General features: G+C 62.2%; 107 protein-coding genes and 1 pseudogene (2 of these 108 only partly in view). 64 read left to right on the forward strand and 44 right to left on the reverse strand.

Features of this window, described 5'->3' with window-relative positions; all coding sequences use genetic code 11:
* Together TM49_RS03545 and TM49_RS03550 are read left to right on the forward strand one after the other, a co-directional pair.
* Positions 1–557, forward strand: partial view of an NADPH-dependent F420 reductase gene (locus TM49_RS03545; RefSeq protein ID WP_045679562.1) — the 3' portion only. The gene continues 103 nt to the left of window position 1, outside the view; only the last 557 of its 660 coding nucleotides appear in the window; its start codon lies beyond the left edge, outside the window; it ends in the stop codon at positions 555–557.
* Positions 558–559: 2 nt separating this feature from the next.
* Positions 560–955 carry a (R)-mandelonitrile lyase gene (locus tag TM49_RS03550; RefSeq protein ID WP_045684705.1) on the forward strand — a complete coding sequence of 132 codons (396 nt, stop codon included), beginning with the start codon at positions 560–562 and terminating at the stop codon, positions 953–955.
* Between the two features lie 63 nt (positions 956–1018).
* Here TM49_RS03550 and TM49_RS03555 read toward each other — a convergent pair whose 3' ends face one another.
* The 8 genes from TM49_RS03555 to TM49_RS03590 form a co-directional block, all read right to left on the reverse strand.
* Positions 1019–2125 (reverse strand): calcium:cation antiporter, encoded by a 1107-nt coding sequence (locus TM49_RS03555; protein ID WP_045679563.1) that lies wholly within the window; start codon positions 2123–2125, stop codon positions 1019–1021.
* A gap of 51 nt (positions 2126–2176) precedes the next feature.
* Positions 2177–3610 (reverse strand): TolC family protein, encoded by a 1434-nt coding sequence (locus TM49_RS03560; RefSeq protein ID WP_144409464.1) that lies wholly within the window; start codon positions 3608–3610, stop codon positions 2177–2179.
* Between the two features lie 44 nt (positions 3611–3654).
* Complete coding sequence (locus TM49_RS03565) at positions 3655–5511, reverse strand: FUSC family protein (RefSeq protein ID WP_052699700.1); 1857 nt, start codon at positions 5509–5511, stop codon at positions 3655–3657.
* Positions 5486–6529 (reverse strand): multidrug transporter subunit MdtN, encoded by a 1044-nt coding sequence (gene mdtN / locus TM49_RS03570; protein ID WP_045679564.1) that lies wholly within the window; start codon positions 6527–6529, stop codon positions 5486–5488. The genes TM49_RS03565 and mdtN overlap by 26 nt, the downstream gene beginning before the upstream one ends.
* Before the next feature lie 6 nt (positions 6530–6535).
* On the reverse strand, positions 6536–6808 hold the full coding sequence (locus TM49_RS03575; protein ID WP_045679565.1) for a YtcA family lipoprotein: 273 nt from the start codon (positions 6806–6808) through the stop codon (positions 6536–6538).
* Positions 6809–6942: 134 nt separating this feature from the next.
* Positions 6943–7767, reverse strand: a complete 825-nt coding sequence (locus tag TM49_RS03580; protein WP_045679566.1) for a porin family protein — start codon at positions 7765–7767, stop codon at positions 6943–6945.
* Between the two features lie 27 nt (positions 7768–7794).
* The gene (locus TM49_RS03585; protein ID WP_045679567.1) at positions 7795–9237 is read right to left on the reverse strand and encodes a metal-dependent hydrolase family protein; all 1443 of its coding nucleotides are present in this window, start codon (positions 9235–9237) and stop codon (positions 7795–7797) included.
* Between the two features lie 158 nt (positions 9238–9395).
* Entirely contained in the window at positions 9396–10535 is a 1140-nt protein-coding gene (locus tag TM49_RS03590) for an alpha/beta hydrolase (RefSeq protein WP_045684710.1), read from the reverse strand.
* A 209-nt stretch (positions 10536–10744) separates the two neighbouring features.
* On the opposite strand from TM49_RS03590, the gene gad reads away from it, so the two are divergent.
* Entirely contained in the window at positions 10745–12139 is a 1395-nt protein-coding gene (gad, locus tag TM49_RS03595; protein WP_045679568.1) for a glutamate decarboxylase, read from the forward strand.
* Positions 12140–12210: 71 nt separating this feature from the next.
* On the opposite strand, the gene TM49_RS03600 is transcribed toward gad, so the two are convergent.
* From TM49_RS03600 to aspT, 3 genes are all read right to left on the reverse strand, one after another.
* Positions 12211–13305, reverse strand: coding sequence for a linear amide C-N hydrolase (locus tag TM49_RS03600; protein ID WP_045679569.1), 1095 nt, complete (start codon positions 13303–13305; stop codon positions 12211–12213).
* Between the two features lie 68 nt (positions 13306–13373).
* Positions 13374–14213, reverse strand: coding sequence for a hypothetical protein (locus TM49_RS03605; protein ID WP_045679570.1), 840 nt, complete (start codon positions 14211–14213; stop codon positions 13374–13376).
* A gap of 136 nt (positions 14214–14349) precedes the next feature.
* Positions 14350–16038, reverse strand: a complete 1689-nt coding sequence (gene aspT, locus TM49_RS03610; protein WP_045684712.1) for an aspartate-alanine antiporter — start codon at positions 16036–16038, stop codon at positions 14350–14352.
* Positions 16039–16469: 431 nt separating this feature from the next.
* On the opposite strand from aspT, the gene TM49_RS03615 reads away from it, so the two are divergent.
* From TM49_RS03615 to TM49_RS03680, 14 genes are all read left to right on the forward strand, one after another.
* A complete protein-coding gene (locus TM49_RS03615) occupies positions 16470–17723 on the forward strand; it encodes a flavin-containing monooxygenase (RefSeq protein ID WP_045684713.1) in 1254 nt (417 codons plus the stop codon).
* A 104-nt stretch (positions 17724–17827) separates the two neighbouring features.
* The gene (locus TM49_RS03620) at positions 17828–18274 is read left to right on the forward strand and encodes a type II 3-dehydroquinate dehydratase (protein WP_244464787.1); all 447 of its coding nucleotides are present in this window, start codon (positions 17828–17830) and stop codon (positions 18272–18274) included.
* A complete protein-coding gene (locus TM49_RS03625; protein WP_045679572.1) occupies positions 18271–19206 on the forward strand; it encodes a 2-hydroxyacid dehydrogenase in 936 nt (311 codons plus the stop codon). Before TM49_RS03620 ends, TM49_RS03625 begins: the two co-directional genes overlap by 4 nt.
* Before the next feature lie 278 nt (positions 19207–19484).
* Positions 19485–20510 carry an ABC transporter substrate-binding protein gene (locus TM49_RS03630; RefSeq protein WP_045679573.1) on the forward strand — a complete coding sequence of 342 codons (1026 nt, stop codon included), beginning with the start codon at positions 19485–19487 and terminating at the stop codon, positions 20508–20510.
* Positions 20511–20590: 80 nt separating this feature from the next.
* Positions 20591–21442 (forward strand): ABC transporter permease, encoded by an 852-nt coding sequence (locus TM49_RS03635; protein WP_045679574.1) that lies wholly within the window; start codon positions 20591–20593, stop codon positions 21440–21442.
* Between the two features lies 1 nt (position 21443).
* Complete coding sequence (locus TM49_RS03640) at positions 21444–22253, forward strand: ABC transporter permease (RefSeq protein WP_045679575.1); 810 nt, start codon at positions 21444–21446, stop codon at positions 22251–22253.
* Positions 22243–23358, forward strand: coding sequence for an ABC transporter ATP-binding protein (locus tag TM49_RS03645; RefSeq protein ID WP_045679576.1), 1116 nt, complete (start codon positions 22243–22245; stop codon positions 23356–23358). The genes TM49_RS03640 and TM49_RS03645 overlap by 11 nt, the downstream gene beginning before the upstream one ends.
* Positions 23355–24356: an NAD(P)H-quinone oxidoreductase gene (locus TM49_RS03650; RefSeq protein ID WP_045679577.1), complete on the forward strand. Its 1002-nt coding sequence runs from the start codon at positions 23355–23357 to the stop codon at positions 24354–24356. Before TM49_RS03645 ends, TM49_RS03650 begins: the two co-directional genes overlap by 4 nt.
* 5 nt (positions 24357–24361) lie before the next feature.
* Complete coding sequence (locus tag TM49_RS03655; RefSeq protein ID WP_425283283.1) at positions 24362–24967, forward strand: glutathione S-transferase; 606 nt, start codon at positions 24362–24364, stop codon at positions 24965–24967.
* Between the two features lie 26 nt (positions 24968–24993).
* On the forward strand, positions 24994–25410 hold the full coding sequence (locus TM49_RS03660) for a RidA family protein (protein ID WP_045679578.1): 417 nt from the start codon (positions 24994–24996) through the stop codon (positions 25408–25410).
* A 50-nt stretch (positions 25411–25460) separates the two neighbouring features.
* A complete protein-coding gene (locus TM49_RS03665; RefSeq protein ID WP_045679579.1) occupies positions 25461–26138 on the forward strand; it encodes a DUF1028 domain-containing protein in 678 nt (225 codons plus the stop codon).
* A 73-nt stretch (positions 26139–26211) separates the two neighbouring features.
* On the forward strand, positions 26212–27156 hold the full coding sequence (locus TM49_RS03670) for a LysR family transcriptional regulator (protein WP_045679580.1): 945 nt from the start codon (positions 26212–26214) through the stop codon (positions 27154–27156).
* Complete coding sequence (argE, locus tag TM49_RS03675; RefSeq protein ID WP_045679581.1) at positions 27153–28340, forward strand: acetylornithine deacetylase; 1188 nt, start codon at positions 27153–27155, stop codon at positions 28338–28340. The genes TM49_RS03670 and argE overlap by 4 nt, the downstream gene beginning before the upstream one ends.
* A 65-nt stretch (positions 28341–28405) precedes the next feature.
* Positions 28406–29533: an alpha-hydroxy acid oxidase gene (locus TM49_RS03680; protein ID WP_045679582.1), complete on the forward strand. Its 1128-nt coding sequence runs from the start codon at positions 28406–28408 to the stop codon at positions 29531–29533.
* Between the two features lie 154 nt (positions 29534–29687).
* Here the strand turns inward: TM49_RS03680 and pldH are convergent, their stop codons facing one another.
* The 7 genes from pldH to TM49_RS03715 all read right to left on the reverse strand — a co-directional run bounded on the left by pldH (position 29688) and on the right by TM49_RS03715 (position 37197).
* Positions 29688–30431: a pyridoxal 4-dehydrogenase, SDR-type gene (pldH, locus tag TM49_RS03685; RefSeq protein WP_045679583.1), complete on the reverse strand. Its 744-nt coding sequence runs from the start codon at positions 30429–30431 to the stop codon at positions 29688–29690.
* A gap of 33 nt (positions 30432–30464) precedes the next feature.
* A complete protein-coding gene (gene ppaT, locus TM49_RS03690; protein WP_045679584.1) occupies positions 30465–31649 on the reverse strand; it encodes a pyridoxamine--pyruvate transaminase in 1185 nt (394 codons plus the stop codon).
* A gap of 10 nt (positions 31650–31659) precedes the next feature.
* The gene (gene pldA / locus TM49_RS03695; RefSeq protein ID WP_045679585.1) at positions 31660–32466 is read right to left on the reverse strand and encodes a 4-pyridoxolactonase; all 807 of its coding nucleotides are present in this window, start codon (positions 32464–32466) and stop codon (positions 31660–31662) included.
* Between the two features lie 61 nt (positions 32467–32527).
* On the reverse strand, positions 32528–33463 hold the full coding sequence (locus TM49_RS03700; RefSeq protein WP_045679586.1) for a putative B6 ABC transporter permease subunit 1: 936 nt from the start codon (positions 33461–33463) through the stop codon (positions 32528–32530).
* Position 33464: 1 nt separating this feature from the next.
* The gene (locus TM49_RS03705) at positions 33465–34574 is read right to left on the reverse strand and encodes a putative B6 ABC transporter permease subunit 2 (RefSeq protein WP_244464788.1); all 1110 of its coding nucleotides are present in this window, start codon (positions 34572–34574) and stop codon (positions 33465–33467) included.
* Positions 34571–36160 (reverse strand): putative B6 ABC transporter ATP-binding protein, encoded by a 1590-nt coding sequence (locus TM49_RS03710; protein WP_244464789.1) that lies wholly within the window; start codon positions 36158–36160, stop codon positions 34571–34573. The genes TM49_RS03705 and TM49_RS03710 overlap by 4 nt, the downstream gene beginning before the upstream one ends.
* A gap of 20 nt (positions 36161–36180) precedes the next feature.
* The gene (locus tag TM49_RS03715; protein ID WP_244464790.1) at positions 36181–37197 is read right to left on the reverse strand and encodes a putative B6 ABC transporter substrate-binding protein; all 1017 of its coding nucleotides are present in this window, start codon (positions 37195–37197) and stop codon (positions 36181–36183) included.
* 1 nt (position 37198) lies between these two features.
* On the opposite strand from TM49_RS03715, the gene TM49_RS03720 reads away from it, so the two are divergent.
* The 4 genes from TM49_RS03720 (at position 37199) to TM49_RS03735 (ending at position 41005) form a co-directional block, all read left to right on the forward strand.
* A complete protein-coding gene (locus TM49_RS03720; RefSeq protein WP_045679589.1) occupies positions 37199–37693 on the forward strand; it encodes a hypothetical protein in 495 nt (164 codons plus the stop codon).
* 487 nt (positions 37694–38180) lie between these two features.
* Positions 38181–38852, forward strand: a complete 672-nt coding sequence (locus tag TM49_RS03725) for a GntR family transcriptional regulator (RefSeq protein WP_045679590.1) — start codon at positions 38181–38183, stop codon at positions 38850–38852.
* 212 nt (positions 38853–39064) lie between these two features.
* Positions 39065–40606, forward strand: a complete 1542-nt coding sequence (locus TM49_RS03730) for a GMC family oxidoreductase (RefSeq protein WP_045684719.1) — start codon at positions 39065–39067, stop codon at positions 40604–40606.
* Between the two features lie 18 nt (positions 40607–40624).
* On the forward strand, positions 40625–41005 hold the full coding sequence (locus tag TM49_RS03735; protein ID WP_045679591.1) for a carboxymuconolactone decarboxylase family protein: 381 nt from the start codon (positions 40625–40627) through the stop codon (positions 41003–41005).
* A gap of 106 nt (positions 41006–41111) precedes the next feature.
* On the opposite strand, the gene TM49_RS03740 is transcribed toward TM49_RS03735, so the two are convergent.
* The gene (locus tag TM49_RS03740) at positions 41112–41783 is read right to left on the reverse strand and encodes a GntR family transcriptional regulator (RefSeq protein WP_045679592.1); all 672 of its coding nucleotides are present in this window, start codon (positions 41781–41783) and stop codon (positions 41112–41114) included.
* 192 nt (positions 41784–41975) lie between these two features.
* Here TM49_RS03740 and TM49_RS03745 point away from each other — a divergent pair, with 192 nt between their 5' ends.
* From TM49_RS03745 to TM49_RS03800, 12 genes are all read left to right on the forward strand, one after another.
* Positions 41976–42806, forward strand: a complete 831-nt coding sequence (locus tag TM49_RS03745; protein ID WP_045679593.1) for an alpha/beta fold hydrolase — start codon at positions 41976–41978, stop codon at positions 42804–42806.
* Between the two features lie 41 nt (positions 42807–42847).
* Positions 42848–43987, forward strand: coding sequence for an FAD-dependent oxidoreductase (locus TM49_RS03750; RefSeq protein ID WP_045679594.1), 1140 nt, complete (start codon positions 42848–42850; stop codon positions 43985–43987).
* A gap of 34 nt (positions 43988–44021) precedes the next feature.
* A complete protein-coding gene (locus TM49_RS03755) occupies positions 44022–44612 on the forward strand; it encodes an amino acid synthesis family protein (protein WP_045679595.1) in 591 nt (196 codons plus the stop codon).
* 27 nt (positions 44613–44639) lie between these two features.
* On the forward strand, positions 44640–45095 hold the full coding sequence (locus TM49_RS03760) for a YbhB/YbcL family Raf kinase inhibitor-like protein (RefSeq protein ID WP_045679596.1): 456 nt from the start codon (positions 44640–44642) through the stop codon (positions 45093–45095).
* Positions 45096–45164: 69 nt separating this feature from the next.
* Positions 45165–45899 (forward strand): class II aldolase/adducin family protein, encoded by a 735-nt coding sequence (locus TM49_RS03765; protein ID WP_045679597.1) that lies wholly within the window; start codon positions 45165–45167, stop codon positions 45897–45899.
* A gap of 103 nt (positions 45900–46002) precedes the next feature.
* Complete coding sequence (locus TM49_RS03770) at positions 46003–47616, forward strand: GMC family oxidoreductase (RefSeq protein WP_045679598.1); 1614 nt, start codon at positions 46003–46005, stop codon at positions 47614–47616.
* A 74-nt stretch (positions 47617–47690) separates the two neighbouring features.
* Positions 47691–48635, forward strand: coding sequence for a TAXI family TRAP transporter solute-binding subunit (locus TM49_RS03775; protein WP_045679599.1), 945 nt, complete (start codon positions 47691–47693; stop codon positions 48633–48635).
* 27 nt (positions 48636–48662) lie between these two features.
* Positions 48663–50600, forward strand: a complete 1938-nt coding sequence (locus TM49_RS03780) for a TRAP transporter permease (protein ID WP_045679600.1) — start codon at positions 48663–48665, stop codon at positions 50598–50600.
* Positions 50601–50625: 25 nt separating this feature from the next.
* A complete protein-coding gene (gene fhmpcd1, locus TM49_RS03785; protein ID WP_045679601.1) occupies positions 50626–51546 on the forward strand; it encodes a 5-formyl-3-hydroxy-2-methylpyridine 4-carboxylate 5-dehydrogenase in 921 nt (306 codons plus the stop codon).
* Positions 51543–52067 (forward strand): TRAP transporter small permease, encoded by a 525-nt coding sequence (locus tag TM49_RS03790; protein ID WP_045679602.1) that lies wholly within the window; start codon positions 51543–51545, stop codon positions 52065–52067. Before fhmpcd1 ends, TM49_RS03790 begins: the two co-directional genes overlap by 4 nt.
* On the forward strand, positions 52064–53335 hold the full coding sequence (locus TM49_RS03795) for a TRAP transporter large permease (RefSeq protein ID WP_045679603.1): 1272 nt from the start codon (positions 52064–52066) through the stop codon (positions 53333–53335). The genes TM49_RS03790 and TM49_RS03795 overlap by 4 nt, the downstream gene beginning before the upstream one ends.
* A 14-nt stretch (positions 53336–53349) precedes the next feature.
* The gene (locus TM49_RS03800; protein WP_045679604.1) at positions 53350–54357 is read left to right on the forward strand and encodes a TRAP transporter substrate-binding protein; all 1008 of its coding nucleotides are present in this window, start codon (positions 53350–53352) and stop codon (positions 54355–54357) included.
* Positions 54358–54477: 120 nt separating this feature from the next.
* Here the strand turns inward: TM49_RS03800 and TM49_RS03805 are convergent, their stop codons facing one another.
* Positions 54478–55395 carry a MurR/RpiR family transcriptional regulator gene (locus TM49_RS03805; protein WP_052699701.1) on the reverse strand — a complete coding sequence of 306 codons (918 nt, stop codon included), beginning with the start codon at positions 55393–55395 and terminating at the stop codon, positions 54478–54480.
* Between the two features lie 114 nt (positions 55396–55509).
* Here TM49_RS03805 and TM49_RS03810 point away from each other — a divergent pair, with 114 nt between their 5' ends.
* The 6 genes from TM49_RS03810 (at position 55510) to TM49_RS03835 (ending at position 60079) form a co-directional block, all read left to right on the forward strand.
* On the forward strand, positions 55510–56535 hold the full coding sequence (locus TM49_RS03810; RefSeq protein WP_045679605.1) for an ABC transporter substrate-binding protein: 1026 nt from the start codon (positions 55510–55512) through the stop codon (positions 56533–56535).
* Positions 56536–56597: 62 nt separating this feature from the next.
* Complete coding sequence (locus tag TM49_RS03815; protein ID WP_179945021.1) at positions 56598–57389, forward strand: ABC transporter ATP-binding protein; 792 nt, start codon at positions 56598–56600, stop codon at positions 57387–57389.
* Positions 57386–58144 carry an ABC transporter permease gene (locus TM49_RS03820; protein ID WP_045679606.1) on the forward strand — a complete coding sequence of 253 codons (759 nt, stop codon included), beginning with the start codon at positions 57386–57388 and terminating at the stop codon, positions 58142–58144. The genes TM49_RS03815 and TM49_RS03820 overlap by 4 nt, the downstream gene beginning before the upstream one ends.
* Complete coding sequence (locus TM49_RS03825; protein ID WP_045679607.1) at positions 58141–58887, forward strand: ABC transporter permease; 747 nt, start codon at positions 58141–58143, stop codon at positions 58885–58887. Before TM49_RS03820 ends, TM49_RS03825 begins: the two co-directional genes overlap by 4 nt.
* A gap of 26 nt (positions 58888–58913) precedes the next feature.
* The gene (locus TM49_RS03830; RefSeq protein ID WP_045679608.1) at positions 58914–59495 is read left to right on the forward strand and encodes an AAA family ATPase; all 582 of its coding nucleotides are present in this window, start codon (positions 58914–58916) and stop codon (positions 59493–59495) included.
* The gene (locus TM49_RS03835) at positions 59492–60079 is read left to right on the forward strand and encodes a nucleoside 2-deoxyribosyltransferase (protein ID WP_045679609.1); all 588 of its coding nucleotides are present in this window, start codon (positions 59492–59494) and stop codon (positions 60077–60079) included. The genes TM49_RS03830 and TM49_RS03835 overlap by 4 nt, the downstream gene beginning before the upstream one ends.
* Before the next feature lie 208 nt (positions 60080–60287).
* Here TM49_RS03835 and TM49_RS23300 read toward each other — a convergent pair whose 3' ends face one another.
* The gene (locus TM49_RS23300) at positions 60288–61295 is read right to left on the reverse strand and encodes a nitroreductase family protein (protein WP_144409466.1); all 1008 of its coding nucleotides are present in this window, start codon (positions 61293–61295) and stop codon (positions 60288–60290) included.
* Positions 61296–61601: 306 nt separating this feature from the next.
* Here TM49_RS23300 and TM49_RS03845 point away from each other — a divergent pair, with 306 nt between their 5' ends.
* The 8 genes from TM49_RS03845 (at position 61602) to TM49_RS03880 (ending at position 70201) form a co-directional block, all read left to right on the forward strand.
* Positions 61602–62366: an aspartate/glutamate racemase family protein gene (locus tag TM49_RS03845; RefSeq protein WP_045679611.1), complete on the forward strand. Its 765-nt coding sequence runs from the start codon at positions 61602–61604 to the stop codon at positions 62364–62366.
* Positions 62367–62370: 4 nt separating this feature from the next.
* Complete coding sequence (locus TM49_RS03850) at positions 62371–63270, forward strand: ABC transporter permease (RefSeq protein WP_045679612.1); 900 nt, start codon at positions 62371–62373, stop codon at positions 63268–63270.
* Complete coding sequence (locus TM49_RS03855) at positions 63270–64076, forward strand: ABC transporter permease (protein WP_045679613.1); 807 nt, start codon at positions 63270–63272, stop codon at positions 64074–64076. Before TM49_RS03850 ends, TM49_RS03855 begins: the two co-directional genes overlap by 1 nt.
* A gap of 27 nt (positions 64077–64103) precedes the next feature.
* Positions 64104–65204 (forward strand): type 2 periplasmic-binding domain-containing protein, encoded by a 1101-nt coding sequence (locus TM49_RS03860; protein WP_045679614.1) that lies wholly within the window; start codon positions 64104–64106, stop codon positions 65202–65204.
* Positions 65205–65276: 72 nt separating this feature from the next.
* A complete protein-coding gene (locus TM49_RS03865; RefSeq protein ID WP_045684725.1) occupies positions 65277–66371 on the forward strand; it encodes an ABC transporter ATP-binding protein in 1095 nt (364 codons plus the stop codon).
* Between the two features lie 106 nt (positions 66372–66477).
* Positions 66478–68031, forward strand: a complete 1554-nt coding sequence (locus TM49_RS03870) for a hydantoinase/oxoprolinase family protein (RefSeq protein WP_045679615.1) — start codon at positions 66478–66480, stop codon at positions 68029–68031.
* Positions 68028–69119 carry a DUF917 domain-containing protein gene (locus TM49_RS03875; protein ID WP_045679616.1) on the forward strand — a complete coding sequence of 364 codons (1092 nt, stop codon included), beginning with the start codon at positions 68028–68030 and terminating at the stop codon, positions 69117–69119. The genes TM49_RS03870 and TM49_RS03875 overlap by 4 nt, the downstream gene beginning before the upstream one ends.
* Positions 69116–70201: a DUF917 domain-containing protein gene (locus TM49_RS03880; RefSeq protein ID WP_045679617.1), complete on the forward strand. Its 1086-nt coding sequence runs from the start codon at positions 69116–69118 to the stop codon at positions 70199–70201. The genes TM49_RS03875 and TM49_RS03880 overlap by 4 nt, the downstream gene beginning before the upstream one ends.
* Here the strand turns inward: TM49_RS03880 and TM49_RS03885 are convergent.
* From TM49_RS03885 to dctP, 4 genes are all read right to left on the reverse strand, one after another.
* Positions 70162–72792: a LuxR C-terminal-related transcriptional regulator gene (locus TM49_RS03885; protein ID WP_158498600.1), complete on the reverse strand. Its 2631-nt coding sequence runs from the start codon at positions 72790–72792 to the stop codon at positions 70162–70164. The two genes, TM49_RS03880 and TM49_RS03885, sit on opposite strands and share 40 nt — an antisense overlap.
* A gap of 767 nt (positions 72793–73559) precedes the next feature.
* Entirely contained in the window at positions 73560–75299 is a 1740-nt protein-coding gene (locus TM49_RS03890) for a DUF2264 domain-containing protein (RefSeq protein ID WP_045679619.1), read from the reverse strand.
* Positions 75300–75363: 64 nt separating this feature from the next.
* Complete coding sequence (locus TM49_RS03895; RefSeq protein ID WP_201777025.1) at positions 75364–77292, reverse strand: TRAP transporter large permease; 1929 nt, start codon at positions 77290–77292, stop codon at positions 75364–75366.
* Positions 77293–77388: 96 nt separating this feature from the next.
* Complete coding sequence (gene dctP, locus TM49_RS03900; RefSeq protein WP_045679620.1) at positions 77389–78378, reverse strand: TRAP transporter substrate-binding protein DctP; 990 nt, start codon at positions 78376–78378, stop codon at positions 77389–77391.
* Between the two features lie 291 nt (positions 78379–78669).
* Between dctP and TM49_RS03910 the strand changes: the two genes are divergently transcribed.
* The gene (locus tag TM49_RS03910; RefSeq protein ID WP_045679622.1) at positions 78670–79854 is read left to right on the forward strand and encodes a glycoside hydrolase family 88 protein; all 1185 of its coding nucleotides are present in this window, start codon (positions 78670–78672) and stop codon (positions 79852–79854) included.
* Positions 79855–79940: 86 nt separating this feature from the next.
* Positions 79941–80993, forward strand: a complete 1053-nt coding sequence (locus TM49_RS03915; RefSeq protein WP_045679623.1) for a LacI family DNA-binding transcriptional regulator — start codon at positions 79941–79943, stop codon at positions 80991–80993.
* A 41-nt stretch (positions 80994–81034) separates the two neighbouring features.
* Here TM49_RS03915 and TM49_RS03920 read toward each other — a convergent pair whose 3' ends face one another.
* The 7 genes from TM49_RS03920 to TM49_RS03950 all read right to left on the reverse strand — a co-directional run bounded on the left by TM49_RS03920 (position 81035) and on the right by TM49_RS03950 (position 87786).
* A complete protein-coding gene (locus tag TM49_RS03920) occupies positions 81035–82180 on the reverse strand; it encodes a Gfo/Idh/MocA family protein (protein WP_045684729.1) in 1146 nt (381 codons plus the stop codon).
* An 87-nt stretch (positions 82181–82267) separates the two neighbouring features.
* A complete protein-coding gene (locus TM49_RS03925; RefSeq protein ID WP_045679624.1) occupies positions 82268–83074 on the reverse strand; it encodes an aldo/keto reductase in 807 nt (268 codons plus the stop codon).
* A 10-nt stretch (positions 83075–83084) separates the two neighbouring features.
* Positions 83085–83915 carry a carbohydrate ABC transporter permease gene (locus tag TM49_RS03930; protein WP_045679625.1) on the reverse strand — a complete coding sequence of 277 codons (831 nt, stop codon included), beginning with the start codon at positions 83913–83915 and terminating at the stop codon, positions 83085–83087.
* Positions 83916–83919: 4 nt separating this feature from the next.
* Positions 83920–84774, reverse strand: a complete 855-nt coding sequence (locus tag TM49_RS03935; RefSeq protein WP_045679626.1) for a carbohydrate ABC transporter permease — start codon at positions 84772–84774, stop codon at positions 83920–83922.
* A gap of 66 nt (positions 84775–84840) precedes the next feature.
* Positions 84841–86067 carry an ABC transporter substrate-binding protein gene (locus TM49_RS03940; RefSeq protein WP_045679627.1) on the reverse strand — a complete coding sequence of 409 codons (1227 nt, stop codon included), beginning with the start codon at positions 86065–86067 and terminating at the stop codon, positions 84841–84843.
* 34 nt (positions 86068–86101) lie between these two features.
* Positions 86102–87184: a mannonate dehydratase gene (locus tag TM49_RS03945; RefSeq protein ID WP_045679628.1), complete on the reverse strand. Its 1083-nt coding sequence runs from the start codon at positions 87182–87184 to the stop codon at positions 86102–86104.
* A gap of 173 nt (positions 87185–87357) precedes the next feature.
* Complete coding sequence (locus TM49_RS03950) at positions 87358–87786, reverse strand: VOC family protein (RefSeq protein ID WP_045679629.1); 429 nt, start codon at positions 87784–87786, stop codon at positions 87358–87360.
* A gap of 112 nt (positions 87787–87898) precedes the next feature.
* Between TM49_RS03950 and TM49_RS03955 the strand changes: the two genes are divergently transcribed.
* Positions 87899–88741 carry an IclR family transcriptional regulator gene (locus TM49_RS03955; RefSeq protein ID WP_244464791.1) on the forward strand — a complete coding sequence of 281 codons (843 nt, stop codon included), beginning with the start codon at positions 87899–87901 and terminating at the stop codon, positions 88739–88741.
* Between the two features lie 2 nt (positions 88742–88743).
* On the opposite strand, the gene TM49_RS03960 is transcribed toward TM49_RS03955, so the two are convergent.
* A complete protein-coding gene (locus TM49_RS03960; protein ID WP_045679630.1) occupies positions 88744–89940 on the reverse strand; it encodes a mandelate racemase/muconate lactonizing enzyme family protein in 1197 nt (398 codons plus the stop codon).
* Between the two features lie 133 nt (positions 89941–90073).
* Here TM49_RS03960 and TM49_RS03965 point away from each other — a divergent pair, with 133 nt between their 5' ends.
* The 5 genes and pseudogenes from TM49_RS03965 to TM49_RS22910 all read left to right on the forward strand — a co-directional run.
* Positions 90074–91090, forward strand: coding sequence for a Gfo/Idh/MocA family protein (locus TM49_RS03965; RefSeq protein WP_045679631.1), 1017 nt, complete (start codon positions 90074–90076; stop codon positions 91088–91090).
* Positions 91087–91842, forward strand: coding sequence for a ribonuclease activity regulator RraA (locus TM49_RS03970; protein ID WP_045679632.1), 756 nt, complete (start codon positions 91087–91089; stop codon positions 91840–91842). The genes TM49_RS03965 and TM49_RS03970 overlap by 4 nt, the downstream gene beginning before the upstream one ends.
* Positions 91843–91866: 24 nt before the next feature.
* Positions 91867–92937 carry an ABC transporter ATP-binding protein gene (locus TM49_RS03975; RefSeq protein WP_045679633.1) on the forward strand — a complete coding sequence of 357 codons (1071 nt, stop codon included), beginning with the start codon at positions 91867–91869 and terminating at the stop codon, positions 92935–92937.
* Positions 92934–93410, forward strand: a complete 477-nt coding sequence (locus tag TM49_RS03980) for a heme-degrading domain-containing protein (protein ID WP_045679634.1) — start codon at positions 92934–92936, stop codon at positions 93408–93410. Before TM49_RS03975 ends, TM49_RS03980 begins: the two co-directional genes overlap by 4 nt.
* Positions 93411–93578: 168 nt before the next feature.
* Positions 93579–93779 (forward strand): annotated as a pseudogene (locus tag TM49_RS22910) (AbrB family transcriptional regulator); the annotation flags it as partial.
* A 515-nt stretch (positions 93780–94294) separates the two neighbouring features.
* Here TM49_RS22910 and TM49_RS03985 read toward each other — a convergent pair.
* Positions 94295–95038 carry a GntR family transcriptional regulator gene (locus TM49_RS03985; RefSeq protein WP_045679635.1) on the reverse strand — a complete coding sequence of 248 codons (744 nt, stop codon included), beginning with the start codon at positions 95036–95038 and terminating at the stop codon, positions 94295–94297.
* Between the two features lie 180 nt (positions 95039–95218).
* Here TM49_RS03985 and TM49_RS03990 point away from each other — a divergent pair, with 180 nt between their 5' ends.
* The 7 genes from TM49_RS03990 (at position 95219) to TM49_RS04020 (ending at position 103324) form a co-directional block, all read left to right on the forward strand.
* Positions 95219–96163 (forward strand): ABC transporter permease, encoded by a 945-nt coding sequence (locus TM49_RS03990; protein WP_045679636.1) that lies wholly within the window; start codon positions 95219–95221, stop codon positions 96161–96163.
* Positions 96164–96166: 3 nt separating this feature from the next.
* Positions 96167–97051, forward strand: a complete 885-nt coding sequence (locus tag TM49_RS03995; RefSeq protein WP_082074609.1) for an ABC transporter permease — start codon at positions 96167–96169, stop codon at positions 97049–97051.
* Positions 97051–98022 (forward strand): ABC transporter ATP-binding protein, encoded by a 972-nt coding sequence (locus tag TM49_RS04000; RefSeq protein WP_201777027.1) that lies wholly within the window; start codon positions 97051–97053, stop codon positions 98020–98022. Before TM49_RS03995 ends, TM49_RS04000 begins: the two co-directional genes overlap by 1 nt.
* The gene (locus TM49_RS04005; protein ID WP_082074610.1) at positions 98019–99020 is read left to right on the forward strand and encodes an ABC transporter ATP-binding protein; all 1002 of its coding nucleotides are present in this window, start codon (positions 98019–98021) and stop codon (positions 99018–99020) included. Before TM49_RS04000 ends, TM49_RS04005 begins: the two co-directional genes overlap by 4 nt.
* 33 nt (positions 99021–99053) lie before the next feature.
* Positions 99054–100616, forward strand: a complete 1563-nt coding sequence (locus TM49_RS04010) for an ABC transporter substrate-binding protein (RefSeq protein WP_052699703.1) — start codon at positions 99054–99056, stop codon at positions 100614–100616.
* Positions 100617–100694: 78 nt separating this feature from the next.
* Positions 100695–102689, forward strand: a complete 1995-nt coding sequence (locus tag TM49_RS04015; RefSeq protein WP_045679638.1) for a CocE/NonD family hydrolase — start codon at positions 100695–100697, stop codon at positions 102687–102689.
* An 8-nt stretch (positions 102690–102697) separates the two neighbouring features.
* Positions 102698–103324 (forward strand): DUF1989 domain-containing protein, encoded by a 627-nt coding sequence (locus TM49_RS04020; RefSeq protein ID WP_045679639.1) that lies wholly within the window; start codon positions 102698–102700, stop codon positions 103322–103324.
* Positions 103325–103470: 146 nt separating this feature from the next.
* Here TM49_RS04020 and TM49_RS04025 read toward each other — a convergent pair whose 3' ends face one another.
* The 7 genes from TM49_RS04025 to TM49_RS04055 form a co-directional block, all read right to left on the reverse strand.
* Complete coding sequence (locus TM49_RS04025; RefSeq protein WP_244464792.1) at positions 103471–104415, reverse strand: ABC transporter ATP-binding protein; 945 nt, start codon at positions 104413–104415, stop codon at positions 103471–103473.
* Positions 104416–104434: 19 nt separating this feature from the next.
* On the reverse strand, positions 104435–105415 hold the full coding sequence (locus TM49_RS04030) for an ABC transporter ATP-binding protein (protein ID WP_045679641.1): 981 nt from the start codon (positions 105413–105415) through the stop codon (positions 104435–104437).
* The gene (locus tag TM49_RS04035) at positions 105408–106244 is read right to left on the reverse strand and encodes an ABC transporter permease (protein ID WP_052699705.1); all 837 of its coding nucleotides are present in this window, start codon (positions 106242–106244) and stop codon (positions 105408–105410) included. The genes TM49_RS04030 and TM49_RS04035 overlap by 8 nt, the downstream gene beginning before the upstream one ends.
* A 4-nt stretch (positions 106245–106248) precedes the next feature.
* A complete protein-coding gene (locus TM49_RS04040; protein ID WP_045679643.1) occupies positions 106249–107166 on the reverse strand; it encodes an ABC transporter permease in 918 nt (305 codons plus the stop codon).
* A 45-nt stretch (positions 107167–107211) separates the two neighbouring features.
* The gene (locus TM49_RS04045; RefSeq protein ID WP_082074611.1) at positions 107212–108342 is read right to left on the reverse strand and encodes a M24 family metallopeptidase; all 1131 of its coding nucleotides are present in this window, start codon (positions 108340–108342) and stop codon (positions 107212–107214) included.
* 68 nt (positions 108343–108410) lie between these two features.
* Positions 108411–109934, reverse strand: a complete 1524-nt coding sequence (locus tag TM49_RS04050; RefSeq protein ID WP_045679645.1) for an ABC transporter substrate-binding protein — start codon at positions 109932–109934, stop codon at positions 108411–108413.
* 75 nt (positions 109935–110009) lie between these two features.
* The gene (locus TM49_RS04055; RefSeq protein ID WP_052699706.1) at positions 110010–110723 is read right to left on the reverse strand and encodes a GntR family transcriptional regulator; all 714 of its coding nucleotides are present in this window, start codon (positions 110721–110723) and stop codon (positions 110010–110012) included.
* Positions 110724–110844: 121 nt separating this feature from the next.
* On the opposite strand from TM49_RS04055, the gene TM49_RS04060 reads away from it, so the two are divergent.
* Both TM49_RS04060 and TM49_RS04065 read left to right on the forward strand, forming a co-directional pair.
* Positions 110845–111633: an aspartate dehydrogenase gene (locus TM49_RS04060; protein WP_045679646.1), complete on the forward strand. Its 789-nt coding sequence runs from the start codon at positions 110845–110847 to the stop codon at positions 111631–111633.
* A gap of 24 nt (positions 111634–111657) precedes the next feature.
* Positions 111658–112353 carry a DUF1028 domain-containing protein gene (locus TM49_RS04065; protein ID WP_045679647.1) on the forward strand — a complete coding sequence of 232 codons (696 nt, stop codon included), beginning with the start codon at positions 111658–111660 and terminating at the stop codon, positions 112351–112353.
* 155 nt (positions 112354–112508) lie between these two features.
* Here TM49_RS04065 and TM49_RS04070 read toward each other — a convergent pair whose 3' ends face one another.
* The 3 genes in view from TM49_RS04070 to TM49_RS04080 are tightly spaced (at most 50 nt apart) and all read right to left on the reverse strand, a layout consistent with a single transcriptional unit that may run on beyond the window.
* Positions 112509–113609 (reverse strand): NADH:flavin oxidoreductase/NADH oxidase, encoded by a 1101-nt coding sequence (locus TM49_RS04070; RefSeq protein WP_045684739.1) that lies wholly within the window; start codon positions 113607–113609, stop codon positions 112509–112511.
* A 50-nt stretch (positions 113610–113659) separates the two neighbouring features.
* The gene (locus tag TM49_RS04075) at positions 113660–114658 is read right to left on the reverse strand and encodes an Ldh family oxidoreductase (RefSeq protein ID WP_244464793.1); all 999 of its coding nucleotides are present in this window, start codon (positions 114656–114658) and stop codon (positions 113660–113662) included.
* A 38-nt stretch (positions 114659–114696) separates the two neighbouring features.
* Positions 114697–115343 carry the 3' portion of a M20 family metallopeptidase gene (locus tag TM49_RS04080; protein ID WP_045679649.1) on the reverse strand. The gene runs 502 nt beyond the window's last position, so only the last 647 of its 1149 coding nucleotides appear in the window; the start codon falls outside the window, past its right edge; its stop codon occupies positions 114697–114699.

Below are 115343 nucleotides of genomic sequence, written 5' to 3' on the forward strand. Positions count from 1 at the left end.
GCAAGCTTGCCCGCCTTGCCGATGCATCCGGCGCCGATTGGGCTTCCGTCGGTGACGCGGTCCGCGGAGCGGACGCCATTCTGCTCGCTGTCCACTGGAGCCGCGTCGACGACGTGCTGGATCAGGCCGGCGATCTTTCCGGCATCGTTGCGCTCAACTGTTGTGTGCCGCTCGACGCATCCGACAGCGAACTTGTCGTCGGGATGAACACCTCGGGCGCGGAGGCGCTCGCAAGACGCCGCCCTGATGCACGCTGGATCGGCTGCTTCAATACCTCGCCCTCCGAAGCGATCCCGGCCGTCTTCGAACGACGCGGCAAAGCGGAGCGTCCGCACATGATGTTCTACGGCGATGATCGCTCTGCCAAGGCCCTCGCCGCCGGACTTATCGGCGATATCGGCTTCGAGGCGCTCGACACCGGCGGGCTTAGGAACGCTCGCTTTATCGAACCCTTCGCGATGGCGACCGTCGAACTTGCCTATGTGCAGCCCGGCGGGCCGGAGCTCACTTACAGATTTCAAAAGATGCGCTCGACAGCGCACAACCAAGGAGAATGACCATGAAAATCATCCGTTCAGGCAGTAATCCCTCCAACAAGGGCCCTGAAGACTGGTTTACCGGCACGGTCCGCGTCGACCCGATGTTTGCCGCCGAAGAACCCGGCCGGGTCAGCGGCGCGCATGTGACCTTCGAGCCGGGCGCCCGCACCGCCTGGCACACCCACCCCGCCGGCCAGACGCTGATCGTCACCTTCGGCAAGGGCCGGGTGCAGCGCGAAGGCGGCCCGATCGAGGAAATCTCGCAGGGCGACGTCGTCTGGTTCCCTGCCGACGAGAAGCACTGGCACGGCGCTTCCCCGGAAACGGCCATGAGCCACATCGCCGTCCAGGAAAGCATCAACGGCAGCCCCGTCACCTGGATGGAGAAGGTCTCCGACGAAGACTACAAGGGCTGATCCGACGTGCGGAGCGGGCGGAAACGCCCGCCCGGCGCGCGCCGCGTGCTCCCACATGTCATATCAGGGCACCAGCGTCAGAAGCACGAAGACGACGAAAATCACCAGATGCACGGTGCCCTGCAGCACCGTCGTGCGGCCCGTGCCGAGCGTGATCGTGCTGACGAACAGCGTCAGAAGCAGCATCACCAGCTGCTCGGGCTCCAGGCCCAGCGTCAGCGGATGCCCGGAGATGATGGTGAACAGCGATACGATCGGGATCGACATGCCGATGCTGGCAAGCGCCGAGCCGAGCACCAGGTTGATGCTCTGCTGGATTTTGTTCTGCAGCGCCGCCTGGATCGACGAAATGCCCTCCGGCAGCAGCACCAGCGTTGCGATGACGACACCGACGAGCGCCGACGGCAGGCCGGCTGCCGCGATCGCATGGTCGAGCGGATGCGAAAGCGCTTCGGCGAGCAGGATGACGGTGGCAAGCGCAAGCGGCAGCAGCAGCGACGAATGGAGCGTCACCCGTCCGCTCGGGGTCTCGTTGTGCTTCTGGAAGAAGTGCTCGCGCTCGGACCCGGCATCATCAACGAAATAGTTCCGGTGGCGCACGGTCTGGATGAACAGGAAGACGCCATAGAGCACCAGGCAGCAGAGGCTGATGACCAGAAGCTGCGCCCAGGAATACTGACGGTGATCCCCCGAAATGGCAAAGTCCGGCAGCACGAAGGCGAGCGTCGAGAGCGTGCCGAGCACGGCAAGCGCGGCCGATGCGGCATCGAGCTTGAAGCTCTGTTCGTGATAGATGCGTGCCCCGAGGATGAGGCAGATGCCGATGATGCCGTTGAGCACGATCATGACCGCGGAAAACACGGTATCGCGGGCGACCTCGTCGGTGCCTTCCATGCCCGACATCATGATCGAGATGATGAGCGCGACCTCGATGAGCGTCACGCAGCCTGCGAGCACGAGCGAGCCATGAGGCTCACCGATCTTCGCGCCGATCACGCCGGCATGCATGACAGAGGCGAAGATGGCGCCGCCAAGCAGCAGCACGGCGGGAATGATGAATACGAGCGAGGTCTCATGCAGAACCCCGGTCACCTCGAGACCGCTCAGGCCCGCCGCGAGGACAGGCAGGACCCAACTCCAGGTCGGAGTGGAACGGGGGTTTATGTGCATGCATTTCTCCTTGTGGCCGCCCGCGAAAGATGGCGGAGACTAGCGAGGCGTTTACGGAACCCGGCCCGGCGAGGCCATGGAGTTGCCGAGAACAAAGGCGAGGTTGGCGGCGGCGGCGAACGAAGCCTCCCGTGCATCACCCTCCGCCATGCGGGCATTGGCAAGGTCCGCCTCGGCGGCGGCGGCGGCCGTGACCGTGCCGACGCCGTTCTTGTAGGCTTCGAGCGCGGCGTCATAGGTGCGGTCGGCGGCGTTCACCATCTTGACGGCGGCGTTGTGAGAGGCGATCGCGCTGGTCAGTCCGTTGGAAGCGACGACGATCTCGCGCGCGGCCGCGTCCTTCAGCCGCTCGAAATCGCTTGAGGCAGTGGCGGCGCGGCTTTCCGCCTCCTTCATCGCCGCCTCGCGCATTCCGCCATCGTAAAGCGGGAATGTCAGGCCGACGAAGACATTGCCATTGACGCCGCTGGCATTGGCGGTGGGCAGTCCCCTGACGGTGGCATTCGCGCTGTAGGTCGAAAGCGTACCGTAGACGCCGATCTTCGGCATGAAGGTCGCCCGGGTTACGTCGACGCCCGATTGCGAGGCTTTCACTGCGGCATATCCGGCGAGAATGTCCGGGCGGCGGGCCAGCGCGAGGTCGATCATCGTCGCAATCGGCGTCTGGACCGAGCTTGGCAGCCGCCGATTGTCGTTGCTCCTGACCTTGAGATTGACCATCGGCGAGATACCGACCGCGGCGAGCAGCGCCTGATAGGCATCGTCCTCGTCGCCTTTCGACTGCACCACGCGGAACTCGCCCTGCGCAACGAGCTGCTCGGCCTGTGCAACCTCCACGGACGTGGCAAGCCCGGCCTTTCGCTTGGCATTGACGGCATCGGCGAGCGTGCGCGCATTGCCGAGCGACTGCACCGCCACGCGCTGATGCATGCGCGCGGCGTTATACTGATGGTAGGCGGCCGTGACCTGGAAGATCAGCTGCTGATGGGCGGCGTTGAACTTGTAGTTGGCGGCGAGCGACAGCTCTTCGGCGGCGGAAACGGCCGCGCTGCGTCCGCCGAAATCGAAGGCCAGCCACTGCAGGGCGATGAACGGCGCCACGCCGTCGATATTGGTGTCGAAATAGGAGCTGCCGCCAACCGGGATCGGCAGGGGCGAGGTGTTGGTTCCCGTGCCCGCCAGAACATTGGCGGTGATGAAGGGAAGGTAGGTCGCTTCCGCCATGCCGACAGCGACGGCGGCCCGGCGCGCATCCTCCCAGGCGGCGCGTGTGGTCGGATTGCTGCGCTGGGCAAGATCGATCAGTTCCGGCAGGCCATAGTTGCGGCTCTCGTCGACCTCGGGTCGGGAGATCGCAAGCGCACCTTCAGCCTCCGCACTGGCTCTGAGGGATGTCGCGCCATCCATCCACGGCTGGTCGGGCGAAGCGGGTGCGAGCTTGAGGGCATCCGCCGAACAGGAGGCGAGCAGCACCGCGGCAGCCATTGCTGCTGCCGATTGCCATCCCACTGTCCTGCGGTTCGCGAAATTCACCCCGTCACCCCCGGTTCCTGCGTTCCGGTCAAATCAGTTTCCGTGTCTTCCGACAAGTCTTGTCGCGAAATTCGGCTCTCCAGTGTGGCAATGTCGGCCTCGGCGCGCGCGTCGACTTCGGGCCGGAACATCAGGTCCAGCGCCCTTTCGTTGAGCTGGTCGGCCAGCACCAGCGCCCGGCTGCGTTCCTCGCGTGGCCAGCGCATCGAATGCGGCTCATAGCTCGCCATGTCGATGGCTTCGCGGACGGATCCGAGGTTCTGTTCGATCAGCGCGACATAACCGAGCGAGGCGCGCCGTTCGGCAAAGGGCGTGGCGGCGAGTTTGCGCACCCGCGCCACTGCCTCGCCAAGCCCATCGCGCACCGCCTGAGAAACGCTGACCGGCCAGATCAGCGTGAAGACGAGATAGACCACGGTGTTGCCGAGCAGGATGCCAATGATGCGATCGCTGGCAGACGACAGGTCGGTGCCCGGGCTGAAGCCCTGGATGACGGTCAGGAGGAAGGCGAGCGCGATCTGCACCCCGCCATAGGAAATCCGCTCGCTGCCGGTCGAGACCCAGGCAGAAAGCGCAACGACGACGAAGATCAGCGCCGCAAGGGCACCAACCGATTCCATCTGCGGAATGAGGTAGAGGATCGTCACAAGCCCGATGAAGGCGCCGATGAGACAGCCGGTGATGCGCAGCACCAGCTTGTGCACCGTCTCGCCCGTCGTGCCGAGTGCGGCGACATAACAGGTGATCATCGCTGTATGGATGCCGGACCAGTCGGCGGCGGTGTAGATGAAGTAGCAGGTGACGGCGGCAAGCGTGGTCTTCAGCGCGAACTGCAGATGAACGGGATTGGTGAAGGCATCCGGCGCGACGAAGGCATCGTCAAGCGGAAGGCCCTTTTCCAGCGGCGCTTCGCCGACGAGATCTTGAAGCGTGTCCGCGACATGCGAAAGCCGCTTGTCCTCGATGTCGGGCAGTGTGGGCCTTTCGTCCTCGAATATCTTGCGCGTAAAAACGATATCCGCGGCCCGGCGGCAGGCGGCGGCAAGCGCTCCGCGTTCGGCTTCGTCGGTATCAGCACCGACACCGGAAGCGGCAAGCAGCAGCCGGTAGCTTTGGGCCTGGGACTTCGAAAGAAAGGCGTTGGTGCGGCCGTTGACCAAGTGGAACATGCCGGTCGTCTTCAAGAGGTTGTCCGCGTTCGCGGTGCCTTCGCCGATGGTCTCGGTCAGCTTCTCGCGCAGGCCTTCGCCCGGCTTTTCCAGCCAGTCGGCGGCAAGGTTCAGCCGGTCGGCGATCTCCTGGCGCAGCAGCTTCTGCGGGGGAATACCGAACAACAGGTTATAGACCGCCATCACCGCCATCGGCACGAACACCATCGCCCAGGCATAGAGCACGGCGCGCGTTGCGATCTCGCCGATCGGGATGGAGCCGAGCAGCGTCATCACGAAGGAAATCACCAGCGCGACGATGCCGGCCTGCTCGCCGAGCTTGGTGGCCGAATCGACATAGAGGAAGATGAAGGAGGTGATGACGATCGCCGCGATCTGGGCTGCCGGATAGTCGATCGTCAGGTTGATGAGGCCGATCAGCAGGAAGACGACGAAGGTGACGGCAAGGATCAGGCCGACGCCGGTCAGCACATTGTCGGCCGCGCTCGGCTTGGCCATGAAGATCACCAGATAGCAGCCGATCGCCGCTTCCGGGAAATGGTACATCATCGAGATGACGCAGGAGATGGCGCAGATGATGCCGATCGAGACCGACTGCGTGAACCGTCCCGGAAACGGCTTCAGGTCGTCGATCAGGCGCAGCGACCTGCGCCCGAGATCACTCGTCTGTGCAGGATTGGCCATGCTCTACCACGCTGGAGGCGGAGGCGCCGACGCGCATCAGATCCGGCGGCGGATCATCGAGTGCTATGCGGACCGGGAACCGCTGGGCGATACGCACCCAGTCGAGTTCCTTCGGAACATAGGGAAGGCTGCGGGGTATATTGATCGCGCCTTCGGTCGTGACACCCCAGCCGATACCCTGGACGTGGCCCCTGATCGGCACGGACCTGTCCGACATCACATAGACGGTGGCACAGGTGCCGACCTTGATGTCGCCGATTTCACCCTCGCGATAAAGTGCGGTGGCAAACCAGTGTTCGGTGTTGACCAGCGTGAAGACACTTTCGCCCGTCACGATGAACTGTCCGCTTGATGTGCCAAGGCCGACGACCCGGCCGTCATGCGGCGCGAAGACCTTGGTATTGGCAAGGTTTCGCTCGGCGATGGCGAGCGCGGCGCGCCGGCTTTCGATCAGCGCCAGCGAGGCATCCGGCGAGGAGACGAGCGATCTGGCCGCCGTGCTCTGCTGCTCGGCCTGCTGCAACGAGACTTCGGCGTCACGCTTGGCGGTGCGGGCGTCCTGGACCTGCTGGTCGGTAACATAGCCCTTCGGCTGCAGGGGCAGCAGTCTTTCAAGCGTTTCGGTGGCAAGCTCGAGGTTGACCTTGGCCCGGTCGATCTGCTGGTCGGCGATGACGGCATTCGCCTCTTCGGCGGCGATGCTGCGCTTCTGGGCCTCATAGGCCGCTTCCGCCGCCTTCAGATCGCCCTCGGCCATCTGCACCTGAAGCCGGTAGGTCTCGTCTTCAAGCGTGAACAGAAGCTCGCCTTTCGACACCTTGTCGTTCTCGGCGACGAATATCTCGGAAACCCTGCCCGGCACGGTGGCGGAGATATTGGTGATGGGTGCCGTCAGCGTCGCGTCCTGCGACAGGATGTTTCTGTGAGACCGGGTCATGTGCTCGTAGCCGAGCCAGGCCGTCGCCGCGATCAGCACGACGGGCACGAGGATGAGAAGCTTGGCCTTGTTGGAAAGCATCGCCTGCTACCTCCCGAACACGAAAAGAGAGGTGGCGAGGCCGATGCAGATGGCGAGAAGCAGGTACACCAGCACCCTCAGCGGCATGACATCATCGAGCCCGGTCCGGATCAGCACCAGCCGGATGATGACGGTGGAGATGATACCGATCAGCGTCGATGCGATCCAGGACGGGAAGTAGGCGCCGTAAAGTGCAAATTCCGGGCCCTTGCTCGCAGAAGCGCAGCCATTCAGCGCAAGTGCCGCTGCAAGGAAACTGATGACACGGAATTGAGCCACGCCTGAATACTCTTCATTTCACTACCTGGTCCTGCCGCCTGCAAAAGCGGTTCAGAACATTTCCGTTACCGGAGAGCGACATGTCAACACGGGTGGCACGATAATACCACCCTTTCGTCCACAATCAGCCGCCTTCAGAACCGGAACATCACGCCGGCGACGGGACCTTGCAGGACGGTGTCGAAGACATTGCCGTCATGATCATAGTCGATCGACTGGTATTTATAGCCGACGGAGAGCGAGGTGCGCGGGGTGAAGTCATAGCGGAAGGCCGCAAGCGCCATCCACGAAATATCCGATCCCGCGGAAAAGCCGCCAACATCCGCCTGCCCGATAATGCCCATCTTCTCGTTGAACTTGTACTGGGCGAGGAAGCCGAATGCGGGGTCGACCCAGCCGAAATCCGTCTTGGCGCCATAGTTCGCACCATAGGTCGGTGCGCTCACATGGATATCGGTCCAGACATGATAGATGCGCACGCCGCCCAGGAAATCCATCTTGAACCGGTCCGTATCGGCAAGGCGAACCGAACCGAAAAGCGCGGTGTTGAAGAGCTTGCTGCCGACATCGACATCGATGTTGTCGACGACCCCGAAACCCGGAATGTTGACCGGACCCGTCGCTTCCTGATCGCTCAGATCGACATACATGATATCGGCATAGGCGCCGAAGCTGCCATTGGTTGCCCAGAGGTTGATGAAGCCAGCGAAATTGAGCTGCTCCAGAACGTCCGAGAAGCTCTGATGCAGTTCGACGGTCGACGCGCCGGTATAGGGCGTGACATGCCCGGTCATGCCGGTCGCCCAGAGATAGGGCGTGACGACGAAGGTCCAGTCCGAGGTCGGCGCGGCCACCGGCGTGACGACGGGTGCTGCGGACAGATCGGCCGCCGAAGCTGTGCCGGAGAGAAGGCTGACGGCGAAAGAGACGCCGAGAATGCTGCGAAAGGCGATATTCATTGCTTGTTGCCCTTGTCCGGTTCGATGCTAAAGCGTGTTCTTGAAGAAACGGCCATCCTTCATGATGATGGCCATGTTTTCGGGGTTTGCAACCAGAGAAATATCCTCGAGCGGATTGCCATCAATCAGAAGCAGGTCGGCGAGCGCATCGGGCTCGATGACACCGATCTTGCCGGGATAGGGATTGCGCTCGCCGGAAAGCGCCATCAGTTCGCCGCTGCGGCCCGTTGCCATGCGCAGGACGTCGACATTGGAGAACCAGTCGGAAAGCAGCGCCAGCTGCCGGCCCTGCGTCTCTGTGCCCGGCGGGTTGAACAGCACATCCGTGCCCCAGACGAACTTTTCCAGGCCGAATTTCTGCGCCCATTCGAAGCAGCGCACCGTGCCCCTGGCAATTTCCTGCTGTTCGCGCCGCTGCTGCTCTGTCCCCTTGGGATTGGCATATTCACCGCCGAGGAAGGGCTGGATACTCCACCAGATCCCCTGGTCGGCCATCATCCGCACCGTTTCCTCATCGGCAAGCTGGCCATGTTCGATGCAGTGGACACCGTTGTCGATCGAGCGCCTGATGCCCTTGGCGGTATAGACGTGGGTGCAGACATAGGTGCCCCAGTCTTCCGCCGCCTGCACCGCGGCACGGATTTCTTCCGGCAGGAATTGCAGGCTCGGCACCGGATCGTAGCTTGAGGAAACGCCGCCGCCGGTCATGATCTTGATCTGGCTGGCGCCGAGTAGAAGCTGCTCGCGCACCCGGTTCAGAACCTGCGGCACGCCGTTGGCGATGGAGGAGATGCCGGCCTGCTCGGCATGGCTGAGGTTGGACTGATCGGAGGCCGGGATCTCGTAGACCATGCGGAAATCGCCGTGGCCGGAGGTTTGCGAGATCATCGCGCCGGAGGGGTAGATGCGCGGGCCGACGGCCTTGCCTTCATCGATCGCGCGCTTCAGCGGAAAGGATGGCCCGCCAACGTCGCGAATGGTGGTAAAGCCGCGCATCAGCGTCTTCTGCGCTTCATTGGCGGCGACCAGATGGACATAGGGCACGGCCGCGGTCATCGCCACCTGCATCGGGATCGCGCAAAGCAGCGCATGCCAGTGGCTGTCGATCAGGCCCGGCATCAGCACCCTTCCGCCGCAGTCGACCGTCGTCACATCGTCGACCGTTTCGGACGTCGGGACCAGCGCCGCGATCCGGTTGTCGCGGATGAGGACGTTGCGGCCTTCGATCAGATCGGCCGAATGACCGTCGAAGACGCGGACATTGGTGAAGAGCGTCGCTTCGGGGACTGTCTGGGCAAGGGCGGGAAAGGCCGAAACCGCATTGGCGGCGATGCCTGCCGCCACGCCCTTGAGGATCGACCGGCGGCTGAAGCCATCGGCAAGGCGCGCATTCAGCCGCGCGAAATCGGGTGTGTGGCAGAGGCATCCCGCCCCGTGAACAAGATGCTGGTATTTCGTGCCCGCGCGCATGCTTCCCCCATGGTATGCCATCCCTCGCCCGATGATGACCCGGCGCCGCTGGCAAATCTCCGCCCGCCGCGCCGCGAAGGCTCATCGTTCAGGGAAACCCTACGAAGCTTCGCCCCTTGAATGCAAGTAAAGCCTTGATGAAAAAGCAATGTGCCTTGCTAATCGCCGGCCAGCGCATCGCCCGCCAGATCAAACGGCGCCGAAAGCGTGTTGCCGACGGCATCGAAGATCAGTGCGCCCGCCTGTCGCAGCGGGCTGGACATGTCGTTGGTATCCTCGAGCTCGGGATAGATCGCGGCGAGATCGGCATAGCGGCTGTGGTTCAGCGGATCGCTTGAGGAGACGGAGGAGATGTCGAGCAGCAGTACGTGCTCCTCGCGCGCCTTGGCAACCACATCCGGATCGGTGATATCGAGCTGACCCGCACGCTGATGGTTGCCCTGGAGCAGCCGGGAAGCGGCAAGCGCGCGGTCGTCGGCCGAGACCATCACCAGCAGGGGCGGGTCGAGCGGGCCGATGACGTCAAGCTGGGCGTTGAAGACATCCTCGTCGATGTCGGGCGCCGCAAGAATGACATTGAGTTTCCTGAGCGCTGGCCGATCGCCTTCCAGCGCGAGCTGGCGCAGCGCCTCCATCGAAAGCCATCCGCCCATGGAATGGCCGAAGAGCATCACCGAGCGAACCTTTGAAAGGCTGGTCAATTGCTCGAGCACATCTGTCAGGCCGTCGCGCGAGAAGGTCGCCGATTCCCGGTCGGTGGCGTAATCCAGAAGCCGCGCCTGCGAAGGCCAGGAGAAGAACACCGGCACGCCGGTAATTTCGGAATCGGCCGAAAGCTGAGCGAGCCTGAAAAGCCCCTCCTGAAAGCTGACATTGAAACCATGCACGAACAGCGCAATCCGGCCGCTGTCGCTGGCGTCCGCATTCACCGCCTTGTCGAAGGCCTGCTTCGACAGGACCACATGCCGGACGACGGTAAACTTCGTGTCGGGGTGGGGCCTGGCGGAATAGGGCCACTCGATCTCGCCGGACACATGGTTTGGCGGAATGGAGATGGTGAAAGCTGCGTAGCTCAGGTTTTCGGCCCGATCATTGGTGAAGCCCTCATGCGCCACCTCGGCGGCCTCGCGCGATGTCGCGACATAGATGGTGACGGTGCGACGCCCTTCGGACCCATCCGGATAGGAGCGCAGCACCTCCGGACCCGGCCTCGTCCCGCAACCGGCCAGCGTTATCAGCATCACAAGCAGAAAAGACAGCTGACATAGTGCTGCGATGACGCGGCCGCTTGCTGTCATGACGGTGATTTCGAAAGGGGGCTCGCGCAACATACCTTGGGACACAAACTGTTATGAACTGATGAGGCCGACCGACCTTACTGTCTTGCCATCAAATTCTTAGGGGTGGGCAAGGCGGAAAGCAAGCCGCCAGCCAGCACTGTCTTGACCGTGTTATGAGGCCCCGATAACTGTTGGGTATCGGGAACATCTGCCAGGGGAGACGAAAATTGGACAGGAAAACCGCAGCCGAAGCCTTGTTCGATCCGAACGACGAGACTTACGGGACAGCCGATCTTTCAGCAATCCTGCCGAAATCGAAGTTCCCGGATGCCGAGCGGGCACCGCGACTTGCCTATGCCGCCATTCACGATGAGCTTCTGCTCGACGGCAATGCCCGCCAGAATCTCGCGACCTTCTGCCAGACCTGGGAAGAGCCGGAAGTCCATCAACTGATGGACGACTGCATCGACAAGAACATGATCGACAAGGATGAATATCCGCAGACCGCCGAGATCGAGGCGCGCTGCATTCGAATGCTTGCCGATCTATGGAATGCGCCGCAAGGCCCAGCCACTGGAACCTCGACCACCGGCTCGTCTGAGGCGGCCATGCTCGGTGGCCTGGCCATGAAGCGTCGCTGGGAGACCAAGCGCAAGGCCGAGGGCAAGCCGATCGACAAGCCCAACCTGATCACCGGTCCGGTACAGGTCTGCTGGCACAAGTTCACCCGCTACTGGGATATCGAGCATCGCGAAATCCCGATGGAGGACGGCCGGCTGCTGATGACGCCGGAAGAGGTGCTGAAGCTTTGCGATGAGAACACGATCGGCGTCGTGCCGACGCTTGGCGTGACCTTCACCGGCGAATACGAGCCGGTCAGGGCGGTCTCCGATGCGCTCGACGACCTTCAGGCTCGTACCGGCCTCGATATCCCGATCCATGTCGATGGCGCCAGCGGCGGCTTTCTGGCGCCCTTCTGCGCACCGGACCTCGAATGGGACTTCCGCCTGCCGCGGGTGAAGTCGATCAATGCGTCCGGCCACAAGTTCGGCCTGTCGCCGCTCGGTGTCGGCTGGGTGCTGTGGCGTGAGGAGCAGGACCTGCCGGAACAGATGATCTTCTGGGTCAATTATCTCGGCGGCAACATGCGCGATATCGCGCTCAACTTCTCCCGTCCCGGCGGGCAGGTTGTCTGCCAGTACTACAACTTCCTGCGCCTCGGCCGCGATGGCTATCGCAAGGTGCACGAGGCCTGCTATCGCAGCGCCGCCTATCTGGCAGAGGCCCTGGAAAAAACCGGCCTCGTCGATATCGTCTTCGACGGCGATCCCGCACGCGGCATCCCGGCCGTCTCGTGGAAGCTGAAAGAAGGCCTTGCGACCAACTACACGCTGTTCGACCTCGCCGATCGCCTGCGGGCCCGCGGCTGGCAGGTGCCGGCCTATACGCTGCCGGCCAATTGCGAAAACCAGGCAATTCAGCGCATTCTGGTGCGCAATGGTGTGTCGATCGATCTCTGCTCGCTGTTGATCGACGACATGATGACCGCCGTCGAATATTTCCGCGCCCATCCGGTCAGCAAGCCCCTGACCGAAGACGAGGCTTCCGGCTTCCACCACTGAGCCTTTCACGCGACGACGAATAAAGGGGAGCCGTTTTGGCCCCCCTTTTGCATTTGTTCCGGTGCGCCGCGTCAGTGCGCCAGCATGATCGCCGTCGCGTTGCCTTCCGCCTGATCGAAGGCGGAAAGCGGGACGACGTGGATGCCGCCGGCTGCGGCAAGCTTGCCGAGATCCATGCTGACATAGCCGAGGCTGTCATAGGGCTTCAGGAACATCAGGCCGCGATCGAGGTCGGTGAGCGATGTCCATGAGGTGTATTCGGTGATGTAGTCCGGCTTCTTGACCTCGCCCTGGCCCGACAGCGCGGCGGCAGAGCTCGTCAGAGCGCTCGCCTTGGCGCTGGCGTAGCGCGAGGCGCCGCGCGGGCGATCAAACTTGTTCATCAGGTGCGACAACGCCAGGATCGCCTTGTCCGGCCCGTCGGCCTTTTCGGTGAAGTTGGCATAGTAGGCGGCGCGGACGAAGCGGCCGACGGCCGTATCGGAGGCTGGCAGCCCGGCCGTGGCGATGCCCGAATCCGGCTGAACGAATTCCTGCCCGAGAATGGTCGCCGCCGTTTGGTCGGTGTTGTCGAAGAAGGTGTAGTTGTTGAGATTGGTCAGATGCCAGTCGAAGCGCGGGCTGTTGGTCATCACCCCGATCGGATTGTCGAAGATGTGGCGCTCGCCATCGAAGAACTCGATCACGATCGAGGCGCCGCTGCGGTCATGCACGGTGTAGTGGAACGGCGGGATCGTGCCGCCAAGCGCTTCGAGCGGATCGACGATGACCGGCTGGTTCTCGAGCGCGGCCTTGACCTCGGCCACGGTTGAAAACTGGCCGAGGATCCAGGCGCCGAGGTCGATGGCGGAGAGAAGCGGCGCGTCTGCGGCAAACGTATCGTCAGGCCCGTGGGTATCGGCAAAGGCGAGCAGGCTGAAATCGAGACCGGCCTCGTTCATCCCTTCGCAGACCTTCAGATCCTTGATGCTGCCATTGGGCACCGCAACGCCGAGAATGTCGTATTTGCTCTGATATTCGAGCGCCGGATGTGCACCGACCTTGGACGCAAGCGGCGTGCCCTTGGGAATGAAGGCGGCGAGATAGGGAAGCTCCACGGGCAGCTCCATGGTTCGCCCGGCATAGACGGAGCCCTGAAGATCACGGTAGAGAAGGGATGTGCACATGTTCGACCTCAATTGACGGTTTTCGTTACCCCTTTGAAGGGTAGTTCAGACGGCGCATCTGATCTCGATCACGACGCGGCATGACGCGCCTCTCGCATGCTCAGCGCTGCGCCGATGAAGAAGCAGAGCGCGCCGAACCAGAGATTGGCGTTTGAAACGGTCATGATCCACGCGGCCTCCTTCCCTTCCGGCGTATAGGCTATTGTTGAAGCGATCATGAAGGCAATGCAACCGAGAAGGTTGATGGCGCCGATCCACCAGGAAACATCGCGGCGCGGCAGCGACAGATGCGCGTGCCCCACCTCGATATAAGCGAGATAGCCGGAGACCAGGAAGAGCACGGATCCCGCCATGCCCGGCCCCCAGATGACGATATCCTGCATGACCCAATCTGAAGGCGTGTGGATCGCATCGAAGGTGTTGAAGTTGAAGAAGATCGTGCCGATGAACTGGGTCGCGGCGCTGAGCCAGCCGGCATTCATCGGTTCCCAGCCGAAAAGGGCCGGACTGTCCCTGCCCTCGGCGCGCGCCGCCTCGGCATTGGCGGCCTGGAACAGTTGCATGTAGGCGGCGGTGGTGAAGGGAATGGAACCGGCAAAGAAGGTCACGTTGGTCGCCCAGGACGGCAGATGCGCCACCATCGCCGGATAGAGCGCCATGGCGCTGCCCGCCATGAACAGCGCCGAGCCCAACACGAAGATCAGCCCGGTCAGCCAGTTGTAGAGCGCCGTCTGCCAGAATGGGGCCGGAACATTCTCCAGGGCCCGGCGGTGTCGGAAAAGGCCCTTGCGGTGATCGCGCGAACGCCAGACCAGCGCCCGGCCGTCGCGGTGGAAGTAGCGGATGGTAACAAAGGGCCAGGGACCGGCATGCCTGGTTTCGGCACTGTCGTCGGTGGTGGGTTCCATCACGTCAATTCACTATCCAGCTGAAACCTGCGGGTGCAGTAAGTCCAAACGAGCAATTGAGCTGTAGAGGATCGCAGCCATCGCGTCCACCATTGTCCTTGGGGTAGATGCAACTGTAAAATCCTCCGGATTAGCTCTATCCGAGCAGCACGATCACGATACCGAACAGCGTCAGAACGGTGCTCGACGTGGCATATCCGACCGAATAGCCGATAGCTGGCACCTGGCTTTCTGCGCGATCGGTAATCATGCTGAGTGCGGCAGGCGCGGTGCGGGCGCCGGCGCAGCAACCGAGCACGATCGCATCATCGAAGCGGAACAGGTACTTGCCGATGTAGAGCGCCAGCACCATCGGCACGGCGGCGGCAACGACGCTCCATGCCAGAAACACCACGCCCAGCTCCTTCAGCGCTGCGATCAGCCCCGGCCCGGCGGTCAGGCCGACGACGGCGATGAACATGTTGAGGCCGATCGAACTCATGAACCATGTTGTCGCGCGCGGCACGCGACCGAAGGCCGGGCGTATCGATCTCAGCCATCCAAGCAGGAGGCCGACCAGCAATACGCCGCCGGCGGTCGAAAGCGTCAGCGGCACGTCGCCGACCTTCAGGGTCAGCGAGCCGATCAGCGCGCCGATCACGATGGCAGCGCCGATGAAGGCGATATCGGCGCGTTCTGTCTCGCGGTCGAGATAGCCGAACTTGCGGGCCACGGCATTGATATCGGCGATGCGGCCGACGACATGAACCACGTCCCCGCGATAAAGTCGCGTGTCGGAGAGGATCGGGATGGAAACCGACATCGCGCCGCGATGGATGGCGGTGACGAAAATTCCGCGTGTTTCGGGCAGGTCGGCGAGTTCGCCGAGCGTCTTCTTGTGAACGTGGGAAGCTGTGATCAGGACGTCGACACCTTCCACGGGCACCGTCAGAAGGTCCGCATCATCGACCTCGTGCAAGGTAGCGCCGACGATGTCGAGCAGCACGCCGCGCGCGCCGCCGATGGCCACCACGTCCCCGGGTTCCAGCACCATGTCCGCCGTGGCCTCGACAATCGTGCCGCCGCGACGAAACCGACCGATAAAGAGCCGGTGACCTTCGAAGACATGCTCGGCCTGAACCACGGTCAGCCCGGCGAGCGCCGAACTCTCGTCAACGCGGTAAGCCCTTGCCACATAATGGTGCCAGGCCGTAGCGGACCCGCCTTGCCCGTCACCGCCGCCGACCCGTTTGACATAGGCCCGGCAGGCAGCGGGCAGGTCGATTTTCAGCAGTTTCGGGCCTAAGATGCCGAGAAACACCACCGAGCCGAACGTGCCGATCACGTAGGATATCGAAAAGGCCGCCGGCATGATGTTGAGGCTTGTCGCCTTTTCCGCCGCGCTCATGGCGGTCTGGCCGATTGCGGTTTGCGAGAGCCCGAGCGCCGACGAAGTTGTCGTCGAGCCAGCATAAAGTCCGGCGGCGATGCCGATATCGTATCCGGCAAGCTTTGCTGCCGCATAGACGGAGCCCAGACCGAGGCCACAGACCAGCAGGGCAAACGATGCCTGCTGCAGGCCGCCGGAAAACAGCCCGCGCACGAATTGCGGACCGGCGCTGTAACCGACGGCGAAAAGATAGAACATGAAGAAGATGGCTTTGACATCCGGCGAAACGGTGATGCCGATCTGGCCGATCACGAGGGCAGCGAGCAGCGTCGCGGTGACCTCCCCCAGCGAAATACCCGCAATCGCGACCTTGCCCACCGTGTAACCGAACAGCAGGGCCAGAAACAGCGGGATTTCGATATTGTCGCGCAGAACACTCACAAACCAGTCAAGCATGTCGAACTGCAAACCTTCATTCCCCAAGTGACAGTGTCCCCAGTTCTGCCCTGTTTCGCGCGCGCAATAAAGGGTCGCGCCCACTTTTGCTGCTTGAGCGGGAAAATACCCGCCCACCAGGATCGCGACCTCTAGTCGGGGTGCCAGTGCGCTGCGACGTCGCCGCTCCAAGAGGAATTCGCGCGAGGCGATCAGGAAACCAGCGTGCCTTTTTGGACCGCGAAACCGTCTCAAACTTAGCATTCGTCACGATAGGAGGCTTTTCCTGTGCCTTGACTTGATAAATTCTACTTTCGCCTTCCGCTCCGCAGGCGCACTTTCCGGCGGTGAAATTCAACATTTGCTGCATCGCGGCTCCTACCCATATCTGCTCAGCCATTCATGTGTAGGTCCCGTCCGTTGCAGCCAGAAACCTCCAGGACAAGATGACGATGGCGATCGAACAAACCGATACTCTTATAGTTGGCGGAGGACAGTCGGGTATCGCCATGAGCGAACATCTGACGGCGGCGGGCGTCGATCATATCGTGGTCGAGCGCAGCCGTATTGCCGAGCGCTGGCGTTCCGAGCGGTGGGATTCGCTGGTGGCCAATGGTCCGGCCTGGCATGACCGCTTTCCCGGCCTTAAATTCGAGGACGTCTCGCCCGAGACCTTTCCGCCGAAAGAGCGCATGGCGCGCTATTTCGAGGACTACGCCAGGATGATCAAGGCGCCTATCCGCTGCGGCGTCGAGGTGAAGAGCGTTCGCCGGCTGGAGGGTCGCCCCGGCTTTCGCGTCGAAACCTCCGAAGGCGTGATCGAGGCGCAGCGGGTCGTTGCCGCCACCGGCCCGTTCCAGAAGCCTTCCTTCCCCGCCATCGTGCCTGAAGAGGCCGGCATCACCCAGATCCATTCCAGCACCTACCGCAACCCCGATCAGCTCCCCGAAGGGGCCGTGCTTGTGGTTGGCGGCGGCGCCTCCGGCTCGCAGATTGCGGAGGAACTGAACCGTGCAGGACGCAAGGTCTTCCTGTGTGTGGGCGAGCACTACCGTCCGCCGCGTTCCTATCGCGACCGCGACTATGTCTGGTGGCTGGGCGTTCTCGGCAAATGGGACGAGATCAAGATCGACTCCAGGAAGAAGCACGTGGCTTTCGCGGTCAGCGGCTACGATGGCGGCAAGACCATCGACTTCCGCCGTCTCGGCAATGCGGGCGTCACCATTCTCGGCAAGGCTGAACGCTACACCGACGGCGTCATGACCTTCAGCGATGATCTCGCCGCCAATATCGCCGAGGGCGACCGCGCCTATCTGGAAGTGCTGCAGGAGGCTGACGACTACGTCGCGGCCAATGGCATCGATCTCCCCGAAGAACCCGAAGCCTGGAAGATCGAACAGGATCCGGAATGCATCGCGAAACCGATCGAAAGCCTCGACCTTGCCAGGGAAGGAATCACGTCGATCGTCTGGGCAACGGGTTTCCGCTTCGATTTCAGCTGGCTGCAGGTTCCCGGCGCCTTCACGCCCGAGGGCATGCCGTTCCACAAACGCGGCATCTCGGCCCAGCCGGGGATCTACTTCCTCGGCCTGCCGGAACTGACCAACCGCGCATCTTCCTTTATCTATGGCTGCTGGTACGATGCCAAATATCTCGCCACCCATATCGGCGTGCAGCAGGCCTATGTGGCCTATGAAAAGGCCTGACATCCAACGTAACTGACACGCCCGCTGCCGGTCATTCGCGATGTCTATCGCAGATGACCCGTGGCGGGTTTCCCGTTTTCCGGACAGACAGAAGGACCGCTCCCTTGAAATCAGTGATGTTTCTCAACGGCCCGAATGCCAATCTCTACGGGCTGGACCCTTCGGGGACCTATGGCACGGACAGTTTCCCGCAGATCGAAGCGGCCTGCCTCGCGCGTGCGACCGAGCTCGGGATGGCCCTCGATTTCCGCCAGTCGAACCATGAAGGCGTGCTGGTCGACTGGATCCAGGAGGCAAGGCAGTCCTGCAGCGGGTTGCTGATTAACGCAGCCGGTCTCACCTATACCTCGGTGTCGATCCTCGATGCGCTTCTGGCGTTTCCGGGACCGATCATCGAATGCCATATGAGCAATATCTGGAAGCGCGAACCCTTCCGCCATCACTCCTATGTTTCGCGTGCGGCAACCGGCGTTGTTGCAGGACTTGGCCTCAGCGGTTATCTGCTTGGCCTTTCGGCGATGGCCGAGCTGATCGGGGACACTGAGGCATGACCGATACGCTGGTCTTTTACAGCAAGCCGGATCCATTCGAGCTCTGGCGCGACGCGCTTTCGCCGCTTCTCGGCGACAGCGTGCGGATCGAACGTGCGGATGAGGTGACAGATCCGGACACGGTGCGTTATGCGCTGGTCTGGATGCCGCCCGAGGGCTTCTTCGCACGCTTCCCCAATCTTGAACTCGTCATCAATCTCGGCGCGGGCGTCGACCGGCTGGTGGCGCGAAACGATCTGCCGGATGTGCCGGTCACCCGCCTTTCCGATCCTGAAATGGCGCGGATGATGGCTGGTTTCGTGCTTTTCTCGGTGCTGCGCCATAGCCGCGACATCCCGCATTTCGAGGCGGCACAGGTCAGGCGCGAATGGGCCTACCGCCATCCGCGGGCCGCCACCGAAATCTCGGTGGCCGTGCTTGGTCTCGGTGAACTCGGCGCGCTCGCTGCCACCGAAATCGCACGTCAGGGCTACCAGACCCATGGCTGGGCAACCGGGCCGAAGGATCTGCCCGGCGTGACGGTGCATCACGGTGACGAGGCGCTGGCGCCACTGCTTTCCATGGCCGATATTGTGGTCTGCATGCTGCCGCTGACGCCCGGCACGCGTGGCCGGCTCGATGCCGCTACCTTTGCGGCGATGAAGCCGGGGGCCGCCTTCGTCAACGTCTCTCGTGGCGAGGTTGTCGATGAAGCGGCGATGATTGCGGCGCTCGGTTCGGGCCATCTTTCCGGTGCGACGCTGGACGTCTTTGCCTCCGAGCCGCTTTCGCCCGAAAGCCCGCTCTGGACGCTGCCTGGCGTGCTGATCACGCCGCACCTTGCCTCTGTTGCGCTGCCGGCAAGTGCCGCACCGCAGATCGCGGCCAACATATTGGCAATCCGCAAGGGCCTGCCGCTTGCCAACAGCGTCTCGCGCGTGCGCGGATACTAGGCATTCGTCATTTTTATTTCGGCACTGCGAGACAGAGATTTTATAAAAAGATCAATCAATCCAATTCCTTGATTGACTGAATTGGTAAAATCTTCGCAGCGCGTCGAGAAATGCGATTTCTGTTTCCTGCGCAAGGTCGGCAAATTGAGAATTGCTAATTGCCAAGCGGATTTCATAGCGGATCACTCCCGTCCCTATGATGCAAAACAGCCGCATTAACGACAGGCCGCGCTGCGAAAAAATGCACGGCTCTTCTCAGACCAACAGGATATTCAGACATGAAACGACTGCTTCTTACCGCTACCGCCCTCACCCTGATGGCCCAGGTAGCCTCCGCCGAAACGCTGGTTGTATCCAGCTGGGGCGGCAGCTTTCGCGACCTGATCCAGGACACGATCGCCAAGAAATTCACCGAGGAAACCGGCGTTGACGTCGAGTTCATCACCGGCGGCACGATCGACCGCCTGAACCAGGCCAAGCTCAACAAGGACACGCCGGAAAGCGACGTCACCTTCACCACCTCGCATATCGGCTGGCTCTATCGCAATGACGGGCTGTTCGAGGACCTCGACATGTCGAAGATCCCGAATGCCGAGCACCTCGTCGAGCAGGCCAAGATCAGCCCTTCGCATATCGGCGCCTGGGCCTATGTCTACACCATCGGCTACCTGCCGGACATGGTCCCCGACGACATCGACTTCGACAGCTGGGAAGACCTGTGGTCGCCCGAGCTGAATGACATGATCGCCGCACCGGATTTCGATCCGTCCCATATCATTGCCGTTGCTTCCAAGCTGGAAGGCGTGGACATCGAGCACTGGGAAGAAGCCCAGCCCAAGCTCCTGGAGCTGAAGCCCAACTTCAAGGCCTTCTACACCAATGACGCCAACTCCCAGCAGCTGCTTTCGACCGGCGAGACCCCGGTTCAGATCCTGCTGTCGATGAACGCCTATCACATGATGGACCAGGGTCTGGACGTAAAGCTGGCGATCCCGAAGGAAGGCGCCGTTCTCGGTGTCGATACGATGGGCATCACCACCGGCACCGACAAGGAGGACCTCGCCTACAAGTTCATCAATGCGGCGCTCGACCCTGACGTTCAGGCCGAGATTGCGCGCATCAAGAAGGGCAGCCCGGTCGTGGACAATGCCAATCTCGACGAAGATCTGATCGGCCTTCCCGGCATCTTCACCACGCCCGAGGAATGGGCTACCCAGACCTTGGTCATCCCCAATGAACTGCGTGCCGAAAAGACCGCTGAATGGCGCCAGTGGTTTTCGGAAAACATGATCGCCGGTCAGTAATCGACCTTGCTTTCAAGGCCCCGGCGATCGTTGTCGCCGGGGCGCCCATCTTTCCAGTCGCCCAGAACTGACGCTGAAAAATGTCGAAACGCCCCTTTCTCGGCTGGTTTGCCACGCCTTCCTTCCTGATCGCTTTCGCGATCGTGGCGTCGTTCCTTGCCATCGTGCAATACAGCCTGCGCGCCTATATCCCCGGATCGCTCGATCCGGGCGGCTTCACGCTGGAGAACTTCACCACGCTGTGGAAGGCCGCCTATGGCCAGGCCTTCGTGACGACCGTGACGCTCTGCATCTGGACCGCGATCTTCACGCTTCTGGTCGGCTACCCGCTGGCCTATGCCATCGTGCGGGTCCGCTCCGCCGCACTGCGCAGCGCGATCCTGCTGATTTCGCTGACGCCGCTTTTCCTCGGCGAGATCGTGCGCACCTATTCCTGGATGATCGTGCTCGGCAATCGCGGCTTCCTGAATGTCGTGCTGATGCGGCTCGGGATCATCGACAGGCCGATCAGCTTCATGTTCACGGAACTTGGCGTGGTGATCGCGCTCGTCCATTTCACCCTGCCCATCGTGGTGGTGATGCTGGCCGCAGCCCTTTCGCATATCGACCGCAACTACGAACGCGCCGCCACCTCGCTCGGCGCCGGCCGCGTCCGCGTCTTCCTGACGGTGACCCTTCCGCTGTCCATCCCCGGCATCGTCGCGGCGACATCCACCGCTTTTGCCTGGACGTTTTCGGCGTTCGCCACCCCGCAGATGATTGGCGGCGGCAAGGTGCAGACGATCTCGACGCTGGTCTATCAGGTCGGCTTCGCCTCGTTCAATTTCCCGCTCGCCGCTTCGCTTTCGCTGGTCGGGCTGCTGTTTACCATCGCCGTTCTTTCCCTCTTCAACGCCGGCATGCGCCGGGTCGAAAAACTGGGAGCCCACTGACATGCGCAAGACCTTGATGGACCATGTCCTGGACTGGAGCGGCCGGCTTGTGCTGACGCTGATCCTTATTTTCGTGATGCTGCCCTTCATCGTCGTGGCCATCGCCTCGTTCAATGACAGTGCCATCCTGACGTTCCCGCCCAAATCCTGGTCGCTGCACTGGTATGCCAATGCGCTGAGCTATCGCGATTTCGGCGAAGGCCTCGTGAACTCGCTGAAGATCGCCGGCCTTGCCGCCGTGATCGCCATTTTTGCCGGATCGGGCTTTGCCTATGTGATCGACCGCTATGAATTCTCCCTGAAGAGCTTTCTCAACGGCGTGCTGATGTCGCCGCTGATCATTCCGAACTTCACCATCGGTCTCGGCCTGCTGATCCTGTCGGCGGCCGCCTCCCTGCCGCGCTCGCTCTGGCTGGTGGTGACGGTCCATGTCATCATCGTCATGCCCTTCGTCGTGCGCTCGGTTTACGTTTCCCTGCGCAACTTCGAGCGACGCTATGAGCAGGCCGCCGAAAGCCTTGGCGCGACGCCGGTGCATGTCCTCCTGACGATCACGCTACCGCTTCTGGTGCCGGGCCTCATCTCGGGCGCGCTGTTTGCGGCGATCCTGTCATTCAACGAATTCACCGCCTCGCTGTTCGTGGTCAACCAGTCGACCCAGACCCTGCCGGTGGCCATGTACAACTATGTCCGTGAATATGCAGATCCGACGCTGGCCGCGATCTCCGTCATCTATGTGGCGGTGGTGGCCGTGACGCTCATGGTCGTGCACAAGATCTTCCGCCTCGAAAAGGTGCTCAATGTCGAATGATAAAACCCCCGTGCTGCAAGGCGATCATCCTGCCGTGCAGATTGACGGCGTATCGAAGTCCTTCTCCGGAACCACTGCGCTCGAGCCCGTCTGGCTGAAGATCCGGCGCGGCGAATTCCTGACCCTGCTCGGCCCTTCGGGCTGCGGAAAGACGACGCTGCTCAACCTGATTGCAGGCTTCCTGGAATCCGACAATGGCGAGCTTTTCATCGATCGCGAACTGGTGACACAGGTGCCGCCGCACCAGCGCGAAATCGGCATCGTTTTCCAGAATTACGCGCTCTTCCCGCATATGAGCGTGGCGCAGAATGTGGCCTACGGCCTGCGCACCCGCCGGGTTTCCAAGGCCGAGATAGAGACACGCGTGCGCGAAGCCCTGGCGCTGGTCAAGCTCGAGGACTTTGCCGATCGCCGCCCGCGCCAGCTTTCCGGCGGCCAGCAGCAGCGGGTGGCCCTTGCCCGCGCACTGGTGATCCGTCCGCGCGTGCTGTTGCTCGATGAGCCCTTTTCGGCGCTGGACCGGAACCTGCGTACCGCCATGCAGGTGGAACTGCGCGAGATCCAGACACGGCTTGGCCTGACGACGGTGTTCGTCACCCATGATCAGGGCGAGGCGCTCAGCATGTCGGACAGGATCGCGGTGATGTCGCGCGGGCGAATCCGCCAGATCGGCAGCCCGTCGGAGATCTACGACACGCCCGACAATCACTTCGCTTCCACCTTTGTGGGCGATGCCAACCTGTTCCATGCCACCTTGCGTGAGGTGTCGGGCCAGGAACTCAGCCTCGAGGTGGACGGCACCGCACTGCCGCTGACCGCCTATCAGGAGAGCCTGCCTGCCCCAGGCCCGGTCACGCTCTTTACCCGCCCCGAGCATTGCAGCCTGACGGAAACCGGAACCCCCGGCAGTATCCACGCGACCGTGGCGCTCTCCGTCTATCAAGGGAGCTACGCCGAGCTGCATCTCGATTGCCCCGTCGCCGTTGGCGGCCGGATCATGCTGCGCGTTCCCTCCGCAGAAGCCCTGCCTGCCGGCACCGCAGTCGGGATCACGCTGCCAGATCGCGGCCCCGCCATTTTCGCACCCGAGGAAGCCGCAGCATGAGTGACACGATGAAAGCCGTCATTGCCACCGCCACCGGCGGCCCGGACGTTCTGACGCTGGTGGATCGACCCGTTCCAGCCCCGGCGGCGGGAGACGTGCTGATCCGCGTTGGCGCCGCCGGTGTGAACCGCCCCGATGTCATGCAGCGCAGCGGCGCCCTGCCCGCACCCGCCGGTGTCTCCGACATTTTCGGGTTGGAGATTTGCGGCGTGGTCGAGGCGCTGGGCGATGGCGTTGATCCCGCCTTGCGCGGCACGACGGTCATGGCGCTCACCAAGGCCGGCGGCTATGCGGGAGCCGTCACCGCCCGCGCCGACCATTGCCTGCCCTTGCCCGAAGGGCTTGATATTGCCGAGGGCGCCGTTCTGCCCGAAGGGCTGTTCACCATCTGGCATAACCTCTTCGAACGCGGCGCGCTGAAGCCTGGCGAACGCCTGCTGATCGAAGGCGGCGCAAGCGGCATCGGCACGCTGGCGCTGCAACTGGCCCAGGCCTGGGGCGCGAGCGTGATCGTCACGGCCGGTGGCCCCGAAAAATGCGCACGTCTGGAAAAGATGGGCGTTGCCGCCATCGACTACCGCAGCGCGGATGTGACCGCGGAAGTCCTGCGGTTGACCGATGGCGCCGGCGTCGATGTCGTGCTTGATATTCTCGGCGGCGACGCGATCAACCGCCACCTTGCCTGCATGGCCTATGGCGGCCGTCATGTCGGCCTTTCCTTCATGTCCGGCATGATGGCCCCGGTCGATCTCGGCCTCCTGATGCGCAAGGGTCTGTGGCTGACCTCATCGACCCTGCGTCCGCGCTCCGACGCCGAAAAGACCGCCATGGCCGAAGGCGTTCGTCGCGATCTTCTGCCGCTGATCGGCCCGGAAAAAGTGCGGCCCGTCCTGTCGCGCCGCTTCCCGCTGGCCAAGGCGAGTGAGGCACATGCGCTGATGGAGAGCGGTGAGAATTTCGGCAAGATCGTTCTCGAACTGGACGGAAAGGTCGCCTGATGATCCTGACACTTTACTGGGGCTCTGCCTCACCCTTCGTCCGCAAGGTCATGGTCACGGCCCATGAACTGGGCCTTGCCGACAGGATCGAAATCCTCGACAGCGCCGCCCATCCCGTCGAGCGCGATGCGCGGATCCAGGCCTTCAACCCGCTGGCCAAGGTTCCCGCAGCCCGCACCGCAGACGGCATGGATCTCTATGACAGCCGGGTGATCTGCGAATATCTCGATGACCTGGCATCCGGCGGGCTTTTCCCCGCTCCCGGCCCTGCCCGCTGGACGGCGCTGCGCCGCCAGGCGCTGGCCGACGGTCTTCTCGATGCCGCACTTCTGGTGCGTTACGAACGCCTTGCCCGCCCCGAGCCGCAGCGCTGGCCGCTCTGGATCGACAAGCAGCTTGAAAAAGTATCAGATGCGCTTGATGCGATGGCCGCCGATCTGCCCGCTGCGGACTGCCACGACATCGGCGCGATTTCGATTGCCTGCGCGCTCGGCTGGCTCAGCTTCCGCTTCCCCGAAATCGACTGGCGAGAGGGCCGCGCGGAACTTGCGCAATGGCATGCCGGTTTTGAAACCCGTCCCGCCATGCAGGCCACGCGCCCTGCCGCCTGACACCATCCTTCAGAAAGACCCCGAACATGGCTCATTACCGTCACCGCCCTTTCAACACCAAGGAAACCTATCCCGAGCAGAACCTCGACAACGACCTCGCCCAGGCCGTCGTTGCCGAAGGTGGCAAGACGATCTTTCTGCGTGGCCAGTGCCCGCAGGATCTCGACACCGCGATCAACATCACCTCCAGCGATCCGGTCGAGCAGACCCACAAGGTGATGAGCAATATCCGCCAGCTCGTCGAGGAATGTGGCGGCGACATGGGTCATGTGACCAAGCTGGTCGTCTACCTCACCGATGTGCGCCATCGCGAGGCCGTCTATCGCACCATGGGTGAATATATCCGCGGCGTGCACCCCGTCTGCACCGGCCTTGTCGTCGTGGCGCTGGCCCGTCCCGAATGGCTGGTGGAAATCGACGCCACGGCCGTGATCCCCGAATAGACGGGGCAAAACGAGCATCCAGAAGCAGGGCCAGGCCCGCAGGAGACAGCATGACCTTTTCGATTATCGGCCACTGCCCGGAAACCGGCATGTTCGGCATGGCGATCTCTTCCTCCTCGCCGGCCGTCGCCGCCCGTTGCGCCTTTGCCCGCGCGGGCGTCGGCGTCGTCTCGACGCAGAATGTCACCGACCCCCGGCTCGGGCCCCATGCGCTTGACCTGATGGCGCGCGGCGCAAGTGCCGCCGAGGCGGTGGCGATCCTCGCCCGCAGCGGCGGCAAGCATATGGCCTGGCGGCAGGTTCTCGCGCTTGGCCGCTCCGGCGAAAGCTCGATCCATTCGGGAACCAATGTTCTCGGCATGTGGTCCGAGGCGCAAGGGCGCGACACGGCGGCCGCGGGCAATCTTCTCGCCGATGCCGGCGTTCCCGAGGTGATGGTGCAGCATTTCCAGTCGAGCACGGGTCATCTCGGCGCGCGTCTTGTCGGCGCGCTCCGCGCCGGACTTGATGCCGGCGGCGAGGCCGGTCCGGTCCATTCCGCGGGCCTGCTTGTCGTCGACAAGGAAAGCTGGCCGCTGGCCGAACTGCGCATCGACTGGACGGAAGACTGCCCGATCGCAGCCCTTGAGGCCGCATGGGAGGTCTATGCGCCGCAGATGCAGGATTATGTGACCCGTGCCCTCAACCCCGAGGCCGCGCCCTCATACGGCGTCCCCGGCGACGAGTGACTGGCTTTTTCCGGGACGAGTGGCTAGCGTTTCCTGTGGTTTCCCGCAGCGATCATGAAAGGCCAGAAAGACCATGCCCCTCAGGTTCACGCTTCGTCAGCTGGAATATTTCATCGCCGTGGGCGAGGCCGGCAGCATCGCGCTGGCCTCGGAAAAGGTGAATGTGACCGCGCCCTCCATGTCCTCTGCCATCGCGCAGCTGGAAGCGGGCTTCGGCGTGCAGCTCTTCACCCGACGTCATGCGCAGGGCTCGGTGCTGACACCGACCGGCGAGCGCTTTATCGAACAGGCCCGCGCCATCCTTGCCGAGGCGGAAAAGCTCAACGATATGGCCAATGTCTATACCGACAGTGTTCGCGGCTCGCTGAGGGTCGGCTGCATGCGAACCTTCGTGCAGCTCCTCGTGCCGCAGCTGCGGCGCAGTTTCGAGGACAAGTACAAGACCGTGGATTTCACGCAGGTTGAGCTCGATCAGGCGCAGATCTTCGACGCGCTGGGTGCTGCCCGCATCGACGTGGCGCTGACCTATGATCTCTCGCTGCCAAGCGACATCGAGTTCCAGCCGCTGGTCGCGCTTCCCCCTTACGTGATGGTCGATCCGGATCATCCGCTTGCCGGCCGGGACCGGGTCTCCCCCGCCGATCTGGTGGACCACGATATGGTCCTGCTCGATCTGCCGCATAGTTCGAGCTATTTCCTGTCGCTTTTCCGGGCGCTGGGACGGCGGCCCCACATTGCCGAACGCACCGCTGAAGTGACGGTGCAACGCGGTCTCGTCGCCAATGGTTTCGGCTTTGCCATTTCCAATATGCGCACGGTCAGCCAGTTCTCGATGGACGGCAAACCGCTGAAATTCATCCCGCTCGAGAGCGATTTGCCGCCTCTGCAGCTTGGCATCGCCATGTCGCGCGCTGCCCATGTTTCCCGCACGATCCAGGCCTTCATCGACCATTGCCATGAAATGGTGGATGCCGGCGGCCTGCCTGGACTTGTCACCGACCGGATACCCCCCGCATGACGTCTGATCTTCCGTCCGTCCCCGAAATCCTTGCCCGCCTGGTCTCGTTTCCGACCGTTTCGCGGCAGTCAAATCTTGCACTGCTGGACTATGTCGAAGGGCTTCTGGCGCCGGCCGGCGTGCGGCTGGAGCGTTTTGTCAGCGAGGATGGCACCCGCGCCAATCTGCTCGCCCGGCTCGGGCCCGAGGGGCCCGGCGGCATCATGCTTTCGGGGCATTGCGATGTGGTTCCGACCGAAGGCCAGGCCTGGCAGAGCGATCCTTTCATGCTCCGCCAGGATGACGGGTGCTATTACGGGCGCGGCACTGCCGATATGAAAGGCTTTCTGGCTGTCGCGATCCGGGCGATGCTGAAGGCTGCCGGTGCGCCGCTGTCCCTGCCGCTGCAGCTCGCGATCTCCTATGACGAGGAAATCGGCTGCATGGGCGTGCGCGGCATGCTCGATGCGCTGGGAACGCGCGAGGACCGGCCGGCGCTGTGCCTGATCGGCGAACCGACGGGCATGCGCATCGCCACCGGCCACAAGGGCAAACGCGCGCTCAGGGCCTGTTGCCACGGTCAGGAGGGCCATTCGGCGCTCGCCCCGGAAGCGCTGAACGCGCTCCATCTCGGCGCCGACTTCCTGATCCGGCTGCAGGCGCGTCAGGAGGAGTTGCGGCTGCGGGGCGCTCAGGACCCGGATTACGACATCCCCTATTCGACGATCCATGTCGGCGTCATGCAGGGCGGCACCGCGCTCAATATCGTGCCGAACCATTGCGAACTCGATTTCGAGATCCGCAATGTCGCCGGCGACGATCCGGATGAAATCCTTGCCGGTATTCGCACCGATGCTGAGGCCACCGCGGCCCCGCATCGCAACCGCTTCCCGCATGCCCGCGTCGAGGTGGAGGAAATCTCCGGCTATCCGGGGCTCGATACATCGGCAGGCGCGGCCGTGGCGCTTCTCAAGGAGATCCTCGGGCGGGCTGACCCCACGATCAAGGTCGCCTTCGGCACTGAGGCCGGGCTCTTCTCCGACACGCTGGGCGTCACCAGCCTCGTCTGTGGCCCCGGCCACATGGCCCAGGGCCACAAGCCGGATGAATATGTCAGCGAAGAACAGCTTTTAGAATGTGCCGCCTTTCTTGATGCCCTGACCGCGCTTCTGGTGAAGGGCGACGCGCCCGCGCTTTGCGCCTGAGGCGCAGTTAAAACTCCAACGCCTTGGCTCCCTGAAAATGCCGCACCGAGACTGAAAGGAACCTCATGTCCCGTCCCCTGATCTCGGTTGAGGATCTGCGCCGTCGCGCCAAAGCCCGCATGCCGCGTTTTGCCTTCGACTACATCGATGGCGGCGCGGGCCGGGAGATGGCCCTGCAGCGCAGCGAGGCGGCTTTCCGGGAAACCTGCCTGACCCCGCGTGTGCTGGTTAATTCCGTCACGCCCGCCGATCTTGGCACGCGGTTTCTCGGGCGCGACTGGGCGCTGCCGTTCGGGATTGCGCCGATGGGGCTGCCGGGTCTCGCCTGGCCCGGCGCCGACCTGATGATGGCCCGTGCGGCCGAAGCGGCGGGCGCGCCGATGGTGGCGGCAACGCCGGGCACCGCGCGGCTGGAGGCGGTGCGCCACGCCGCGCCGACCGTCTCGATGTTTCAGCTCTATGTCGGCGCCTCTCCCGAGATCACCGAGGACCTGATCGCCCGTGCCGAGCGCGCGGGTTACGACACGTTGATCGTCACGGCCGACGTCCCGCGCCCCGGCAAGCGCCTCAGGGATCTTCGCAACGGCTTTTCGCTGCCGCTCAGGCCCGGCCCGCGCATGCTCGCCGAACTCGCGCGCTGCCCGGCCTGGAGCCTGGCCACCGCACGACATGGCTCTCCTTCACTGATCAATCTCGCCGACTACGCAGAACCGGGCGCAAGTGCCAGCGGTCTTGCGGCGCTGATGGCGCGCCAGAGTTCCGGGCGGCTGGACTGGCAGGTCTTTGCTGAAATCCGCAAGCGCTGGTCCGGCAAACTGGTGCTGAAGGGCGTGATGGCGGCCGAAGATGCATTGAGAGCGCACGAGGCCGGCGCCGATGCGGTCTGGATTTCCAGCCATGGCGGGCGCCAGCTCGACGCAGCGCCGGCGACGCTGACGGCATTGCGGCAGATCCGTGCAGCCCTCCCGTCCGATATTCCGCTCGCCATGGATGGCGGTGTGCGCAACGGCGAGGATATTCTGAAAGCGCTGGAAGCCGGCGCCGATTTCGTCTTCATCGGCCGCCCTTTCCTCTATGCTATCGGCGCCATGCGCGCTGCAGGGCCCGCCGCGCTTTTCGAGATGTTTGCAGCCGAACTCGAAGCTGCCATGGCCTTGACCGGTCGCCGTTCCCTCGCCCTCACCGGCGCGTAGCGGCAGCCGCCGGCAAGCGGCTTGTAAAGGTTCCGGCGAAGACCGGACTGCCGGCAGATTGCCGCAGCACCGGCACCGGTCTTCGCCCCGATTGGCCCTAGCGCATCCAATAAGTTCGAGCGTCCTTTGTGCATCCGAATGGATGTACGACGTCCTAGAGACGTATCATGCCGGCGTCGACGTTGACGCACTGGCCGGTCATCCAGCCTGCGTCGTCGGAGACGAGGAAGGCCACGACCTTGGCGATATCGGTGGGCTGGCCCTTGCCGGGCATGGCCTGCAGCATTTCCACGAAACCGAAGCTCTCGGCATGCGGGCTCGCCTTGACGCCGTCGGATTCGATCAGGCCCGGCGTGACCGCGTTGACGCGGATGCCGTATTTGCCGACTTCGGTTGCGAGCGCGCGGGTGAAACCGATCACGCCGCCCTTGGCCGCCACATAGGCCGACATGTTTGGCGTACCGGCGTAAAAGGAGTTCGATGCCATGTTGAGCACCGTGCCCTTGCGGCCGGCGGCGCGCATCATGTCGGTCGCCTTGCGGCTGGCGATGAAGACGCTTGTCAGATTGGTGTCGATGATCTTCTGCCAGTGGGCCATGTCCACATCGTCCCATGCGATATAGGGAACGATGGAGGCGTTGTTGACGAGGATGTCGATCGCGCCGTTTTCAGCGGCGTCTTCCAGCATCGTCTCGACCTCATCCACCTTGGTGGAATCGCAGGTGACGCCGACTGCGCCGTGGCCGATTTCGGCGGCGGCGGCCTTTGCGCCTTCGCCGTTGATATCGGAGATCACGACCTTTGCGCCGGCTTCGGCCAGCGCCCTGGCGATGGCCTTGCCAATGCCCTGCGCTGCGCCGGTGACAACGGCCTTGCGGCCTTCAAGACTGGTACTCATTCCCTCTTCCTTTCTTTTCTCGCCGTTCCCGGCCTATTCGTCGATTGCTGCGTCCCAGGCGGCCTGTGCCGCGGCAAGTCCCGCAGCCACATCCACGCTCGCGCCCGCTGCCTTCAGCGCACCGCCCAGGGCGGCGACGGCCAGCAGCGCGTAGGCCGGTTGAGCGGTCGGACCCATATGGCCGATGCGGATCAGCTTGCCGAGCGTTTCCGCCCGGCCGGCGGACATGGAGACGCCGTAACGCGCGCGGGCTTCCGCCAGCACCCGACCGGCATCAATGCCGTCGGGCATCTTCACCGCGGTCGCCGTCGGCGACGCGATGTCTTCCGATGCCGGCCAGAGCTCGATCCCCATAGCCTTGATGCCTTCGCGGCAGACTTTCGCGGTCACCGCATGGCGCTGCCAGACGGCTTCAGGGCCTTCCTCCAGATAGCGGTCAAGCGCGGCGCTCAGGCCGTTGAGTTCGGCCACCGACGGGGTGAAGGGGAAGGGCTCGGTCTTCTTCCAGGCGTTCTTCCAGTCGGTGAAGCTCAGCATGGAGGCAAAGGGAGCGTCCGGATTGGCCTCGATCTTGGCCCATGCCGCTTCGGATACGGTAACCAGCGACAGCGCCGGCGGGCAGCCGAGGCACTTGTTCGGGCCGGTGACGTAGATTGCCGCCTGGCTGGAGGTCGGGCTCGTGGGCATGCCGCCCCAGGAGGAAACCGCATCGACAAGCAGCAGCCCGCCGGCCTCGGCGACAACGGCGCCAATCGCGTCGATATCGTTCAGCGTGCCCGACGGCGTGTCGTGGTGGCAGACGCAGACGATCTTGATTTCCGGATGTTTCTGGAGGAAGGCGCGGACCTCTTCAGGATCGATCGCGGTGTTGTAGGGCACCTCGATTTCCTCGACCTTTTTGGCATAGCGCGCGGCCCAATAGCCAAAACCCTTGCCATAGACGCCGGAGGCGAGGTTCAGGACCACGTCGTCCTTGGCGATCAGCGAGGCGGCGGCCCCTTCCAGCGCCAGTACCGGCTCGCCCTGCAGGATCAGCGGCGGTAAGTCGCAGCCGAGCGCTTCCTGCGCCTTCAGGGTCAGATCCTCGAAGAAGGCCTGGAAGGCCGGGTCGTAGTCATAGAGCACCGTGGTGCCGAGCGCGCGCAGCACTTCCGGATAGGCATCCACGGGGCCGGCCGTCAGCGTGAAGACCGGGGGTTTGGTTTCAGGATATTTCATCTGCCCCTCCTCAGCCGTAGAAATTGACGCCGGTCTTGTAGTCCTTGAAGCTCTCCGGATCGTGGCTGAACAGGACCTCGGCGTCCTTCGCCTTCTCGATCTCCTTCAGGCGGCGCATCGAGTTCACGCCGGCCACGGGATCGATGTGGAAACCGGCATTGATGTCCTGCTCGTAGTTCTTGCGGGTATAGGCGGCATCAAGCGTGAGAAGCAGCGGACGGCGGGTGTCGAATTCCACCAGCAGCGAATAGTGCCCGATCGTATGGCCCGGCGTGTAGATCAGCGTCACGCCCGGCGCGAGTTCGACATCGCCCTCGATCAGTTCGAACCTGGTGTTGGCCGCCGTCTGGCCGGCGCTGAGCTGATCGCTCATGCCGCGCGCTTCCGCCACATCGGTGGAGAAGGCGAGGTCGGAATAGCCGAGCACTTCGAAAGGCTGGCATTTGGCCGCCTGCGGCAACTCGTCCTTGTGGCAGATCTTCTTGGCGTCGGGGAAGAACTTGTTGCCGCCGACATGGTCGAAATGGAAATGCGAGTTGAACAGGACGTCGATGTCCTTTGGCTCCAGCCCCAGAAGCTTCAGCGCGCCGGGTATCGTCTGGTCCTTGGTCTGCTGCGGCTTTTCGAACGGCAGCACCTTCTGCACGTGGTCGAAATCATAGCCGGTATCGATCAGGAACTTGCCCTTTGGATGATCAACGAGCACGGAATAGACGGGAAAGCGAACCTCGCCACCCGGACCCTTGTTCCACCAGATATGGAAACCGTCGAGCACCAGCGAACCGCCATCGAGCAGGAATACCTTGGTGTCAGCCATGTCACTTCTCCTATAGGTTTTTCAGGGTCTCTCCCGGACCCGCAATGGGTGGATGACGCCCTTAGCGGGCGCCGCGTTCGTAGGCAGCGCCGAGTGCTGCAGGCAGTTTCGCCCGGCGGCCGAAAAGCACGAGGACCAACATCACCGCCGCAAAGGGCAGCATCTGGATGACATCTGTCGGAATGGTCGAGCCCGCGACCTGAAGCGCGGTTGCCAGCGACAGCGCCGCGCCGAAGATCAGCGAGCCGGTCAGGACCCACAGCGGCCTGCCCCGCGCCAGCATGGCAAGCACGATGCCGATGAAACCCGCACCGCCGGTCATGAAGGGCAGGAACAGCCCCGCCCCGATATTGGCGAGGTAAGCGCCGCCGAGCCCCGCCATGGCACCGGTGAACATAACCGCGAAGACGCGCACGCCGAGCACGTTGCCGCCGGCCACATCAAGTGCCGCCGGACGTTCGCCGGCAGCCCGCAAGGTCATGCCGAGATTGGTGCGCCGATAGAGAAACGCCAGCACCACGACAGCCACGAGCGCCAGATACACAATCAGGTGACGCCCGAACAGCGACGGCCCGATCACCGGCAGATCGGTGAGCCCCGGAATGTTGAGACGCTCCGGCGCCGGCAGGCGCGGATAGGTGCGCGAGAACTGGAAGTGGTGAAGCAGCGCGGTCAGGCCCTCCACCCCAAGCGTCAGGCCGATGCCGATCACGATCTGGTTCAGCCCCAGACGCACGCAGAGCACGGCCATGACGATGGCGACCAGCACGCCGCCCAGGATGCCGCCCAGAAAGCCCAGCCACAGGGACTCGGTCTTGAAGGCCACGAGAAAGCCCATATAGGCCCCCATCAGCATCATGCCTTCGATGCCGATATTGAGCACGCCCGCCTTTTCCGACATCTGCTCGCCGAGACCGGCCAGAAGCATCGGGATCGCGGCGACGATCGCGCCTGTGAGAAGCGACGACAGGAACGCCTCGGTTAGCAATCCGCTCATCTCAACGCTCCTTCTTGCGTTTGTGCTGATCGATATATTCGCCGAGCCCGAGGCAGATCAGCAGGCTCGCGACCAGCACGAGGGTGAAGTTCTGCGGCACGCCGAGACGACGCGCGGCGCTCTCGCTGCCGATCATCAGCGCCGAGTAGAAGAAGACCAGCACGATCGCGCCAAAGCCGTTGAAGCGGGCGAGAAACACCAGCGGAATGACCATCAGCCCATATGCGGGGTTCCAGTTGGCCGGCACATTGCCGGCAACACCGAGGATTTCGGATGCGCCCGCAAGCCCGGCCAAGCCGGCCGAAAGCCCGAACGTCGCCATGGTCAGGAGCGGCACCGACAGGCCCGCATGGGTGGCGGCGGCCGGATTAGCCCCCACCATCCGCAGCCGCAGACCGAAGGATGTGCGGGTCATCATCAGATGAACGGCGAGAACCGCGATCAGCCCCCAGATCAGCCCGCTGGAAATCGAGGTGTCGAACAGCCGCGGCAGGCGATCGTCCACCGGAAGCGTGCGGGTCTGCGGCACCGTGGTTGCCGGATCCCTGAAGAGAAGCTTGACCAGCGTCGATGCGAGCAGCACGCCGAGAAACGACATCATCAAGGTGGTGATGATCTCGTTGACGCCCTGATAGGCCTTGAGCAGCGCCGGTATGACCGACCAGAGCGCGCCGACGAGGGCGGCCAGCAGAAAGCCGACGAGCAGCACCGCCCAGCCGGGCAGGATGCCGATCAGAAGCGGAGCGGTGGCTGCGGCGGCAACGGCGCCGAGCAGGAACTGCCCGTCCGTGCCAAGGTTCCAGATTCCCGCCCGGAACGCGACGATCAGGCCGGCAGCGAGAAACAGCAGCGGCGCCATGCGGGTTGCCGTCTGCTCCAGCCCCAATCCCGAAAACAGCGATCGTTCGAGGATATAGCCGTAATAGGTCAGCGGATTGACACCCACCAGCATCAGGATGATTGCCGACAGCAGGAAGGCGGCGATGATCGGACCGACCGTCAATGTCAGGATGCGCTGGAAGGCGCTGCGTTCATTCACCGACCGGGCAGTGCTTGCCGCCTCGGTCTTCTTCTCCGCCGATACGGACTTGATGTCATCTTGCATGGTCATGCCGTCGCCTGTTTCACTTCTTCCTCGCCGGCCATCATCCGGCCGATGCGCAGGCGCAGCGCCTCGCCGCTGCCGTCGTTTTCGACGATGCCGCGGATCCGGCCGCCTTCCATCACCGCGATCCGGTCCGACAGGGCCATCAGCTCGTCGAGGTCGGTGGAGATCAACAGCACTGCCAAGCCGCGCTCGGCGATATCGGCGATGCGTTGGCGCGATGTGTCGATGTTCTGGAGGTCCAGACCGTAGGTCGGCTTGTTGAACACCACGACGCGGGCCTCGCCGGAAAGCTCCCGCCCCAGCAGGACCTTCTGGATATTGCCGCCCGACAATCGCCCGATCGGGGTGGTCTCGCTCGGCGTGCTCACCGAAAACCGGGCGATGAGATTGCGCGCGTGATCTGCGATGCGGTGGGGCCGCTCCAGGCCGTTCACCCAGAAGGGCGGCCTGCCGATATCCTTCAGCACCGTGTTCTCCGAAATCGGAAAGGCGGCGACCGAGCCTTCGGACAGACGGTCGTCCGTCAGGTAGCGGAGCCCCTTGCGGCGGCGCTGTGCGATGGAGGCGCGGGTGATATCCTCGCCTTCAAGTTCGACGCGTCCGGACTTGAGGGGCCGCTGGCCCGCCATGGCCTCGGCGAGCTGCTTCTGGCCATTGCCATCGATCCCGGCCACACCGACGATTTCGCCTGCACGCAGGCTGAGCGAAATGTCCTGAAGACCGATGACATCGGCATCGCCCTCGGTCGAAAGGTTCTCGACCCTGAGAGCGACATTGTCGCGGGCCGTGCTCTTGCGGTGTTCGGTCGACGTGGCGCCGGCCTCGCGGCCGAACATCAGACGGACGATCTCGTCCACCGCCTCGTCCTCGGACATGGATTTCAACTGTTCCGGACCCATTTCGCCGGCAAGCGCACCCTGCTTGAGCACGGAAATGCGGTCGCCATAACGGTAGGCCTCGGCCAGCTTGTGGGTGATGAAGATCACCGCCAGCCCGCTTTTGACCAACTGCTGCATGCGCTCGCCAAGCTCCTGCGCGCCTTGCGGCGTCAGCATGGAGGTCGCCTCGTCGAGGATCAGCACCTTGCTGTCGCGCAAAAGCGCGCGGGCGATCTCGATCTGCTGCTGCTGGCCGAGCGAAAGCTCGCCGGTGATGGCGTCGAGCGGGAGGGAAAGCGCGAATTGCCGCTTCAGTTCCTTCATGCGCGCCGCAATCTGCGCACGGGGCGGACGCTGATACCAGGGCGCGCCGAGCGTCAGGTTTTCCAGAACCGTCAGAGTCGGAACCAGCATGGAATGCTGGAAGACCGTGCTGATGCCAGCATCGAGGCTGGCCGAGGGGCTCGAAAGCCGGGTTTTCTCGCCATGAAGCGACAGGTAACCTTCGTCCGGCGGCTGGAGACCGGAAAGTATTCCTACCAGTGTCGATTTGCCGGCGCCGTTCTCGCCCAGAAGGACATGAACCTCGCCGGGATGAAATGTGAGCGACACGTTGTTGACCGCGATCACGCCAGGAAAGCGCTTGGTTACACCGTGCACGCCGATGACGCCTGCCCCCGTTTCCGGGGACAGGTCTGTCGGGGTTGCCACTGCATTTGCCACGGCAACGCTCACTCAGTCACGGTGACCAGAGCGCGAACATCGCTCGCATCGAACTTCGGCTCGACAGTGATCTCGCCTGCGATGATCTGATCGCGCAGCGCCATCACCTCGGTCCAGGCGGCCTCGTCGACCTGCGGCGTCTTGACGAGCTTGACGGAATCGTCCGCCAGGCTGATCGCGTAACCGTGGGTGCCGAACTGGTCGGCCTTCAGGTCTTCGATCATGGCGGTGTAGACGGGGGTCATGTCCCACAGAACCGAGGTCAGCAGGTGGCCCTTGTCGAGCTCGGACTTGTCGCCGATCACGTCGATGAAGAGCACGTCGGAACCGTCGGTGGCCTTGTTGGATTCAACGGCCTGGATCATGCCGAAGCTCGAGCCATTGCCTTGACCGAAGATGATGTCGGCGCCGGCTGCGATGACCGAGGTGGTCACGCGGTTGCCGCCCGCGGCATCGGAATAGGCTGCCGGGCCGATGACCGAGTAGAGGATCTTGACGTCCGGGTTTTCGGCATGAACGCCCTCGGCAAAGCCTGCCGACTGCGAGTTCCATGAGGGCGGCTCGCCGGAAACGACGATACCGACAGTGCCGGTGGTCGTCATCTTGGCGGCCAGGCGACCGGCAAGATAGGCGCCTTCGTGACCGGAAAGCGTGTAGTCGGCGACAAGGCCTTCGACCAAACCGTTGGGTGTGTCGACGATGGCAACCGGCACGCCGGTTTCCTCGGCGATTTCCGGACCGGCGGTGTTGTAGCCGCTGGCGTGCGCGATCATCAGATCGGCGCCATCGGCCGCCAGTTCACGCATCGGCGCGCGGACATCGCCATAACCCAGGCCTTCGGCGACGATGATCTCGACGCCGGTCGCTTCGGCAGCGGCCTTGGCCGCTTCGACGCCCTGCTGGTTCCAGCCATAGTCACTCCCTTGTTCCGGAGTGAGGATGGCTATGGTATCAACTTCAGCAGCAAAGGCTGCCGGCGCTCCGAGCACCGCGCTAAGCGCAACTGAAACAAGTAGGTTCTTCATCATGCTGTTCCCTGATTGGTTGTCGGTTTCCCGTCACAAGACGGAAGCGATTGGCAGACTTGTTGTTGTTATTGCCCTATCTGCTTGGGCTTTCTCATCCCCGGCTCAGGCCGAGAGCGAAGCTTACGTGCCTTACTCGGGCATTGTTCACGGCACCGACGGCGCCGAGCCCGTGGAGGTCTCAGTGACCAACGAGACCGGGGACTCCCTTGATTGCCGTGCGGCACTGGCCCACTGGTATTCCGACGAGCTGGGCCGGATGGACCCCGGCGGCCGGTTGACCGTGACGCTGTGGCACGATGGTGAGACGGGGGTTCTCAATCTGATGAACGCAACCGACGACCGCATGCCCGTCGAGGCCATCTGGTGCGCCAGCGAAGACAGCCGCGCACGCCTCGACCTGCCGATGAAAACCGGTGAGGAAGCCTCCAAGCTGCATTTTTCCTGCCAGACTGGAGAGAGCGCCGGGCTGAGCTGCGTTTCCACGGACGGCTAGGCCCGATCCCTTCTGAAAAAGCACACTGCGCTTCGGCGTAATCCGGACGCATCCGGCGGAAGCGGCAATGGCATTGGCCGCCGCCCTGCGGAGCGCGCTCAAGCGCGCCTTGAATGCACCGGACATGGCCGACCGATCGCCGGAGTGAAGGGCCGACAGCACAAGCATGTTCAATCTTGCCGTGAAGCCGTGGGAAGCCTTCGGCCACAGATCGCGGCAGGCACCACACAAGCTCGCAACGATCCGCCCCGCGTCGCCACGGCGCATTTTCATATCATCGCTAGAGTCGACTGGCCCCATGTGCCTCAAGCCCTGCCTCGATGTCTGTCGTTGGGGGAAGGATGACACAAAGCAAACACACGTCAAGCAGATTGTCTGTCATTCTCTCATTCTTATGAGTTGACAATAAGCCGGTCACACGGTCAAATTTGCTGACGGTTGCCGATTTCACTTCTGTGCGCGCCGCCGGTTTCACGAGGTTCAAACAATGCCGCCAGAGCTGAATTTACGAGTGCTACCGCGCACGGTGCAGCAGGAGACGGTCGAGAAGCTGCGGCTGGCGATTTTCTCCGGCGTTTTCGAACCGGGGAGCCGCCTGATCGAGAGCCAGTTATGCGTGCAGCTTGGCATCAGCCGTCCGTCTCTTCGCGAAGCACTGCGCAGCCTGGCGGCGGAACGCCTGATCGACATCGTGCCGAACCGTGGGCCTTCGGTGCCCGCCCTGACGTGGGAAGAGGTAACCGCCATCTACGAGGTGCGGCAATTGCTGGAAGTCGAGGCAGCCGGGCGCTGTTCGCAAAGGATTTCCAAGGAACAACTGCTGGCGCTCAAGGACGCGCTTGACGCATTCGAAAAGGCCGCCTCAAGCAATGACAGCCTGGCACGGGTTACCACGGCCGCAGACTTCTACTCCGTCATCCTCGCAAATTGCGGAAATCCGATCCTTGAGGAAATCCACCGGGGTCTGGTGGCCAGGATCAGCCTTTTCCGCTCGCGCTCAATGTCACTGAAAGGGCGCGCCGACAGCAGTCTGGCGGAGATGAAGGAAATTTACGAAGCCATCGTCGCGGGCGACGAGAAAGCCGCCCGCAAGGCTTCCAAAAAGCACATTCTCGAGGCGATGGCAGCAACGAAAAGGTCGATGGACGGCGGGAGCTGAACCGCATCCGGCATAGACCACCGGCCGGTTTTCAGCGCGGACGCGCCTGAAAGCGAATTGCCCGAGCATGTCCCGGCTTTCACCGCAGAAACGCTGACCTTCCGGCACAGACAAGAGGGGATCGTCATGAATTATCAGATCAGGCAGGGCTCGGGCGGCATATCCGCATCCGAAGCCGGGTCAAACGAAATCCGCTCCACGGGGACATGGCAATGACCGGCGCCCAACCTGCGGAGCGGACGCGCGCAGACGTGGTCATTGTCGGCGGCGGCTCGGCCGGCGCCCTGCTGGCCGCCCGGCTGAGCGCGAACCCGGCGCGCAGCGTTCTGCTGGTCGAAGCCGGCGAGGAACCTTCCGACCCCGATATCTGGAGGCCTGCGGCCTGGCCGGCGCTTCAGGGCCGTGCTTACGACTGGGACTATCTCACGGAGCCGCAGGCCGGGACCCATGGCAGGGTTCACCATTGGGCGCGCGGCAAGCTGATCGGCGGATCGAGCTGCCTTCATGCCATGGGCTACATGCGCGGCCACCCACAAGACTATCAGGCCTGGGTCGAAGCGACCGGCGATCTGCGCTGGAGCTGGGAAGCGCTTTTGCCGGTCTTCGAGGCGATCGAAGACCGCCCGCAAGGCGCCGGCCGCGGCCCGATGCCCGTTTACATGCCCGATGAAGAGGTCAGCCCCCTCACCCGCGCATTCATCGAGACCGGCGTCTCGCTCGGCCTGACACGCCTTCCCGACCACAATGACGGACGGATGGTCGGCGTCACCCCCAATTCCCTGAACATTCGCGACGGGCGCCGGGTCACGGTGGCCGAGGCCTGGCTGACACCGGATATCCGCGCGCGCGAAAACCTCAGCATTCTCACCGGCACAAGGGTGCAACGGCTGGTCATTGACGGCAGCCGGGTGCACCGGATCGAAGGCGTCGGCCCACAAGGCAGGATCGGCATTTCCGCCGATCAGGTCATCCTCAGCGCGGGCGCGCTGGAAAGCCCGGCCCTCCTGATGCGCTCCGGCATCGGGCCGCAGGATGTGCTCGCTGCTGCGTCTGTCGACTGCCTGATCGACATGCCGGGCATCGGTCGCAATCTGCAGGACCATCTGCTCGGCGCCGGCAATCTTTATGCGACCAGGAAACCCCTGCCGGCATCGCGCCTGCAACACTCCGAATCGATGGCCTATATGCGGGCCGGCGACTTCACCGCCACCGGACGACCCGAGATCGTGGTCGGCTGCGGCGTGGCGCCGATCGTATCCGAATGCTTTCAGGCGCCGGAGCCCGGCACGGCCTATTCATTCCTCTTCGGCGTCACCAACCCGACCAGCCGCGGCAGCTTGCGCATCGGCGGGCCAAACCTCGACGACCGGCTGATCATCGACCCGGCCTATCTGCAGACCGAGCATGACCGCGCCATGTTCCGCAACGCTCTCGAGGCCGCGCGCACGATCGGACATGCGGACGGGCTTGCCGAATGGCGGGACCGCGAGCTGCTCCCGGGCCCGCTCGGCAGCAAGGCGGAGATCGACGAATTCATCGCCAAGGCAGCCATAACCCATCACCACCCCTCAGGCACCCTTAGGATGGGCAAGGACGACGCCGCCGTTGTCGATCCGGATCTCAGGCTGAAATCGCTCGACAATCTTCATGTGGTGGACGCCTCCGTCATACCCAACCTGACAGCGGGCCCAATCCACGCCGCCGTTCTGGCAATTGCCGAGAGCTTTGCCCGCACGGTAACCTCTGGCGAATGACAGAAGAAGGGATATGAAATGAGCGTTTTTGACGAGGATCTTTTCCTCAAGGGCCTGGAACAGCGCAAGGCCACGCTTGGCGCCGAATATGTCGAGAAGAACCTCGCGGCCGCCGACGATTTCACCCGGCCGTTTCAGGAAGCGATGACGGCGTGGTGCTGGGGATTTGGCTGGGGCGACGATGTGATCCCACCGAAGACGCGCTCGATGATGAACCTCGCGATGATCGGGGCGCTGGGCAAGATGCACGAATGGGAACTGCACTGCCGGGGCGCTGTCAACAACGGCGTCTCCAAGGAGGAGATCCGCGCCATCATTCATGTCATCGCGATCTATTGCGGCGTACCGCAGGCGCTCGAATGCTTCCGTGCCGCGCGCAAGGTTCTGGACGATCAGTGAGATTTGGAACCTGTTTCAGCTTCCAAACAGGGCGGCCTATGCCTGCAAATCGGGCAAGGCGCCCGCCTTTGCGCCACTCTCCGCCTCATGAAACAGTCAGGCGCGATCAGGCCTCGTCTTCAATCGCGCGTTTGGCCGCGGCCTTGGCCTGATCCAGATGGTGTTTTGCCGCCTTTCGCGCACCCTCTTCATCGCCTGCGGCAATCGCGTTGTAGATGGCACGCATCTCGTTGAGGCTGTCCTGCGCGCGCCCGGCGAGCGACATGGACCGACCGCGGAAAAAGCTGATCCGCGCCACGAGCCCGCGATGGACTTCCTCGAGAATGGCGTTGCCGCAATTGGCCAGAATAATCGCGTAGAAATCGGCCGCCGTGGTCACCCGCTCAAGACTATCTCCGATTTCCTGGGCGCGTTCGAAAGCATCAAGCGCCTTTTCCAGCTCCTTCACCTGCTGCGGTGTGATCCGCACGGCGCAGCGGCCCACCGCCACCACTTCCAGAAGCTCGCGCACGTCGTAGATCTCGGTTGCCTCCTCCCACGAAAGCTTGGGAACAAAGGGGCCCCGGTTCGGAATGATCTCGATCAGCCGCTCCGCCTGAAGGCTCCGCAAAGCCTCGCGCAAAGAGGGACGGCTGACCCCGAGCTGGGCGCAAAGCTGGCTTTCAATCAACCGGCTGCCTGGCGGGAATACTCCGGCAATAATAGCCAGTCTCAGCTTTTCAATCGTCTGTTGCTGGACAGTTCTCGGCGTAATCCGGAGATTCAGACCAGTATTCATTGCGTCTCCTCGGGTTCTTCAAGTTCTGTTTCCCAGATTTTTCTACACGAACGCACGGCCAGAGGATAGCATCTGACGGCGCGCTGTCTGAAACAATTAACAGCAAAATGTCTTACAATCTTATTGACAGCTAATAATCGGCATGGTTCCCTGACGGCATACAAAAATCAAAAACGTCAAGGGAACCAAGATATGGCGGACAGCCCCACCCGCAGCCGGTATGAAGCGCGTCGCATCGACACCGGCCGCATCACTTTGAACGTGCGCATGGGGGGCAGCGGCCCGCTCATGCTGTTCTTCCACGGGATCACCGCAAACTCCGCCGTTTTCGGCCCCCTCATGGACGCCTTCTCCGACCGGTTCACAACGGTGGCCGTGGACCAGCGTGGCCACGGACATTCGGACAAGCCGGAAACCGGCTACGACGCCGCAGACTTTGCAGACGACATCGCGGCGCTGATCCGGACGCTCGACATGGGGCCTGCGATCCTCGTCGGACATTCGCTCGGATCGCGCAACTCGGTCACCGCCGCCGCCCGCCATCCCGAACTGGTCCGCTCGGTCGTTGCCATCGACTTCACGCCCTATATCGAAGACGACGTCTTCGCTTCGCTCTCCGCAAGAGTGAATGCGGGCGATCAGGCCTTTGCCGACACGGATGCCATCGTCGCCTATCTCGCCAATCGCTATCCCAACATCCCGGCTCCAGCCATTCGCATTCGTGCCGAAAGCGGCTACGGCCCCGCCGACGACGGCCTGCGCCCGCTGGCCTCGGCATCTGCCATGGCCCAGACGGCCGAGGGGCTGCGCGCCGATCTGGTTCCCGCGTTCCGCGACGTGACCCGCCCGGTTCTCCTCATGCGCGGCGCCAACAGCAAGCTGGTCTCCGCCGCAGCACTCGAAAAGACCCACGCGCTGCGCCCGGACCTGCCCATTGTCGTCGTGCCCGGCGCCGACCACTACGTCAACGAGACCAATCCCGGCGTCACGATCGGCGCGATCCGCAATTTCATCGACGGCTGAGCTGCCGATTTCCCACATGCTGAACCAACAGGAATAGAGACATGGTCAACGTCAACAAAACCACGGACAAGACACGGGTTGCGCAGGTTGCGGGCGGCGGGTTTTCAGGCCTGACGGCCGCCATCGCGCTGCGCCAGAACGGCTGGGATGTGGTGCTGCACGAAAAGAGCCCGGAACTGCGCGCCTTCGGTGCGGGCATCTATCTCTGGCACAACGGCCTCAGGGTGCTCGAAGGCATTGGCTGCCTGAATGAAGTGCTGGAGGATTCCTTCACGCCGCCGGTCTATGAAACATGGATGCATAACAAGACCGTTTCGAAGGAAACCTTCAACGGCCTGCCCTGGCGCGTGATGACCCGCGCCCATCTGCACGATGCGCTTGCCAACCGCGCCCGCGAAGTCGGCGTCGAGATCCGCACGAATTCCGAGGCGGTCGGCGCGGAGGCTTCCGGCAAACTGAAGCTGGCTTCCGGCGAGATCGTTGAAGGCGACCTGATCGTGGGCGCGGACGGGGTCGGCTCCAAGGTGCGCGATTCCCTTGGTTTTGATCAGGAGCGCTGGGGCGCGAAGGACGGCATCATCCGCCTCATCGTTCCGCGCCACAAGGACAAGCTGCCCCATGGAGAATGGGACAATGTCATCGACATGTGGAACCATTGGCCGCGGGTGCAGCGCATCCTCTACTCCCCCTGCAACGACAGGGAACTCTATCTCGGCCTCATGGCGCCGTCGGCCGATCCGCGCGGCTCGCACGTTCCGCTCGACCTTGAGGTCTGGATGGAGATGTTCCCGTTCCTCGAACCCTGCCTCATCGACGCCGCCAAGATCAAGGACGCGCGTTACGACACCTACCAGACCACCAAGCTCGACAGCTGGTCGCGCGGCAAGGTCGCCCTCGTCGGCGATGCCGCCCATGCCATGTGCCCGGCGCTGGCGCAGGGCGCGGGCTGCGGCATGGTGAACGCCTTCACGCTCGCGCAGGACATCGAGAAGAACGCCTCGCTCGAAGACGCGCTCCTCGAATGGGAAAAGGCGGTCCGTCCGATCACCGACCTCACGCAGAAGCTTTCGGCGGATCACGCCGCAAACCGCACCATGTCCTATGGCAACGGCTTCACCCCCGAGGCCCTGACAGCTGCCCGCTTCGACCCGATCAACCGCGTCTATTCGTGGCCGCAATAAGCAGTATCCCCTTTCATCTCTACAGGAGACGTTCATGAACTACTCAAGCCAGGTCGAAAAGGACTACGAGGTCCGCGGCTGGTACGGCGCAACGCAGGAAGTACTGCACGACGGCGGCGAGGCGACAGCGCCTCTCATCAAGGCGGCGGCCGCCGTCATCATCAAGAACCCCTTCGCAGGCAAGTTCGTTGCAGACCTTTCGGCGCTCACCGCTCCCTCGGCCGCCATCGGCTATGCGCTTGGCGAACGCGCGGTTGCCCTGCTTGGCGGCCGTCCGGTCGAAAGCTATGGCAAGGGCGGGATTGCGGGCGTCGCCGGCGAACAGGAACATGTCGTGGCCTGCGTGACCACCGTTTTCGGTGATCCGCTGCGCGAAGCCGTCGGCGGCGGCGCCGCATGGATATCCTCCGCCAGCAAGGTCGCCTCGGCCGGCACCGCCATCGACATTCCGCTCGCCCACAAGGACGAGCTCTATATCCGCTCCCATTATGATGCCTTCACCTTCGTCGCGCCGGACGGCCCGCGTCCCGACGAAATCCTGATATGTGTTGCTGTGGCGACAGGCGGCCGCGTGCATCAGCGCGTGGGCGGAAAGACGACTGCCGACATCAAGACCACGGCCTGACGCAAACGAATATTCAAGGAATATCAAATGCCTCTGAACATCAAAGACCTCAAGATCACCTCTTCCGATTTCGCGCCGCTGACGCGGCTTGCCGACAAGCATGCGGGCGACAAGGGCAATGTGCTGCCGAAGCTGACGGTGAGCGGCGTGCCGGAAGGCACCAAGGAACTGGCCGTGATCTGCCATGATCCGGACGCGCCCCTGGCGCATGGTTTCACCCACTGGACGGTCTATGCCATCGACCCCAAGACCACCGATCTTTCGGATGCGCAGGAGAAATTCCGCGTTGGCCCCAATGGCGCCGGTCACATGCAGTATTACGGACCGCAGCCGCCGGCCGGCCATGGCGACCATCACTATTATTTCTGGGTCTACGCTCTGGACACGAATGTCGAAGGCACGCCCACGCGCGAGCAGTTTCTCGACACCTATGCGGACAATATCATTGAGCAGAACCGGATCGTCGGTCTCTACTCCAACTAAACGATCTTTCGACCGGCCTGATCCCGGTCGGGGTCAGGCCCGACCGCACATCCACAGGAGACCCGAACAATGTCTGACACAGCAACAGCGCGCGAGACCGCGATCCAGGAACTGGTGATGGCCACCCGGATTCTGGTGAACGAGGGCATCATGGATGTCTTCGGCCATATCAGCGCCCGCGATCCGGAAAACCCGAACCAGTTCCTGCTGCCGCAGAAGCTGGCCCCCAACACGATCACGACCTCCGACATCCAGACCCTGACGCTCGATGGCGAGACGACCGACAACCGCCCCTCCTATCTGGAGCGCTACATCCACAGCGAGATCTACAAGGCCCGCCCGGATGTGATGTGCGTGCTCCACACGCATTCGCCTGCCGTTCTGCCCTTCAGCTTCATCGACACGCCGCTGCGTCCGGTCACCCATATGGGCGCCTTCCTCGGCGAATCCGTGCCGGTCTATGAAATCCGTGACAAGCAGGGCGACGACACCGACCTGTTCGGCGGCAGTCCCGACGTCTGTGCCGAAATCGCCGAAAGTCTCGGCCCGGCACCCGCCGTCATCATGGCCCGCCACGGGGTCGTGAACGTCGGCAGCTCGATCCGGCAGACGGTTTTCCGCGCCTTCTATCTCGAACAGGAAGCCAAGGCCTATACCATCGGCCTTCAGATCGGGAAGATCAAGTTCATGACCGACGGCGAACTCAAGGCCGCGGGCAACCTGGTCGGCGCGCAGATCAATCGCGGCTGGGATCACTGGTCGGCGGCTGTTCGCCACAAAGGCTTGGCTGAAGACCTCGCCTGAGACACACCGGAGGGCGGCGCGGGCCTGAGGGTCCTGCGCCGCCCGCTCCTCAACATACGCAAGACGGATCGGACCGGTCGCGCCGATCGCAAGGAAGAACGCCATGTCGCACGCTGAAACCTATGACTACGTCATCGTCGGAGCCGGCTCCGCGGGCTGCGTGCTGGCCAATCGGCTGACCGAAGACCCCTCCGTTACCGTGCTGCTGCTGGAGGCCGGTGGCTGGGATCGCGATCCGATGATCCATATCCCGCTCGGCTGGGGCAAGATCCTCACCGAACGGCGCCATGACTGGATGTATTTCTGCGAGCCGGAGGACAATGTCGGCGGTCGCGCCGTGGAATGCGCCCGCGGCAAGGTGATCGGCGGCTCATCCTCCACCAACGCCATGGCCTATGTCCGCGGCAATCGCGGCGACTACGATCGCTGGGTTGCATCGGGACTAACCGAATGGTCCTATGAAAAGACCCTTCCCTATTTCAAGAAGACCGAAAGCTGGGAAGGCGGCGAAACCGCGTTTCGCGGCGGCTCGGGCCCGGTCTCGACCCAGCGCTGCCGCTACGAAGACCCTCTGACGGATGCCGTGGCCGAAGCCAGCCGCGCTGCCGGCTATCCGCAAACCGATGATTACAACGGCGAAACCCAGGAAGGCTTCAGCCGCCTGCAGATGACCATCGGCAATGGCCGTCGCGCCTCCACCGCCAGCGCCTATCTGCGTCCGGCGATGAAGCGGAAGAACCTCACCGTTCTGACCCACGCCATGGCCAAGAACATCACCTTCGACGGCAGCCGCGCCACCGGCCTCGTCTTCGACCATAATGGCAGCGAACGCCGCGTGACCGCCAACCGCGAAGTGCTGCTTTCCGGCGGTGTCATCAACACGCCCCAGCTGATGATGATCTCGGGTATCGGCGCGGGCGATGAATTGCAGGCGCAGGGGGTCGAGACCCGGGTCAACATTCCCGCCGTCGGCAAGAACCTGCAGGATCACGTCTCGGTGCTGATCATGCACCACCGCAAGACACCCGGCCCCTTCCTGCACAAGATGCGCGCCGACAGGATCATGGTCGATTTCGCCAGGACCTATCTGACCGGCAAGGGCTTTTCCGGCGATGTCCCCGGCGGCGTGGTGGCCTTTCTCAAGAGCGATGAGAGCCGGCCGCTGCCCGACATCCAGCTGCTCTTCACCGCGGCGCCGCTGGCGGCATGGCCGTGGTTCAAGCCGTTCAAGCAGCCGTTCCGCGACGGCTTTGCCACCCGCATCGTCGCGGTGCAGCCCGAAAGCCGGGGCTCGGTCAAGCTCGCATCCGCAGATCCCCTCGCCGCCCCGCTCATCCACCAGAACTTCCTGGCCGCCGAGAACGACTGGAAGTCGCTGCGCGCGGGCTTCCGCGTCGGGCGCGCGCTTGCGGACCAGCCGGCCATGGCCAACTTCATCGAAACCGAGTTCTTCCCCGGCGCCAAATGCCAGAGCGACGAGGAGATCGACGAGCATATCCGCAAGACCTCGATCACCGTGCATCACCCCGCCGGCACCTGCCGCATGGGCGCGGACGAGGCATCCGTCGTCGACCCGGAACTGAAGGTTCGCGGCGTCACCGGTCTTCGCGTCGTCGATGCCTCGGTGATGCCGGATCTTCCCTGCGGCAACATCAACGCCGCCGTCATCATGATCGCCGAGAAGGCGGCAGACCTTATCAAGGCCAGTCAAACATGACCCACTAGAACCAACGACCATGGGACAAGAAGCGAAAACGCCGGTCCGGTCGCAAAATCACAGAGGTGAACAAAATGAAATTCAGGACTTTCGCAGCCGGCGTGCTGCTTACGGTATGCTCTTTCGGCTCCGCCGCTATCGCCCAGGACCTGCGCTTCGGTTCCGGCCAGCAGGGCTCCCAGAACTATGGCGTGAACGCCGCGCTCGCCCAGGCGATCGGTGCCAATACCGATCTCAACGTTACCGTCCAGTCGTTTGGCGGCGCGACCGCCTTCGTGCCGCTCATCAATGCCGGGGAACTCGATATCGCTGCACTTGTCACCCCTGATGCGGGCGATGCCATTCGCGGCAACGGCCCATTCGACGGGATGGCGCAGGACAATATCGCATTGGTCGCCGCACTGCTTCCAAGCCCCGTCGGGCTGATGGTCCGCGCCGATTCCGGGATCGAAACCATTGCCGATCTCAAGGGCAAGCGCATGGCCTGGGGTGTTCCAGCACAGGCAAGCCTGCTGCCCTATTTCGAAGGCGCGCTCGCCAATGGCGGCCTGACCCCCGACGATGTCACCACCGTTCCGGTCTCAAGCGTACGCACGGGCGTCGAGGCGCTGGTGAACGGCGATGTCGACGCCACGCTTTTCGCGCTCCGCGCAGGCGCCGTGGTCGAGGCGGATTCCGCGCTCGGCGGCATCGCCTGGCTGCCCTTCGATGACAGCGCGGAAGCGGTGGAGCGCATGAATGCCGTCGCCCCCGAAGCCTATATCTACGATGTCGCGGCCGATGCCGGCGTCGTCGGCGCGCCGGAAGCGTTCAAGACGATGGCCTATGACTACGTCCTCGTCGCCCGCAAGGACCTCGATCCCGCGGTGGTCTCCGACATCGCGGAGATGATCAACGCCGATCCCGCCGTCATCGCCGCCTCCAACCCGATCCTTGGCGCCATGTCCGAAGACACCGTGTCGCGGGTCTATACGAAGCTGCCCTATCACGAGGGAGCAAAGGTATCGGATACGGAATGATCAGGTTCCAGTCGCTGGGCTGACATCATGACCAACCAACACAATACATCTTCCAAGCCTGTCACCAGCGCCCCGACGGCAAATGTCGGGGCGAAGGCGGCCGGTTTCCTGCTGGTCGCGATCTCGCTGGCGTGGATCCTCAACCTGCCCATGCTGGTCAAGGTGCCGCTCTATAACGAGCAGCCTCTGGCCTGCGCCGTGGGGCTGTCGCTCGCCGTGACGGCCTTCCTGCTGGGCGACCGGGCGCGCGGCCCGCTCCGCCTTGCGGCCTATCTCGCCGGCTGCGTACTGCTGGCAATCATGCTCACCATTGCCTGGCGCTACCCGCAGCTGACGATCCTGGCCGTGATGCGCCCGCTGTGGCTGACCCTGAGCGCCTATGCCGTGATTGCCGGACTCGGTTTTCTGGTCTGGCGCTATGTCGGCCTGCCCATTGTCCTGATTGTTGCGCTGTTTTCCCTGCTCGCCCTGTTCGGCGGTCCGTTCGGCGTTCCCGAAACTCCGGCCAATCGCTGGGCGATCTACATGCTCACCGATCCGAACGCGCTTCTGGGCACGCCCGTGCGCGTCGCCGTTGAAATCGTCATTCCCTTCGTTCTCTTCGGCGAGCTTCTGCGTCATTCCGGCGGCAGCGATTTCCTGACCCGTATCAGCTTCGCGATCTTCGGCCGCTATCGCGGCGGCAGCGCCAAGGCGGCCGTCGGCACCTCGGCCCTTTTCGGCACGATCACCGGCAACGCCGTCTCCAACGTCGTCTCCACCGGCATCATGACAATCCCGCTGATGAAGCGCGCCGGCCTCAGCGCCTCCACCGCCTCTGCCGTCGAGGCAGCAGCCTCCACGGGCGGTCAGCTCCTGCCGCCGGTCATGGGCGCCGCCGCCTTCGTCATGGCCGATTATATCCAGGTGCCCTACCACGACGTGATCATCGCCGCAGCGCTTCCGGCAGCGCTCTATTTCGGGGCGATCTTCCTGCAGGTCGATCGCATGGCCGCCCGCGCGGATGTGCGCGAGATCGACAAGGGCGAGCGCATGACCTTCCGTGCGGCTTTTGCCGAAGGTGGACATTTCGCGCTGCCGTTTATCGTCATGTTCTTCGTTCTCTTCAATCTCCAGACACGCCCACAGATGGCGGCCATCGCGGCCATTATTGCCCTGGTTCTTGTCAGCGTCGTCCGCCCCTATCGCGGTGTACGCCTCAGTCCCCGCATATTGCTGCGCGTGGTGGTCGATACCGGGATGTCGGTCGCTCCACTGCTGCTCATCACCGCCGCCGCGGGCCTGATCATCGGCCTGATCAGCCTCACCGGCCTCGGCTTTTCCATTGCCGGCCAGGCTATTGCGCTGAGCGGCGGGCACAAGATCGTGCTGCTCGTGCTTGTCGCCCTGATCGCCATCCTGTTCGGCATGGGAATGCCGACGGTCGCCGTCTATGTCGTGCTGGCCACGATACTGGCACCGGCCCTTCAGGATACCGGCCTTGAACCGATGCAGGCGCATCTCTTCATCCTCTATTTCGGCATGATGTCGATGCTGACGCCACCGGTGGCACTCGCCTCGATCACCGCGGCGAGGATCGGCGGGGCCAATATGTGGCGCACCAGTTTCGAAGCGCTGAAGCTTGCCTGGGTTGCCTATCTGGTGCCGTTCCTGTTCGCCTTCTCCCCGGAACTGCTTCTCGGCGGCACCTGGTACGGCGCGACCCTTGCCGCTCTCACCGCTTTCGGCGGCATCGCGGCCGTATCCATGGGGGCGGCGGGCTATGCCCGCAGCGAACTCTCGCCGGCGATGCGGGCCGTCTACGTCGTTGCCGGTCTCTGCCTGATGTTGCCGCCCGCGCTAGGCCATGCCGTCGCCATCGTCAATATCATCGCCGCCGTTCTGCTGATCGCCCTACTCATGAGGACACCTTCTGACGCGGCGGTTTCCGAAACCAGACAAAAGGGCCGGTCCGTCCGGTCCTGACCACTCAACCAGGAAAGAGAAGACCATGAAGAAAATTGCAATCATCGGGTTGGGAACCATGGGACCGGGCATGGCGGCGCGGCTGGCGCGCGGCGGTCTGGACGTCACCGCTTACGACATCGCACCGGCAGCGCTGGAACGCGCCTCCACCATGATCGCGACCGCCGAGAAGGTGCTCGACACGCTCGGCATTGCCGCCACGGGCGATAACCCGGTCAAGCTGACGAGCGACCTCGCCGAAGCGGTCGCGGATGCCGACCTCGTGATCGAGAACGTTCCGGAAAAGGCCGAAATCAAGGCCAGCGTCTATCGCCAGATCGATGCACTTATCGGGGCAGACGTCATCGTTGCCTCCGATACGTCGGGCATTCCGATCACCAGCCTTCAGGAGCACATTTCCAATCCCGCCCGCATGGTCGGCATGCACTGGTCGAACCCGCCGCATATCATTCCGATGATCGAGGTGATCGCCGGCGCTAAGACCGCGCCCGAGACCAGCGAGGCGATCAAGCAGCTGATCCGCTCGCTCGGCCTGCTGCCCGTGACCGTCAAGAAGGACGTGCCGGGCTTTGTCGAAAACCGCGTCCTCTATGCGCTTCTGCGCGAAGTGATTGACCTTGTCGAACAGGGCGTTGTGGACCCGGAGGATATCGACACCTGCGTTTCCTGGGGGATCGGCTACAAGCTCGCCGTGATCGGCCCGATGGCGCTTCTGGATATGGCCGGGCTCGACATCTACCACTCCGTATCGAGCTTCCTCAATGCCGATCTTGCAGACCGCAAGGACGTTCCGGACCTGGTCAAGGAGAAGATTGCGGCCGGCACACTTGGCCTGAAGTCGGGCAGCGGCGTCTATGACTATACGCCCGAGAAGATTGCCGACCTGCAGAAGAGCCGCGCTCAGAAACTGGTCGCGATCCGCCGCATTCTGGAGGACCGCGCATGAGCGCTGAGCCCACGAAACCGGCGCGGGCAGGCAGGATGGTTACGAAGGCGCTCAAGACCGGTCTCGGCATCGTGCTTCTTGTGGTGGTTGCCATCAATGTGCTGAACGCCGGCAGCCGCTATCTTTTCGGCTTCTCCCCCGTCGGCGCCGACGAGACGATGATCTACCTGATCATCTGGATCACGATGATTGCCGCGGTGCTGTCGTTCTTCACCCGCACCCATATCAGCGTGGACCTGCTGCCGCTCTATACGCCCAAGCGCGCCCGGCATGTCTGGTATATCCTGCATGATCTCGCCGCGATCTTCGCCTGCGGCTTCGCGACCTATGCGTCGTGGCTGTTCATCGCCAAGATCAACCGGCTCGGCATGACCAGCATGGGGCTCGGCATCCCCATGACGATACCGCACGCAGCCCTTCTCTTCGGCTTCGCCGGGTTGACCCTCGCCGGCGCCATCAAGCTCATCTTCGACGTCCGGGCCCTGTTGCGGAAGGCCCCGACTCCGGAGGCGCGCTCATGATCTTCGCAAGCCTCGTCCTGCCCGTCCTGCTTGTCGCCATCGGTACGCCGATCTTCCTCGTCTTCCTGACGGTGGCCGCCGTCGTCCTGATGTTCTTTCTGAAGATACCGCCCGTTGCCCTTCAGCAGGTCATGTTCGGCGGGCTGGACAATTTCGCCCTTCTCGCCATTCCGTTCTTCGTCTTCGCCGGTGAGCTCATGAGTACCAGCGGCATCGCCAACCGGCTGATCACCTGGGCCATGGCGATGGTGGGCCGGGTTCCGGGCAGCCTCGGCGTTTCCACCGTCGCGGCCTCCACCGCGCTCGGCGCGATCTCGGGATCGTCGGTCGCCTCGGTCGCCGCACTCGGCAAGACGCTTTATCCCAAGCTTATTGCTGCCGGCTACGGCCAGCGCCGCGCGGGCGGTCTTCTGGCCTCATCCGGCGCCATCGACATCGTGATCCCGCCCAGCATCGCCATGATCCTCTACGGCATGGCCGCCGAGCAATCCATTCCCCGGCTCTTCATCGCCGGTATCCTCCCGGCGATCCTGATGGCAGCGCTTCTGTCGCTGTTCGTGATCGTCGATGCCATCCGCCGCGATATCCCCTCGGACCACACCTTCTCCGTGAGGGCCGCAGCCAAAGCGACGATGGATGCGTTCTGGGCGATCCTGATGCCGGTCTTCGTGCTCGGCGGCATCTATCTCGGCGTGTTCTCCCCTTCCGAGGCTGGCGGCTTTGCCTGTTTCTACGCCATCGTGATCGGCCTCTTCGTCTACCGCACCATGACGGTGCGCGATGTCATCAACGCGGCGGGGAATGCCGCGATGCTCTCGGGGCAGATCCTGGTTCTTGTTGCCGCGGCAAGCGTCATCACCTGGATCGTGACGACACAAGGCGTGCCGCAGGCAATCATAGCCTGGATCAATGCGATGCAGCTCTCCGCCTTCACCTTCCTCTTGGCGATCAACCTGCTGCTTCTGGCGATCGGCGCCTTCCTCGATCCGACCTCCGCGATCCTCGTCTTCGCGCCCCTCCTGGCGCCGATCGCGATATCGCTCGGCATCGACCCGATCCACTTCGGCATCATCATGACCGTCAATCTCGCCATCGGCATGTTCACCCCCCCCTTCGGGCTGAACATCTTCGTGGCGCAGCAGGTGACCGGCCTGCCCGCGCACACGCTCTACCGGGGCGTCGCCCCCTTCGTCGCGGTGCTCGTCATCGCCCTGCTCGTGATCACCTACGTTCCCGCATTATCCCTGTCCCTTGCCCAACCCCACTGAAAAGGACACTTGCCATGATCTCCAACCTCCTCAAGACCGCGGCCTTCGCCACCGCATTTACGGTGAGCACCTTCCTCACCGCCCAGGCACAGAGCACGATGAAGCTCGCGACCGCGACCATCAACGACGTGCAGCATGAATGGATCAAGGTCTTCGCCGACGAGCTCGCCGAACGGGCACCCGGCGCCGTGAAGACCGAAATCTACCCGGCCTCCCAGCTCGGCGCGATCCCGCGCATGTCGGAAGGCGTGCTTCTGGGCACGATCGAAGCCTTCACCACGCCGACATCGTTCATGTCGAACGTCGATCCGCGCTTCCAGGCCTTCGACGTGCCGGGCCTTTTCACCTCGCCGGAAGATGTGCATGCAGCGCTTCACAATCCGGAATACCGCGATCATCTGGAAACCATGTTCCTGGACAAGGGACTGCGCGTGATCGGCGCGATCTACAATTCGCCGACCGTGCTCTTCACCATGGAAGACGCGAAGGCGCTTGAAGACGTCAAGGGCCTCAAGATCCGCACCTTCGCCTCGCCGCTACAGATCAAGCCGATGGAGCAGCTCGGTGCGATCCCGCTGCCGCTGGCGCTGTCCGAGGTGATCCCGCAGCTCCAGTCCGGCGGCCTCGACGGCATGCTGGTCGGCGTGCCGATCCTCACCGCGTTCAAATACTATGATGTCGGCAAATATATCCTCGACCTGCACTTCGCCGAAGTGGTCTCCGTCACCGTCGTCAACGAGGACTGGTTCCAGATGCAGAGCGAGGACACCAAGGCCGCGATCATCGCAGCCGGCCGCGCAGCCGAAGAAGCGGTTTACCCCTGGGGCGTCGAGAATGTCGGTCGCTCCTACGCCACCTGGACCGAAAACGGCGGCGTCATCACCCAGCTTCCGCCGGAAGAACAGGCCCAGATGGAAGCAGGCTTCGCCACGCTTGCAGCCGAACTGCTGGAAGGCCAGCCGGAAGTGAAGGCCGAATATGAACGGCTCCACGACTTGGTTGAAGCATCCAAGGCCCAGTAATAGGCCAAGTTCAAGGAACCGATCGTTCCCCCGCCCCGAGCACGCAGCCGTGCTCGGGGCGGGGGGAAGCCATGTGAATGAAAGATCAAGCGTTTGGGGAACCCTGAACCTAGGCGCGGCCTAGTCCTGACGTCCCCAGTGGCCGCCCTTGGCTGCCATCCAGGCGTAGGATTCTTCGACAAATTGCCTGTGATTGTCGGCGAGCGCCGGCTTCAGACTGCTGACAGCGGCCACCAGACCCTCGATCACCGCGCAGATGGCAGTCGATGATGGCGGGTTGAAGTCGTGTTCGACGGAAACGAAAAGGCTGGTTTTGGAAAGCGCGGCAAGGGGCGAGCCCAGACCATCCGTGATGCCGAGGATCGGAACGTCGCGCTGATCGGCGTATTCGACCAGTTGCAGCGTTTCCCGGAAATAATGCGGGAAGGCGATACCGATGACCAGATCCTCCGGCCCGAAATCCACCAGCAGGCGGAGCGAGCCAATCGTGCCGCCACCGCTGTCGACAGTGCGCACCGGCGCACCCAGCGTGGAAAGCCCGATCGCCAGCAATCCACCCAGATGCGCGGCAAGATCGACGCCTGCAATGAAGATCCGCCTTGCTCCGGTAATCATCCGCGCAGCCTCGAGGATCGTCTCATCGGAGATCATGCCGAGCGTCTGCTCGTGATTGGCAATGTCTTCACGCAGGGACGCCTGAAACACGGTGGCCGGTGTCGGCCGGGTCGCCAGCTTGCGCTCCATCCGGTCAAAGGGCGCCAGAAGCGTTTCGAACCCTGCAATCAGTTCGGAGCGAAATTCCGGATAGGCTTCATAGCCAAGCGTTGTCGCAAACCGGTTTGCCGTTGCCACCGAAACGTCAATCAGCGCGACCGCATCATGCACGCTCAGGCGCGCGACCTGCAACGGTTCGGCCAGCACGAGATCGGCGAATTTGCGCAAGGCACCGGACATTTCCGGATAGGCGGCTGCAATCTTGCGGGCCACGGGCGTATCGGCGGGCAGCCGCGCTCTTTTTTTGTCACCAATCTGATTCATCTTGCCCTCCGCGCAGCTTTATGTAACGAATGTAACAGAGGTGAACAAGAAATATAACAAATCATACATCCTCTCGAAGGTATTTCTCATTTTCCTACAGGGTAACGACCGCCAATGACACACATTCCTTCCCTTTCCCGACGCTCCTTCATTGCGCTCGGCAGCGCCGCTGTGGCGGGCCTTGCCGCACCCCGCTTCTCCTTCGGCCAGAGCCTGACGCCGGTGACCACCGCGCTCGGCTGGATCCCCAATGCCGAATATGCCGGCCTGTGGGTCGCCATCGAAAACGGCTATTTCGCGGAAGAAGGCATCGACATTCAGTATAGCCCCGGTGGCCCGAACGCGCCGGGCGTTCTGGTACAGCTTGCCGCCGGCCAGGCCGATTACGCCGGTGGCGACTGGGTGCCGCTGTTTGAAGCCATCAATCGCGGCAATGACTTCGTCGTCCTCGGCGCCGCCTTCCCGCAGAGCCCTGCAGCACTGATGTCGATGGCCAAAAATCCGGTAACAACGCCGGAGCAGCTTGTCGGCAAGAAAATCCTCAGCCAGCTTCCAGCCGACAAGAACACCATTGATTTTGTTCTGGAAAAGGCAGGCCTGCCGAAGGACTTCGAAATCGTGCCCACCGGCTTTTCGCCGGAGCCGCTGCTGGCCGGCGACGGCGATGCCTATATGGCCTTTGCCACCAACCAGCCGATCACCTTCGAGCAGATGGGCCTTGTCGAGGGCAAGGATTTCTTCGTCACGCTGTTCTCCGACCTTGGCTACAACGTGCCCGCCGGCCCGATCGTCGCGGATCGCGCCTATGTCGCGGAAAACCGCGACCTCGTCGTCGGCTATCTGCGTGCGCTTGCCCGCGGCTGGCTGGAAAACGGCAAGGACCCGAGCCTCGGCGCAAAGCTGGCGGTGGAAAAATTCGGCGCCGATTTCGGCCTCAGCCTTGAACAGACGACCCGCCAGAGCGAACTCGAAATGCCGCTGATCACGGCACCCGATGCGCCCGGCCCGTTCTGGTTCGACGCGACGCTGGTTGACACCAACTGCGCCCCCGTTGCCGCAGCCGCTGGTATCGAAAACATCCCGAGTGCGGCTGATATTGTCGACCTTGGTCCGCTCGAAGAAGCGCTGAAGTCACTCTGATACAATCCGTAGACAGGCGACCGGCAGTGTTGTTGCAAGACGCTGCCGGTGGCCACGGTTTCATGGAGACGGACTTGACCGACAAAGCAGCCATCAGCCTGTCCAATGTGGCGAAACGCTTCTCTCTGGATGACGGCAGCACGCTGACCGCGCTTGAAAATATCGATGTCACCATTGCCGAAGGCGAGTTTGTCGCCATTCTCGGACCTTCGGGTTGCGGCAAGAGCACGATCCTGCGCCTTGTGGCCGGTCTCGATACGACAAGCGAGGGCGTTGTCGAGGCCGAACGCTCGGCGCCGAGCGAACTGGCAGCCCAGCACCGCCTTGGCGTCGCCTTTCAGGATCACGCGCTGTTGCCATGGCTTTCCATCGAAAAGAACGTTGAGCTTCCCTTCCGCGTTTCCGGCCAGCCCGTGGATCGGGCGCGTATCGGCGAACTCCTGAAGCTTGTCGGCCTCACCGGTTTTGAAAAGGCCCGGCCGAGCCAGCTTTCGGGCGGCATGCGCCAGCGTGCCTCGATTGCCCGCGCGCTTGTGCTGGAGCCGGACGTGCTGCTGCTCGACGAACCCTTCGGCGCGCTCGATGCCGTCACCCGCCGGCACATGAATGTCGAGCTGCAGCGCATCTGGAGCGCGCGCACGCTGACGACGTTGCTCGTCACCCATTCCGTCGACGAGGCCTTGTTTCTGGCAGACCGCATTCTTGTCATGAGCGGACGGCCGGGTCGGATCCTGCGCGACCTTGCCGTCCCGTTTGACCGGCCACGCGACCCTTCCGTGATGCGCTCCCCGGAATTTCATGCCCTCGTCGATGAACTGACGCTCGCACTCGAGCCTGAGGGGAACACCCCATGAGGTTTGCGAGAAAGGCCTCGCATGCGCTGCCCGGGCTCCTTGGCGTTGTCGCTTTCCTTGGCGCCTGGCAGCTGATCGGCGTTTACCGGCTGGCGGGCTTCACATGGCCGCCGCTGACAACGGTGATCGCCTATCTCGCGGATCCTGCCCATCACACGCTTCTCGCACGCGCTGCAGCGGCAAGCTTCTCATCCGTTGGCATCGGCTACGGGCTCGGCCTTCTCATCGGCCTGGCCATTGCCATGCTGGTGCGCATTATCCGTCCCGCACGCGAAGGCATCGATCAGCTCGTGGCGGTGATCCACGCAACGCCGGCCATCGCACTGGCGCCGGTCTTCATGGTCATTCTGCCGCGCGATGCGATACCGGCCGCGATCTCGGCGCTCGCCGTCTTCTATCTGGTTTACGTGGCAACGACATCCGGCCTGGAAAGCGCCCACCGCGCCCATCAGGATCTGTTTTCCGTGCTCGGCGCCAGCCCGTTTTCCCGCTTTGCCCGCCTGGAACTCCCCGCGGCCCTCCCCTCGATCGTCTCCGGTCTGAAACTTGCCGTTCCGGTCGCCTTCATGGGCGCGATTGTCGGCGAATGGTTCGGCGCCTCGCGCGGGCTCGGCCTACTGATGATCTCCGGCATGCAGAATTTCCAGATTCCGATGCTGTGGTCGGCCGTGCTTCTGGCAACCCTGACCTCGCTTGTCGCCTATGGCCTGATGGGCCTTGCCGAGCGCGGCGTTCAGCAAAGGTACGGCCAATGACCGGAATCCGACGCTTCTTCGCCCGCAACTGGAGCATTCTCGCCGTCATCGCCGCATGGCAGGCCTGGGTTACGATTGCCGAACTCAATTCGATCGTTCTGCCCGGACCACTGCCGGTCGCCCGCGATATCGCCACCAATCCCGGGCTCTACCTTGCCAATGCGGCCCAGACGCTTGCCGTCTCGGCCAGCGGCCTCGTCATCGGCTTTGCGCTCGGTATTCTTGTCGCGGTGCTGGCATGGTGCTCGCGGCTCCTCTCCGGCATGCTGACGCCGATCGGGCTGATCTTTTCGTCGATCCCGATTGTCGCGCTCATTCCGATCCTCGCCCGCATTCTGGGCTACGACATATCGACCGTGGTGGCGATTGTCGCGGTATCGGCCTTCTTCCCGACCTTTGTTTTTGCGGGTGCGGGGCTGAACGATCTGCCGCGCGGCGCGCCCGATCTCTTCGCCGTCTTCGGTGCAAGCCGCATTCAGCGTTTCTATCGTCTGGTCCTGCCATCGGCGGTTCCCAACATGATGATCGCGCTTCGCCTCATCGTGCCGGAATCCGTCCTGGCCGCCATTCTTGCCGAGTTTCTGATGGGCCGCTCGGGCCTCGGCTTCCTGTTTCGCGAGGCAACCGGCCGCTTTGCCATGGAGCGTGCACTGGGCACGTCGCTGGTTGCCGCCGTCACCGCGATTATCTGCTTCTTCCTTGCGCAGCGGGCCGAACGCGCCGTCAAGGCGCGCTGGTCGTAAGCGCCGCAACCAATGGAGACTATGAAATGATCAAGGTTCAACAACCGCCGGATCCGTGGCAGCGTACGACCACGGAAAATGGCTTCGCCGCTGACGAGGTCATCTCCGCGCTGCAGAAATGCCTGCGCCGCGGCATGCTCGAAAACGCAATCCTGCTCGGCTGGGAAATGTTTCTCACCAGCCCCGAGATGGAAGAGATGATGTGGTCGCGCCTTTGCGTGATCGCCGTGGAAGACGTCGGCACCGGCAATCCCAACCTGCCAGTGATCGTTGAAACGCTCTACCAGCAGCACAAACGCTACCCCCGCCCGGTCGGCGACCGCTTCCTGTTTGCCGCCCATGTCATCCGCCTGATCGCGGGTTCGGAGAAGGAACGCACCTCGGACGACCTCGTCAACTGGGCCCGCCGTTCCGTCGAGCTTGGCGAAAACCTGCCGCAAATCCCGGATGTCGCGCTCGACATGCACACCGGACGCGGCCAGGAAATGGGGCGCGATTACCGCTTCTTCATGGAAGAGGCCTCGAAGGTCATTCCCGAAAAGGCCGGTCGTGACACCAAGTGGCGTGAATGGATCCTCGCCGCTCTGGACGCGGGCAAACTGAAATGAGCGCACGCAAGAAGGTTTATATCGCAGGCCCCGACGTGTTTTTCGAAAACGCGTCGGAGGTCATGCGGAAGAAGGGCGAGATCGTTCAGGAATACGGTTTCGCCCCCTCCACCCTTGCCGAAGACGACCTCAGCCCGGACGGGCTGACGGCCTTCCAGTTCGGCATTGCCATCGGCCTCGCCAATGAGCGCAAGATGGACGAGGCCGATTTCATCATCGCCAACCTGACGCCGTTTCGCGGCATTTCTGCCGATGTCGGCACGGCCTTCGAGGTCGGCTACATGCGGGCGCAGGGCAAGCCGGTGTTCGCCTATTCCAATTCGGGGCGCGACTATTACACCCGGTTGACCGCCGACTATTACGGCGGCAAGCCGCTCAGCAACGTGGATGGCGTGACCCGCGGTCCCGACGGGCTGATGGTCGAGAACCATGGCATGGCCGACAACCTGATGCTCGATACCGCAGCAGCCGAAAGCGGCGGCTGCTTTGTTGCCGAAGAGGCCAGGGGCGAGGACGTTCTGGGCGACCTCGCCGCATTCCGGAAGTGCCTGGAAAGGGCCCGCAGCTTTTACAGCGGCCGCTGACGACGGCCCATGCGGGAGCAGTCACGGCCACCTTGGTCTTGTCGGCACCGTTGTTTCCGGATCAGCACAAACATGATCCAGGACTGCCTTTCAGGGGGCAGCCCTGGAACGCGCAGATCCGGATGAAGAGTGTCACAGTGTGAAGGGCTCCAACATGCCGAACGCAGCAGCGTCCACAGTATCGGCCCGCTCGACACCACGTCCGGCTTTACCGGGCGGCGGCACTCAGCGGAGCGTCGAGCACGAGCGCGTAGTCGAGGGGCTTTCGCTGCGAGACCGGCACCTTCAGTCTATCGGGCAGGACACCGAAGCCGACCATGGTGATGACCAGCTCGCTTTCCGGCAGATCGATCAGACGCCGCAGCCTGTCGTCCTGATCATGGGTTACCGACCAGTTCAGCATCACCGCGCCGAGCCCTTCGGCGTGCAGGCCATAGGCAAAGCTCATCGCGAACATGCCGCCATCGATCCAGGCCTGATAGCGTTCATGGGCATGCTCCCAATGGGCCAGATCCGACGTGATGATCGCAATGCCGCCCAGCTGATCGCCGAAGCCGCGATTGCCGTTTTGCAACGCGGTAATCCTGGCGATATCGGATGGCTCCGTCCATATCCGGGCGCGGCAAGTCTGCCGGTTGCAGGAGGATGGCGACTGCTGCGCGATCCGCACTGCCTGTTCGATGGATGACGCCGGTACAGGCTCGTTCTTGTAGCTTCTGATCGAGTGGCGCGCCTCGGCAAATGACATGAAATCGATCATGCCGCGGCGGCGGATGTCATCGGCCGTCACCGTTTCCACGCCGCCACGCAAACCGCTTTTCCGGCTATTGCCATGGCGCTCGACGACCGCTCTGATGGCACCGAGGTCGATGCCGCTTTCATCATTGAACGCCAGATAGCTTTCAAGCGTTCGAAGCGCGATCTCGGTTGTGGCATCAGGACCGAAATGGGCGATAAAGGTATCGATGTCGGCAGCGAGCTGGTTGGCCTTTTCCTGCCCATGCCCCGCTTTGGCGCCCTCAAGCGCGGAGCCATATTCGAGAAAGTGCAAACCGATGGCGATCCGCGCACGCAGATTTTCACGGTTTCTGGCCGCGCCGGTAAAGGAACTGCGCCAGAAGCGCCGCACATCACGCCAGGTGTTGGCCACCAGCGTGTCGAACAGTTCTCTTCGTTGCGAAGACGATGGACGGGGCTCGGGCATGGGTCCGGACATGAGCAATACTCCAGCAGGCTACTGGCCACGAGATTGTTTCGGATCGCCTGGCAAAGCAAGTGCACGTCATTCGGTTAGGATAGGTTTATCGGAAAAACCATGATGCTTTGGATAGAATTTATCTATTTGTAAAATATGTATAAAATAACAATACCCTATCCATAGGAATGGGTCTTGATTGCGTTCATTTTCAGAAACTCGACCGAATTATGCAAAAACCTATCCGTGAAAGACCTTCTCTCGTCCCCTCAAGGCACACACTATGTCGGCAACATAAGACGCCGCAAAGCGACAGGGAACATAGCCGTGACCAAGCCAGTACACGTCCGTATCATCTCGCCGATCACAACGCTCGGCTTCCGCTCCGATGCAGCGGTGAAGTCTCTCGAGACGGATGGGCTGATCGTCTCGGCCACGCAGATTGCGAAGGGCCCGGCTTCGATCGAAAGCGAGTATGAGGGCGCGATGGCAGCGCCTGACACGGTCGCCAGGATCATCGAGGCCGAGCGCGAGGGCGTTGATGCCTGCGTCATCGACTGCATGGGCGATCCCGGCCTGAGGGCGGCGCGCGAGACCGTCTCTATCCCGGTCCTCGGCCCCTGCAATACCGGCATGCACATTGCGGCCATGCTGGGCCACAAGTTCTCGGTCATCACCATCGTCAATCGGCTGATCGCCCAGTTCGAGAATGCCGCGGCGCTCGCCGGGCTGTCATCGCGCATGGCATCGGCCCGTTCCGTCGAAATCCCTGTATTGGAACTTGAAGCCGACATGGACAGGACCCGCAAGATCCTCATCGACGAGGCGCAAAAGGCCGTCCAGCTGGATGGTGCGCATGCCATCATTTTCGGCTGCACCGGCCTGTTCGGCTGTGCGGCGGCTGTGCGCGAAGGACTGCTGCAGCGCGGTATCGACGTTCCCGTCATCGACCCGATCCCGACCGCAGTCAACATCGCGGCAGGCCTGGTGCGGGCCAATCTCAGCCAGTCGGAGCGCACCTATCCGCTCCCGCCGGAAAAGGCCATGCCCGGCTACGACATGCCGGACCTGCGCCTGAACGCAGCGGAGTGATCTGATGACGGATGCGACCGCGGCGACACACGAAAGAACAGGGCCGGCATGGCTGAAGCCTAATCTCTGGTGGTTGGTCCTGCCCGCGATCCTGTTCATCATCCTGTTCTTCCTGATCCCGGTCATCTCGCTGTTCCTGTCGAGCTTCGACAAGGCCATGCCGGGCCAGATCACCTTTCAGGGCAATTTCTCGCTCGACAATTACGAGCGGATCTTCACGAAGTCGCTCTATTACATGGCGATCTGGCGATCGGTGTGGATCGGCGCCGTGGTGTCGGCGGCCTGCCTGATCATCGGCTATCCGCTGGCCTTCATCATCGCCCGCACCCTGAAGCCCGGCACGGCGACGCTTCTGACGATCCTGGTGTTGAGCTCGATGCAGCTCGACATGGTCATCAGGCTCTATGGCCTGATGGTGCTGATGGGTGACAAGGGGCTGATCAATTCCGGGCTGATGGCGCTTGGCATCATCAGCGAGCCCCTGCCGCTGATGTACAACGCCTTCGGCGTGATCGTCGGCCTGGTCCAGGTCACGCTGCCGTTCATGGTGCTGTCGCTGATCGGCGCGATCCGCTCGATCAATCCGTCGCTTGAAGAGGCAGCCCGCAGCCTTGGTTCGACCCGCTGGCACGTGATGCGCACCATTACCTGGCCGCTGTCTCTGCCCGGTGTCTATGCCGGGACGCTGCTGGTCTTCGCGCTGGCGATCTCGTCCTATGTCGTGCCGGCACTGATGGGTGGCTGGAAGGTCATCACCCTGCCGATCCACATATACCAGCAGATCGCCGAAGTCGGGCGCTGGCAATTCGGCGCCGCCATTGCCGCAATCCTGTTCATCACCTCGCTGTTTGCCATGGGCCTTTATATCCTGGCGCTGCGCCGCAATGCCGGAGGCCGTGTCTGATGGAAGATGTCAATCCGATCCCCTTCACCTTCCGGGTCATCGCTGCAGTCGCGCTGCTCGTCCTGCTGGTTCCTGTCGGCATTGTCGTTCTCGCGGGCCTCAACTCCGGTGAATACCTGACCTTTCCGCCGGAAGGGTTTTCGCTGCGCTGGATCAGGAACTTCTTTGTCTCACCGACCTTCCTGCCCGCCTTCAAGTTGTCCTTCGGGCTGGCGCTGGCAACGACACTGATCTCGACCTTTCTCGGCACGCTGGCATCGATCTTCCTGACCCGTAGCACCAGCCGGTCGAAAGAATTCCTCCGGGCAATCTTCTTCCTGCCGGTGGTGCTTCCGGGCGTCGTGCTTGGTATCGCGCTCTATGTCTTCTTCATCTGGAGCAATATCGGCCTTGCGCGCAGCCTCACCGGTCTGATCATCGGCCATGTTCTGGTGACCATGCCCTTCGTCATCGCCACCGTCACCGCCTCGCTGGTCGATCTCGATCTTTCCGTGGAAGAGGCCGCCCGTTCGCTTGGCGCCTCGCCGATACAAGCCTTCACCAAAGTCACGCTGCCGCTGATTGCGCCCGGCATTTCCGCAGGCTCGATCTTTGCCTTCATCGTGTCCTTCGGCCAGTTCGAACTGACCCTGTTCCTGTCGACGCCGAACCTCCAGACCCTGCCTTTGGCGATCTATTCCTCGCTGCGCTACGCCTTCGAGCCGACGGCGGCGGCGGCCGGCATTTTCGCGATCTGCCTGGTCACGGTTTCGACACTGATTTCAACACGTCTCTCCAACCTCAAAAAACTACTGAGCCGGCGATAAGCGGCCCAACTCCAGAAAGGGAAAAGCATGACCGATACCAAGAACGGCCTTACCAGACGCACCCTGCTCAAGGCGGGCGCGGCAACCGCGGGCGTCAGCCTGTTCAACATCAACCATGCCTTCTCGCAGGACGTCACCTATGACGGCGGCGTGTTCGATGCCGGTGGCGCAGTGCTCAACATCGCCGGCTGGGGCGGCTACTGGGAGGAAACCCAGAACAAGCTGGTCCTCGACCAGTTCCAGAAGGACTTCAACTGCCAGATCCGCTATGACAGCACCTTCCCCTGGTTCCCGAAATATGTTGCCGCCGGTCCGGAAAACCCGCCCTTTGCCATGAACAACTGGAACATGCCGGAAATGTTCAAGACGGCAGGCGCCGGCGACTATTTCATGGACGTCGCGGAAGTGAAGGCCAATGTGCCGAACACGGCCCAGCTCTGGGACTTCTCGATGGAAACCGGTGTCGGCATCACCTGGGCCTTCTCGCGCTATTGCTACGTCTACCGCTCCGACGTCGGCATCACGCCGAAGAGCTTCAAGGACTTCTGGTTGCCTGACTATTCTGGCAAGCGCGGTACCTACATTACCTCCAACACGCTGCAGATGATGTTCTTCATGGCGTCCTGCGCCCAGTTCGGCAGCAGCGAAACCGACTTCGACGCCGGCTACCAGGCGATGAAGGACGCAATGCCGATGAAGATCTCGGACTTCACCGGCAACATGGCCGCGCTTGTCGAGCGCGGCGAGGTCAACATCGCCGTTCAGTCCGACGCCGAAGCCCTGCTGCAGCAGGAAAAGGGCGTTCCGGTCGATCTCTACTACTGGGACGAATACAAGGGCATCCTCACCCAGACCCAGACGATCAGCAAATATGCCGATCCGACCTCCAAGAAGCTCGCCTTCGCGCTTCTGAACCGGATGCTTTCGCCCGAATTCCAGACCGGCTTCGCCGATGAGTTCTGGATGCGGCCGACCAACAAGAACGCCGTCATTCCGGAAAAAATGGCCAAGCTCGGTGTCGAAAACACGGCCGATGCCACGGCCGGCCTGCACATTCCCGACTGGGCGGCCTATCTCGCGGACGAAATCGATATCGTCGAGACCTGCAACGAGATTTTCGGTTCGTAAGCAAGAATGCAGGGCGGGCCCTTCGCCGGCCCGCCTCCGCCACCGTCCCATAAGAAACGAGGCAGCAACGCCGTGTCCGATATCCGGCTGGAAAAACTTACCAAGCAATATGGTGACTCGACCGCCGTCGATTCCCTGTCGCTCGACATCAAGGAAGGCGAGTTCTACGCACTTCTCGGCCCATCGGGTTGCGGCAAGTCGACAACGCTTCGCATGGTGGCAGGTTTCGTCAAACCCACCACCGGCCGCATCATCGTCGGCGGCCAGAACCTCACGCCCCTGCCGCCCGAAAAACGCGACATCGGCATCGTCTTCCAGAACTACGCGATCTTTCCGCATATGTCGGTGGCCGACAATATCGCCTTCGGCCTGAAGCTCAGAAAGAAGCCACGCGCCGAGATCGACAAGGCGGTGAAGGCCGCCCTCGAACAGGTCGGACTTGCCGGCTACGAGGATCGCTTCCAGCGCAATCTCTCCGGCGGCCAGCAGCAGCGCGTAGCGCTCGCCCGTGTTCTGGTGACCGAACCACGCATCCTGCTTCTCGACGAGCCGCTTTCCGCGCTCGACAAGACGCTGCGCGAGGAAATGAAGTTCTGGATCAAGGATCTGCAGCAGAAGCTCGGCATCACCACGATCTATGTCACCCACGACCAGGACGAGGCGCTGACGATGTCGGACCGCATCGGCGTCATGCGGGCTGGCCAGATCGAGCATTCCGGTACGCCGCGCGAGATCTACGAGGAGCCGGCGACGCTGTTCGTAACCACCTTCATCGGCCAGTCGAACGTCGTCAGCGTGACCGCGCTTGAGGCGACGGACGGCGTGGCGACCTACCGCCTCGGCGACCAGGTGCTGAAGGCGGGCACGCGACATCACCTCGGCAGGAACATGCCTGCCAAGCTGATCGTCCGGCCCGAAAACGTGCTGATGGGTCCGGAGGCCGAGGCGCAGGGCGTGTCGCTGGTCACTGCCACGGTAATGGACGAGACCTATCAGGGCGCGATGCTGCGCTACAGGCTCAGTGTGGCGGGGCAGGACATCGTCGCGGAACGGCAGAACCAGATGCATCTCGCCCGGTGGAGCCGCGGTGACCAGGTTCAGATTGGCTGGGCGGAGAAAAGGGCGCGTATCCTGCCCGACGATCCGTCCGTGAGCACGGGAAGCTAGCTCCGGAACGGCGCAACAAGCGAACAAAAACAAAGATGTAAACGAGCCGACGCGACGATCTTGCGCCGGAACAGGAAACCATTTTCTTCACTGAGAGGATTTCACAATGCGGATAGGCATTGATGTGGGCGGCACAAACACCGATGCTGTCATTTTGGATGGCGATACCGTGATTGCCGGCTGCAAGTCACCGACGACGGAAGACGTCAGCTCCGGCATTTCGGCTGCCCTTTCGATTGTCATGGGCGAAAGCGGCGTCAAACCCGACGCCATCGAAGCGGTGATGATCGGCACGACCCATTTTACCAATGCCGTCATCGAGCGCCGGCGCCTGCTGGAAGTCGCCGCAATCCGCATCGGTCTGCCCGCGACGCGCGGCGTGCCGCCGATGACCGACTGGCCCGCCGATCTCGCCGATACGCTCGGCCGCCACACCTTCATGCTGCGCGGCGGGCATGAATTCGACGGCCGCGAAATTGCGCCGCTCGATGAGGCCGGGCTCCTTGAGATATCCCAACAGATCAAGGAGCGCGGTATCCGCGCCGCAGCCATCACCTCGGTGTTTTCCCCCGTCACCGCGGTGATGGAGCTGCGGGCGGCAGAAATCCTGAAAGAACAGTGCCCGGATGTCGCCCTCTCGCTCAGCCACGAGATCGGCCGCGTCGGCTTCCTGGAGCGCGAGAATGCGGCGATCATGAATGCCTGCCTTGCTGAGCTTTCGACCAAGGTGGTCAATTCGTTCCGCGCGGCGCTGAAGGAAAAGGGCATCACCGCGCCGTTCTTCATCAGCCAGAACGACGGGACGCTGATGACGCCGGAGCATGTGGAGCGCTATCCGGTGCTCACCTTCGCCTCCGGCCCCACCAATTCCATGCGCGGCGCGGCAAGGCTTGCCGGCATCGGCGATGCCATGGTGGTCGATATCGGCGGCACGACGTCGGATGTCGGCATGCTGATGCAGGGGTTCCCGCGCGAGAGTGCCGTTGCCGTCGATATCGGTGGTGTGCGCACCAATTTCCGCATGCCGGATGTGCTCGCCATCGGCCTTGGCGGCGGTTCTCTGGTCCGCGACGACGGCGCCCGCATCGGCCCGGATTCGGTCGGCTACGAGATCACCTCGAAGGCACTGGTGTTCGGTGGCGATACGCTGACGACAACGGACATCATCGTGGCCGCCGGGCTTGCCGATATCGGCGATGCTTCGCTGGTCAGCCACATTCCGCAATCGACCATCGAAGCCGCGATCGACACGATGCACCGCATGGTCGACGAGGCGGTCGACCGGATGAAGACCTCGGCCGACAAGCTGCCGGTCATTCTGGTCGGCGGCGGTTCGGTGCTGATTTCGCGCGACCTTCCCTCGGCCAGCAACGTGATCCGTCCGGAAAACGCCGGCGTTGCCAACGCCATCGGCGCGGCGATCGCCCAGGTCGGCGGCGAGGTCGACCGGATCTACGCCATGGAAGGCAGGAGCCGCGACGACGTGCTCGATGAAGCCAAGGCGGAAGCCTCTGCCAATGCCGTTGCCGCAGGGGCCGTGGCCGAGACCGTCAAGATCATGGACATTGAGGAAGTGCCGCTTGCCTACCTGCCGGGCTCGGCGACCCGTATCCGGGTCAAGGCCGTTGGCGACCTCGCACTCAAGGAGGGCGTAAAGTGAAACTTGGATCCCAGGACCTCAAGGACCTCGCAGTCGGTGCAGCCTTTCTCGGAACCGGTGGCGGTGGCGACCCCTATATCGGCCGCCAGATGGTGCAGAAATGCCTCGATGACGGCTTGACGGTCGAACTCGTCGATCCCGACACGCTTGATGACGATGCGCTGGTCATCCCGACAGCCATGATGGGCGCGCCGACCGTTCTCGTCGAAAAACTGCCCTCGGGCGAGGAAGCGATCCTGTCGCTGAAGCGGCTGGAAAAGCGTCTCGGCAAGACAGCGACGCACACCATGCCGATCGAGGTCGGCGGCATCAATTCCACCATTCCGCTGCTGGTTGGTGCCCGAATGGGCCTGCCGATCGTCGATGGCGACGGCATGGGCCGGGCCTTTCCGGAACTGCAGATGGAAACCTTCGGCGTCTACGGTGTTTCCGGCTGCCCGATGGCCGTTTCCAACGAATGGGGCGACTGCACCCTGATCGAGGCGCGCTCCAACGAGATGATGGAGTGGCTGTCGCGCGGTGTCGCCATCCGCATGGGCGGTGCTGCCTATATCGCCGAATATGCGATGTCGGGGGCCGAGGTGAAGCGCACTGCCGTGCCGCGCACGCTGTCGCTCGCCATTCAGGTCGGCAGGGTTCTGCGCGAGGCCAAGGCCAATCACCAGAGCCCGTTCGAAGCGCTGCTCGCCTTCATGCCGAAGACGCTCTATAGCTTCGCCACCATCATCTATTCCGGCAAGATCGCCGATCTTCAGCGCGAGACCCGCAACGGCTTTTCGATGGGCCGGGCAAAGATCGAGGGCTTTGGCGCCTATGACGGCGTGATGGATATCGAGATCCAGAACGAGAACCTGATCGCCCGGGTTAACGGCAAGGTGCGCGCCATCGTGCCGGACCTCATCTGCATCATGGACAGCGAGACCGCCGAGCCGATCACCACGGAAATGCTGCGTTATGGCCAGCGCGTTACCGTCATCTCGGTTTCCGTGCCGGAAATGATGCGCACACCGGAAGCACTCTCCGTCTTCGGCCCGAAATGCTTCGGGCTTGATGAGCCTTATACGAAGATCGAGGAGCTTTCGGCATGAGAGAAATTCATCCCGAAGACCTGGAAGACATTGCCGTCGGTGCAGCCATTCTCGGCACTGGCGGCGGCGGCGATCCCTATATCGGCAAGCTGCTGGCGCGCTGCGCCATCGAAGAGCACGGGCCCGTCAGGCTGATCTCGCTGGATGAGCTGGCAAATGATGCGAAGGTCGTCACCGGCGGCGCGATGGGCGCGCCGACGATCCTCATCGAAAAAATCCCATCCGGTGACGAAATGCTGATGGCATTGCGCCATTATGAAGACGTCACGGGTGAGACGGTTGATGCGCTGATGCCGTTTGAGGCTGGCGGGCTGAATTCCTGCCTGCCGATCGTGCTCGCCGCCCAGACCGGCCTGCCCCTGGTCGATGCCGATGGCATGGGCCGCGCCTTCCCGCAGCTCGAAATGGAAACCTTCAACGTCTATGGCGTGAAGGCGGCCCCGGTCGCCATGGCCGATGAACGCGGCAATCTCGCCATGGTCGAGACCGAGGATGCGGCCAAGGCCGAGTTTCTGGCACGCGGTATCTGCATTCGCATGGGCGGCCATGTCAGCCTGATCAACTATCCGATGAGCGGCGAAACCGCCAAGCGCGTTTCCGTTCCGGCCACGATCTCGCTGGCGCAGGATATCGGGCGGGTGCTGCGCGAAGCGAAGCGGGCGAAGAAACCGCCGCTCGCCACCCTGATCGATTTCCTGAAAGCCACCCATTACGGCCATGCCGAGGTTTTGGGATCGGGCAAGGTCGCCGACATCGCTCGCAAGGTCGAAAACGGCTGGTCGGTCGGTATCGTCACCATCGCGCCTTTCGACGGAAGCGCCCCCTATTCCATTCGCATCCAGAACGAAAACCTGTCACTGGAACGCAATGGCAAGGTGATTGCCGTGGTGCCAGATCTCATCTGCGTGCTGGATATCGACACGGCAGAGGCCATTCCGACCGAACGGCTGCGCTATGGCCAGCGGGTGAACATTCTCGGCATTCGCGTGCCTGAAATCATGCGTACGCCCGAAGCGCTTTCCGTCTTCGGCCCCGCCGCGTTTCACATCGACGCCGAATACGCACCGCTTGGTGGGTCCTGAGCCAGAAGCCCGCTCTGGCGGGCGACGGAAACGGCAAGCGAACGGCGCGACACGCCGAGCTTGGCAAACAGGTTCTTCAGATGAAACTTCACCGTCGGCTCCCCCACATTGAGCCGGCGGGCGATCGCCTTGTTGGGCAGGCCCTCTGCAAGAAGCGACAATACTTCGGCCTCGCGCCGGCTCAGCAAGCCACCGTTCGGGATACGCCTCGCCTCCGGCACGACGACAGCCGCCAGATATTGCGATGTCGTCGTGCCGAGGCGTGAAAGACCGACGCGCCGGACGAGCTTGCGCATGGTTTCGGCAAAGGCGCGTCCCTCGTCGCGATAGTGCTGGATCTGGCCGGACGGCAGCGCCAGCGCGGCGGCTTCGCTCAGCGCGGCAACGGCGGCGTCATCGTCGCCGGCATGGGCATGCGCCTCGGCCAGAAGCAGATCAATGCGGATCAGATGTTCGGCGCGCCCGGCCTTGCGAACCGCCTCGGCGAGCGGCTCCAGCAGCGCGAAGGCCTCACTAGGGGCGCCCTGGCGCAAGCGCAGGCGGCTGATCGCCAATGTCGCATCCCACCATTCCCGGTGCGTCGGCCAGTCGGCGGCGTTGCCAAGCGAAGGCCAGTTCTGGGTGGTCATCTCGGCGGCTTCAAATGCGCCAGCAAATGTCTGCAGCTCGACCCTGAGGACGGAAAGCGACTGCCTCAGGCGCGGAAGATCGCGGGAATGGGCGAGCTGAGCGCCACTCTCCAGCACCTCCTGGGCGGCAAACAGACCGCTGTCCGCAAGCCGCGTGCGGGCCAGGACCGCATAGGCCTCGACATAGAAATCCACCCAGCCCTCGCCGTTTTCCATGATCGGCACATCGCGCTGCATCAGGGCGCCGGCTTCCTTCACCCTGCCCTGACGGTAGCGGATGCCTGCGAGCGGCACGTTCGCGATCGCCAGCAGATTGGCATCATTCCAGTATTGGGCGTGGATGATCTTGAAGGCCTCGTCGAGATAGCCGAGGGCGGTCTGCAGATTGTTGGCCAGCATGTTCACAAAGCCGAGATGGATGAGCATGAAGGCCTGAGGATAGGTCGATCGCTCCTCCTGATAGAGGGCCAGGCCGCGCTCCGCAGTCGCCGAGGCCTCGTCCAGCTCACCCATGCGAGTGTAGCAGATCGTCAGGTGATTGTAGATCCAGCCAAGCCGCCAGGTATTTTCCTTGCGTTCGCCATCGGCCTCCTCGCGCAGCCAGGTGATACCCGCGAGGTCCATCGCACGATCCTCGTAGACCTCACTGAGACTGTCGATATGGCGCAGCATGCCGACCCATTGTTCGCTCGCAGGAATCTGGCCTGTGCGAGTATCTTCAAGCAAGGCATCGAGAACGGCACGGGCTTCGCGGATCTGGCCCGTCTTGGCTAGCATGACCGCGCGGCAGAGCCGCAGCGATGGCGTCTTCAGTACCACGGCGTGCGGAACGGCGCGGATGATGCCACGCAGCACGGTATAGCCAGCCCGGAGAAACAGTTCGACACCGCCGGCCTGCTCGATGATCCTCACCGCAAGGTCATACTCGCCAGCGATCGAGGCATGCAGAACCGACTTCGCAAGGTTGCCGTTTTCCGCAAAAAGTCGGGCTGCATGGATGTGTCTTTCCTTGCGCGCCTCATTGCTTTCACCGGCATGCAGCGTTTCAAGCGCGCTGGCCACAACAGGCGAAAGGCGAAACCAGCCCGCATTCTGCTCCTCGGTCTCGATCAGCGGCGAAAGTCGCTCGATCTTGCGCAACGTGCCATAGTCATAGGGAAGGCCGGCGAGAGCGGAGGCGATCTTGAGGGTGAACTCGTCGATCCCTTCGACCGCCTTCAGCACACTCAATTCCATGTCATCAAGATAGCGGAAGATTTCCTCATGCAGAAACTCACGGTAGACGCGCGACTGGCCCTCAATCAGAGCCGTCCGCTCCAGTCCCTTGGCGCCCTGCTCCAGTTCGATGAGCGCGAGCCTGTTGAGTGCGGGCCAGCCGCCCAGCGTCTCCCGCAGACGCTCGAGCTCATCCTGGGTCAGCCACGCGCCGAGAAGCTGGCGGATTTCGCCGCGGCTGAACTGGAGATGCCGTGCGGTCAATTCGGCCAGGAGCCCCCGCATGCGCAAGCGCGAAAGCGGAAGATCGGGCACCCGGCGTCCGGCGATCACGATACGCACGCGGTCCGGCAGCCGGTCGAGAAGCCATGAGAGGAGTGAGGGATCACGCATGCGTTCGGCGTCATCAAAGTAGAACTCGATGAGACCGTTCTGGGTGCGGCAGAACGCATCGAGCCAGTCGGGCTCTGCGGCATCCGCTCCAAGCGAAGCCGCGATCCGTCGCTCGACGGCCTCTGCCCTATCTTCCGAAGCGAGACTGAACCACAGCGCCTGCCGCCCGCGCCGTTCGGAGGTGTGGAACAGCCTGGCCATCAGCTCGGTCTTGCCGTATCCGGCGGGCGCCTGGATCAGAACGACCTGCCCTTCAAGACCGGAGGCGAGCCGACTTTCAAGCTCGGTGCGCGCTAGAAGCTTCAAAGCGTTGCGCGGCGGCACGGGTGGGCTGTCTGAGTGTTTTGTGTTCACGGTATTTGTCGTGATGATCCCGCTGACGTGCTCTGTCGGTTGCATGGGCAGAAAGGACGGCCTGCCCTTTCGCAAAAAACCCAAGCCATCCGCCTGGATCCTGTTTATCTGATCTCAGAAAGACGTGCAATTTCCGCGCCCCAACGCCGCTATCATTCACAAGAGAGCGCAGCTGCCGCGCCCTTGCCCGTTTGGGCCGGTGCTGGTCCCGGTCGCTTGTCGCGGACGTACCGGCCGATCAGGTCAAGGACCGCATGAAACGACCTCGATCGCCGCCGCAAAACCCTTGAGCACGAACTTGCGTCCATCGAGGCACCGGAGCCGGTCCTGCTCACCCGTCGATGGCGACACGCTATCGTGCGATCGCGGATCTCCTACATCCGGCGTCGAGTGTTTTGTCGGGAGACGACAAAGGCTCCACCAGAAACGCAAAAAGCCCCCGCGTTTTGCGGGGGCTGGATTTGGACACTGTTTTGCTGGACATGTTGAAAACCACTATCTTACCACACAATTCTCCACTGATTGACAGCCTTAGGAAACAGCGTTGCAGCGCTACCGATCGGCGTGGCCAGTGCGGTCCGGCCCGTCCTGTATTCGTGGGTCCAGCCTTAACTCCCGAAGCATAAGCACACAGCTGACAATCAGATGTCCGCGTCACCGACAATATCTATGGCTGGTGGAGCCCCTGATGGGGAGCGTTGATTACATCCAAAATTTTCGTGCTTCGTGCGGAAGCATCGTTCTTGGGGAACGCACAAGCGGCACGATCAGCCATCGGTTCTGGCGAGGCGGAACGCGTGCTTCACGACATGCGCACCGGCTGCAAGCTCCAGCCGCAGGCCGGGGATGCGCGTTCGCGGTGAGAGCATGTTGCTGTTGGTTCGGCTGCTGTCGACTTTCGCGCGTGGCAGGTCATCGAGCGCTGAAATCGCGGAGACAGCGTTTTCTCCTTTGAGGACCAGCGTCACCTCAGACTCATTGTCCAGCCTTTCGGCCTCCTGATACCACTGGTTTACGGCAAATCCTGTCTCGACGAGAATGGCTGGCCTGTCCAGAACGAAGCTGTGCTCGCGGGTAAACCGACCATCGTCGGTGATCGTGATTGTCGTTTCGACCTCCTGCAATCCGCTTCTCCAGCGCACGGAAAGCGTTTCGCCCTCAAGGGAAACCGAGAGGTTTTCCTGTCGCATCTGCCAATTGGCGCCGCCATCGAAACTGAAAGCCAGAATATTGTCGCCGAAGTGGTTCATATTGGCGTATTGGAGCGCACCGACGTCAAAGCCGCTCAGCGTCGAATAGGCAAACTTGTTGTATTTGTCGATCTGCAGCCATTGGTGGATGGGCGCGGCAAAATGAGCGATGGCGTGCCCGCCGGTGCGCTGAACAAGCGTGTCGCATCCCGGCATGGGATAGACCTTGCGCGGCGCATCAAGCGGTTCTTCTTCCGCCTGCCAGAAATCCGACTCCTCCGGCATTGCCAGCGGCATGAAGGCCTTGAGCGCCCAATATGGCGATGTGGGTGAATTATACTCCTCGCAGACGGCAAGGTTCGGATAGGCATAGCCGCGGGACAGCACGCCGTCCGGGCGGAAGATCGGGCGTTTGCGCCAGAGCCGCAATTGCCGGGCCCAAAGCCCCTTTATCTGGCCAACTGAGAGCGGCCGTTCGCCACTGAGCGCCAGCATGCCCCAGAAGCCTGCGGTGGCGAAACGATAAGTCAGCGACCGCCCCTCAATCATCGCTTCGCCATTTTCGGCGAACCAGTGGGCGAAAGGTTCGGCAAAGTGGCGCGCGCGGGCACGGAAAAGCTCTGAGAATTTGTCGGTCTCGTTGCCCTTCAGCCAGGCATAAAGCAGGCCGTAGAAATGCATGGCGAAACCGCCATAGTGATCGATTGCGCCGGAGCCGCCGTCGCCATACCAGCCGTCGGCCCGGTACCAGCTGGAAAGCTGGCCGAGATTGCGGCGCTGGACCGCCTCATCGACGAGATCGCCGCGACCAACCCTGCGCAGCCCCTCCTGGACCAGGACCGTGAAGAACTGCCAGTTGTTGGCAGCCAGAACCCGCTTTTGAATATCGGCCAGCCAGATGGCCAGATTGCTCTTGACGCGAGGTTCGAGCGGTTCCCAGCCCTCAGAGGGAAGCGCCGCCAGCAGAAAGCCGATCGCCGCCATTTCAACCGAGCGCTGATCGATATCGCCGACCGGCCCCCAATAGCGGGGATGCTCGGGGTCAGTGCCTTCGGCAAGCGCATCGCGAAATGTCTGCCAGTGGCCGAATGCCCCGCCACCCAGCGCATACGGAACCAGCCCCCAGAAAGGCCGCGCCACGCCTTCAAGCGAAGCCGCCCGCATATCGAATTTGGCTGCGCCCTCCCCAAGATCGATGGCAGCGCCACCGGCCTCAAGATGCGGCAGGAGCGGCGCGACAAGCGCTTCGGCCGCGCGCTGAAAATCGGCGCGGCTTGTCATGGGGTTGTCGGAAAAGCCTTCGAGAAGAAGAGACATGACGGATCACCGGGAATGCGAAAGACGGGAAAGGCGGGCACGCGGCCCGCCCGGATAGCGTTGGTCAGACACCGAACAGGCGCGGCAATGTCAGCGACAGCGCCGGCACGAAGGTGATCAGCAGGAGACCGAGAATCTGGACCGCAAAGATCGGCAGAAGTGGCCCGATCACCTTGGTGATTTTCTCACCCGACACGCTGCAGGAGACAAACAATACGGTCCCGACCGGCGGCGTGACCACGCCCATCGACAGGTTATAGACCATCAGCACGCCGAAGTGGACCGGATCGACGCCCATGGCGGTCACGACGGGATAGAAGATCGGCGTAAAGATCAGCTGCGCCGGCGCCATGTCCATGAACACGCCGACAACCAGCAGCGCGACATTGATCAAAAGCAGGATGACATATTTGTTGTCGCTGAGACTGGTCAGCATCTCGCCGATCGTGTCGGGGATCGAGGCAAAGGTCATGCTCCAGCTCATCAGGTTCGAGCAGGCGATCAGGAACAGGATGATGCCGGTCGCAGCAGCGGTTTCGATCAGCACCTTGAGCAGGGTTTTCGGCGTCAGACTGCGATAGAACAGCGCCAGGATGAAGCTGTAGAGAACCGCGATGCCGGAGCCTTCCGTAGCGGTAAAGACCCCCATGACGATACCGCCGATGACCACGACGACAAGCATGAGGCTGGGGGCTGCCCGCAGGAAAGTGCGGGTCACCTCGCTCATCAGATAAGGGCTCTTGTCGGTCGCATATTTCCGCTTCCTGGCGTAGACATAGGCGACCGCCATGACCGCAGCGCCCATGATGATGCCCGGCACATAGCCCGCCAGAAACAGGGCAACGATGGAAGCGCTGCCGCCGGTGATCAGCGAATAGACGATCAGCGCGCCCGATGGCGGGATCAGCATGCCGCATGGAGCCGATGCCGCATTCACCGCTGTGGTGATCGGCATGTCGTATTTTTCCTCGCGCGCAATCGGCGTGACGATGCCGCCAATGGCGGTCGCGGCGGCGATGCCGGAGCCGGAGAGCGAGCCGAACAGCATGTTGGCAAGCGCATTGGTCTGCCACAGGCTGCCGGGAATGCGACGCCCAAGCAGCATGGCGAAGTCAATGAGACGGCGGGCGATGCCGGCCTGGTTCATGATGTTACCGGCCAGCACGAAGAAGGGCAGCGCCAGAAAACCGAAACTGTCGAGACCATTGAACAGTTTCTCGCCCATGGTCGAAAAGAGCTGCGCGATGTCGACCTGGAGGCTGAGCGTCAGGATGCCTGAAAACGCGAGACCCACGGCGATTGATGTGCCCAGAACCAGAAGCGCAAACAGCGTGCCGAACAGGATCAGGATCGAGAACAGCTCGAGGTGGTTGTCGACCCAGTCCATATAGGTTTCGGTTCCCCGGAAGAGGCCGGCGAACACGATGAATGCCGTGATCAGGGCGATGATCACGACGATATCGATCAGATGTGCCTGTCGGGTGCGCAGAAGCATTGCCAGCACGACGAACTGCGACAGGCAAATCAGCAGACCGGCGATCAACAGCACGCTCTGCAGCGTGCCGATTGCCACATGCAGCATCGGCGTCAATGTCAGCGCATTGCCGATCATCGAGTGGTAGCCGCCCCAAGCCAGAAGCGCCCCGAACAGGAAGGTCAGCGCTGCATTGAAGGCATTGAGCCTGCCGGCAGAGCGTGGGCCCAGCGCATCGATCAGAAGCGGAAGGTTCAGATGCTTGTTCAGCATGAAGCAGTAGGCCGAGCCAAGAATGCCGAGCCATATCAGTGAATAGCGCAACAGCTCTTCCGTCAGGCTGCTCGGCGCATTGAAGAAGTATCGGGAGATCACCTGATAGGAAATCAGCACGGACATCATTGCCAAAAGCAGGGCAAGAACGACGCCGAGTGCCTGTGTCAGCCAGTTGTAGGCGCGCGAGAACAGGCCCTCTTCGCGCAGGATCTCATCAAATGAAGGTTCTGATTGCTTGGTCATGGATCTCGTCCCGGATGGGGCGGCTCAGCAGATTTCGCCCGGTCGGCACCCTGAAAATTGTCAACGGGCGGCTCCTGTGGAGCCGCCCGCAATTGCCTAGTTGAATTGCCGTCCTTCGATCGCGAAGATGGCTTCCAGCAAGGCAGCCTTGCCGGGATCCTTGGCCGCTTCCGTATACATTGGCTCGACCGATTTCATCAGCGGCTCCTTGTCGATCTGGATGACCTCGACGCCAAGCTGATCGACCGCCTTCTGCAGGTCTTCCGCCTCGCTGCGATCCGCGATCTCGATGGAGCGAGCCGAAATGTCGGCGAAGACGGAATTCACCACTTCGAGATCCTCGGGAGACAGGCTGTCCTGGAACTTCTGGCTTGCGACGACGAAATCGGTCAGGCGCGTCTGTTCGGTTTCCAACGCATATTTGGCAACCTCGCCGAACTTCGCCGACCAGAGGCCTGCAAGCCCACCTTCCGCGCCATCAACCACGCCCTGCTGCAGGCCGGAATAAAGTTCACCGAAGGACAGCGGTGTCGGCACCGTGCCGAAACGCTTGAGCATTTCGATGTAGGTCTCCGAGCTCATCGTGCGGAGCTTCTTGCCCTGAAGATCATCGATATTTTCGACAGGCGATGTCGTGTAGATCGAGCGGAAACCCGATGACAAATAACCGAGCGGCACGAAATTGTGCTTTCCGGCTTCATCGAACAGGGCCGCCTTCACGCCGGGATCGGCCATCACCGCGCCGTACTCCTCCGAGGTCCGGAAGATATAGGGCAGATTGACGACGCCATAGGCCGGGATGACATTTTCGAGCGCCGCGCTGTTGACGAGACCGAGATCAATGACGCCCTTCTGGATCTGCGAGAAATAGTCGAGCTGGTCGCCGAGCACGCCGTTGGCGAAGATCTTGATCTTGACCCGGCCATCGGTTCCTTCCTCGACCCGCTCGGCGAACTCGGAGAGCATATATCCGGCCGTGCTGTCGGGCTGGACATTGTGTGCGAGCTTGTAGGTCTTGGCCTCGACGCCTGTCGCGAAAGCGGCAAGAACGCAGGCCAGCCCCAGAATTTTGCGCGAAACTTTCATTTTTCCTTCCCTAAGCTGATCGTCATGGCAAAGACCGGGGACCTCCTGACCAGACCACCCTTCCGGATGGATTTGCGGCACCTTTTGTGGCGCCTGCCTGCCGGCCTCCAGAACCAGCCGCAAATTCATATCGTCCTCCGCGCCCACGCTGCAGTGACGATCGTAAACAGCGTGAACGGCTATAGTCGTACTGCCAAGAGGCGCGAAAGGTCAACATAAATTTTCTCTATTGACGAAATAACGAAACTTAACGAAATTACTGGCATAAATTTCGCCAAGAGGAATACAGCCATGAACCGTATTGCCGACTCGTATTTCGAAAAGGAATCCGAAGTGCATACAGACGAAGCGCATCAGGCCACTCTGACACGCTGCGTCGAGCGCCTTCGGCAGCAAATGCCGGCCGTCGGGCTGCGCAATCCCAAGATCGGCAATGCGCATAACCGCTGGATCTACTGCAACGGTGCAGATTGGGTGATGGGCTTCCAGACCGGGCAACTCTGGCTTGCCTATCAGCTGACCGGCAGCAGCGCCTTCAAGAATGCGGCGCAGGCGAGACGACCCGAATTTGAACAAATCCTCCGCGACCGTCGGTTACGCGATCATGATCTGGGCTTCCAGTTTTCCCTCTCCTCCGTCGCCGAATGGCTGTTAACGGGGGATGATCGCGCACGGGCGATGGGGATTTCCGCCGCTGACGCGCTTCTGGCACGTTTCAGACCCGAAGGTGGCTATATCCAGGCCTGGAGCGCACAAGGCACGCATGACCGGGAAAAGGCAGCCTTCGCCAACGGCCGGATGATTGCCGACACCATGCAGAACCTCGCCCTGCTCTACTGGGCGCACCGCGAGACGGCCATTGAGGACTATCGCGACGTCGCGCAAATCCACGCCGCCACTGCCGCATCATGTCTTGTCCGCGACGACGATACCAGCTTCCACACCTTCCTCTTCGACCCGTCCACCGGTGAGCCCCTTCGCGGCGAAACCCATCAGGGGTATGCCGACGCGTCGTGCTGGTCCCGCGGTCAGGCCTGGCTGATGCATGGCTTCGCACAATGTTATGCGGCAACCAGGGACCCCGCTCATCTCGACGTTGCCCGCAGGCTCTCTGCGAAAGCCGAGGCGCTGGTCGGCTCCACTGCCGTTCCGGTCTGGGATTTCAACCTGCCAGATACCGAAACGCCTTACATCGATTCCTCGGCAGGTGCGGTCATGGCGGCAGGGCTTTACCTGCTGGCGGATCAGGATATCCCCGCGGAAGAAGCCCTGCGATGGCGCGCTTTTGCCGATCGCCTGATCGACGGGTTGCTTTCGACCTGCGACCTGACGAAGACCGAAGGCGCCCAGGGGCTTCTGGCCCACGGCGCCGCGCATGTTCCCGCCGGTCGCTGCGACACGATGCTGCCTTATGGCGACTATTATTTCATGGAAGCGCTGATGCGGTCCGTGGGTCATACCCAGTTTTTTTGGTAAAACAACCGTGTGAGCGTGACAGCGATAGGAAAGTTTCGCGAAGTTTCGTATAAGGCGGCTGAGAGAGACCATGTGCCGGACCGACCATGACGAAGCAATTGCCCGCCCCAACGCTGAAGGATGTTGCAGAAGCTGCGGGACTATCCGTTGCGGCCGTTTCCAAGGTGTTTAACAACCGCGAAGGTGTCAGCGCCGCCAATCGCGCCTTGGTGACGCGCATCGCCGAGGAAATCGGCTATCGCGGTCGTAGCGGCCGCGCCACCATCGCCACACGGATATCCTCCGCGCTCGTTGTCACCCTGGACAAATACGTCACCAATGACGTGTTCTACGGCCAGATCATCGACAGCCTGCTGAAAAGTGCCCGCGAAGAGGGCATCGATATCGATCTGGCGCTCGTCACATCGAACGATCCGACGAGCGCCGACTACGACACGCTGCGCAACATCCGCGCCGATGCCGCAATCCTCGTCGGGCTCGACGAGGCTCCGGTCATCGATGCCGTGCGCTCCACGGGGCGGCCTGCCGTTCTGGTCAACGGCATGGATCGCAAGATGCAGCTTTCCAGCGTCTCGCCGGATTATAATTTCGGTGGCTGGGCGGCCACCCAGCATCTGCTGGAGCTCGGCCATCAAGAAATCGTCCATGTGACCCATCTCTACCGGGAATCACTGAAACGCCGCATGCTTGGTTTCCGCGACGCCATGGAAGAGGCCGGGATCGCCTTCTCGATGGACCATCATGTCATTGATGTCGGTGACCCCGATCTGCTCACGCTGTCCTGCCGCGACAAGATTACGGAAATCCTCCGCGAACGCACCCCACGGCCAACAGCCATCTTCTGTGCCAGCGATCTGGTCGCACTTGGGGTGATGCAGGCTGCAGCAAACCTTGGGCTTTCCGTCCCGGACGATCTGTCCATCATCGGCTTCGACGACCTTTCACTCGCCGCTCACGCCTCGCCGCCGCTGACCACCATGCACATGGATCGCGCAGAAATGGGCCGCCTGGCCGTAACGCTGCTGATGGAACAGTCGCTAGCCACCTTCAATTCAGCGCGACGTATCACGTTGGGCGTCCAGCTGGTCGAACGAAAAACCACGGGCCCGGTGGCAGGAATTGCAGCCCTGCCGCGCTAAGGCAGACCCGCTTTCACCCAGGCGGCGATAATATCGCGAAGCTAGCGCTCCTGCCGTGTCTGGAGCAGTCGCATTGCCTGTTCCGGTCCCAGAGCCTCAGGCCTGCGGCAACGGGTCGACACATCGATGCCAATCCTGTCTTCGCTTGAGCGCAGGATAGCTGTCAGAATATCGACCACATGAAGTGCGAATTCGCCGTTGCAGCGATGCTCGCGGTTTTCGACGATGGCCTGGGCCATGTCGGCAAGGCCGGCGGTGCGGTAGTCAGCCACCTCGCCGCGCGAAACCGTGCGATTGGGCGGACCGAGCGGATGATCCCACTGCGGCAACGCGGCAACTTCACGCCTTTTTGTTGCTGCCACGGGCCCGTCAAAGAAGTTCGGGTCAGGAATGTGGATGCTTCCTTCGCTGCCATAGAGCGCCATCGGCGCGAGGTCATGCTGCCAGACATCCCAGCTTGCGACCAGCGTCACCAGCGCACCGGATTCGAAGGTAAGGATCGCCTGGACCGTCGTCGCGACCTCGACCGGGATCGTTTCACCGGCACGAGGACCAGAGCCTATGCGACGCGATGTCTCCGGCATTGAAGCTTCAGCCGTGACACGGGTCACCGGGCCGAGAAGCTGGACCAGGTTGGCAACATAATAGGGACCAAGATCGAGGATCGGACCGCCCCCCTTGCGGAAGAAGAAATCGGGGGATGGATGCCATTCTTCCATGCCGTGGTTCATGACGAAGCAGGTTCCTGACGTCACGGTCCCGATCGCACCCACGTCGATCATGTGTCTGGCAAGCTGGTGCGAGGCGCCAAGGATCGTGTCTGGCGCGGAACCGATCCTGAGCCCGCGTGGCTCGGCAAGCTGCATGAGTTCCTTGCCCTCCGCGACATCCAGCACGAACGGCTTTTCGCAATAGACGTGCTTTCCGGCCTCAAGCGCCATTTTCGAGACCGCGAAGTGTGCGACGGGCGGCGTGAGGTTCAGGACGATGTCAACGTCGGGGTGAGCCAGAAGCGCTTCGGGCGTCATCGCCGGCAGTCCGAATTCCGCGCCACGTTCCTCGGCTGCAGCGGCGTTCATGTCGGCGACGCCAACAAAGGCGATATTCGCGAAGGTTTTGGCACGCGCAAGATAGGCCGACGAGATATTGCCGCAGCCGATCAGCCCGACGCCGAGAACGGTTTTCATGATTGCTCTTCCGGTATGCTGGGGGGCCGGGCGCCAGACGCCCGTGCCCTTGCTGTTCATGTCGGTCTGGGGGACCGAATTAAGACGTCAGTCCCAGTCCGGGCCGACTTCGGGCACGACGATGCGAAAACCGCGGTCGAGCGTGGCAATCCGCTCCATGTCCGATTTGCTCAAAACGATCTTCTGCGCGTCGAAATTGCTCTTCTGACGTTCGGCGCTGGCCGAGGCCGGAATGACGGCGATGCCGCGCTGCATCAACCAGGCAAGCGAAACCTGCGAGGCGGATGCGTCATGCTTTTCGGCAATCTCCTGCAGCAGGGGATCGTCGGCCACGCGCCCCTGGGCCAGCGGCATGTAGGCCGTCGGCGTGATGCCTTTCGAAAGCGCGAAGTCGACGAGCTTGTTGTTCTGCAGGAATGGATGAATTTCCACCTGATCGGTGTGGATCCGCCCTGAACCAAGGATTTCCTCGGCCTGTTTCAGGCGCGCGATCGGGAAATTGGAGACGCCGATATGGCGGGCCTTGCCCTGATCCTGGATACGGCCGAGATCTTCCATATAGCTTTCGAACGGCACATCGGGATCGATCGACGGCCAGTGGATCAGAACAAGGTCGATGACGTCGACCTGCAGATCCTTCAGGCTGGTCTCGACCGAAGGCAGGAACTGGGCCCGGTCGAGCTTTTTCTGCGCGACCTTGGTGGTGATGAAGACGTCGTCGCGATCGAGGCCGCTTCTGCGCACGGCCTCGCCGACCGATGGCTCCGAGCCGTAGCTTTGGGCCGTGTCGATGTGGCGATAGCCGATTTCGAGTGCGGACAGGATGGCGCGGATGCCTTCTTCTTCGAGGCGGCCATAGGTTCCAAGGCCCATCATCGGGATTGTGTCAGGCATGATATCTCCTTCAGCCCTTGGTTCCGCCGGCCGTCAGACCGCCGACAAAGAGCTTCTGCATGGCGAGGAAAAGAATGGCGATCGGGACCGTCATGATGACGGAGGCGGCCATGACAGCACCCCAGTCCGTGTTGAATTCGGTGGTGAATTCCGACAATCCGATCGGCAGCGTCTTGGTCGAGGAGTCGATGGCGAAACACAGCGCGAAGATGAATTCGTTCCATGTGGTCACGAAGGCATAGACGATCACCGCGACAACGCCGGGAAGCGACAGCGGCAACGTGATGCGCAACAGCGCGCCGAGCCTTGAAGCGCCGTCGACAATGGCGGCCTCCTCCAGCTCAACCGGAATGCCGCGGAAATAGGAGATCAGCATGAAGACGCTGAGCGGCAGGGTCAGGATGAGGTAGGCGAGGATCAGGCCGAGATAGGTGTTGAGCAGATTCAGCCAGTTGAGCACGACATAAAGCGGCACGATGATCGCCGCCGTCGGCAGAAGCTGGCCGACGATGATCAGCGAGATCGCCAGCGACTTGCCCCTGAACTTGAAGCGGGCAAAGCCGTAGGAGGCGAGAATGGCGAGCGCCAGGGCAATCGCCGTTGAACCGGCCGAGATGACCAGCGAATTCAGGAAGTAGCGCGGCACGTTCGATTCAAACAGGACCTTGGTGTAGTTGGCCCAGCTCGGCGCTTCCGGGATCCATGTCGGCGGAACGGTATAGAGTTCGCTCAGCTTCTTTAAGGATGAGATCAGCATCCACAGGAAGGGGAACATGGTGACGACGACAACGGCTGCGATCGCGGGATAGAGGGGCCATTGGGCCCGGGTACGTGAAGCCATGACCTTACTCCTTTTCTGCGAAGACGGTGACATAGAGGACCATCAGCACGCCGGTGATGCCCAGGAACATGACCGACAGGGCTGCCGCCTGGTTGAACTGGAAGAACTGGAAGGCCTGCCGGAAGATCTGGATCGGCAGGATGATCGATCGGTTGGCTGGACCGCCACCGGTCATCGCATAGATGATGGTGATGGCATTGAGGCCCCAGATGGCGAGCAGCAGTGACAGCGAACTCAGAACCGGCTTCAGATAGGGCAACGTCACGAAGATGATCTCGTGGTGCAGCTTGGCGCCATCGATGCGGGCGGCTTCATAGACATCCTTCGGGATGGCCTGGAGGCCCGCCAGAACCATGATCGCGACGAAGGGGAACATCTTCCAGACATTGACGGTGACGAGCGCCGGCATGACGGTGTTCGGGTTGGTCAGCCAGCCGATCGGCTGATCGATGACGCCGGCACCCTGCGCCATGTAGTTGATGATGCCAAACTCGGTATGGAACATCCAGGCCCAGGTCGTGGCGGCAACGATGCCCGGGATGACCCACGGCACGACAATCATCGCCCGAAGCGCGCTGCGCCCCCAGAAGGGCGCGTTGAGCAGGAGGCCCACGGCTGTTCCCAGAATGATCTGGAACACGATCGAGAAAAAGACATAGACGAAGGTATTGCGGAGCGTAATGCCGGTCAGGCGCTGATCCAGCATGGTCCGGAAGTTTTCCAGGCCGACATAGTTGCCCGCAGGATCGGTAACGGAAAGGACGACTGTGTAGACCAGCGGGTAAAACACCAGCAGGGCGAGCACAAAGAGCGCTGGAAACACGAACAGCGGTCCGGTGAAGCGGGAACTGACACGCATGGCATTCCTCTTGAAAGCGGCGGGGGACCGGGCCGCGCACAAGCGCGCGGCCCAACCGAAGCGTTGTTATTTCAGAAGACCATCGATCTGCTGCGTGGTGTCCGTCAGGACTTCCTGGACATCGGCGCCACCAAGGAGGATTTCCTGGATGGAGTCGAAATACATCTGCGTGATCTGCACCCAGTTGTTCACCGGCGGCTGCGGACGCGCATACTGCAGCATTTCACGGAACTTCTCGTATTCGGGAAGCTGGAACTGCTCCATCTGCATGGCCGTCTCGCGGGCCGGGAAGTTGTTGTCGGTGTAGTAGCCCATGTTTTCGGGCTCAAGCAGATAGGCCAGGAATGTCTCTGCGTCTTCCTTGTTCTTCGCAGCGTCCGGGATAACGAAGTTCCAGCCGCCGAGAATGACGGAGGTGTCCTTGCCTTCCGGATGCGGGATCAGGGCCGTGCCGACATCGATATCCGGATTTTCCTGGGCGATGGAGCCAAGGTCGAACTGGCCGGACTGATAGATCGCGATGGTTTCGGCGATGAACAGGCGACGCAGCGCCGTTCCGTCGTTTTCAAGCGTGGACGGCGGCGCGGAGCCGTCGGCCAGGAAGCTCGTATAGAAGTCGACAGCTTCCACGGACTCCGGTGTGTCGAGAATGCTCGACTGCAGGTCTTCCGCCAGCACGCCGCCGCCATTCATCCATAGGAAGGGAAGCGAACGGAAGATCGTGTTGGAAACCTCGCCCCCACCGGCAATGCCGATGCCATAGTGTCCGTTATTGGTCAGCGCTGCGGCCGTTTCCTGCAGTTCGGCCCAGGTTTCCGGGAAATTTTCCGGGTCAAGCCCCGCTTCGCGGAACATGTCTTTGTTGTAGATCATCGCATGCGCTTCAGCGCGGAAGGGGATACCGAAAAGACCACCATCAACCTCGGCGGTATCAAGGGCTGCCGGCAGGAAATCGTCGAGATCGATCTCGTTTTCCGCAACGAAATCATCGAGTTGCATGAGTCCGCCGGTGGTTGCGAACGGAACCGTCCAGCCATTGGCAACATCGATGAGGTCCGGTGTGTTGCCGGACTGCAAAGCCACAAGAACGCGGTTCTGCAGGCCGTTGGGCACCACGCGCTCGACCCTGACCGAAATATCCGGGTTCTGCTCTTCGAACTTCTGTGCAAGCACTTCGGCGCGATCAGCACCGAACTCAGGCGCCCACCAGGTGATTTCTCCAGCAAAGGCCGGGGCCTGCATCAGAATGAACGGCACGGCGGCCGTCATGGCGAGTTTGGTTTTAAGCTGCATTTTCTTCCTCCCAGTTAAAACGTTGTTGCTGTGTTCAAGACATTTGCGGCTCGGTGAGCCGCGGCGCCGTCTTGAGGAGGGCGTTCATGTAGCCCACCGCATGCGCCATCCCGACATGCCAAGGGGCAGGACAGGAAATTTCTGGAATGTGATCTGGAACGAGCACGCCCTCATAACCTTCGGCGTGCAGGATCCGGGCTATTTCGGCCATGTCGGTATCGCCGTCATCGATGAAGGCTTCCGCATAGCGCGGAACCTTGCCCTTGACGTTGCGGAAGTGGACATAGGCGATCCGGCCCGTACGGGCGTAATGGCGTGTCGCTTCATAGACATCGCCGGGCATCTCCATCAGCGAACCGACGCAGAACTGCATGGCGTTCGAGGGGCTGTCGACGATGGAGAGAAGCCGGTCGTATTTTTCATGGCGGTTGACGAGACGCGCGGTCCCGCGCAGGCTGTCGGCAGGCGGATCGTCGGGATGGGCGGCGAGAACGACGCCCGCCTCCTCCGCCACCGGCACCAGTTCCTTCAGGAACCATTCGAGGCGCTGCCACAATTCTTCTTCGCTGCAGGTCACCGGATCGGTTCCGCAACCTTCACGCACGCGCATGTTCCAGACGATACCGTCGGGGATCGGCCGGTCGTGATCGAAGCGCGACATATCGAATGTCGTCGCCATGGCACCGCCGCGGGCGATCGGCTGCCTTTGCCACCCCCAGACGCCAGCGAGCGAAAAGTTGTACCCGATGGTAGGAATGCCTGCTCGCCCGCAATCGTGGACGAGCTTTTTCAATCCATCCATCTGACCGACCCGCTCGGGGCCGTTCAGAAGAATGTCGGACCAGAAGGAAGGCGAGAAGTTTTCAAGCGCTGCGACGCGAATGCCGTCCGTGGCCAACATCTTCACAACATCGGAAAGCGTTTCATAGTCCCAGAGCGGCGCACCGAAATCTTCTGAAAGCGGCGGACCGGCTTGGCCTTTGAGCCAATTCGACGGATCGGCATTGTGGCCATAGCGGACCAGGTGGATGACAACATCGCGGACGCCGAGCTGAGCGGCGAAACGCGCTCCGGCCGGCGAAAGGCTTTCTCCGAAAAGTGTCAGTCCTACCCGCATTTCCTGCTCCCTGGGCGTGATTTCCGAAACCTCTGCCTCTCCCGGTTTCGGAACGCTCCTCAAAAAGTCCATATTTGGAACTAACTGTTCTTTATATGAAACTAATTTGTTCCCCTATGCCGAGTCAAGAGATTTGTCCTGACTGCGGCACGTCTGGTTGAATTTTATGAGCGCTATGCCTTCATGGCCTTGATGGCGGCAAACTGCATGCAGTCCGGCATCATCTGCATAATCTCGACACGATTGCCGTCGGGGTCATCGATCCAGCACTGGCGATTGCCATCACGGCCGTTCACGACAGGTTTCACAAGCGGCACGCCGAGCTCTTCGAAGTGTTTGGCTGCGGCATCAATATCAGCAGTCTCAACACATAAGTGATTGTAACCAGTAGCATTCGGCCCCGGAACCTTATTGCCTTCGCCGTCCGGAAAGAGCTCGAGATAGAGTGTATCCGTTACGCGCAGATAGACGAGCCAGACGCGGCCATCATCCTGGTTCAGGCGGAACATTTCGGGAAAGCCGAACACATCCGTATAAAACGCAAGGGACCGATCGATGTCCGTGCAGCGAATGGCAACATGGCCGATTCCGGTAAAAATCATTGCTTTAACTCCTGTGCAATGTTGGTTGAGACTAATGTTTGTGGACCAACCGGATGGACAAGCACACAAAATCCCGATACCCAGATGAAAAGTTCATATTTGGGATCGTTCGATGAAGGCGAAGAGTGAAGGGCTGGCTGCTGATGGACACAGCGCGGCCATGGAGAAAAACCGGATTCCGGCGATAGACCGCATGATGGACGTACTGGCCTATCTGGAACGGAAGCCGAGCGGCGCCTCCATGCGGGAGCTGGTCGAGGTGCTGCATTTGCCGCGCACCACCGTCTACCGTCTGCTTAACTCGCTTCACGCTTACGGAATTGTCCGGCACCTGCCGGACGGCAGCTACGTGCTCGGCACCCGCCTGATCTCGCTTGCTGCACGCGTCCTGCCGAGCGCTGCCGATATCGACATCGTCCTGCTCGCAACGCCGCATATGGAGCGGCTCTCCGAAACCACCGGCGAAGGCTGCAAGCTCTCGATACTTACCGATGACGGTATCGTGGTGATCGCCGCCAGCTCCGGTTCGCGCCGCCATGCTCTTGCCGGCGTGCCCGGTCAGCGCTTTCCGCTTCATACCGGCGCCGCCAGCAAGGTTCTGCTTGCCAGCCTGACGAAATCGGAACTCGACGCCATTCTGCCGGAGGCACTGGCGCGCTACACGGCGCGCACGATCACCTCGGTCAAGAACCTGCGCAGCGAGCTGACCCGCATCCGCCGCCAGGGCTGGGCCTGGGACGAAGGCGAGTTCTCCACTGGCGTCAACGCCTTTGCCGCACCGGTTCCGGATCGCAACGGCAAGACGATCGCTGCACTCAGCCTGCCCTACCTTGCCGATGAGACCAATGCCGGACGCCTTGACATGCTGCGGGCAGCCACGATCTCGACCGCCGGCGCGATCGCGGCGGACCTGCCCTCCGTACCCACGCGGGGCGCCACTGGCTGGAATGGCTGACATCATTTGAAGAAGTCCGCGTCGTCGTCGCTCAGATAGCGTTCGGCGGCTTCGGGAATCAGATCGACACCGAGCCCCGGCGCTGTCAGCACATCGACAAAGCCATCCTTGACGATCACCTCCGGCAGCCCGGTGACGATATCGGCCCACCACTCCGGAACAGCGATCGGATACTCGAAGGCGATGAAATTTGCCGGAAGCGTGGCACTCACCTGAATGAGGGCGGCAAGGCCGATCAATCCGTTGGCCGTGCCATGTGGCGCCATCATGATACCGTGAAGATCGGCATATTCGGCAATCCATTTGAGTTCAGCGAGGCCACCGACATCAGCCGGGTCGGGCCCGATCACATCGACGGCGCGCGCCTCGATCAGCGGCTTGTAATTGTTCCGGAGATAGATCTGTTCACCGGTATGGATCGGCGTTGATGTCGCGGTCGTCAGATCGCGGTAGAGATCGGTGTCGGACCAGGGCGTATAGTCACCCGAGATCAGGTCTTCGAGCCAGAGCAGGTCGAGGTGCTCGACGCCACGGGCAAATCTGAGCGCATCGGAAAACATCCAGCCCGGTCCACAATCAAGCGCAAGTCCGACCGCAGTACCGGCTACTTCCTTCATTGCCTCGACGCAATCGATCGTGTGGCGCAGCCCCTTTTCGGATATCTTGCCGCGCTCCATAATGCCGTGCTGCCCTGCCCCCGCGTGCTCGCCATAGTGAAAGCCGGGAACGATCTCCTTCATTGCGCAATGAAAGGCAATCGGCTGCTTGATCATGGTGAAGCCTTCCGGCAGCGCCATCATCCTGCGCATGTCATCGGCATAGTCTTCCGGCCGATAGCCGTTCAGCGGAAAGCGGATGCCGCCATTGTAGACGCGAAGCTTGTCGCGCACCTTGCCGCCAAGCAGCTTGTGAACCGGCAGGTTCGCGGCCTTGCCGGCAATATCCCAGAGCGCCATTTCAATAACGCTGACGGCACTGCCGAAGGGCTTGTTGCCGCCACGCTGGCGAATGCGCAGCATGACGCGCTCCACATCGGTCGGGTCGGCGCCTAGGATCGCCTCGCGAAGCTGCAGGATCTGCGGCTTGAGATAGGGTTTGTAGAATTCGGCTTGGCCGATCCCCACAATCCCTTCATCGGTTGTGATGCGAACAACCGGGTGGTTTCCGATGACCGCGCACTTGAGGTCAGTGATCTTCATTGGGCGCTCCTGCTTCCCTGCCCGTCGCTGTAATCGCGACTCTTCGCTATTGACTTTGACTGAAATTTCCTCTCTTTTCAATCCATATTCGGAACCTATTTGGTCCAAATATGAAACTAATGGGAGGACATCCATGTCCGATAAACTCAAATGGGGCATCCTGAGCACCGCCGGAATCGGCGTGCGCAAGGTCATTCCCGGCATGAAAAAATCCGAGCTGGGCATGGTCCGGGCAATTGCCTCTCGAGATGTTGCAAAGGCCGCGGCAGCGGCCGAAAAGCTGCAAATCCCGGTCAGTTACGGCAGCTATGAGGCGCTCCTGGCGGACCCGGAAATCGACGCGATCTACAATCCTCTGCCGGTCAACATGCATGTCGACTGGTCCATCAAGGCAATGGAAGCCGGCAAGCACGTCCTGTGTGAAAAGCCGATCGCGATGAGCGCCGAGGAGGCCCAGCGTCTGATTGCCGCACGTGAACGCACAGGCAAGCAAGTACTGGAAGCCGTCATGGTGCGCCAGCACCCCCAATGGCTTCGTGTTGCCGAGATCATCCGCTCCGGCGAGATCGGCGAAGTCTGCCTGATGCAGACGACGATGAGCTTCTTCAACGACGACCCGCACAACATCCGCAACATTCCCGAAGTCGGCGGCGGCGCGCTCTACGACGTTGGCTGCTATGCCCTTTTCCTGTCGCGTTTCGTCTTCGACGCAGAGCCCGTTCAGGTCGTTTCCATGAGCGATATCGACCCCGATATGCGCACCGACAGGCTGATGAGCGGCATTGTTGATTTTGGCGGCGGAAAGCAGCTTTCCTTTGCCTGCGGCACACAGCTTGCCCGCTTCCAGACCGTCCAGATCCTGGGCCGCAAGGGCCGTATCGAGGTGCCGGTCTCGCTCAACGCACCGCAGGGTGGAGAGGTCACAATCACCATCGATGCAGACGGCACCAATGAACCGGACAAGATGCGCAGGGAGGTGATCCCGGCCAGCGATCAATACACGCTGCAGGCAGACCTTGCCGCTCGCGTCTTCCTTGGCGAGACCGCCGCCGAATATCCGATCGAAAACGCCGTCAACAACATGGCGGCAATCGACGCGCTTTACCGCTCTTCCAAGAGCCATACCTGGGAAAAGGTCGCCTCCATATGATCATCGATCCATCCGTCACACCACCTGCAGACATTACCCGTCCGCCCAAGGCGCTCGTCGATGGCCTGGCACAGATCGGCACGGCTGCCGTGAGCGGCGAGCTCAGCCGGCTGGGCATTCGCGACCCGCAACTGACCGGCCTGACGCCGATGGCCTATGGCCAGTGCATGGCCGGCCCGGCGCTGACGCTGCAGTTTCTGCCCAAGCGCGAGGACCTGGCGCCCGGCGAGGAATATGAGGAGCCGGAAAAGCAGATTCATCGCCATGTGCTCTATCTCGTTCAGGAAGGCGATGTGGTTGTCGTGGATGCACGCGGCGACATGCATTCCGGCATTTTCGGCGAGATGATGATGACCTATTTCAAGGGCCGCAAGGGCGCGGGCCTCGTGGTCGACGGCTGCCTGCGCGACACGCCGAAGATCGCCGGTCTCGGCGTCAATATTTGGTCGCGCGGGCGCACGCCCAATTTCCACACCCAGACCGGCCTGATGCCCTACGCCGTCAACGTGCCCGTCGCCTGCGCCGGAACCACGGTCATGCCGGGCGATATCATCGTCGCCGATGATGACGGCGCGGTGGTCGTTCCCATCGCACTGGCCGAACAGATCCTCGACATGGGCAACAAGCACGCCGACTGGGAGGATTTTGCGCGCCTGAGGCTGAGTCAGGGCGCGGACCTCAGGAAATATTACCCGATCTCGAAAGAGGTCGAAGCCGAATACCTCGCCTGGCGCGAAAAGAACCCGCTCTGAACCAAAACGCCGTGGAGGAGTAACATGGCTACGATCAGTCTCAAGAACATAAAGAAGTCCTTTGGCGCGGTGGAAGTCATCCACGATGTCAGCCTTGACGTCGAGGACGGCGAATTCCTGGCCCTCGTCGGCCCGTCCGGTTGCGGCAAGTCCACCCTCCTGCGCATGCTCGCGGGGCTGGAAGAAGTAACCGCCGGCGACATCATGATCGGCGGAGAACGGGTCAACGACCTCTCGCCGCGCGAGCGCAATATCGCAATGGTGTTCCAGTCCTATGCGCTTTATCCGCACATGACGGTGCGCCAGAACATGAGCTTCAATCTCAGACTGTCGCGCACGCCGAAGGCCGAGCAGGAAAAGCGGGTCAACGAGGCCGCGCGCATGCTGGGCCTTGAAAACCTGCTCGACCGCAAGCCGGCCAATCTTTCCGGCGGTCAGCGTCAGCGCGTCGCCATGGGTCGCGCGGTCGTGCGGCATCCGGAAGTCTTCCTGTTCGACGAACCCCTGTCGAACCTCGATGCCAAGCTGCGTGTCCAGATGCGGGCCGAGATCAAGGCGCTTCACCAGAAGGTGCGCACGACCTCGGTCTACGTGACCCACGACCAGATCGAGGCGATGACGCTTGCCGACCGGATCGTTGTGCTCAATGGCGGCATCATCGAACAGGTCGGCCGTCCGCTCGACCTTTATCGCCAGCCGGCAAACCTTTTTGTCGCAGGCTTCATCGGCTCACCGGCAATGAATTTCATCGATGCCAAAATCTCCGAAAAGGATGGCGCCGTTATCGGTCATTGCATTGACGGCAATGATGTCATTCTGCCGGCGCCCTACGGTGAACATGCCGGCCGCGAGGTAACCCTCGGCTTCCGTCCGGAAGATTTCGCGCTGGGCGAAGGCAGCATCCGTGGTTCTGTCGCTATGGTCGAGCCGACCGGTGCGCAGACCCTCGTTTCGGTTGCGACAACCGGAGCCAAGGAACCCTTCCTCGCAGTCGTGGATGCGGCCTCTGAATATGACGTCGACCAGGCGGTTGCCGCTCATATTGCGCCGGAAAAGGTTCACGTCTTTGACAGGAAAACCGGGAGGCGCCTGTGAGCGAACGCCTGGAACAGATCGCGCGCCTGGAAGAGGAACGCCAGGCGCTCACCCTGCCCGCATTCAACGCCGATATCGCCTGGGCGATCGGCACCCACATCAGGGACCGCGCCTCCGCCGAGAAATTCCCGATCGCGATCGAAGTTTCGGGCATCGGCGGGCGGCTGTTCTTCGCATCCATGCCGGGCGCAAGCCCGGACAACGCCGAATGGATCCGCCGCAAGCGCAATGTCGTCGAGCGTTTTTTCGAAAGTTCACTGCTGGTGACGCTCAGATGCGACGAACGCGGCCGCAAGATACCCGAGCAGTTCAAGCTCAGCGAAGCCGATTTCGTTCACTCGGGCGGGGGCGTTGCGATCAGAACCAAAGACAGCGGCTTTGTCGGCTGCGTCACGGTCTCTGGCCTGACGCAGTATCAGGATCACACGCTTGGAGCGGACGCGCTCCGGGCTTTGATCGCGTCCTGGAAATAAGCGTCACAGTGCCGGATTAACGCTACGGCGCTCCAAGAATGGAGCAAAACCCGACATCACTCAAACGCTTCGTCGGCTACGGACTTCTGGTGGCGTTTGTCGCCGTGGCAGTTTCGGCAGGCGCAAGCTTTATCACGGTGCAATTGCTGACACTGCCCTTTTGGCCAGGCCTGGGTTGCCTTTGCACCGGTCGGTGTCGAAGCGATGGCATCAATGGCACTGGAATTGAATCGTGACCCGGTCTACGTCGCCAGGCATCACGTCTATCGTATCGTGATGCTGCACGTCACGCTGCCGATTTTGGTCAATCCGGGTCGCACGGGGATGAAGGCCCGGAGATCCGCCGCCAGACCCGTTGCAGCGGCGTGAAGGCTTTGCTTTCAGGGCTACCGTGGGCAAGACGCGGCTTCGCTGCGCTCGTGATGCCGCGCCTTGTTCCTGCAGAACCGGTGGGAGTGCTTGCGTTTAAGATTGCAGGAGACATCTCAGCTTGGCCGAACACCCCTTCAACATATCCTTTTCCCATCTCACGGGATTGAATAATCTCTCCGCGACCGAATAATTATGACAGCGGGAATAGAACAGCAAAAAGCCCCCGCGTTTTTGCGGGGGCTTTTGTGTTTGATATTGTCAGATTTGGTTGCGGGGGCAGAATTTGAAAACTGGTTTGCTTGAACCCAAAGGAGAGAAGCGGACGCCGGTTCTTCAACTTCTGCTCCAATACCTTCTCATGCGCTAACAGAATGGATCCCTCCCCCTTCTCACATGATTGCCTAGCTTGCGGGAAGATGTCTGTTTCAGCAGAGGCAACGCAGAAGCGCCATGTCATTTGCTTTAAAGGAATTTCTAATAGGGAGCCGGGTTCCACTTCACCTGCAAGGATACTAAAGCCAGGCAGACTGCGCGCCTTCTTCGGCGCCGCCCTCTGTGATCCCCTTGATCAGCACCTGGCGTGAACTTTCCAGGTGAGCATGCATTGTGACGCGCGCCGTTTCGGGATCTCCGGCTGCAATCGCGGCGTAGACATCCGTATGTCCGACGAAATCGCTTCCGTAAAATTCCGGATGACTTGCCTCGATGTGATAAAACCGTTCGAATTCGCGGAGAACGCCAACAATGCAGCGATGCAGCCTTTCATTGCGAGAGGCAATCGCAATGATCTCGTGAAATGCATTGTCGATCAGAATCATCCGGGCGATTTCGGTGGCGTCGGGCCTGGCGCGCGGCGCACTCTGCTCGCTGGCTTCTAGAAGCGCCTTTAGTTCATCGGATTGCTCAGTCGAGATTTTCCGTGCTGCAAGTGCTGCCGCCTCGCCGTCGACAAGCGCACGGAAGGCGAAGAGATCCCGGATCGAGGACATATGCAGTGGCGTAACCATGTAGCCACGTCGCGGGATCGCCTGGACGAACCCCTCCATCTGCAGCCGCCCCAAAGCTTCCCGGACCGGCGTCTTGCTCATCTCCAGATTTTTAGCCAGCTCCGCCTCGGTAAAGTCATGCCCCGGCTCGAGACTGCGTTCCACGATGTTCTCGCGAATGCGCCTGTACGCCTTGTCGGTCAGCGACGGAGGCTTTCCGCCGCGCTGCGTGTCGTCTTCCCGCCAACTGAAAATACGCTCTGCTGCCATGCTTCCCTGCTCGCCCCAATTCCAGAGCCGAACCTTAAAAGGTTGGCACCTTATTTGCAATGTCCACTGTAATATATTATGGTGCGTACTTCAAACGCCTCTTCCTTTGAGGCACGGGCCGCGTTGGGCATATCCATATTCTTACGCGTCGTACTCACGGAACCAGACGATACGGAGCCGATGGCAAGCTATTTCATAAGACGATTATTGCTGGGCGTAGCAGTGCTGCTCGTCGCGATGACGATCCTCTTTTTGCTGATCTACACGGTCCCCGGTGACCCCGCGACAATCGCGCTGGGGCCACGGGCGAGCGAGCTGCAAAAGGAAGCATTCCGCCAGCGCATGGGGCTTGACCAACCGCTTGTCATGCAGGCGCTGAATTTCATCTGGTCGCTGCTTCATGGCGATCTCGGCACGGACATCCTCAATCAGAGGCCGGTGACGGCGATGGTGCTTTCCGCACTGCCCAAGACCGTTCTTCTGGCCGTCACGGGGCTTGGCTGGGCTGCCCTGATGGGTATTCCGCTCGGCATCTGGGCAGCCATGCGGCCCGATACCTGGATCGACCGGATCATCGGGCTGATCTCGACCAGTGTGGTCGCCCTGCCGGCATTTCTGATGGCAATTTACGCCCTGATCCTGTTTTCGGTTCAGCTGCGCTGGTTTCCATCGATCGGCGCCGGCGAACCGGGCCATATCGGCGACCAGATCCATCATCTGATCCTTCCCGCCTTTGCCGTCGGCGTTGCCTGGGTCGGCTATATCGCCCGTCTGGTGCGCGTCGCTATGCTCGAAACGCTGGCCGAGCCGCATGTCCGTACCTTCCAGACCTATGGCATCAGCAATCTGCGCATCGTGCTGCGTTGCGTTCTGCCGATCGCCATCGTTCCGGTGATTTCCGTTCTGGGCGTCGGCATGGGCAATCTTCTGTCCGGCGCAGTCCTCGTTGAAGTCGTGTTTTCCCGTCCCGGGCTTGGATCAATGGCCTATGACGCAGTCATCAGCCGCAATTTTCCGGTCGTTCTCGGATCTGTCGTGGTCACCACCGCGCTCTATGTCGTCGCCAATTTTCTGGCGGACATGGCGATTGCGATCCTCGACCCCCGACTGGCAGAAAAGGGTTGACCGATGAGTGAAGTCACGCAGGATATTGCACCGATTGCCAGCCGGCCGGCCCGGTTTGCAACCTTCAGAAGGTTGATGCGCAATCCGACGGGCGCAATCGCGACCATCGTCATCGCTCTCTTCATCGTCGCAGCGATTGCCGCACCGCTTGTCGCTCCCTATGACCCGAATGCGATTGCGCCGCGCGTCAGAATGCAGGGCCCATCGCTTGCCCACTGGCTGGGAACCGATCAGCTTGGCCGCGATCTCCTCAGTCGGGTGATCTATGGCACCCGCACCGCCTTCAAGGTCGCGCTTCTGGGAACGGCCGGCGCGCTGGCCGCAGGTATGGTCATGGGCATGATCGCCGGTCTTGGCTCCAAAATCATCGATAGTTTTCTGGTTCTGATCAATGACTCGGTCAAGTCGCTGCCGCTGGTGCTGTTCGCGCTGGTCCTGGTCTCGATCTACGGGCCGTCGATGACGACGCTGATCTTCGTTATTTCCGCCTCCATGGCGCCCGGATATTTCCGCGTGGTTCGAAATCAGGTTCTCGTCCTGCGCAATGCCGATTTCGTGGTCGCCGCCGAAGCCATTGGCAGTTCCCGCATCCGGCTTGCTGCCTCGCACCTTTTGCCCAACCTCATCGGGCCGATCTTCGTGCTTGTGGCCATGGATATTCCCGCCGTGATCGGCATCGAATCCGGCCTCAGCTTTCTGGGGCAGGGCGTGCAACCGCCCCAATCAAGCTGGGGCAACATGCTGGCGGAGGGCTACACCTATGTCCGCCAGGCGCCGCACATCGCGGTCGCAGCGGGCCTTCCCATCGTGATCACGACAATCGCATTCACCTTCCTTGGCGAAGCCCTGCGCGACGTTCTGGATCCCCGCAAGGTCACGAGGCGCTGATGAGTATGGAACCGGTCCTTTCCCTCAATGATGTCAGCATCGTCTACCCCGGCGACGCGTCAGACGTACGGGCCGTGCGCAATGTCTCGCTCGATGTCGCGCCCGGCGAAACGCTCGGTCTGGTCGGCGAAAGCGGATCGGGCAAGTCGAGCCTCGCCGCCGCCATGCTTGGCCTTCTGCCAGCCGGCGCTCGGGTCGAGGGCACTGTGCAGTTCGAAGGCCAGGAGATGACGCAGCTTGGCGAGACCGAGCGCAGGCGCCTGCGTGGATCCGCGATTGCGGCCATTGCCCAGGATCCTTTCACGGCGCTCAATCCGGTCATGCGGATCGGCAAGCAGATGGTCGAGTTTCAGCACTGGCAGAAGGGGCTCAGCAAAACCGAGCGCTGGAACCGCGCGACAGAAATGCTGGCCCGCGTCGGCCTTTCCGATCCCGAACTTCGCATGCGCCAGTTTCCGCATCAGCTTTCCGGCGGCAGCCGTCAACGCGTAGCCATCGGCGCAGCCCTTCTGGCCGAGCCGCGTCTTCTGATCGCGGACGAGCCGACGACGGCTCTGGATGCGACCACGGAAGCCCAGATTCTCACCATCATGCGGGATGCCAAGGCCGAAATGACCGGCGCGACCGTGTTTATCACCCACGACATCAGCGTCGTGTCGCGGCTCTGCGACCGGGTTGCCGTGCTCTATGCCGGCGAATTGATGGAGACCGGGCCGGTCAGCGACGTGCTTGCCAACCCGCAACATCCCTATACCAGAGCGCTTCTTGACTGCGATCCGGCCCGCATCGACAGGCCAACCAGAACATTGCCGACCATCCCCGGCACTGTTCCGCCGCCAGGGGCCGCGCGCAAGGGCTGCGTCTTCGCTGAACGATGTCCCGCCGCCTTCGCCCGCTGCGCGATCGAGAAACCAAAGCTTCTGAGCTGCGGCGCGGGCTGGAAGAGCGCCTGTCATCTGGTGACGGCATGACCAAGAAAGACAATCTCCTCGAAATCAACGACCTGCAGGTTCGCTATCCGGCAGCAAGCTTCATGGAGCGCCTGCGCGGTGCTGCAAAAGACGTGACCGTTCTGCCCGGCACCTCGCTTTCCATCGAACGCGGCAAGACCGTTGGGCTGATCGGCGAGAGCGGCAGCGGCAAGACAACGCTTGGCCGCGCGATCATGGGGCTCGCGCCGATCTCCGACGGTCAGATCCGCCTCGACAAGGATACCGTGACCTCGCAGACCGACCGCGCCTGGCCCAGCATGCGCCGCAAGACCGCCTTCATGTTTCAGGATGCGGTAGCGTCGCTCGATCCGCGCATGCGCCTTGGACTTTCGGTTACCGAGCCTCTCGTGGTGCATAACGTGCTTGAAGGCGATCGACGGGAGAAGGCCATCGCGCTTTTAGGACTTGTCGGCCTGTCACCCGATTTCGCCGACCGATATCCGCATGAAATTTCCGGCGGACAGGCTCGCCGCGTCACCGTAGCCCGCGCGCTGGCGCTCGAACCGGAGCTGGTTGTCGCCGACGAGCCGACCGCAGGACTTGATCTCTCCGTACAGGGCGAGCTCCTGAACCTTTTGAACGACCTGCAGGCCCGGCTGAACGTAAGCTTCCTGCTGATCACCCACAATCTTGCCGTCGCCCGCCATGTCACCGACCGGATCGCGATCATGTATCTCGGTCGGATCGTTGAGGAAGGGCCCTCCGAACAGGTGTTCCGCTCGCCAGCGCACCCTTACACAAAGGCGCTTCTCGCTGCCAAGGAAACGATCGACGTCGACGGGCTGATTGCCGGTGAGGTTCCAAGCCTCAAGGACCGCCCCGCCGGTTGCGAATTCCGCACCCGCTGTCCGGTCGCCCGCGCCATTTGTGCTGAAAAGGCCCCCGCCGCACGCCGTGGCGAGAATGGCCATGTCGCAACCTGTCATTTTGCCTGGCCCGACAGAAAGCCGATGCAAACCTCCAGACCCCAAGACTGAAACATAAAGCCAAACGAAGGAAATTGACTGACCATGAATGAATTCAAGATCACCCGACGCCAGGCGATGCAGAGACTGGGCGCAGGCGGACTGGCCCTTGCCGTTGGCAACATGGCCGGAACGAGCGCAGTTTGTGCGCAGGAAAACAAGGTTCTGAAGATCCGCAATGACGGCGACATGGAACGTATCGACCCTGCCAGCCGCGGTGGCTGGTACGACGAAACGGTGATGTTTGCGATCTTCTCCGGCCTGGTGCGCTATAGCGATGGCGACAACTGGGACTGGGAGCTGGATGCGGCCACCGTTCTTGACGACAGCGATCCACTCAACATCAAGTTCGAACTGCGCCCCGGCATTCAGTTCACCAACGGTTTCGGCGAAATGACGGCGGAAGACGTCAAGTTTTCCTATGAGCGTTTTGCCGATCCGGCCGTAAACGCGGTTTATGGCTCCGACTGGGCGGCCCTGGATCAGGTGGAAGTGACCGGCAAATATACCGGCGTCATCCGCCTGAAGGAGGCCTTCGCGCCGCTCTTCACCTCGACGTTGCCGAACGCATCCGGCCTGATCATTTCGAAAAAGGCCGTCGAAGCCTCCGGCAAGCCGGACATTGCGACCGACCCGCTGGCCTGCGGCGGTCCCTATCAGCTTGCCGAATGGCGGCCGCGCGAAATCATTCGTCTCACCCGCAATCCGGGCTGGGTCGGACCAGAGCCCTTCTATGACGAGATCCAGCTTTATCCGATTGCGGACGTGACCTCGGCCGAGACCGCTTTCACAGCCGGAGACCTCGACTGCACGCAAATCGCCGTCAATTCGATTCCCGCCTATGAGGGCACGGACAACACCCTGACGGTCAAACCGGCGCTCGGTTATTCCTGGATCGGCATGAATGTCGAAAGTCCGAAGCTTTCCGACATCAAGGTGCGCCGTGCTATCCAGCACGCCGTCAATGTTCAGGAAATCGTCGATGCGACCTTCGGCGGCGTTGTTGATCCGGCCTACGGTCTGGTGCCGCCGCCGCTGATGGGCGCCCGCGATGAGGTGCTCTACGGCTATGACCCCGATCAGGCTCGCGCACTGCTGCAGGAAGCAGGCGCCGACGGTCTCGACCTGTCTCTCTCCTTCGGAACGGACCCGGATATCATGATTGTCGCTCAGGTGCTGCAGGCCCAGCTTGCCGCCGTCGGCATCAACCTTTCGATCCGCCAGATGGACAGCGCCACGATGATTGCCGAAGCCCAGGACAATGAGGGCGGTGGTTATCAGAACATCGAGCTGATCATCGAGCCGTTCACCACCACGCCGGACCCGAGCTGGGTGACGGAATGGTTCACCTGCGATCAGGTCGGCGTATGGAATTTCCAGCGCACCTGCTCGCCGGAATGGGACGAGAAGAACGCTGCAGCGGTGAAGGAAACCGATCCGGCAAAACGTGAGCAGATGTATATCGAGCTGCAGAACGAACTGGAGGAAACAGGAGCCTATGTGTTCCTCTATCATGGTGTGAACGCCTGGGTCACGAAGCCCGGTATCACGCCTGCCTTCAAGCCCGATGCGCAGATCGCTTTCCTGAGAGACTTCAAGGAAGCCTGATGAAACCGGGGGCGGGTCACAAGAGACCCGCCCCTGCCTTTCATTGCCAACCGGCATAGACAAACCGGAACAATAAACTTGCAGAATTTCTCCGTGCGCGTGACCGGCGACAGGCCGGCGCCCTTTCAGCAGATCGTCATTCCGCTTTCCGATGGAACGAAGCTAACAGCACGTCTGTGGCTGCCGGAAACGCCTGCAGCCTCGGAAGTGCCCGTCGTTCTCGAATGGATCCCGTATCGGCAGTCCGACGGCACTGCGCTTGCCGACAGCATGATGCACGGCTACTTCGCCGAGAACGGCATTGCCGCCTGCCGGGTCGACATTCGCGGCTCCGGCAATTCGGAAGGGCTTTTGCGCGACGAATACCTGAAGCAGGAACAGGACGACGCGCTGGAAGTGATCGCCTGGCTCGCAGCGCAGGACTGGTGCAACGGCAATGTCGGTATGATCGGCATTTCCTGGGGCGGCTTTGCCGGCCTGCAGATTGCCGCGCGCCGTCCGCCGGCCCTGAAGGCGATCGTCACCGCCTGTTCGACGGATGACCGCTACAGTGACGACGTGCATTTCATGGGCGGCGCGCTCCTGAACGACGGCCTGCAGTGGGGTGCAGGTCTGTTCACCCAGCTTGGCCGCCCGGCCGACCCGAAACATGCCGGGCAGGATTGGCACGATATCTGGATGAGCAGACTGGAGGGCCTTGAGCCGCCGCTTTCCGGGTGGCTTTCGCACATGGAACGGGACGATTTCTGGAAGCACGGCTCGGTCTGCGAAAACTATAACGACATCGAATGCGCCGTCTTTGCTGTCGGCGGCTGGGTTGACGGCTATTCCGATCCGATCCTGCGCCTGATGGAAAACCTGAATGTGCCCCGCAAGGGTCTGATCGGCCCGTGGACACATATGTACCCGACATGGGGTCAGCCAGGCCCGCAGATCGGCTTCCTGCAGGAATGCATGCGCTGGTGGCGCCACTGGCTGCTAGGCGAGGCGACCGGCATCATGGACGAGCCGATGCTGCGGCTTTGGACCGGTGAGGACCCGAAACCGGATGCCGCATCGCCCGAAATCGGCGGGCACTGGATCGGCCTTGACCAGTGGCCTTCGCAACGGCCGGAAACGGTCCTGTTTGCAGATGATCGTTGTCTTTGCGAAACGCCGGGCGAGACGGAACGCGAAATCGTGCTCGACAGCCCGCTGACGCTGGGTGCGACCGGCGGCGAATGGTGCCCGCTTGATGCGGGCGGCAACGGACCCGAATTTGCCGGTGACCAGAGCGCTGATGACGGGCAATCGCTCTGTTTCGAAACATGCTGCCTTGAAAAGCCACTGCATCTCGTTGGCCATGCTGTGCTGCGGCTTCGAGTTGCCTTCAAGCCAGGCCGCGCGCTGCTGGTCATCCGGCTGAATGAAGTTCTCGCCGATGGCCGGTCGGCCCGGGTGACATTTATCGCAAGACGCCTGAGACGCCTCGAAGGCATCGGACCGGACGAGCCCTTTGACGTCGAGATCCCGATCAATGCGGTCGCACACCGGTTTTCGCCGGGCAGCAGGTTGCGGCTTGCTCTTTCGACAAGTTACTGGCCGATGATCTGGCCGGAGCCCACCGAAAATGCCATCAGGCTTCAGCCCGGAAGTCTGAAGCTGACACTGCCGGGCATGCCGACGGAAGCCGACCTCAGACAGCCGGAGTTCGGTGAGGCCGTTCATGCCGCCCCTGTCGAAAGCGTGATCCATGTCGCTCCGGAGTATCGACGGTGGATGACCCTCGATCAGGCCAGCGGCAAGGTCGCAGTCTGTTCGCAGGACACGCCGTCGACCTGGGAGATCGACGGGCTCAAGATCACGGGCCGCTATGACCACGACTATGCAATCCTGCCGCGTCAGGGGCAGTCCGCGCGTGCAGGCTTTCAGTTTTCCCAGACCTATGAACGCGACGGCTGGAAAGTATCGATCGACACGGACACGCAGGTCTGCTGGGAGGGTGGCAAACTGGCGCTGAGATCGCGCTTCACCGCTCATGAGGCCGGCCGCCTCGTATTCGAGCGCAACTGGACCCAGCATTTTGACTATTGAGGCAAATCATGACTGACATTGTTGACGTAACGAAGGTTCCCGCGCGGCAGGGGCGCATGATCGCGCTCAATGCCGGAGATATGGTTGATGTCGTGAACACGCACGGCGGCCAGGTCGTCGACACCTGGGCGTTTTCCCGCGACAATCCGGCGGAATACATGTCGATGGAGCACAGCCATGTGCTGCACTACCGGCTGAACTTCAAACCCGGCGATGCGCTGTGCACCGACGCCTGGCGCACGATCATGACCTTTGTCGAGGACACCTCTCCGGGTATTCACGACACGCTCTGCCCCGCCTGTTGCGAGCCGAGCTACAACATTTTTTACGGCCACAAGGGCTATCATGCCAATTGCAGCGACAACCTGAAGGGTCAGTTCGAGAAGCTCGGCGTGCCGTTCCATCGTGTGCCGACGCCGTGGAACCTGTTCATGGAAACGATCGTCGAAAACAACAATACGCTGAGAGATATGCCGAGCACGACGAAGCGCGGCCAGTATGTCCGCCTGCGCGCGGAGATGGACTGCTATTTCGCCGTCTCCGCCTGCCCCCAGGACCTGATCGTCATCAACGGCGAAGACGGCGTTCCGCGTGACATCGAACTGCATGTCCACCGCGCCAAGAGCAGCACCTGAACTTTCGTGAGGCACCTCTCGAATTGCCGGCCTGCCGGCACGTGCCCATCGACGCGCCATGGTTTGCGAACCGACTATCTTCCTTTTCGACGTGGAAACGGAGCAATCGCTCACCATCGGCTGAAGCGGACTGGGGCGCGTCCCAATCAGGCGAAGTGGCAGGCCGCGCGATGGCCGGGCCTGACCGGCTTCAGAAGCGGATCTTCCTGACGACAGATGTCCTGCGCCATCGGACACCGTGAAGCGAAACGGCATCCTTTCGGGATGTTCATCGGGCTCGGGAGATCGCCGGAAACCGGCGGCCGGAAACGCTTGCCCGTCGGGCGCGGCGGCAGGATGGCCGAGACGAGCGCCTGCGTGTAGGGATGCCGCGGATCGTCGAGAACCGTCCTGACCGGCCCTTCTTCGACAATCCGGCCGAGATACATCACCGCGATGTCATCGGCGATGTGGCGGACGATGCCGAGGTCGTGAGAGATGAAAACATAGCCGAGCCCCATCTTCTCCTGGATGTCTTGGAAAAGATTGACGATCTGCGCCTGAACGGAGACGTCGAGGGCGGCAACCGGCTCGTCGGCGACGATGAGATCCGGTTCCATCGTCAGGGCGCGGGCAATGCAGATGCGCTGCCGCTGGCCGCCGGAGAATTCGTGCGGGTAGCGCGAGACGATTTCCGGCGAGAGGCTGACGGCCTCCAGCATCTCGGCGACCTTCTCGCGCCGGTTTTCGATACCGTTGAGATACATCGGCTCAGCGACGCTGTCGCCGATCTTCATGCGCGGATCGAGCGAGCCCATCGGGTCCTGAAACACCATCTGGAACCGCCTGCGCAGTGCCTGCAGCTTTCGCCCCTTGAGACGTGAGATATTCTCTCCCTCGAACTCGATGGCGCCGCCTGTCGGCTCCAGAAGCCGGATCAGAACGCGCCCGAGCGTCGATTTTCCGCAGCCGGATTCGCCGACAAGGCCCAGCGTGCGGCCGCGATAGAGCCTGAGATCGACGCCATCGACGGCGCGCAGCCATGCTTTCGGCTCGTGCGACAGAAGCCTGCGGCCGACGGGAAAGCGTTTCTCGAGGGCATGCACTTCCATCAGGGGCGTTTCTGTGCGGTCAGGTCTTGGCATGGTCGAAAGCTCTGATACAGGCGGATGTGTGACCGGCGGTGACAGGACGCGGTTCCGGAAGCGCCGCATCGCAGGCGGACATGCGGTGCGCGCAGCGGGTCGCGAAACGACAGCCCGGCGGCAGATCGGCAAGCTTCGGCACGGTTCCGGGGATGGTCTCCAGCCGGCGCACCTCCTCTCGGCCCGGGATCGAGCGGATGAGGGCCTGCGAATAGGGATGCGACGGCGCGTCGAAGAAATCATTGACCGAGGCCGTCTCCATCACCCGCCCGCAATACATCACCGCCACCCTGTCGGCGAAATTGGCGATGACGCCGAGATCGTGGGTGATCAACAGGATCGACAGGTTGGACTGTTCGCGCAGATCCATCAGGAGGTCGAGGATCTGCGCCTGCACGGTGACGTCGAGGGCGGTCGTCGGCTCGTCCGCCAGAAGCATCTCCGGCTCGCAGGCAAGCGCCATGGCGATCATCACCCGCTGGCGCAGACCACCCGAGAGCTCGTGCGGATAGGCCTTGAGCCGCCCGGCTGCATCGGGGATCTTGACCCTGTCGAGCAGGTCCTTCGCCCGGATCAGCGCATCCTTCATCTGCAAGCCGTGATGCGCACGCAAGGTCTCGGCGATCTGGCGGCCGACCGTCAGAACCGGGTTCAGCGACGACATGGGGTCCTGGAAGATCATCGAAATCCTCCGGCCGCGCAGCGCCGTCATCTGCTTTTCCGGCAGGTTGACGAGGTTGCGGCCCGCGAAGCGGACCTCGCCCTCGACCTTAGCACTTTCAGGCAGGAGGCCGATCATGGCCATGGCGGTCGCCGATTTCCCTGAACCGCTTTCGCCGACAAGCCCGAGAACTTCGCCCGGCTTCACCGAGAACGAGCAGCGTTCCACGGCGGGCAGAAGCGTGCCGCCGGAATTGAACTTCACCGTCAGGTCGCGGACATCGAGAAGCGGGGAGTTGTCAGCCATGCGCGCCTCCTCTCGGATCGAGCCGTTCGCGCAGGCCGTTGCCGAGCATGTTGATACCCCAGACCACGAGGATGATGGCGACGCCGGCGCTGTCGGCAACCCACGGCGCGACGAAGAGACGGTCGCGCCCCTCGGCCAGGACATTGCCCCAGCTCGGTGTCGGCGGCGGTACGCCGAGGCCGAGGAAGGAAAGCGCCGTCTCGGTCAGGATCATCTGCGCCACCTGCAGGGTCGAGATGACGATGATCATCGGCAGCAGATGCGGCAGGATATGGCGACGGATGATGTACCACCCCGCCCCGCCCTGCACACGCGCCGCCTCGATGAACGGACGCTCCTTCAGCGATAGCGTCAGCCCGTAGACAACGCGGGCATAAACCATCCAGGAGGAGACGCCGAGCACGAGCACGATGTTCAGCAGGCTACCGCCGAGCGTTGCCACGATCAGGATTGCGAGCAGGATTTCGGGGAAGGCCAGATGCGCATCGGCAAAGCGCATGATGAAGGTTCCGAGCCGGCCGCCGCGATAGGACGCGACCACGCCGGCAAGCGAGCCGATGGTACAGGACAAGAGCATGGAGCTGATGCCGACAAGAATGGAAACGCGTGCGCCGTAGATCAGCCGGGAGAGAACGTCACGCCCATAATTGTCTGTGCCGAGAATGTGCTCCCAGCTTCCCTTGCTGCTCCAGACCGGCGGGCTCAGGCGGTTGAACAGGTCCTGCGTGAGCGGATCGGACGGCGCAATCTGAGGCGCGAAGATTGCAACGACCGCGAAGATGAAAACGATCAGCGTTCCGACGATGATCTTGAAACGGGCTCCGAACATCCGCTCAATCCAGATTGATACGCGGATCAACCATCGCAAGAAGCAGGTCCGCGACAAGGTTGGCGAGCACGATTGCAAGACAGGTGATGGTGACCGTGGCGACCACCACGGGCACGTCGCGCTGGTAGACCGCGCCGATCATCAGCCGGCCGATACCTGGCCAGGCGAAGATCGTTTCCGTGACCACCGAGCCGCCGACCAGCCGGCCCATCTGCAGGCCGAAGAAGCTGATGATCGGGTTGAGCGCGTTCGGCAGCACATGCCTGAGCAGTATGTAGCCCTTCTTCAGCCCTTTCGACCGGGCGGTCGTGACATATTGCTCAGCGCCTGCCTCCAGCACCGCCGTGCGGGTGATCAGCACGAGGTTCGGCGCAATGAAGGCGGCAAGGGTGACGGCGGGCAGGACAAGATATCTAAGCCCGCCCGTGCCCGAGGTCGGGAGCCAGCCGAGCTGCAGCGCGAAAAGCTGCACCAGCAGGATGCCGAGCCAGAAACTCGGCATCGACTGTCCGGCCACGGCGACGGTCGAGATCACCATGTCGATCCAGCGATCCTTGTAGATCGCCGAGACCAGACCGCCGACCAGGCCGAAAACCAGCGCCAGCACCAAAGATGCGCCGATCAACTCGAAGGTAGCGCCGAGACGGCTCACCACGATGTCGAGGGCGGGCGCCTGAAACTGCAGCGACCGCCCGAAATCAAGCGTCAGGATATCGGCGAGAAAGCGCCAGTACTGGACGATCAGCGGCTGATCAAGCCCCAGCTGACGACGCAATGTCTCGATCTGTTCCGGCGTTGCCGTGATATCGAGATAAAGCGTCGCCGGATCACCGGTGAGCCGCAACACGAAGAAGGTTGCGGTAATCACCAGCAGCAGCGTTATCGGAACCGTTATCAGTTGCCGGATTGTGAATTGAAACACGCTGTCTCCCGTCTGACTTTGGTTGGCCGGGAAAGTCGATCCCGATCAGACGACCAGGATCTCCTCGTTGTCGAAGGCGTCGGACAGAAGCACCGGCCCGCTCTCGGTGATGTGGTAGAGGTCTTCCATGTGAAGCCCTTTCTCGCCGACGAAACGGATGCGCGTTTCGACCGTGCACACCATTCCGGGTTCGAAAACCGTGTTTTCTTCCGGCTTGATCATCGGATACTCATGTAGCTCAAGCCCGATCGAGTGGCCGTTATGGGCAAACGGGAACGGAAGGCCGTGTTTGGCATGAAGCTTTGCAGCCACATCAAAAAGCTGACCGCCGGTGTTTCCGGGCCTGAGCATATCGGCGATCGTGTGATGGATTTCCCTGAGCCGCTTCCAGATGTCCTGTTCTTCGGCGGTGGGCTTGCCCATCTTCGCGGTGCGTCCGACATTCGACGGATAGGCGCCGGGATACCAACCGCCGCTGTCGGCCTTCACATAGTCGCCCTTCTGCACCTGATAGCCTGTCGGTGCTGCGTGCGGGAAACCGGTGTTGGGGCCGGCGTTGATATGGTTGAAGGCGACGATATCGGCACCCGACAGCATGATCCCGTCGGCCAGCCGGCGTGAAAGACTGTATTCGGTCTCACCGACGCGCGTGGTCGCGAAGGTCGCGAGCATGGCCTTTTCCGTTCCGCGGAAAGCCTCCTGGAGCGTCGCAACCTCGCGGCTGGTCTTGATCGAACGCACCTTGCGAAACAACGGATCGCAGGCATCGACCTTGAGGTTCGGAAGCTGTTCCTTCAGCGACAGCAGATATTTCGCGGCGAAATATTCAAGCTCAATGCCGATCTTGCCATCGGCAAGACCCAGCTCCTTGAGCACATCGGCCAGAAGATCGGTGGGCTTGACGAAGAACTCGCGATAGCCGCGAATATCCTCGATCCAGGTCTTCTGGCGCACATAGGCCTCTTCGACCTGGCACAGGATGAAGACCGGATCGCGCCCCTTGGCCCAGACGATGAAGCCCAGGCGATCGCGGATCGACTTCATTGTGTCGATCATGACATCGGAGATATAGCGGACGTTTTCGGGCGAGCAGGCGACGATTGCATCGAATTCGCTGGCCTCGAGCTCAGCGCGCAGGCGGGGGATATCCCCCATGGCGTCTGCAGCAGTTTTCATGTCTTTGAATTCCTTGGAGGTGGGGGCCGTTCCGAATCCGGAGATCGGTTCGGAACGGCTAAGTCATTTCAGGAAAGCTTCGCGTCGTGCATGCGAAGGATCTTGTCGGACGGTGCGCCCCAGCCCTCGAGCCCGGTCGACTTGCCGTAGACTGTCGGCAGCCCGAAGAGGAAGACCGCGGGGCATTCCTCGTGCATGATCTCCGTCATGCGATGGTAGGCGGCAAGACGGGCTTCGGTATCCACGGTTGAACGGCCGGCGACGAACTCCTTCTCGTATTCGTCGTTTTCCCAGTAAGCGCGTCCCGAAGCCTGGGTAAACCAGACCATCGCGAAGTCGGCATCGCCGAGGCTGTACCAGCCGACCATGTGCATCGGACCCATATTGTGCGCGGTCGACATCTTCGAATAGACGCCCTGCTCGACGACATTGACCGTCGTCTTCACGCCGACATCCCCGAACATCGCGGCAATGACATTGCAAATGTCGACATCGGCGAGATATTTGCCGGACCGTGTGGTGATCGAGGTCTCGAAACCGTCGGGATAGCCCGCCTCGGCGAGCAGCGCCTTGGCCTTCTCCGGGTCGTAGGAAAAGGGCTCCAGATCGGGGTTGAACCCAAACGTGTTGCTGGTCAGCATCTGGCCCTGCAACACCGTGCCGCGGCCCATCAGCAGCTTGTCGAGGATCGCCTGCTTGTTGACGGCGTAGTTCAGCGCCTGACGGACGCGCGGATCGCTGAATTCCTTGAGGCTCGTGTCGAAGGTCAAAAGCAGGCCGACAGTCGACTCGACAGCATCGACGACGGCAGTGCCGGACTTGTCGATAGTTCCCAAAAGGTCGATCGGCAGCTCTTCGGCAATTGCAACTTCACCCGCCATAAGGCTTGCGACGCGCGTGGAGCCTTCCGGCACCTGACGCAGCGTAAGGGTTGCGGAAGCCGGCGGCTCGCCCCAGTAATCTTCGAATGCGGTAAAGGAGATCCTGTCTCCGGGCGTCCATTCATTCAGCACGAACGGCCCCGTTCCCATCGGCTTTGTTGTCATGCCGTCGCGCCCGACGGATTCGACGTAGTGCTTCGGCTCGATCACGATGTTGGAAAGACCATTCAGAAGCGTCGGGAACGGTCCGTCAGTAACGATACGCACGGTCGTGTCGTCGACAATCTCGACGGAGCTGATCTGGGAGATGCGGGCACGCGAACCGTAATTGTTTTCCGGGTCAAGCACATAGTCGAGCGTGAACTTCACATCCGCGGCGGTAAACGGCTTGCCGTCGTGAAAGACGACACCCTCGCGAAGATGAAAGAGCCAAGTGGAGTCGTCTTTGGCTTCCCAACTCGCGGCAAGACCGGGGACCAGCGATCCGTCATTCTGGCGCGAGACGAGCGATTCCAGCATCTGCTTGATGACCGAAAGCGACGCAAAGCTGCTGAAGCCGGTGATCAGCGAATCCGGCAGTCCCTGAACCGCGACGACAAGATCCGAACCCTGTGCGAATGCGGGAAAGCCCGCGAATGCGGCGAGCGCTCCAGTGGCCGCACTAGCGGCAAGGAACCCACGGCGTGTTAAGGAAGGCGTCTTAGGAGGCATGTTTTAGTTCCCTTTCCTTTTATGACTTGGGGACGTGGACCGCCCCTTACCTTTCGACGACCGCGGAAACGATCGTCATTTCCCACCAACCTCCTCTTGGTTGGCAGAATCCGTCTCAGCCTCGTGGCCACTTCGCCTGGCCCAGTTGGCCTTCATCGCGGCAGCCGCGTTTGCGATGTGCAAAGCAGACCGTCGACGCGCCTCCTCAGCGTCGCCGGCCTCGATTGCGTCGAAAATGGCCCTGATCTCGGCCACAGCGGCTGGCATGCGATCAGGCTCCGCCAGCGTGATGCTGCGCAGCAGCTGGATGCGCCCGTGGATGATGCGTAGCATCTCCGCCATGGTGCCGTTGCCGCAACGCTGGATCAGGGCTTCATAGAATGCGTTCTTGGCCCTGCGCATGCCCAGCGGATCGCCCGTCTGAAGCGCGACCTCAACCTTGACGACTTCGCTGCGCAGCGCGGCAAGGTCTTCGGCCGTCCCTTTCTGCACAAAGGACATGGCGGCGCCGCCTTCCAGCACGCCACGCGCCACGTAGATTTCCTCAGCCTCCTCCAGAGACAATGTCCTGATGAAAAGCCCGCCGCTGACGCCCGCCTGCAGAAGCCCCTCGGCCTCCAGCGAGCGCATCGCCTCGCGGACGAGCGGACGGCTCACGCCAAGCTGCTCGCACAGCTCGCGTTCGACGAGCCTGTCCCCCGGCAGAAGAATACCTTCCGAGATCATGGTCCGGAGTCCGTCCTGAACCTGTGTCCTGACCGGTGCGGTGACGCGTGTCACTGTGAACATTCAACAATTCCGTCTTTCGGTAATCTTGTCTGACAGACTCACTAGCATACCGACCGACATGAGTCTAGAAATGTTTGAGCGACTCGCAATGCGAGACACCCGACTTGAGCAGGAGCTAGGTATGAGTTTTAAGCCCGACACTTCGATCGGTTTGATCGGCAGAGGTGCGATCGGCGGCGCGATCGCTGCGGCCATCGAAAGCGGTTCACTTCCCGGTCTCGTTCTGACTGCGGTTCTGACGCGCACACCTCCCTTGGAAGGTGCGTCCGAGATCTGGTGCGGCAATCTCAAGGGGTTTCTGGCGCGCACGCCCGATCTGGTCATCGAAGCCGCTGGCCCGGAAGCGTTCGCCACGCTGGTACCCAGCGTGCTGGCAAACGGCTGCGACGTGATTGCGGTTTCGGTTGCGGCTCTGGCGGATGATGTCGTGGAAGCGGCCGTGAACGCCGCCATCGCAAAGTCCGGTGCAAGGCTGCATGTGGCAAGCGGCGCGATCGGCGCGCTCGATTCGCTTGCCGCCGCACGGGAACTGGGTCTCGATTCGGTCGAACTCGTGCAGCGCAAGCCGCACGCGGCTTTTCCCGGCGTCGACCTGCAGCCGGGCATGACCCAGATCGTGTCGACGGGTACGGCCCGCGATGCCGCAATCGCCTTTCCCCGAAACTCCAACATCGCCGCGGCCGTCGCCCTGGCCGGCGTTGGCTTCGATCAAACGCGCGTCACTGTCGTCGCAGATCACGAAGCGACGACCAATCAGGCTGAGTTGAAGGTGAGCGGTCGCTTCGGCCGTTTCGATCTGACGATCCAGAACCGGCCGAGCGAAGCCAATGCCCGTACGGCCGCCATCACCGCCCAGAGCGTCATTTCCGCCTTGCGTCGCAGCCGTGCAGCGATCGCCGTCCCCGCATGAACCCACTAGAACAGGAGACTTGTCATGACCTATACCGTCGTTGCCCGCGACCCTGATACCGCCCGCCTTGGCGTTGTCATTGCCACCCGCGCTCCGGTCGTAGGTGCGCGCTGCCCCGTCGTGGTTCCTCACTTTGGTGCCGCGAGCGTGCAGCTCATCGCCAGCCCGCCGCTGACGCAGCTCTGCGCCCGCCTCATCAGCCAGGGTTACTCCGCGCCAAAGGTGCTGGAGGAACTCAAATCCAGCGATCCGCATATCCAGCGCCGGCAGATCGGCATCGTCGATGTCGCCGGCAACACGGCCGCCTTCAGCGGCCCGACGACAAATGGTTTTTCCGGCCATATCCTCGGGGAGCAGTTCGTGGCCATGGGTAACGCCGTCATCTCGGAAGAGGTCGTGAACGCCATGGCGGCGATCATGAAGGACCGCAGCGACCTCGCCTTCGCCGACCGTCTTATGGCCGCGATCGAGGCCGGCACGGAAGCGGGCGGTCAGGCCGACGGCCAGTTTTCGGGCGGCATTCTCGTCTATGACCGAGACAATTTTGCTGAAATCGACCTTCGCGTCGACCGCGCCGAAGGCGCCGTCGCGGAACTGAGGAAGCTCTACGACTGGTACCGCCCCCTCATTCCCTACTACGTCGAACGCGCCACCGACCCCTACATGGAGCGCGACGACCACTGGCGTGCACGGCAAGCCCGAGAGGGAGAGCGTCAATAAACCCATTCGGCCGGAGCGTTTTACTTTCCGGCGTACCGCAGGATCACAACGACAAGGCGCCCTTGGTGCGCCAAAGACAGCCGGCGCTCTGAGCACCAGATCCGCGCCCCTGTCCGTTTCGCCGATGCTGGTCCCGGTCGCGAGGGAACAGCTCGCTAGCGTGTCGTCCGGAACAGCCCGGCCTTGTCGGCGGGCAGGCCGCGCCAGTAGGACGGCGGCGCATCGATGGTGGCGCCGAGATCGGCGGCGGCGTGCCAGGGCCAGCGCGGATCGTAGAGAAGGCTGCGGCCGAGCGCCACGAAATCCGCCTTGCCTTCCTCGATGATGGCATTCGCCTGCGCCGCATCGGTAATCAGGCCGACTGCGAAGGTGGCGAGGCCGGTTTCCTTGCGGATCGCATCAGCGAAGCGGACCTGATAGCCGGGGCCGGGCTTGATCTGCTGCTGCGGCACGAGGCCGCCGGACGAGGCATCGATGAAATCGGCACCGCGGGCGGCGAGCGCCTTGGCAAAGGCGACCGTCTGGTCGCAATCCCATCCGCCTTCCATCCAGTCGGAGGCGGAAACGCGCACGCCGACAGGCTTGTCGGCCGGGAAAGCGGCCCGCACGGCCTCGAAGACCTCCAGCGGAAACCGCATCCGGTTTTCGAGCGACCCGCCATAGGCATCCGTGCGATGGTTGGACAGTGGCGAGAGGAACTCGTGCAGGAGATAGCCGTGGGCTGCATGGAGCTCGATCCCGTCGATACCGAGACGGGCGGCCCGCTTTGCCGCATCGACAAAGTCGTCACGAATGCGCACGAGGCCAGCGGCATCGATTTCGCTCGGCAGGCGGTCACCGTCCTTCAGCGCGATCGGAGACGGGGCGAAGGTCTCCCACCCGCCCTCTTCCAGCGGAATCAACTGTCCGCCGTCCCAGGGCTTGTGGCTGGAAGCCTTCCGCCCGGCATGACCAAGCTGGATGAAGACGGCGCAGTTCTCAACCTCTCTCACGGCTTCCAGCGTGGTCTTGAGGGCGGCTTCGGTGGCATCGTCGTAAAGCCCGAGATCGCCGGGCGTGATGCGACCGGCGGGCTCGACCGCGGTCGCCTCGATGATGACGATGCCGGCACCGGACAGCGCGAGATTGCCGAGATGCACCGTATGCCAATGATTGGCCCTGCCATCCACCGCGCGATACTGGCACATCGGCGAAACGACGATGCGGTTCTTGAGCGTCAGGCTCCGCATTTCGAAGGGCGTAAACAGCTTGGTCATTGCATTCTCCATAATGTCCGCATTTTCATCGCAACCGTGCGCCCGGGCAATCAGATCGACAGAAGCCGCATGACGTCCTCGTCGATCACGAGCCCTTCCGCAAGAGCCTTCCTGCGCGCATTCGCTCCGCGTTTTCCGGGAAGGCGCGTGCCGGGATCGCGCGCGATGGTCTCGGCAAGCAGGGAAAGCCGTGCAGCCACCCCGCTGCCGCCCGTTGCGCGGGGATCGATGACGATGATGGTCTGCCCGAGTTCCGGTGGCGGCCCCTGATCATCGAACAGCGAGGAAGCCTCGAACGCATAATTGGCCCCGGTGATACCGGCGGCAAGAATCTCCACCATCAGCGCCAGCGCAGCACCCTTGGCGTCTCCGAGCGGGATCATGGTACCAGCCATCGCAGCATCGGCGTCGGTTGTCGGATCGCCGTTCGCATCAAGCGCCCAGCCTTCCGGGATGGCGCGGCCGGACTGCCTGGCAGCCATGATCTTGCCCCGCGCCACCTTCGACATCGCCAGATCGATGACGATCGGATCCGTGCCTTCCAGCGGCGCCGCAAAGGCGATGGGATTGGTGCCGTAGACGGCATGACGGCCGCCCCACGGCGCCATGGCGGCGGGCGCATTCGCAACCATCAACGCGACCAGTCCGCGCTCGGCGAAACGCTCGACCGTCAACCCCATCACGCCGGCATGATGCGAGCGGTGGATGGCTGCCAGCGCGATACCGGTTCTGGAGGCTATGGATGGCAGGAGCTCCACCGCCATATCGAATGCCGGATAGGCAAAGCCATATCCCGCGTCAATGCGGCGGACGGCCTCGGCCGTCGCCATCGCCACCGACATCGCCTCACCATCGACCTTCCTCGCGAGCGCCTGGGCGCTATAGGCCGGCACGCGACGAAGCCCATGGCCGGGCTGGCCGGCCGCTTCGGCGGCGACAAGCGCTTTCGCGACGGACAGGGCGTTTTCCTCGCTGACGCGATTCCGGATCAAAATGGAGACGACCAGTGTCTCGATGTCGCCGATGGTCATGACGGTAGAGGACGGCATGGCGAGTAAATCCTTTTCTCAGATCCCGGGTGTTCCCGTCAGTTCATTTCCACCAAGGCGAGGATGTTGGCAAGCAAGGCCGTACGCGGCGCGATACTGCTGACCAGAATATGCTCTTCAAACGTATGAGCACCGGCCCCGTCGGCACCGAGACCGTCGAGCGTCGGCACGCCGAGCGCAGCGGTGAAGTTTCCATCCGAACCGCCTCCCGTCGCCATGCCTTCGAGCGTGAAGCCCAGTTCCGACGCGATACACGCCGTCTGGTCGAAAAGACGGCGGCCGGCATCGCTCTGGGCAAATGGCGGGCGATTGAGGTCGCCGGTGATCTCGAATGTGATATCCGGATCGACGGGCTTCATCGCCTTGACCTTAGCGATCACCTCCGCCGCGCTGGTCGCGTCGGGCAGGCGCAGGTCGAGCTGCAGCCGGCACTCCTCCGGCACGGTGTTGCGCCCCGTTCCACCTTGGATCGTGCCTGTCGTCACGCTGATGCCGCGGGCGGGGTCGTTGAGGGCTTCCAGATCCAGAACCAGCCGGGCCGCCGCGCGGATCGCCGAGCGACCGTCGAGAGGACGCACGCCCGCATGAGCGGCACGGCCGCGCACGACAATGTCGAACATGCCGACGCCCTTGCGCGCGGTGACGATCTTGCCGCCGTCGCGGGCAGGTTCGACAACCAGCGTGC

This window comes from Martelella endophytica (genome assembly GCF_000960975.1).
Classification (GTDB): Bacteria; Pseudomonadota; Alphaproteobacteria; order Rhizobiales; family Rhizobiaceae; genus Martelella; species Martelella endophytica.

What these genes read in the sequence shown, in the direction of transcription:
- TM49_RS03635 (WP_045679574.1), top strand. Translation starts at nt 20,591, where the DNA reads ATGTCGAAACGCCCCTTTCTCGGCTGGTTTGCCACGCCTTCCTTCCTG.
- TM49_RS04005 (WP_082074610.1), top strand. Translation starts at nt 98,019, where the DNA reads ATGACCAAGAAAGACAATCTCCTCGAAATCAACGACCTGCAGGTTCGC.
- TM49_RS03705 (WP_244464788.1), bottom strand. Translation starts at nt 34,574, where the DNA reads ATGACCATGCAAGATGACATCAAGTCCGTATCGGCGGAGAAGAAGACC.
- TM49_RS03565 (WP_052699700.1), bottom strand. Translation starts at nt 5,511, where the DNA reads ATGGCCAATCCTGCACAGACGAGTGATCTCGGGCGCAGGTCGCTGCGC.
- TM49_RS03580 (WP_045679566.1), bottom strand. Translation starts at nt 7,767, where the DNA reads ATGAATATCGCCTTTCGCAGCATTCTCGGCGTCTCTTTCGCCGTCAGC.
- TM49_RS04060 (WP_045679646.1), top strand. Translation starts at nt 110,845, where the DNA reads ATGAGTTTTAAGCCCGACACTTCGATCGGTTTGATCGGCAGAGGTGCG.
- TM49_RS03765 (WP_045679597.1), top strand. Translation starts at nt 45,165, where the DNA reads ATGTCTGACACAGCAACAGCGCGCGAGACCGCGATCCAGGAACTGGTG.
- TM49_RS03870 (WP_045679615.1), top strand. Translation starts at nt 66,478, where the DNA reads ATGCGGATAGGCATTGATGTGGGCGGCACAAACACCGATGCTGTCATT.
- TM49_RS03745 (WP_045679593.1), top strand. Translation starts at nt 41,976, where the DNA reads ATGGCGGACAGCCCCACCCGCAGCCGGTATGAAGCGCGTCGCATCGAC.
- TM49_RS03600 (WP_045679569.1), bottom strand. Translation starts at nt 13,305, where the DNA reads ATGTGCACATCCCTTCTCTACCGTGATCTTCAGGGCTCCGTCTATGCC.
- TM49_RS04025 (WP_244464792.1), bottom strand. Translation starts at nt 104,415, where the DNA reads ATGGAAGTGCATGCCCTCGAGAAACGCTTTCCCGTCGGCCGCAGGCTT.
- TM49_RS03715 (WP_244464790.1), bottom strand. Translation starts at nt 37,197, where the DNA reads ATGAAGAACCTACTTGTTTCAGTTGCGCTTAGCGCGGTGCTCGGAGCG.
- argE (WP_045679581.1), top strand. Translation starts at nt 27,153, where the DNA reads ATGACGTCTGATCTTCCGTCCGTCCCCGAAATCCTTGCCCGCCTGGTC.
- TM49_RS03780 (WP_045679600.1), top strand. Translation starts at nt 48,663, where the DNA reads ATGACCAACCAACACAATACATCTTCCAAGCCTGTCACCAGCGCCCCG.
- TM49_RS03850 (WP_045679612.1), top strand. Translation starts at nt 62,371, where the DNA reads ATGACGGATGCGACCGCGGCGACACACGAAAGAACAGGGCCGGCATGG.
- TM49_RS03970 (WP_045679632.1), top strand. Translation starts at nt 91,087, where the DNA reads ATGATCATCGATCCATCCGTCACACCACCTGCAGACATTACCCGTCCG.
- TM49_RS03995 (WP_082074609.1), top strand. Translation starts at nt 96,167, where the DNA reads ATGAGTGAAGTCACGCAGGATATTGCACCGATTGCCAGCCGGCCGGCC.
- TM49_RS04050 (WP_045679645.1), bottom strand. Translation starts at nt 109,934, where the DNA reads ATGCCTCCTAAGACGCCTTCCTTAACACGCCGTGGGTTCCTTGCCGCT.
- TM49_RS03680 (WP_045679582.1), top strand. Translation starts at nt 28,406, where the DNA reads ATGTCCCGTCCCCTGATCTCGGTTGAGGATCTGCGCCGTCGCGCCAAA.
- TM49_RS04075 (WP_244464793.1), bottom strand. Translation starts at nt 114,658, where the DNA reads ATGCCGTCCTCTACCGTCATGACCATCGGCGACATCGAGACACTGGTC.
- TM49_RS04055 (WP_052699706.1), bottom strand. Translation starts at nt 110,723, where the DNA reads ATGTTCACAGTGACACGCGTCACCGCACCGGTCAGGACACAGGTTCAG.
- TM49_RS03820 (WP_045679606.1), top strand. Translation starts at nt 57,386, where the DNA reads ATGAGGTTTGCGAGAAAGGCCTCGCATGCGCTGCCCGGGCTCCTTGGC.
- TM49_RS03730 (WP_045684719.1), top strand. Translation starts at nt 39,065, where the DNA reads ATGACCGGCGCCCAACCTGCGGAGCGGACGCGCGCAGACGTGGTCATT.
- TM49_RS03555 (WP_045679563.1), bottom strand. Translation starts at nt 2,125, where the DNA reads ATGCACATAAACCCCCGTTCCACTCCGACCTGGAGTTGGGTCCTGCCT.
- TM49_RS03795 (WP_045679603.1), top strand. Translation starts at nt 52,064, where the DNA reads ATGATCTTCGCAAGCCTCGTCCTGCCCGTCCTGCTTGTCGCCATCGGT.
- TM49_RS03890 (WP_045679619.1), bottom strand. Translation starts at nt 75,299, where the DNA reads ATGTCTCTTCTTCTCGAAGGCTTTTCCGACAACCCCATGACAAGCCGC.
- TM49_RS03790 (WP_045679602.1), top strand. Translation starts at nt 51,543, where the DNA reads ATGAGCGCTGAGCCCACGAAACCGGCGCGGGCAGGCAGGATGGTTACG.
- TM49_RS03725 (WP_045679590.1), top strand. Translation starts at nt 38,181, where the DNA reads ATGCCGCCAGAGCTGAATTTACGAGTGCTACCGCGCACGGTGCAGCAG.
- TM49_RS04035 (WP_052699705.1), bottom strand. Translation starts at nt 106,244, where the DNA reads ATGTTCGGAGCCCGTTTCAAGATCATCGTCGGAACGCTGATCGTTTTC.
- TM49_RS03605 (WP_045679570.1), bottom strand. Translation starts at nt 14,213, where the DNA reads ATGGAACCCACCACCGACGACAGTGCCGAAACCAGGCATGCCGGTCCC.
- TM49_RS04000 (WP_201777027.1), top strand. Translation starts at nt 97,051, where the DNA reads ATGAGTATGGAACCGGTCCTTTCCCTCAATGATGTCAGCATCGTCTAC.
- TM49_RS03955 (WP_244464791.1), top strand. Translation starts at nt 87,899, where the DNA reads ATGAAGGCGAAGAGTGAAGGGCTGGCTGCTGATGGACACAGCGCGGCC.
- TM49_RS03560 (WP_144409464.1), bottom strand. Translation starts at nt 3,610, where the DNA reads ATGGCTGCCGCGGTGCTGCTCGCCTCCTGTTCGGCGGATGCCCTCAAG.
- TM49_RS03775 (WP_045679599.1), top strand. Translation starts at nt 47,691, where the DNA reads ATGAAATTCAGGACTTTCGCAGCCGGCGTGCTGCTTACGGTATGCTCT.
- TM49_RS03810 (WP_045679605.1), top strand. Translation starts at nt 55,510, where the DNA reads ATGACACACATTCCTTCCCTTTCCCGACGCTCCTTCATTGCGCTCGGC.
- TM49_RS03920 (WP_045684729.1), bottom strand. Translation starts at nt 82,180, where the DNA reads ATGAAAACCGTTCTCGGCGTCGGGCTGATCGGCTGCGGCAATATCTCG.
- TM49_RS03915 (WP_045679623.1), top strand. Translation starts at nt 79,941, where the DNA reads ATGACGAAGCAATTGCCCGCCCCAACGCTGAAGGATGTTGCAGAAGCT.
- ppaT (WP_045679584.1), bottom strand. Translation starts at nt 31,649, where the DNA reads ATGAAATATCCTGAAACCAAACCCCCGGTCTTCACGCTGACGGCCGGC.
- TM49_RS03750 (WP_045679594.1), top strand. Translation starts at nt 42,848, where the DNA reads ATGGTCAACGTCAACAAAACCACGGACAAGACACGGGTTGCGCAGGTT.
- TM49_RS03740 (WP_045679592.1), bottom strand. Translation starts at nt 41,783, where the DNA reads ATGAATACTGGTCTGAATCTCCGGATTACGCCGAGAACTGTCCAGCAA.
- TM49_RS04010 (WP_052699703.1), top strand. Translation starts at nt 99,054, where the DNA reads ATGAATGAATTCAAGATCACCCGACGCCAGGCGATGCAGAGACTGGGC.
- TM49_RS03830 (WP_045679608.1), top strand. Translation starts at nt 58,914, where the DNA reads ATGATCAAGGTTCAACAACCGCCGGATCCGTGGCAGCGTACGACCACG.
- TM49_RS03760 (WP_045679596.1), top strand. Translation starts at nt 44,640, where the DNA reads ATGCCTCTGAACATCAAAGACCTCAAGATCACCTCTTCCGATTTCGCG.
- TM49_RS03935 (WP_045679626.1), bottom strand. Translation starts at nt 84,774, where the DNA reads ATGCGTGTCAGTTCCCGCTTCACCGGACCGCTGTTCGTGTTTCCAGCG.
- dctP (WP_045679620.1), bottom strand. Translation starts at nt 78,378, where the DNA reads ATGAAAGTTTCGCGCAAAATTCTGGGGCTGGCCTGCGTTCTTGCCGCT.
- TM49_RS03770 (WP_045679598.1), top strand. Translation starts at nt 46,003, where the DNA reads ATGTCGCACGCTGAAACCTATGACTACGTCATCGTCGGAGCCGGCTCC.
- TM49_RS03550 (WP_045684705.1), top strand. Translation starts at nt 560, where the DNA reads ATGAAAATCATCCGTTCAGGCAGTAATCCCTCCAACAAGGGCCCTGAA.
- TM49_RS03815 (WP_179945021.1), top strand. Translation starts at nt 56,598, where the DNA reads ATGGAGACGGACTTGACCGACAAAGCAGCCATCAGCCTGTCCAATGTG.
- TM49_RS03670 (WP_045679580.1), top strand. Translation starts at nt 26,212, where the DNA reads ATGCCCCTCAGGTTCACGCTTCGTCAGCTGGAATATTTCATCGCCGTG.
- TM49_RS03930 (WP_045679625.1), bottom strand. Translation starts at nt 83,915, where the DNA reads ATGGCTTCACGTACCCGGGCCCAATGGCCCCTCTATCCCGCGATCGCA.
- TM49_RS03755 (WP_045679595.1), top strand. Translation starts at nt 44,022, where the DNA reads ATGAACTACTCAAGCCAGGTCGAAAAGGACTACGAGGTCCGCGGCTGG.
- TM49_RS03640 (WP_045679575.1), top strand. Translation starts at nt 21,444, where the DNA reads ATGCGCAAGACCTTGATGGACCATGTCCTGGACTGGAGCGGCCGGCTT.
- mdtN (WP_045679564.1), bottom strand. Translation starts at nt 6,529, where the DNA reads ATGCTTTCCAACAAGGCCAAGCTTCTCATCCTCGTGCCCGTCGTGCTG.
- TM49_RS03925 (WP_045679624.1), bottom strand. Translation starts at nt 83,074, where the DNA reads ATGCCTGACACAATCCCGATGATGGGCCTTGGAACCTATGGCCGCCTC.
- TM49_RS03625 (WP_045679572.1), top strand. Translation starts at nt 18,271, where the DNA reads ATGACCGATACGCTGGTCTTTTACAGCAAGCCGGATCCATTCGAGCTC.
- TM49_RS03990 (WP_045679636.1), top strand. Translation starts at nt 95,219, where the DNA reads ATGGCAAGCTATTTCATAAGACGATTATTGCTGGGCGTAGCAGTGCTG.
- TM49_RS03975 (WP_045679633.1), top strand. Translation starts at nt 91,867, where the DNA reads ATGGCTACGATCAGTCTCAAGAACATAAAGAAGTCCTTTGGCGCGGTG.
- TM49_RS03645 (WP_045679576.1), top strand. Translation starts at nt 22,243, where the DNA reads ATGTCGAATGATAAAACCCCCGTGCTGCAAGGCGATCATCCTGCCGTG.
- TM49_RS03720 (WP_045679589.1), top strand. Translation starts at nt 37,199, where the DNA reads ATGCTGTTCCCTGATTGGTTGTCGGTTTCCCGTCACAAGACGGAAGCG.
- TM49_RS03985 (WP_045679635.1), bottom strand. Translation starts at nt 95,038, where the DNA reads ATGGCAGCAGAGCGTATTTTCAGTTGGCGGGAAGACGACACGCAGCGC.
- TM49_RS03825 (WP_045679607.1), top strand. Translation starts at nt 58,141, where the DNA reads ATGACCGGAATCCGACGCTTCTTCGCCCGCAACTGGAGCATTCTCGCC.
- TM49_RS03860 (WP_045679614.1), top strand. Translation starts at nt 64,104, where the DNA reads ATGACCGATACCAAGAACGGCCTTACCAGACGCACCCTGCTCAAGGCG.
- TM49_RS03965 (WP_045679631.1), top strand. Translation starts at nt 90,074, where the DNA reads ATGTCCGATAAACTCAAATGGGGCATCCTGAGCACCGCCGGAATCGGC.
- TM49_RS03805 (WP_052699701.1), bottom strand. Translation starts at nt 55,395, where the DNA reads ATGAATCAGATTGGTGACAAAAAAAGAGCGCGGCTGCCCGCCGATACG.
- aspT (WP_045684712.1), bottom strand. Translation starts at nt 16,038, where the DNA reads ATGCTTGACTGGTTTGTGAGTGTTCTGCGCGACAATATCGAAATCCCG.
- TM49_RS03855 (WP_045679613.1), top strand. Translation starts at nt 63,270, where the DNA reads ATGGAAGATGTCAATCCGATCCCCTTCACCTTCCGGGTCATCGCTGCA.
- pldA (WP_045679585.1), bottom strand. Translation starts at nt 32,466, where the DNA reads ATGGCTGACACCAAGGTATTCCTGCTCGATGGCGGTTCGCTGGTGCTC.
- TM49_RS03735 (WP_045679591.1), top strand. Translation starts at nt 40,625, where the DNA reads ATGAGCGTTTTTGACGAGGATCTTTTCCTCAAGGGCCTGGAACAGCGC.
- TM49_RS03650 (WP_045679577.1), top strand. Translation starts at nt 23,355, where the DNA reads ATGAGTGACACGATGAAAGCCGTCATTGCCACCGCCACCGGCGGCCCG.
- TM49_RS03945 (WP_045679628.1), bottom strand. Translation starts at nt 87,184, where the DNA reads ATGCGGGTAGGACTGACACTTTTCGGAGAAAGCCTTTCGCCGGCCGGA.
- TM49_RS03665 (WP_045679579.1), top strand. Translation starts at nt 25,461, where the DNA reads ATGACCTTTTCGATTATCGGCCACTGCCCGGAAACCGGCATGTTCGGC.
- TM49_RS03950 (WP_045679629.1), bottom strand. Translation starts at nt 87,786, where the DNA reads ATGATTTTTACCGGAATCGGCCATGTTGCCATTCGCTGCACGGACATC.
- TM49_RS03895 (WP_201777025.1), bottom strand. Translation starts at nt 77,292, where the DNA reads ATGACCAAGCAATCAGAACCTTCATTTGATGAGATCCTGCGCGAAGAG.
- TM49_RS03585 (WP_045679567.1), bottom strand. Translation starts at nt 9,237, where the DNA reads ATGCGCGCGGGCACGAAATACCAGCATCTTGTTCACGGGGCGGGATGC.
- TM49_RS03940 (WP_045679627.1), bottom strand. Translation starts at nt 86,067, where the DNA reads ATGCAGCTTAAAACCAAACTCGCCATGACGGCCGCCGTGCCGTTCATT.
- fhmpcd1 (WP_045679601.1), top strand. Translation starts at nt 50,626, where the DNA reads ATGAAGAAAATTGCAATCATCGGGTTGGGAACCATGGGACCGGGCATG.
- TM49_RS04045 (WP_082074611.1), bottom strand. Translation starts at nt 108,342, where the DNA reads ATGAAAACTGCTGCAGACGCCATGGGGGATATCCCCCGCCTGCGCGCT.
- TM49_RS23300 (WP_144409466.1), bottom strand. Translation starts at nt 61,295, where the DNA reads ATGTCCGGACCCATGCCCGAGCCCCGTCCATCGTCTTCGCAACGAAGA.
- pldH (WP_045679583.1), bottom strand. Translation starts at nt 30,431, where the DNA reads ATGAGTACCAGTCTTGAAGGCCGCAAGGCCGTTGTCACCGGCGCAGCG.
- TM49_RS03960 (WP_045679630.1), bottom strand. Translation starts at nt 89,940, where the DNA reads ATGAAGATCACTGACCTCAAGTGCGCGGTCATCGGAAACCACCCGGTT.
- TM49_RS03630 (WP_045679573.1), top strand. Translation starts at nt 19,485, where the DNA reads ATGAAACGACTGCTTCTTACCGCTACCGCCCTCACCCTGATGGCCCAG.
- TM49_RS04020 (WP_045679639.1), top strand. Translation starts at nt 102,698, where the DNA reads ATGACTGACATTGTTGACGTAACGAAGGTTCCCGCGCGGCAGGGGCGC.
- TM49_RS04070 (WP_045684739.1), bottom strand. Translation starts at nt 113,609, where the DNA reads ATGACCAAGCTGTTTACGCCCTTCGAAATGCGGAGCCTGACGCTCAAG.
- TM49_RS03590 (WP_045684710.1), bottom strand. Translation starts at nt 10,535, where the DNA reads ATGACAGCAAGCGGCCGCGTCATCGCAGCACTATGTCAGCTGTCTTTT.
- TM49_RS03660 (WP_045679578.1), top strand. Translation starts at nt 24,994, where the DNA reads ATGGCTCATTACCGTCACCGCCCTTTCAACACCAAGGAAACCTATCCC.
- TM49_RS04030 (WP_045679641.1), bottom strand. Translation starts at nt 105,415, where the DNA reads ATGGCTGACAACTCCCCGCTTCTCGATGTCCGCGACCTGACGGTGAAG.
- TM49_RS03910 (WP_045679622.1), top strand. Translation starts at nt 78,670, where the DNA reads ATGAACCGTATTGCCGACTCGTATTTCGAAAAGGAATCCGAAGTGCAT.
- TM49_RS03800 (WP_045679604.1), top strand. Translation starts at nt 53,350, where the DNA reads ATGATCTCCAACCTCCTCAAGACCGCGGCCTTCGCCACCGCATTTACG.
- TM49_RS03615 (WP_045684713.1), top strand. Translation starts at nt 16,470, where the DNA reads ATGGCGATCGAACAAACCGATACTCTTATAGTTGGCGGAGGACAGTCG.
- TM49_RS03880 (WP_045679617.1), top strand. Translation starts at nt 69,116, where the DNA reads ATGAGAGAAATTCATCCCGAAGACCTGGAAGACATTGCCGTCGGTGCA.
- TM49_RS04065 (WP_045679647.1), top strand. Translation starts at nt 111,658, where the DNA reads ATGACCTATACCGTCGTTGCCCGCGACCCTGATACCGCCCGCCTTGGC.
- TM49_RS03835 (WP_045679609.1), top strand. Translation starts at nt 59,492, where the DNA reads ATGAGCGCACGCAAGAAGGTTTATATCGCAGGCCCCGACGTGTTTTTC.
- TM49_RS03700 (WP_045679586.1), bottom strand. Translation starts at nt 33,463, where the DNA reads ATGAGCGGATTGCTAACCGAGGCGTTCCTGTCGTCGCTTCTCACAGGC.